The sequence below is a fragment of the Salinisphaera sp. G21_0 genome, assembly GCF_017744115.1.
Taxonomy (GTDB): domain Bacteria; phylum Pseudomonadota; class Gammaproteobacteria; order Pseudomonadales; family Endozoicomonadaceae; genus Endozoicomonas.
Genome location: NZ_JAGHQW010000011.1, coordinates 1 through 115343, shown reverse-complemented (window position 1 = coordinate 115343; position 115343 = coordinate 1). Strand labels below are relative to the sequence as shown.

Below are 115343 nucleotides of genomic sequence, written 5' to 3'. Positions count from 1 at the left end.
ATTAATATCGTGCTGAACAATCATTTCGCCCTTCGGATTATGGACTCTGGCACCATTGCTGGTGATCAGATACATATCCACGCCAAGCTGTGATCTTATTCTTTCAACATCCTGAAAGTGGCGGCCAGTAGCAAAAATAAATTTGATACCTTTCTCACTCAGGTGCCGAATCACGTCACGGGTTCTGGGAGAAAGTTCATGCTGTTTGGTGAGCAGAGTTCCATCAAGATCGGATACAACCACTGGATACATATAAATACCTCTATGCAAATCCTATTGCAGATTTTACAAAACAGAGGAAGAGTATCCTGAGGAAGCAGGCAGTCCCTTCCCTTAAAAAAATACCTGCTAACGTAAGGCCTGGTGGAAAATCGTTCAATCCGTAGTTTTCTCAATCAGGTAAACGCCAGCTCCCCATCCTGCACCGCCACCTTAATGGTATCACCTGGTTTATATCGACCCGATAGAATAGCTTCAGCCAGCGGGTTTTCTATACTCCGTTGAATAGCCCGCTTTAACGGCCGTGCACCATAAACCGGGTCAAAACCAACTTCTGCCAGCTGATCCATTGCCTCATCAGAAAGCACCAGCCGGAGATTATTGTCCGCCAGCCTGCGATCCAGGTTAGCCAACTGTATGCTGGCGATGGATTTGATCTGGCTGGCACCCAACGGATGGAATACCACTACCTCATCAATCCGGTTAACAAACTCTGGCCGGAAATGCGTCCCTACCACTTCAATCAGGGTACTCTTCAGCTGTTCAAAATCGGTTTCACCGGTCTCTTTGTTCTGGAATGTCTGAATAAGGTCAGACCCCAGGTTTGATGTCATGACAATAACGGTATTTTTAAAGTCTACCGTTCTCCCCTGACCATCGGTCAGGCGACCATCTTCCAATACCTGCAGAAGAATATTAAAAACATCCGGATGCGCCTTCTCAACTTCATCCATCAACACCAGAGAATACGGCTTACGACGTACGGCTTCGGTCAGATAACCACCTTCCTCATAACCTACATACCCCGGAGGCGCACCTAACAGGCGGGAAACCGAGTGTTTCTCCATAAACTCTGACATGTCGATACGGACGATGGCATCTTCCGTATCAAACAGAAATTCAGCCAGCGCCTTACACAGCTCAGTCTTACCAACACCGGTTGGGCCAAGGAACATAAAGGAGCCGTTAGGGCGGTTGGGATCCGCTAACCCGGCCCGGGAGCGCCGTACCGCATTAGAAACCGCAACCACTGCCTCATCCTGGCCAACCACCCGTTTATGGAGCGCATCCTCCATACGCAGCAACTTCTCTTTCTCTCCCTCCAGCATCTTGGCAACCGGAATGCCTGTCCATTTGGACACCACTTCGGCAATCTCTTCTTCCGTTACCCGGTTTCTCAGCAGCTGATGTTCGCCGGTTTCCAGGGCATCCGCCTGAGCCAGCTGTTTATCCAGTTCCGGCAGGGTGCCATACTGAATTTCAGACATTTTGGTTAAATCCCCTGCCCGTCTGGCGGCTTCCAGCTCAATCAACAGTTTTTCTTTTGCTTCACGCAGCTTCTGCCCACCCTGCAACTGGGCTTTTTCTGCTTTCCAGACATCTTCCAGGTCGGAATATTCGCGCTCCAGTTCACCAACCTGCTCATTCAGCCTGGCCAGACGCTCCCTGGACGCTTCATCATCTTCTTTTTTCAGGGCTTCCTGTTCTATTTTGAGTTGAATCAGACGACGTTCCAGTCGATCCATGGCTTCCGGCTTAGAGTCCATTTCCATCCGAATACGGCTGGCGGACTCATCAATCAGATCAATCGCCTTATCCGGCAGTTGTCGATCAGTAATATAACGCTGGGACAGTTTGACCGCGGCAATAATGGCCGGATCAGTGATATCAACCCCGTGATGCGCCTCATAGCGTTCCTTCAGGCCACGGAGAATGGCAATGGCATCCTCTTCCGTGGGTTCATCCACCAGCACCTTCTGGAAACGCCTTTCAAGGGCTGCGTCTTTCTCAATATATTGTCTGTACTCATCGAGGGTCGTGGCACCGACACAATGCAACTCGCCCCTGGCCAGTGCAGGTTTCAGCATGTTCCCGGCGTCCATGGCACCATCCGCTTTACCGGCACCCACCATGGTATGTATTTCATCAATAAACAGGATGATCTGTCCTTCCTGTTTGGCCAGGTCATTCAGCACCGACTTCAGCCGTTCTTCAAACTCACCCCGGAACTTGGCACCAGCGATCAATGCACCCATATCCAGCGATAGCAGTCTTTTCCCTTTCAAACCTTCAGGCACTTCACCATTGACGATACGCTGGGCCAGACCTTCAACAATGGCGGTTTTACCGACGCCCGGCTCACCAATAATCACCGGATTGTTTTTGGTTCTTCGTTGCAGAACCTGGATCGTCCGCCGGATTTCATCATCCCGGCCAATGACCGGGTCCAGCTTACCCTCTTCTGCGCGTTCGGTCAGATCAATGGTGTATTTGCTCAGGGAGTTTCGGGAATCTTCCGCATTCGGGTCGTCAATCGACGCACCGCCGCGAATATTTTTAATGGCGTTTTCCAGCGCTTTCTGGCTGACTCCCTGGCTGCTCAGTAATTTTCCCAGCGGACCACTGTCTTCCATCATGACCAGCAGCACGGCTTCACTGGAAATAAACTGATCGCTGGCCTGTTGTGCTTTTTTGTCCGCAAGGTTCAACATTCGATAGAGAGCCTGGGACATCTGAATATCACCGGTCGGCGATGACACCCTGGCCAGCTGTTCCAGCATGCCGGTCAGCTCACCACGAAGGGTGTTCACATCAAAGCCGACCTGCATCAGCAGAGGCTTGACCGAACCTCCCTTCTGGTCGATAAGCGCAAGCAAAAGGTGGACGGGCTCAATCTGACTGTTATCTTTGCCGATGGCCAGAGACTGTGCATCAGACAGAGCTGACTGGAGCTTGCTGGTCAGCCGATCCATTCTCATAATGACCTTCTCCTACTCATGATCTCACTTCCGGTTTTTACTTCTAAATAGCCAGAAACAGACGATTTCATATGGTTAGGTATCTATATAGTGCTGGTGTGTGGCATTTCAAGGATGAACAGTAAATCGTAACTGCGAAAACGTCTTTTTATTGCATCAACAGGAACCAATCCCCCCTATTGCCAGTCTGCTTTTTTTGAGTCCGCCATTATGAGGATAAACTGAATGAACTGTTTAGCTGGAATCAGCCGGTTCAATTTCACCCGGCAAAACTCTCAAAATGTTTCGACACCGACAGATGCCTACCAAAAAAAACCGCCAAACACCATTAACCAGTTTAAACACGGACAAATAGCAACAATAAGTTCACCAACCCGGCATTTACAAAATTTCGATAGTCTGGCCGGAAACTTCGTAAGACAAACATCCACAGCGCAAGTAACCTCAGAAAGCCAATGGATCGAGCTGGCTGTGCGCAAAGTAGAACCAGCACAGGTACCCCGTATGAGTACTTTCCAACCGGTATCTGAGCCAGCAGATAACTGTTACCCGGAAGAGAACCGTTGTCTGATCAAACCTGACACCGATAAACAACAGGCATCAAAACCCCATGACCACCATTGGACTGCTAAATGCACCTATACCAAAACACTCCCCCCCATTCCTGAATGAATCTTCCCCCTCCCCGAAACAGAAGCAGGAAGCATTCAGGCGGGAAGGCCCAAAGCTCCGGGGAGGTCTGTATCAGGCTAGAGATGGCACTCTCCAGATCAGGGAGGCCATCCTTCCCGACCCTTTTCCATCGCGACGGTAAGAATAGAAAAGATCAGACTGGTCATAACTACAGAACTCACCACCGTACACCCGGTTAATGCCGAGCCTGTTCAGCCGCCTGCGCGCCAGCAAATAAAGATCGGCAAACCAGCGATCACCACGGCCGGGAATAAAGGCTTCAGAGCAGCCAGCATCTTCCGCCAGGAACTGCTCTCTGACTTCCGGCCCAACCTCAAAATTATGCTGACCGATGGCAGGTCCCAGCCAGGCCATAACGGTTTCCGGAGCCACTCCCATGGAATGAACCGTCGCTTCAAGAACCCCGGCCACTAACCCTTTCCAGCCAGCATGAGCTGCCGCGACCACCGTTCCTTCCAGGTTACAGAACAGAACCGGTAAACAGTCTGCCGTTAACACAGCACAGACTGCTCCCGGCTGGCGGGAAACCGAAGCGTCTGCTTCCGTTTCCTGTTGATCAGCATTGGCATCGGCAACTGCAACACCATGTACCTGTGTTAACCACAGCGGGGCTGTTGTCAGACCAAGATCCCGCTCAAGTAGCTGCCGGTTTGCCCGAACCGTGTCCTGGTCATCACCGGAGTAGAGCCCGAGGTTGAAGCTGGAAAAACCAGCGTCACTCAGCCCACCCTTTCGGGTAGTCACTAACGCTTTAACACCCTCCGGAGCAGGCCAGTCGGCCCACAGGAAACGCTCACTGCTCACTCACATTCTCCTCTGTATCAATCTGAGAGCGGCTCACTGGCAGCCAGGCTGTCCAATAACATCTGGAAATCAGCGGTCAGCGGCACCTCCCATTCCATATACTCTCCGGTGGCCGGATGTATCAGGCCAAGCTGACGGGCATGAAGGGCCTGTCGCCTGAATGCTCTCAGAACGGCTTCCAACGCAGCCGGACATGACCTGGGCAACTTAAGCCCCCCACCGTAAAGGTCATCACCCACCAGGGGGAAGTGCTGGTGACTCATATGCACACGGATCTGATGAGTTCTGCCCGTTTGCAGGTTAAGTCGGATATGGGTGTGCGCTTTATAACGTTTCACTACCCGGTAATGGGTAACAGACGGTTTGCCACCCCGCACAACGGCCATCTTCAAGCGGTTTTTCGGGTGTCGGCCGATCGGCGCATCAACCACACCCCCTCCCGTCATTACCCCGCGCACAACCGCCTCATATTCACGATGAACCGTACGATCCTGCAGCTGCGCAACAAGGTCGGTGTGCGCTGCCAGGGAACGGGCAACCACCATCAGGCCGGTGGTGTCCTTATCCAGCCGGTGCACAATGCCAGCCCGGGGCAACGCTGCATTATCCGGATAGTGATACAACAGGGCATTGAGCAACGTCCCGGTATAGTTTCCCGCAGCGGGATGCACCACCAGACCTGCTGGCTTATTGATCACAATGATATGGTTATCCTGATAAACAACGTCCAACGGGATATTTTCCGCCGCCCATTGCCCTTCAGGCTGAACCTCAACGGACAGAGATAACTGTTCCCCGCCATAGAGCTTCTCTTTTGGTTTTCGGGCATCGCCATCCACCATCAGAAAGCCCTCACGAATCCACTCCTGAAGCCGGGCCCTGGAAAACTCCGGAAAACAGGCCGCCGCTATCTGATCAAATCGACGACCACCCTGATCATCAGGCACCGTGACACTCTCTTTGATGCTCTCTTTGATAAGATGTTTAATAACTTCGCCCATTCAGCAACACTCAGTTCATAAATCTACTTTCAGTACCGACAACTCAAACCGCACATGGCTATAACTGGAACGCCGTAAAATCTTGTCTTTTCGTTTTCCGGCAGACTATGTTTAAATGCAGGTTTAGTAAGTCTATTTATCGGTGTGAAGAGTTTATCACAAGAAGACTCTGAAGCCTGAGTGGTTGTCGAAAGCAACAGAAAATGATGTGTAAAGAGCACGGGATAAGTACGGAAACCAATCAACACCATGACCATCTTGACTGCAAAATTTCCCCGGGTACTGCCCCCGTTTGTCACCAGATCCATTTTGATGGTGTTTGCCGCTATCCTTCTGGCGGGCTGTGCATCCACCGAAAATAAAGAGCAACTTCCGGAAGCCCTGTCTGAGCCCGAGCTTTACCAACTGTCCAGCAAGGCGCTTGAGGATGGTCGCTATTCCGAAGCCATTAAATCTCTGAGAACCCTGGAGTCCCGCTATCCTTTTGGTGCATTTGCCGAACAGGCACAACTGGATATCATTTACGCCTATTTCAAAAATGCCGAGCCGGAAGCCTCCAGGGCTGCCGCTGACCGCTTTATCCGCCTGCACCCGCAACACCCGGATGCAGACTATGCCTATTACATCAAAGGGCTGGCGTCTAACACTGCATCCATGGGCCTGCTGGAGCGATACCTGCCAATGGATCTGACTCGCCGCGACCCTGGCCAGGCCCGGGTATCTTTTAACGAGTTTTCTGAATTGCTGAGCCGTTACCCCGAGAGTAAATACGTGCCGGATGCCCGCCAGCGCATGGTTGCCCTCCGTAACCGGCTGGCCGAGTATGAAATTCATGCCGCTAACTATTATCTGAAACGTAAGGCCTATGTCGCTGCGGTCAACCGTGGGCGCTATGTTGTTGAAAATATGCAACAGACACCCGCCGTTCCCGAAGCCCTGGCCATTATGGTCGAAGGCTATCAACATCTGGAACTGCCAGAACCCGCCGGTGAGGCCCTGGAGGTGTTGAGGTTGAACTACCCGAACCACCCGGCACTGGACAAGAATGGCAATTTTGTAGGTTACAAGGTGTTTGAAGATGTGGATCCATCCATCTGGAGCACGCTGACCTTCGGCTTGATTGGCAGCTCCAAACCCAAAATTCAGGACGCACCTCCACCACAGCCACCTGTGGTGAATTGAGGTGATAAGTAGCTGGCCATATGGAATCGAATATTTCTGGCTACTTATACCTTTTCCAAGTCTATCTGGCTAGCATCATGACCAAAACCGTTAAATGCCCACAGTGCGGAAAAGCCGTGAAGTGGGTTCCCGATAGCAAGTTCCGTCCCTTTTGCTCAGAACGCTGTAAGCTGATTGACTTTGGTGCCTGGGCAAAAGAAGAACATACCATTCCGGGTGATCCGGCCTTTGATGACCTTATGTCCCAAGAGCTTGATGACATACCCACCCGACATTAAGCAACTATGTTCAGGGGCTGTTGACGCTCAAGACGACATGAAAGCCAATCAAAAAAAACCGGGGATACCCCCGGTTTATGGCACTACTTTTCAAGCCTTGCTGCCACGGGCAAACGATGGCTTGAGATCAGGTGAGTCCCGAAGATTTATTCCACTTCTTCACCATTAGTATTAGTCTTCACAGATTCCGAACCTTGCTTATCATCTGAAACCTCTGCTTCAGTTTGTTTTACAGGGCCATTGTAATCCACCGAAGAAAAGAAACTCTCAGGAGATTGTCCTGGATGATAAGACGGCGGCACGAAACAATCAAACAACAATTCCCCATCATTATCATCAAAAAAGCTGTTAAATTCTTCAGACTTCAGATCTTCAAAGACCCTTCTAAGACCTATTCCTAAATCCTTCCTTTCAGCATCAAATTGTTCAAGGCGTTCCAACAAAATGTTCAACTGACTTAAATTGAGACTAACAACTCTCTTAACAGCCCCTGGCACTTGAACTGAAAGCTTAAAGATTGGTTCCTTACCATCCTCGTTCTTTTCAAGCTTTACAGTTTTATTTATATAATTCAAATCTTCTCTACGTACCAAATTTTCATTAGGCTCCAAATCTTCCAAGTCTATCTTAACACTGAAACCTTCAAAAAGCTTATTCAGAAATTTCTCTTGCCAGGTTTTTTCCTGTTCCTTTAACATCCTTTCTGCCATAAAACGGGTTGCTTCATCTTCCTTTTTCAACTCTTCTGTCAAAGAATCGTTTGCTTCCTGTGCCTTTTTCAACTCTTCTGTCAAAGAAAGGGTTGCTTCCTGTTCCTTTTTCAACTCTTCTTTCACATTAAAAGAGTTTGTTGATGCGGTGAAAGCTGCTGTAAAATTATCAACTGCGATTTTCTTGAAAGTTTCAGCTTTATTCTTATGATGAATAGCAACAGCCTTGAAGTTTTCCACATCCACATTCAGTGCTGCAAGTCTCTTTTCCTGAGCGTCCAATTTATCTGCCTGCCGTTTTAATTCCATGCCCTTGGCTTTAAGTTCCTCAAGTTCCTCATGCTGCTTGCGGATACAACGAACTTTGGATTTGCGCTCTGTAAGGAATTTATTCTGTGCGTTCTCCAAGAGCTTTTTCTTTTCTTCTTCAGCATTACGAAGCAGAGCATCAGCTTGACTTTCAGCACGAATATTAAGGTCCTCATTTTCAAGCTTTGCTTGCTTGGCATCCGCTTCTGCAGCAGAAACTCTCTTAAGCAGTGCTTCTTTATCCGTTTTCAGGGCTTCTTTTTCCGCTTTCAGGGCTTCTTTTTCCGCTTTCAGGGCTGCAAATTCCTCCATGGTCGGAATTTTCTTTTCAACTGCCTGTGTGGTTTCAACACGCCTGTCAGAAAGGTCTTTACCTCTAATACCGTGGATGGCATCACCAACCAGGGAAGGCAAGATTCCAAAAGGCACAAAGACTGCTGCAACTGCACGTCCAAGCCATTTACCGAATGTGCTTCCTTCGTCAAATTTTCTGGAAACACTATCGGCAACTTTGTGGCACCATCTCACAATGGTCCAATCTCTTTTGTGGGGTTCCACAACGATTACTTGAGGTGCAGGTGCACCGATTGAACTAGGCATAATAACTTCCTCTATTGGTTGTTTGTGATTTTTTAAGTGATACTGGTGTTTTAGAGAGGAAAATTATGAGTTGGTTCAATAGTCAATTATACTTTTTAGGAATTAAATAACTTCTATTTATTTAAAAATAATAATTAAAGCGAAACTGGCCAATAATTGATAGACCCTATAGCTCTGAGCAGGCGTTCCGAAGCCAGAGAAAATCAGTCCCGGAAAGCCTGAATGGCAGCAATTCCCCTGGCACCCAGCTGCCGGGCAAGCTCCGTATCTTCTGGATTCATCCCCCCAAGCCAGAACACAGGTACTTTTGCCATGCCAGTCAGCATCTTAGCCCGCTCCAACCCCAGAGGGCTGGCCTCAGGATGGGAAGTGGTTGCCTTGACCGGTGACAGGGTAATAAAGTCCACCGCCATTGCCTCGGCCGCTTTGATCTGCGCCTTATCGTGACATGAGGCGGCCAAAAGCTGGCCGCTATGGCGCTTTTCAGGTTTAAACGGCAAACCCAGCTGACGGGAGGTCAAATGCAGCCCATGGCACCATGACTCTGACAAAAGGGAGAAATCCCCTTTGATGATCAGCGTCCCACCAGCGGCCTGAACGAAACTCGACAGTTCCCGTGCCAGCCGCAGATAGTCACCCCCCTCAAGCCAATTAGCCCGAAATTGAATCAGTTGAATACCGTTATCCAGCGCTGCCAAAACGCTGTTGAAGAGCGCTTCTTTTTCCGCAAAATGCCCGGTAATCATATAAAGGTCGGGGAGTTGCAGCGCCCGGAGAATCACCTTATTGGCTTCAGGAAACTCATAGTCATTAAGACAATCCTTCTCAACCCACTGAATCAACTGACCCTCATTGCCTTTCGGCTCACCCTGAATACCACTGACCACCCAGGTATCCAGCAATACGGACTTATCAGGGTAGTCATGGCGAATTTTGATTAATGGTGAAAAAGTGGCAACGCCAATATCCAGCTCTTCACGAAGTTCGCGGCTCAGGGCGACCCTGATATCTTCCCCGGGCTCCACTTTACCGCCGGGAAACTCCCATAAACCGCCCATGTGTTTATCTTCAGGACGTTTGGCCAGCAAAACCCGGCCATCGTCCCCAAGAATCACAGCAACTGCCACATGAAGCACGTTTCTATTGTCAACCTTGCTTTTTTCGACCATAGCTTTTTCGTTAGTCGCTTTTTCGTTACCAGCTTGTCAATAATTATTGAGGCAATGGGTTCAGGTGCGATACTCGGCGTTGATCTTTACATACTCATGGGATAAATCGCTCGTCCAGATCTCTTCGGTGCAATGGCCTGCGCCCAGGGAAATCCTGATCAGGATGTCCTCCTGATCCATCACTTTCTGGCCGGCTTCTTCGGTATAACCCTCTGCGGGCTGGCCACAGTCAACAATGGCAGTATCCCCCAGCCAGATGGATACACGATCAATCTCAAGCTTCGGAATATCGGCCCGGCCAACCGCTGCCAGAATTCGCCCCCAGTTTGGGTCACTGGCAAACAGGGCCGTTTTAACCAGTGGTGAATGGGCGACGGTATAAGCCACTTCCAGGGCGTCCTGATGGGAGGCCGCCTCTGCCACTTTTACGGTGACAAATTTGGTGGCTCCCTCGCCATCCCTGACAATCGCCTGGGCAAGCTCAACAGCCACCTCTCGAAGGCTCGCCGCTAACTTTTCGGCCAACCCGGAATCCCGGGAAGTGATTGCATCATTACCAGCCGCCCCTGTGGCAACCACCATAAAGCTGTCATTGGTCGATGTATCACCATCAATGGTGATCCGGTTAAAGGATTGGTTGGTAATGTCCAGCAGCAGGTTTTGCAGAAACGTTTGTTCAACCGCCGCATCCGTTGCGATATAAGCCAGCATGGTGCCCATATTGGGCTTGATCATTCCGGCACCCTTACTGATTCCGGAGACCGTATAGGTGGTTCCCTCATGCTGAAATTGACGGCTGCTGCCTTTAGGTCGCGTATCGGTGGTCATGATGCCTTCCGCTGCATGCAACCAGTTATCTTCTTGCAAATCAGACAGCGCCGCTGGTAGCGCTGCACAGAGCGTATTGACCGGAAGCTGCTCACCAATCACGCCGGTTGAAAACGGCAGGACCTGACACTCATTAACGCCGGACAACGTCGCCAGCTCGGATGACGTCTGCCTGGCTGCTGCCATTCCCTGCTCACCGGTGCCTGCATTGGCATTGCCGGTGTTAATCAGAAAGTAACGGGGATCATCGGTTAAGCGCTCCCGGCTTAAATGAACCGGGGCCGCACAGAAGCGGTTAAGGGTAAAAACCCCGGCCACTGAGCTGCCCTTATCCCAGTTCATAACCACAAGATCCCGGCGGCCGGGTTTTCTGATACCCGCCATAGCCGTTCCCAGGCGAAAGCCCCTGACCGGTTTCACTGCTGCCCATTCCCCAGAACCCGTTGCCATGATTGACTCCATTGGTGATATCGTTGCTTATTCTTGACTGATTTTGTTGTTACGCCTTGAGCAGATGCTGATGCACAAACAAAAACGGGTCAGCCTGTTAAGGCTGACCCGCAGTTTAAGTTACCTGCCCTGATCAGGCAATTTTACCGTGGCACTGTTTGAACTTCTTACCGGAACCACATGGACACGGATCGTTCCGCCCCACTTTACGCCCTTCCCGGACAAATGGCTGGTGCGCTTCCTCTTCGGGTGCTTCGGTTGCTTCTGCTTCTACACCCTGGGCCCTGGCATGCTCAAACTGCATTCTCCGGGCCATTTCCTCACGACGCTGACGTTCCATCTCAGCGGTTCGATCATCTTCCTGCACCTGCACATGGGAGATAATACGAATTGTGTCGTACTTGATATCCTCAAGCATCTGCTGGAATAACTCAAACGCCTCACGCTTGTATTCCTGCTTGGGGTTCTTCTGGGCATAACCACGGAGATGAATACCCTGTCTCAGGTGGTCCATGGTGGCCAGATGCTCTTTCCACTTGTCATCCAGAATCCGCAGCAGAATATGCTTTTCAAAGTTGCGCAGAACTTCAGCACCGGCCAATTCTTCCTTCTTGCGGTAGGAATCGATTACCCCCTGGAGAATACGCTCGCGAAGCGCCTCTTCATCCAGACGATCATCTTCATCCAGCCACTGCTGAACCGGCATACGCTCATTGAGCTCGCTGGCCAGCTTTTCTTCCAGTCCTTTCACATCCCACTGCTCTTCCAGGCTCTGGGGTGGAATGTGCTGACTGATCAGGCCACTGACCACGTCTTCACGGAGTGCTTCAATACTGGAAGAAACATCCTCTGCACTGAGCAGTTCATCCCGTTGATGATAAATGACCTTACGCTGGTCATTGGCAACATCATCATATTCCAGCAGCTGCTTACGAATATCAAAGTTGCGACCTTCCACTTTACGCTGGGCTTTTTCGATGGCATTGGTCACCATGCGGTGTTCAATGGCTTCACCTTTTTCCATGCCCAGGGCTTTCATAAAGTTCTTGACCCGCTCAGAAGCGAAAATCCGCATCAGGCTGTCTTCCAGAGACAGATAAAAACGGGAGGAACCCGGGTCGCCCTGACGACCGGAACGACCTCTTAACTGGTTATCAATACGTCGTGACTCGTGACGCTCGGTACCGATAATATGCAGACCACCGGCTTCAAGCACCGCCATGTGGCGTTTCTGCCAATCCGCTTTAATCTGATCAATTTGCTCCTGGGCCGGGTTATCCAGCTCGGCAACTTCTGACTTCCAGTTACCGCCCAGCATGATATCGGTACCACGACCCGCCATATTGGTGGCAATGGTGACCGCACCGGGTCGACCAGCCTGGGCAATGATATCCGCCTCTTTCTCATGGAATTTGGCATTCAGTACCTGGTGAGCAATACCGGCTTTATCAAGGGCTTTGGACAGATGTTCAGAAGAGTCGATAGACGCCGTACCCACCAGAACCGGACGCTCGGCTTTCACCGTTTCCTTGATATCTTCAATAATGGCGTCGTATTTTTCCGCGATCGTCAGATAGACGAGATCATTGCCATCCTGACGAACCATCTCCTTGTGGGTAGGAATAACAATGACGTCCAGGCCATAAATCTGACGGAACTCGAACGCTTCGGTATCGGCAGTACCGGTCATGCCGGACAGCTTGTCATAATTCCGGAAATAATTCTGGAACGTTGTGGAAGCCAGAGTCTGGCTCTCCGCCTGAATACGCAGCCCCTCTTTCGCTTCAATCGCCTGATGGAGACCTTCCGAGAGACGACGGCCCGGCATGGTACGACCGGTATGCTCATCCACCAGCAGAACTTCATTATTCTGAACAATATATTCCACATTGCGGTTAAACAGCACATGAGCCTTCAGGGCTGAGTTCGCATGGTGCAGCAGGTTCAGGTTGTTGGAGGCGTAAAGGCTTTCCCCTTCCGGCAACAAACCTTCCTGTTGCAACAACTCTTCAATAAACTGATGGCCCAGTTCATTCAACTCAACCTGGCGGGTCTTCTCATCTACTGAGTAATGACCGGTAAGTTCAACGGTATTGGGATCCTGATCTTCAGGAATGGGCTCCTGTCTTTGCAGCCTGGGAACCAGCTGATTCATCTTTTTATAAAGTTCAGAGGAGTCTTCAGCCGGACCGGAAATGATCAGCGGTGTTCTGGCCTCATCAATCAGAATCGAGTCAACCTCATCGACAATAGAAAAGAAGAGATCACGCTGGAAGCGATCTTCCTTCCGGAAGGCCATGTTGTCACGAAGGTAGTCAAAACCAAACTCGTTGTTGGTTCCGTAAGTGATATCCGCCTGGTACGCCTGACGCTTCTCTTCCGGATCCTGCTGCGGAACAACAATGCCCACGCTCATCCCCAGAAACTCATAGAGCGGGCGCATCCAGTTCGCATCACGACGGGCCAGGTAATCATTTACGGTAACCACATGAACGCCCTGACCGGGAATCGCATTCAAATAAGCAGGCAGGGTGGCCACCAGTGTCTTACCTTCACCGGTGCGCATCTCGGCAATGCGCCCTTCATGGAGGGTCATGCCACCAATAAGCTGGACATCAAAATGACGCATGCCCATCACCCGCTTGCCCGACTCACGAACCACCGCAAACGCCTCAGGCAAAAGGTCGTCAAGGGTTTCGCCTTTGTTGAAGCGCTCGCGAAACTCTCCGGTTTTAGCCTTCAGCTCATCGTCGCTCAAAGCCGCCAGGCTTTCTTCCAGGGCATTGATTGATTTGACAATCTTGCCCATCCGTTTCAGCTGGCGGTCATTCCGGCTACCAATAACTTTCTTAATTAACGAAGCAAACATAAGTTGTTAACAGTCTCACACTCTGTTTCCGGAGCTGTCCTCCTACCAACAAATCCGGGCCGGAGCAGACAAGCGCACAATAGTCCAACATTCTATGACAATCACGGCAAAGTCTCACCTATATTAGCTGTATTTCTGTGCTGTCAATTAAGCTGAGTCGGTAAAAAATATTCAATGCTTTCAGGCTGGTTTAGATTTTTGCACTGGTATTGAACTGACGGCATACTGGTGTGCCTGAAAATCTGACCAACCCTTTGGCAACAGAGTTCAGAAAAATATCAATCAGGGTGGCGAAAGACAGCAAGAGACATACCCTTATGATTTACAATTCAATTTTAGAAACAATCGGCCAGACTCCCATCGTTAAAATCAATCGCCTGGCACCGGCACACGTCAACTTCTACGTGAAGGCCGAGTACTTTAACCCTATGGCTTCCGTCAAAGACCGATTGGCATTTGCCATCATCAACGACGCCCGGCAAAAAGGTGAACTTGAAGAAGGTCAAACCGTCGTTGAAGCGACCTCCGGTAATACAGGTATCGCCATGGCCATGGTGTGTGCGGCATTGAACCATCCTTTTGTGGCGGTTATGACCGAAACATTCTCTGTTGAGCGACGCAAAATCATGCGTGCCCTGGGTGCCAAAGTTGTACTGACGCCTGCTGCCGAGCGTGGTACCGGCATGGTGCGGGTTGCCAAAGAGTTGTCCGAGAAAAACGGCTGGTTCCTGGCTCGACAGTTTGAAAACGAAGCCAATCCTGAATATCACCGGAACACTACCGCCCCTGAGATTTTGCAGGATTTTGCCGGCAAGCGGCTGGATTATTTTGTCAGTGGTTACGGCACTGGCGGTACCATCACCGGTGTCGGTGAAGTACTTAAGGCTGCCCGTCCAAACATCAAAATCATCTGCACCGAACCTGCCGGTGCGGCATTGCTCAGTGGCAAAGAATGGGCACCGCACAAGATTCAGGGTTGGACGCCGGATTTTATCGCCTCGGTCCTTAACCGTGAAGTCATTGATGAAGTATTGCCGGTTGATGATGTGGTTGCCCGTGATACCGCGCTTGAACTGGCCCGCAAAGAAGGCATCTTCTGTGGCATCTCTGCCGGTGCAACGGTTGCGACTGCACTTGAAGTGGCTGAAACTGCTCCTGAAGGCTCTACCATTCTGGCCATGTTGCCGGATACCGGCGAACGTTACATGTCTACTTTCCTGTTTGATGATATAGCCGAAGGCTCAGACGACGAAGTACTGGAAACCTTAAAGTAATACTGTCTTGAGTTATTCGATACAGCTCCTCGAAGACGGCTCCAGACTGTTTACAAGTACGAAGCCGTTCACCCTTGCCAATGGCCGGGTATTGGAACACTGGCAGTTGTGTTACGAAACTTTCGGCCATTTGAATAAGCAAAGGGATAATGTTGTTCTGATTCATCATGCCTTGAGTGTCGGACCCCATGTAGCTGCCACTGAAGCCAATCCGAAAAAGGGTTGGTGGCAGGCAATGGTGGGACCGGGCAAAGCGGTTGATACCGACAGGTATCATGTTATTTGCATCAACAATTTGGGCAGTTGTTTTGGTTCAACCAGTCCGGTGACCATTAACAAGGTGACCGGTAAGCCCTGGGCAGGGGAATTTCCGGAGGTGGTGATAGAAGACATGGTGCACAGTCAGAAGTTATTGCTTGACCACCTCGGCATTGAGAGTCTGTATGCCATGATCGGTAACTCAATGGGCGCTATGGTTTCACTGACTTGGGCAATTGCTTATCCCGATTCAGTGCAAAGGGTGCTGTTGACCAGTTCGTCCTATAAGGCATATCCGGCCAATATTGCTAACCGTCGTATCCAGCAGGAATCGATTCGGCTGGATCCTGCTTTTAAAGATGGTAATTATGAACCGGATGCCCTGCTGAACGGATTTCGATTGGCACGAAAGCTTGGGCTTTATACTTATCGTAACGCCGCCGAATGGAACCGACGCTTCAATAGTTTCAACAACATCGGTATGCGTGATGAAGAAATCAACAGTTATATGGACTATAACGCCGATCTGTTTTGCCGCAGCTTTGATGCCAATTGCTATTTGGTGCTAACCGCCGCAATGGACCGATATGATGTGACGCAGCCATACGAATCGCTCGCAGCCACTTTCGGCAGAATTACCGCTAAAACCACAGTGATTTCGGTAGAGAGTGATATTCTGTTCACTCCGCAACAACAGCAAGAGCTGTACCAGGGTCTGCTGAAGGGACGGGTGGACTGTTACTATATCAACCACCCCTCCCAATATGGCCATGATGCCTTCCTGGTAGAAACCGAAGCCTTCGATCACTACCTACGAGTATTTCTCGACTGAAAAAACCCGCCCTGAGGAAGAAAAAATCAGCCTTAAATCCTACTTACTTGCTCTGTAGATATATCTCGAAGGGTCCTGAGGCTTACCATTTTTCAAAACCTCAAAGTGAACATGTGGTCCGGTTGACCGCCCGGAACTGCCCATTTTGGCAATGGCCTGCCCTCTGGTGACAATATCACCGACCTTGACCAGATTTTCTTCATTGTGGGCATAACGTGTCAGATAACCATTGCCATGATTGACCTCCACCAGAAGCCCAAAGCCTGAGCGGTTGCCTGACCAGACAACAACACCTGCCGCCACTGAAATAATATCTGAGCCGCGCTTACCGGCAAAATCCACCCCCTTATGCCAGGCACCCTTACCAGTAAACGGGTCTGTACGGCGACCATAACGGGAAGAGAGCCAGCCTTTTCTGACGGGCAAACCCGCCAGAAATGCATCGTCGTGAAGGGTTCTGTTGGAAATAAGGTTATCCAGAAGGTCCAGCTGTTCTTCACGGTTATCGATCTGATCCGCCAATTGATCAATAGCCTCAATCAGACTCACCTTGCTGTAGGCTGCTTCCGCTTCAGCAAACTCCTGAGGGCCACCCAGTGCAGGCGCTTCACCGAAGTCAAACTCACCATCATCCAGCTTTGCCTTGCTGGTAAGGCGTTCGCCAAGGGCATCAAGTCGGGTCATACGCCCTTGAAGTTCAGACAGCCTGAGCATCAGGGCATCCAGCTGGTTTTGTGCCTGCTGACGAACCAGACCAAGATCCTGTTGCTGTGTATCCAGAACCTGTTTCCAGTTTTTTACGCCTTCACTGGTTAACATGTGCTCCTGGTTATTAGTCAACCAGGCATACATTGCGCCACCACCAACGGCCATGGAGAGCAAAAAAGCACAGCAAAACAGAACCCCTACCCGTTTTCCACTTCCGGAATAAGTTCGGGTTCGAGAATGATCCTGGTTAACAACAATAATTTTCATCAGCAGCCCTTAATGCCAAACCCGCAGCATATCTCCACTATTGTATTTCAGGAGCATGCAAAATACAGAACCAGAGGACGGATTTCCTCACTTCTACAGTTACGCTCGTCTACATCCCACCCTGCCTTAAAGAGCCACCTGATACTGATGTTATCGTTGTAAAACGGTATTTTTTAATGCGATCAACGACAGTTCAAGATCAAAAAAACAGTACTATTGAATAACATGCACTTATCAGAAACCAGTTTGGGATAAAGACTTTTTACTGACAGCCTCCTAAAAAAAAGGCCACTATCATTGTGGCCTGATTCAAGACTAAAATTTTCCAGCCTCGCAAAAAAACACGTAACAGATCAGCATTAACTCAAGAAGCACTCATCAAGCCGTTACAGCGACGGGCTTCTGATAGGAGATCGGAGAAACCTCAGCCTCTTCAAAAGTCACTATCTCCCATAATTTCTCATTGGCAAGCAACGTTCTAACCAGTTTATTGTTAAGTTCATGGCCAGATTTATAACCAATAAACTGACCGATCAAACTATGCCCCAGCAAATAAAGGTCGCCGATCGCGTCCAGCATCTTATGTTTGACAAACTCATCGTGATAACGGAGGCCATCTTCATTGAGAATTCGGTACTCATCGACAACAACCACATTATCCACGCTGCCGCCAAGGGCCAGATTCTGGGAACGCAGGTACTCGACATCACGCATAAAACCGAAAGTACGGGCCCTGCTGACTTCCTTCACAAAAGAGGTACTGGAGAAGTCAATCGACGCTGTCTGAGAGCGGCTTTTGAAAACAGGATGATCAAAGTCAATGGTGAAACTTACTTTGAAACCGTCGTATGGTTTGAACGTTGCCGTTTTATCCCCATCCGTCACCATCACATCTTCTTTGATGCGAATGAACTTCTTGGGCGCATTCTGCTCCTGGATACCTGCGGACTGGAGCAGGAAAACGAATGGACCAGCGCTGCCGTCCATAATGGGAACTTCGTGGGCACTGACCTCAACGTAGGCGTTATCAATACCCAGCCCGGCCAGAGCGGAGAGAAGGTGTTCAACAGTGTCAATTCGGGTGCCGTCTTTATGCAAAGACGTGCACAGTGTCGTCTGCCCGACATTCAGGGCATGTGCCGGAATTTCAACGACCGGGTCAAGGTCTGTACGACAGAAAATGATGCCGGTATCTACGGGAGCAGGCTTAAGAGTAAGGTAAACCTTTTCACCGGAGTGAAGGCCCACGCCCGTAGCACGAATAATATTTTTCAGTGTACGCTGTCTGATCATGATAACGCTGTTCCGCGACCTGTAAGGTCCCTGTTATTTGGATGCAACGTCACATTGTAACAAAAGTAACAATTGAGACAAGTTCGCATTTATACGCCCTGATTAATCCGCCTGACGCCTTAGAAATGCCGGTATATCGAGGTAATCGACACTATCTCCGGTAGCCACCGCTGCCCGTTTACCTTCTTCCCGCGGACCCACTTCCTCTTCCTCCTTCTTTTTGTCACGCAACAGAGGAGAAATGTCCAGCCTGCCATAGTCAGGTGTGCCGTCTTTGTTTTTTGGCGGTGCTTTTTCAACCACCTTCAACTGTTCCCTGGCAACGCCGCCAGCACCAATACCGGTTGCCACAACAGTCACCCGCAGCTCGTCCGCCAACTCCGAGTCAATAACAGTACCGATAACGACGGTTGCATCGTTAGACGCAAACTGACTTACAACATCGCCTACCTGGTTGTACTCACCAACGGTAAAATCAAGGCCGGCAGTGATGTTAACCAGAACACCTTTGGCTCCCTGCAGATCCACATCTTCCAGCAGCGGACTGCGGATGGCTTTCTCGGCGGCTTCTGCTGCACGGCCGCTACCCGTGGCAACTCCGGTACCCATCATCGCCATACCCATTTCTGACATCACTGTGCGAACATCGGCAAAGTCAACGTTGATGAGACCATCACGGGTAATCAGTTCAGAAATACCCTGCACCGCACCCAGCAGAACATCATTGGCAGCACCAAAGGCATTGAGCAGACTGACATCACTGCCAAGCACTGGTAATAACTTTTCATTGGGAATGGTAATCAGCGAGTCCACATGCTCCTGAAGCTCTTTAAGACCTTCTTCGGCAACCGCCATTCTGCGCTTGCCTTCAAAACCGAATGGCTTCGTGACCACGGCGACGGTCAGTGCGCCAAGCTCCCGGGCTATCTCGGCAACCACCGGAGCTGCGCCGGTCCCTGTACCACCGCCCATACCAGCGGCAATAAAGACCATATCCGCACCTTTGAGGAGCTCGGCGATACGCTCCCTGTCTTCCATCGCCGCCTCGCGACCAACATTCGGGTTCGCGCCTGCACCAAGCCCTCGCGTGATCGAGGCACCCAGCTGCAGGTGAGTATGGGCCTGCAAATGCTGCTTTTTCAGCGCCTGGGCGTCGGTGTTTGCACAGACAAACTCAACACCTTCGAGCTGACTCTTCAGCATGTGGCAGACTGCATTACCACCACCACCACCGACACCGATAACTTTTATGACCGCTTCCTGCGGTACGTTATCCACCAATTCAAACATGGTCATCTCCTTTTTATCACCCTTAATCTAACAAATACTTACCAATACCGTTACTGAAAATCTGCGCGGCCACACACTTAAAAGTTCTGAAACCAGCGCTTCATCTTGTCCATCAGCCCAGCATCCTGAGGTTTGCTGGCGATCGACTTTTTCAAACCGTCTTTCTGCATTTTCTGGCCATAGTGCAACAGCCCGACACCCGTTGAATAAATGGGATTACTGACCACGTCACTCAGCCCTTTCACTAACTGCGGTACACCCAGCCTGACCGGCATGTGGAAAATCTCTTCTGCCAGCTCAATAGCTCCTTCAATCTTGGAAGTACCACCGGTCAGAACGATGCCTGCGGGGATCAGGTCTTCGAAACCACTGCGCCTGATCTCTGCATTAATTAACGTAAACAGCTCGTCATAACGAGGTTCTACCACCTCTGCCAGTGCCTGCCGTGAAAGTTCCCTGGAGGGTCGCTCACCGACACTGGGAACTTTAATGGTTTCATCGGCTCCGGCCAGCTGGGCCAGGGCACAGGCATATTTAATCTTTATGTCTTCGGCATTTTGCGTAGGCGTTCGCAAGGCCATGGCAATGTCATTGGTCACCTGATCACCGGCAATGGGAATCACTGCCGTATGCCGAATGGCACCGTCAGTAAAGATGGCGATATCTGTCGTGCCACCGCCGATATCCACCATACAGACGCCCAGCTCTTTCTCATCTTCTGAAAGCACCGAATAACTTGAAGCCAGCTGCTCAAGAATAATATCGTCCACTTCCAGACCACAGCGACGAATGCAGTTCTCAATATTCTGGGCCGCATTAACAGCGCAGGTCACCAGATGAACCTTGGCTTCCAGCCGGACACCGGACATCCCATGAGGCTCCTTGATCCCCTCCTGGTTATCAATGGCATACTCCTGTGGAAGAATATGCAGAATCCGCTGATCCGCCGGAATTGCCACCGCCTGGGCGGCATCAATCACCCGGTCAATATCGGCACCATTCACTTCACGCTCACGTATCGCAACGATACCGTGGGAGTTAAGACTCTTGATGTGATTGCCGGCAATACCGGCATAGACCGAGTGTATCTGACATCCGGCCATTAGCTCAGCTTCTTCAACGGCTCTCTTAATGGCATGGACCGTAGAGTCAATATTAACCACAACGCCACGCTTAAGCCCGCGGGAAATATGCGAGCCGATGCCGATGACTTCAATGTCACCCTCAGCGTTGAGCTCTCCGACAATAGCCACGACTTTCGAGGTGCCTATATCCAACCCAACGATCAATCTTCCATTATCTGCCGCTGTCATGGCATCAATCTTCCCAAACTTCTCTAACGATCATAAATCTGAGCCTGGCTGACTTATTTTGACCCCGTTTTCACCAGCGTCTCACTCCAGGCAACCGAAGCACCGTTCAAATATCGCAAATCTACCCGCTTTACCTGATCCCAGCGAGGCTCCAGCCTGGCATGATAAAGCCGGACAAAACGCTGCAGTCTTTCCATCCTTCGGTCACGACCAATATTGACCTCAACATGTCCTATGGTAAATCGCCATGATCCACTATTGCTACGCTTCAGCATGGTCAGCCTGAGCCCCATAGGCCTGAGCAACTGGCTGATGGCCAGATATTGCTGCATCACCTCAACCGCCATCTCTTCCGGGCCACCCAGAACCGGCATGGCGGAAAAACCGGCAATATCCTCTGGTGCAAACACCTCACCTTCATTGCTGATCAGGGCGCTGCTGCCCCATCTCGCCACGGGCTGCTGTTCGGTCAGGCTCACCTGGACACTGTCAGGCCACTGTCGTCGAACCGAGGCAGTCTTAACCCAGGGCATTGCCATCAGAACCTGCTGCATCTCCCGCAAATCCAGGGCAAAAAAACGGTCCTGTAAATGAGGCTGCAAAACACCCTCTACCTGCTCCCTGGATAAATACTCAAAGCCTGCATGAACTTCCACCCGTGCTATCGGCTGATTCAACCAATTCACCAACCATGGCATTGAGCCCAGCAAACCTGCCAACAGAACAAGAGACACCAGAACCTGAAGCACTCTTTTCCACGGCAGTGTTTTTTTCCCTCTGCCACCACCCTGTTGACTGTCCCTTCGGGATGCACCCCGTACTTCCCCGGACCAACCGGCTGAAACAGACAAACCTGCTCGATCAGACATCCGCTGTTTTCAATATTTCAATCACCAGTTCATCGAAAGATAACCCGGCATCCGCTGCAGCCATAGGTAGCAGACTATGATCTGTCATCCCCGGAATAGTATTGACCTCAAGCAACCAGAATCGACCCTGCTGATCCTGCATAAAGTCAACACGCCCCCAGCCTGAACACCCAAGGGTTTCAAATGCCGTCAGGGCAACCGCCTGCAGTTCCTGCTCCTTAATGGAAGTCAGGCCACAGGGAATGGAGTAGCGGGTATTATCCGACAGATACTTGGCCTGGTAATCATAAAACTCACCCTCTGCCTCAATCCTGATAACAGGCAGTGGCTGACCATTAAGAATACCCACCGTGAACTCAGGCCCATCGATAAACGACTCCACCAGAACAGCACCCTTGTGCTCCGCTGCGCGCTCGCAGGCAGCCTCAAGGTCTTCCCGTCGATCAACCCGTGCCACACCAACACTGGAGCCCTCCATGCTTGGTTTGACAAAGGCGGGCAACAGCGACTCGGCATGGCCAAGATTGTCAACTCCCATGACCAGGGCAAATTCCGGTGTTGGCAGCCCAATGGATTGCCAGAGCAGCTTGCAGCGGTATTTATCCATCGCCAGGGCCGATGCCATGACACCACTGCCGGGATAGGGAATACCCATGGTTTCCAGCAACCCCTGTATCGTTCCATCTTCTCCCCCACCGCCATGCAAGGCAATAAAGGCATAATCAGGCGCATATTGCTGAAGCTGCTCAACAACATTCTCACAGGTATCAATCAGTTGGCATGTCACACCCTGTCGATGCAACGCGGCATAAATACGCTCACCACTGGTCAGGCTCACTTCCCTTTCTGCGGAGTTTCCACCGAAAAGTACAGCAACCTTGCCAAAAGCTTTTGGATCGAAGTGATCACAACTCCGGTCGTACTTCATGCACTGTTTTCCTTTACTATTCAATTCGTAGCTTTACTGTTCTGTCTTCGGCAGAGCCAACTCAGCACTAGCCAGCCTGAGAGCCAGCGCGCCAATATCCCCGGCTCCCTGAGCCAACAGCAAGTCACCATCCTGAAGCACATCCGCCAATACTGACTCAACTTCTTCAGGACGGGCAATAAATATCGGATCAACCAGTCCACGCTGGCGAATACTCCGGCATAGTGAGCGACTGTCCGCCCCTGCAATCGGTTCTTCTCCGGCAGGGTACACTTCCATTAACAGAAGAACATCAACCCTGGACAGCACATCGACAAAATCTTCATACAGATCACGGGTACGAGAGAAGCGATGAGGCTGGTAAATCATCACCAGCCGTTTGTCATCCCAGCCATCACGAACCGCTTTAATGGTCGCATCCACTTCCGTCGGGTGGTGGCCATAATCATCCACCAGCATCACGTCGCCAACCCGGGTAGTAAACTCTCCCAGCACCTGGAAACGTCGACCAACACCATCAAAACGACTCAGCCCTTCAGCAATCACCTGATCCGGAATGCCTTCATCAGCCGCCGTGGCAAACGCGGCCAGAGCATTCAACACGTTATGGCGTCCGGGAATACCCAGTTCAATGGTCACAGGGGCTTCTTCGGCATCACTGCGACGAACAAGGTCAAACGAGGTTCTCATGCCCTGCTGACGAACATTCACTGCCCGGAAATCCGCGTCTTCACTGAAACCATAGGTAATCACCTGTCGTTTGATTTCCGGCAACAGTTCCCGAACAACCGGACAGTCGATACAGACAATCGCCACACCGTAAAAAGGCAGATTGTGCAAGAATTCAATAAATGCCTTTTTCAACTTGCCAAAGTCACCGTCGTAGGTAGACATATGGTCAGCATCAATATTGGTGATAATGGACACCATCGGCTGCAAATGCAGAAAAGAGGCATCAGACTCATCCGCCTCGGCCACCAGGTAACGGCTGCCACCCAGTTTTGCATTGGTACCGGCCGAGTTGAGCCTGCCCCCAATCACAAAAGTCGGGTCCATGCCACTGAACCCGAGGACCGAAGCCAGCAGACTGGTGGTGGTGGTCTTGCCATGGGTACCCGCCACCGCAATGCCGTGGCGATAACGCATTAATTCCGCCAGCATCTGAGCCCGGGGAACAATGGGCAGCCGACGCCTTTCCCCCTCAACCACTTCCGGATTATCTCCGGCAACCGCGGTTGAGGTGACAATAACATCTGCGTTGATCACATTTTCGGCACGGTGGCCAATAAACACCTCAATCCCGAGCCCTTCAAGGCGCTCAGTCACTGATGATGCGCGAATATCCGAGCCAGAGATTTCATACCCCTGATTCAGCAGGACCTCGGCAATGCCACACATGCCGGAACCACCAATACCGACAAAATGGATTTTGCGGATACGCCTCATCTCTGGCACCGCCACAACGGGAATCCGACTCGTTACATTAGGCATAAGAGACCTCCTTACCAGCCGCTTCAAGGCAGAGCCTGACCACGACATCAGTTGCCTGTGGCAAACTGGCCGTTCTTGCTGATGAGGCCATTCGTTCAAGCTGTTCAGGATTATCTGCCAGCTTCAAAATCATGTTTGTCAAACCGTCCACATCCAAATCTTTTTGCTGAACCATCAGGGCTGCACCTCTATCGACCAGGTAACGCCCATTCACTGTTTGATGATCGTCCACCGCAAACGGGAAAGGTACCAGAATTCCGGGTTTTCCTGCCGCTGCCAGTTCTGCGATGGTTAATGCGCCGGAGCGGCAGATGACCAGATCCGCCCACTCATAAGCCTGAGCCATATCATCAATAAACGGCTCTACCCGACCGGAAACGCCGAGCTGCTGATAATCTGCAAGGCACTGCTCAAAGGTTCCCTTACCGGTCTGGTGCCAGACTTCAATCTGAGCACCACAGTTTTGTAAAACCCGGGGAATCAACTGGTTGATTGCCAGGGCTCCGCGGCTTCCCCCCACTACCAGCAGCCTTAAGGGAGTGCGTGGTATATGGGAAGGAACGGCGACAATCTCCGGACGCACCGGATTCCCGGTCAGCATGACTTTCCGGGCAATGCGTGAAGAGAGCCCCGCAAAGGTTCCCGGAAACGCTTCAAGCACCCGGGTAGCAATCCTGGCCAGCAGTTTATTGGTCAGGCCTGCCACGGCATTTTGCTCATGAACCACCAGGGGAATTCCCAACAACCGCGCCGCCACACCACCCGGCCCTGTGACATACCCCCCCATACCAACAACACAAACCGGTCGGTGTTCTCTCAGAACCCGAACGGCTTTAAATAACGAAACAGCCAGACGCCAGGGGGCTTTCAACAGAAAACTCAACCCTTTTCCCCGCAGGCCGGTGACCGGAATAAAGCTGATATCAATGCCATGCCCGGGCACAAGCTCAGCTTCCATACTTCCGGGAGTGCCCAGCCAATGCACCCGGCACCCCTGCTTAATGAGCTCCCCGGCTGTAGCAAGCCCCGGGAAAATATGTCCTCCGGTACCCCCTGCCATAATAATTACTTTGGGTGCATCCGGAGGCGTTTGAGAAACTGCCTGCTCAGCCATTTGTATTACCTCCAGCGGCTTCACTCGTCTTTCGCTCTTGAGACTTGCGCCCCGCAACCGGCTTAACCTCTGTGGCTTTAGTCAGACGACGTTCAAAATCAATGCGTAACAAAATACCAAATGCCAGACAGTTGACAATTAAACTGCTGCCTCCATAGCTGATCATGGGTAAGGCCAGCCCTTTAGTGGGCAGCAGTCCGGTATTCACAGAAATGTTAATCAATGCCTGACAGGCAAAAAGCAGGGCAATACCATAAGCGACAAAGCCATGGAATAACATTCCCCTGGCTTCCGCTCTTGAGCCTAGCTGCAGTGACCGCCAGGCAACAAACAGAAACAGCCCAAGCAGCAGCAACGAACCAATCAGGCCAAACTCTTCTGCCAGGACGGCAAAGACAAAATCCGTGTGCGCCTCCGGCAGGTAAAACAGCTTCTGGATGCTATTGCCCAGCCCTTCACCCAGCCAGGCTCCCCGACCAAACGCGATCAGAGCCTGGGTTAACTGATAGCCACTGCCAAAAGCATGGGCCCATGGGTCCATGTAAGATGTGATACGAGCCATACGATAAGGCTCCATCCAGATCATCAGGACAATCAGGATAATCACGCCGGCAATCATGACCAGAAACTGGTGGAAACGTGCGCCCGCCATAAAGATCATCCCCATCACCGCCACGGTCAGCACCACCAGCGCACCAAGATCCGGCTCCGCAAGCAGCAGCAAAGCCAATCCTGACAGCACCAGCATGGGTTTGATAAAGCCACTCCAGCGAGTACGCACTTCATCAAGATGTCTCACCAGGTAGCCTGCCAGATAAATCACCACACACAGCTTGGCGACCTCTGAGGCTTGCAGGTTAAAGAAGCCAAGGGGAATCCAGCGGACACTGCCATTAATTTCCCGGCCCACAATCAGAACCAACACCAGCAGGAAGAAGGCAACCAGCAAGCCGACCCAGCTCATCTGCTGAATCCGGCTGACAGGCACAAGCATCATAATGCCCATGGCAAACAGCCCCGCCACCATAAACAGCAACTGCTTAAAGACAACTCTCAGTGGATCACCAAAGGTGGCACTGGAAACATCCATAGAGGCTGACCCCACCATCACCAGGCCAATGGCCAGCAGGGCAAGCACAGACCCAAGCAGGACCATGTCAACATTCGTGGACATTGCATCCTGCTCTATGGACTCTTTCTCAGTGAGAAAGCTGTGTCGAACCCGTTTCAGCATAAAATCAAACCATTGACCAGCTCTGCAAATCGATCACCCCGATGCTCAAAACTGTTGAACATATCAAAACTGGCGCATGCCGGTGCCAACAGCACCGCATCACCTGGTTCAGCCAACTCCGCAGCAAGACTGACGGCATCATCCAGACTGGCAGCCTTGTGAATCTCTGCACTTCCCTTCACGGCCTGCTCAATGGCAGGCCCATCACGTCCAATCAATATCAGATGACTGACATAACGCCCAACTGCTGGCTGCAAATCAGAGAAATCCGCACCTTTACCATCACCACCGGCAATCAGAATAATCTTGCCTGCAAGCCCTTCACCCAAGCCTTCGATGGCCGCAACGGAGGCTCCGACATTGGTGGCTTTGGAGTCGTTAAACCAGGCAACGCCACCCTGCTCACCCAACCATTGGCAACGGTGCTTCAACCCGGGAAAGGCCATCAGCGCTTCAAACATGGCATTGGCATCAAGACCTATCGCCTCTCCCAGGGCCAAAGCAGCAAGGGCATTCAAATAATTGTGACGGCCTTTGAGTTTCATCTGCCGGGTATTGATCTGCTTTTCCAGCCCCTTGCTCAGCCAGATGCCGTCATCGTCAGCAAGAAGCCCCATCTGGCCAAGATCCGGAGACCCACTGGTAAAGGTCACAGCTCCCGCAGTCACTGGAAGCAATGGGGAAGTAAGAGGATCATCCCGGTTAAATACGGCGGTTCCGCACCCTTTGTAAATACGCTGCTTGGCCTGGTGGTACTCAATCAGCGTCGGGTAACGATCCATATGGTCCGGGCTGATGTTCAGAACCGTCGCCGCCGTTGCACGGAGACTATGGGTGGTTTCCAGCTGGAAACTGGAAAGCTCCAGAATGTAAACATCAATACTGTCATCATCCAGCAAATCAAGTACTGGAGTTCCGATATTACCCCCTACGCCGGGCTTAAGCCCTGAATAGCTGACCATTTCACCAACCAGCGTGGTCACTGTGCTTTTACCATTGGAGCCGGTAATGGCGACGAGCGGCTTCTTTTTTGTTGAGAAAGCCGAGTCAGCATTGACTGCTCGACAAAACAGCTCAATATCACCAATAGCAATAGCGCCATTGTCCATCGCCCTGGCAATGGCCGGTTCCGACAGAGCGATACCCGGACTAACCACCAACTCATCGGCAGTCATTAACCATTGCTCATTGAAACCACCGGTATGCAAAGGTACATCAGGAAATAGCTGACGGCACTGCGCTTCACCCGGTGGCGTTTCCCGGGTATCAATAATTTTGAACGGCAAACCCTGGCGATAAAGATAACGGGCACAGGACAACCCGGTCTTACCAAGACCGATAATCACACGATTACAGCTCGAGCCAATCAGCCCTGATGGCTCGTTATCTGCTGACTCCTGAGCAGCTGTTTTCTTAACAAGAGTGCTTCTTGTCACAATCCCGTTACCTTTAAAACCCGTTATCGAATTTTCAACGATGCCAGTCCAATCAGAACCAGCACAATGGTAATAATCCAAAAGCGCACGATGACCCGGGGTTCAGGCCACCCTTTCAACTCAAAGTGGTGATGCAGCGGTGCCATGCGAAATATACGACGACCGGTTAACTTGTAGGAGCCCACCTGCAAAATGACTGAGACCGTTTCCATAACAAAAACACCGCCCATAATAATCAGCACGATTTCCTGGCGAACGATAACAGCAACAACCCCGAGGGCAGCACCCAGCGCAAGAGCACCCACATCGCCCATAAAGACCTGGGCCGGGTAGGTGTTAAACCAGAGAAAACCAAGGCCTGCCCCGGCGATGGCAGCACAAAATACCATCAGCTCTCCGGCTCCAGGCACCGCAGGAATCAGCAGGTACTGGGCAAAAGTTGCATGTCCACTCAGATAGGCAAAAACTGCCAGGGCTGAAGCCACCATCACTGTGGGCAAAATAGCCAGACCATCCAGGCCATCCGTCAGGTTAACGGCATTACTGGAACCGACAATGGTCAGGTAGGCCAGCACCACAAAAAATGGCCCCAGCTGCAACGTGACATTTTTGAAAAAGGGAATAATCAGGGTTGTTTCTGTCGCGGATGGCGCAGTAAAAAACAGGAAAAAAGCCGCGCCAAGGCCAGCAACCGATTGCCAGAACATTTTCCAGCGAGCCGGCAGACCACGGGAGTTCTTTTCAACCACTTTGCGGTAATCATCCACCCAGCCAACCGCACCGAAAATACCGGTAACGAGCAGCACAACCCAGACGTAGCGGTTACTCAGATCGGCCCATAGCAAGGTGCTGATGGCAATACAGATAAGAATCAGGGCACCACCCATGGTCGGGGTGCCAGCCTTGCTTAAATGGCTTTGCGGACCATCATCACGGACAGCCTGGCCAATCTGGTAAAAACTCAGCTTGCGAATAAAGTGAGGCCCAAGCCATAAGCTCATGGCCAGAGCCGTGAGGACCCCGAGAATACCCCGCAACGTGAGGTACTTGAACACCAGAAATCCATGGTAATACTGGGCTAAATAATCTGCCAGCCAGACCAGCATCAGGCATCTCCCTTGTAATCAGACCCAATCAGAGCCTGGATAATGTCCAACATCTTCATCCCTTTTGATCCTTTCACCATGACAGCCATACTGTCGCTGTTAGTAATGCTCTGAAGCTGTGCTTTCAGAAAGGCAATCAACTCGCTTTTATCATCGAAGTGCTGTCCGCTGCCAAAGGCTTCACTGGCCAGGCGTGCAGAAGGCCCGAAACTCAAAAACTGCTGGATACCCAATTCTTGCGCATAGCGGCCGATGTCCCGATGGCGTTCATCGGATATCTCACCCAGGTCCAGCATGTCACCCAGAACCATAATGGTCCTGCCTCCACAGTCCGCCAGTTGCTCCAGTGCCGCCAGCGTCGCTTTCGGGTTGGCATTGTAAGTTTCATCAATCAGGACCGCACCGGACGAGTGTACAAAGCGTTGTCCACGCCGCTGATAAGGTCGGGCATTTTCCAGCCCACGGGCAATAATGTCCAGCGACAAGCCACAGGCCAGTGCAACCGCCGCCGCACAACAGGCATTCGTCACCTGGTAGCGACCCCAGAATGAAAGCTGCAGCGATTGTTGCTCTGACTGCTGCCCATGTCTGCGAATATGTAACGTGAATCGGGTGCCTTCCTGATTGGGCGTGATATCACTGGCAAAGCAGTTCGCCTCAGAACTCTGGGCACTGAAACTGATAATGTGTCGACCGGACTTTTGCAGAACCCGTTCACACCACTGACCGTAGAACCGGTCATCCATATTCAGAACTGCTGTACCATCGTCTGGCAGAGCATCCAGAATAAAACCTTTTTCCCAGGCAACCCCTTCAACACTCTTCAAATCCGCCAGATGGGTTTCAGCGGCATTGACGATCACGGATACGTCGGGGCTACCCATATTGGCAATGTATTCAATTTCTCCGGGAGCACTGGTACCCATCTCAACCACGGCAAACTGATGGGATCCGTTGATTCTTAACAACGTTAAGGGTGTGCCCAACGCATTATTGAGGTTGCCCTGCGTTGCCAGTGTAGGGCCAGCTTCCGAGAAAATGGCCAGCAACATCTCTTTGACCGATGTTTTTCCGCAGGAACCGGTAACACCGACCAGACACCCGGCAAAGTGATTGCGATTGGCAGCCCCCAACAGCCCAAGTGCCTGTTCGGAATTTGCTACCACAATCTGCGGCAGAGCGGCACCCGTGACATAGTGTTCTGTCAGGGCAGCAACAGCACCTGCCGCCTGCGCCTGGCCCAGGTAATCGTGGCCATCGAATCGGGGACCTTTAATGGCAATAAAAAGATCACCCGGCTGCAATGTTCGGGTATCAATACTGACACCGGTGACTGACAGCTCACCATTTGGCAGATCATGCAACTGACCGTTAACAATCTCGGCAACCTCGGAAAGGGGCAACGCTTCAATCATGCCTGCACGCCCTCTTGAACATTTTGCGACCGAACGCCTGTGCATTGCGATTGCAATACCAGCTGCACCTGCTCTGCATCATCGAAGTGATGTCGAACACCATCAATTTCCTGATAATTTTCATGCCCCTTGCCCGCGATGACGATAATGTCACCGGCACTGGCGGAAGCAATTGTGGAACGGATGGCTTCAGAGCGATCCGCAATCACTTGAATACGCCGACGGTCATTCTCTGTAATACCGTCCAGCGCATCAGCAATGATCTGGAGGGGATCTTCAGTTCTGGGATTATCACTGGTCAGCACTGCCTTATCCGCACCGTTCAAAGCGGCGAACGTCATCAAAGGCCGTTTACCTCTGTCCCGGTCACCACCACACCCATATATACAGACAATATTCCCGGCGTCTTGTTCGCAATCTTTTGCGGAAAGCATCATTCTCTCTATTTGCGCACGGTGCTCACGCAATGAAGAAAGCACACTGTCAATGGCATCCGGCGTATGGGCATAATCAACCAGCACCAGCGGCTGACCGTCGCCGCCAAACCGCTGCATCCTGCCGGGAGGGGCAGAAATCGCCGGAATGGCCGCCAGAAGGCGATCAAGTGCATATCCCTGAACACCCAACGCAGCAATAACCGCCAACAGATTTTCCAGGTTAAAACGCCCCAGCAATGAAGTAGCCAGTGTACCCACACCCCAGGGCGTATGAAGGGTTGCCCTGAAACCTTGTGGTAACGTCTCAATGTTACTGAGATACACATCTGCCGAAGCATCTTCCAGGGACCAGGTGGTGATATTGGCATTCTGTGGGCAGGAGGAAAGCATCAGCGGTGAAAACTCATCGTCCTTGCCAATAACCGCATACCGGTAGGTACACTCGGAAAACAGCCGGGCCTTGGCCACTGCGTAGCTTTCCAGGGAACCGTGATAATCCAGATGATCACGACTGATATGGGTAAACAGCGCCACCTCAAAAGAGACACCGGACACCCGCCCCTGGTCAAGCCCGTGGGATGACACTTCCATGGCCAGCGCCTCTACGCCATCCGATACCAGTTGCCCCAGGTACTGCTGCAGAGAAATCACATCACTGGTGGTATTTAAGGAAGCCTCCATCTGCCCCGGCATCCCGCGCCCCACTGTGCCCATCAATGCACAGGGCTTGCCCAGCTGCCCGAGGATTTCAGAGATAAACCAGCAACAGGAGGTTTTGCCATTGGTGCCGGTAACACCAATAATGTTCAGTTGTTCAGAAGGTTGCCGATAAAAACGATCAGCCAGAGATCCCACCTTGCCTCTGAGGCCCGGAACAAAAAAAACGGACTCATTACCTGCCGCTGCAGACAGATCAAACCCTTCACTATCATCCACCAGCACCGCTGCGGCACCTTTTTTCAGGGCATCGGCTATGTAGTTGCGGCCATCGGACTGAATACCGGGAATCGCAATAAACAACTCACCCCCGGTAATCTTGCGACTATCGAGGGTCATATGATTCAGCTTCTTGTCTACCGCTACCACCGGTAGCTGCAGTTCGGCAAGCACGCCATTAAGAGTATTCTCTTGCTCAGCTGTCATTGCTTTTCGCTTTAACCTTCTTCCAATGGTGTAGAAATTTGCTCATCCCGATCATGGGGATTAAATACCATACGCCGATCTGCCCCCGGATTACCTAACTCACCGGGCTCAACCCCCAGCATTCGCAGCGCCCCGGCTGCCACCCTGGAGAATACCGGCGCGGCGATCAGGCCACCGTAATAGTTCTTGCCAGAGGGGTCATCAATAATGACCACCATGGCAAACCGTGGATTATCAATAGGTGCCAAACCGGCAAACATACCTATGTAGCGATCCTTGATATAACCGTTTGGCCCCACCTTTCTGGCCGTTCCGGTTTTCCCGCCAACCTCAAAGGCATCGATCATCGCCCGGCCACCGGTTCCGCCATGGACCACCTCACGAAGCATTTTTCTCAAATCATCAGCAATCTGCTGATCCATTACCCGAACTCCATCGGGCACCACATCTCTCTTGATCAGGGAGACCGGGCGCATTATTCCACCAGAGCCAAGTACGGTATAGGCCTGAGCCAGTTGCAACGGTGTCACCGTCAAACCGTAGCCAAAGGATAAGGTGGCAATCTCAATATCACTCCAGCGATCCCGATAGGGCAAATAGCCCGGATTTTCACCGGGAAAACCGGTTCCGGTGCTTTGACCAAGGCCCACCCTCTGGAGCAAATCCAGCACCTTGTCCGGGCCAATGGCCAGTGCCATTTTTGAAACCCCGACATTACTGGACTGTCTCAGCACAGTGGTCACATCAATAGCACCGTAATTCCGGTGATCCTTTACCTGATCCCTGCCAAGTCGCAGGTAACCGGGTGCGGTATTAATCACTGAGTCTTTGTGAAACTGACCAGACTCCAGGGCAGCCGCTACCGCAAAAGGTTTCATTGTGGAACCCGGCTCGACCATATCGGTCACCACCCGGTTGCGCATCTTATGGGCCTGCATATCTGCCCGGTTATTCGGGTTGTAGGCAGGCTGGTTAACCATTGCCAGCACTTCCCCGGTCTTGACATCCAGCATAATCAAAGAACCGGCCTTGGCCTTGTGCTGCTCAACCGCCTTTTTCAACTCACGGTAGGCCATATACTGAAGCCTCAGATCAATACTGAGCATCAGTTCCTTGCCGGGGCTGGCACTTTTCATCAGCTCAGCCTGTCGGGCAAGCTGACCTTTACGGTCTTTCAGCACCCTTCGCTGACCAGGCTCGCCGGACAGCCAATCATTGTAGGCTAACTCCAGGCCTTCCTGACCAGACTCATCGATATTGGTAAAACCCACCAGATGGGCGGTCACCTCGGCAGCAGGATAGTAGCGCCGGTGCTCATTGATCGCCCGGACACCCGGCACTCTCAATGCCATGACCTTTGCCCCCTGCTCCGGAGTCAGCTGCCGTTTGAGGTAGATAAAATCCCTGGTTTTGGCCGCTTGTACGCGATCCGACAACCACTTATGGGAAACTCCCAACGCCTTTGCCAGCACCTGCCAGCGGTCACTGGCCTGATACAGCACTTCAGGGTCAGCCCAGATCGTTACAACCGGCGTGCTGACCGCCAGAGGGTCGCCATTGCGGTCAAAAATTACGCCCCTGTGCGCAGCCACTGACTCATAGCGAACAGAACGTTTATCACCTTCATTTTGCAGAAAGTGTCGATCCAGCAATTGCAAATCGACAATCCGGTAACCAATAGCCAGCCCTGCCAACAGCAGGACGGACTGCAGCATTTTCAGTCGCCACTTCCGGGTCAGGCCATTCACCACACGGCCAATCCAGATAGACCCCTTGCCAGCTTTGCTCTGGGCAGCTGACCGGTTTCGCTGTGATACTTTCTGTCCCTGAGTTCGCCCCTGAATCATGGCAGAACCATCTCTATCTGGCTGGTCTTTGGCACATCCATGCCCAGTTTCTCCCTGGCAACCTGTTCAATTTTTCCCGGTGATGTCAGTGTGCTGTGTTCCAGCAACAACTTACCCCACTCAACCTGTGCGCTGTTCCGGTTCTCCAGCTCCTGCTGAATCCGGTTATTCAGAAGACGGTTCTCGTAGGAAACATACCCCACAGACAATCCCGACAATATCACCAGTAACAACAGCAAAAGGGCAGCACCATAAGAGCGAATAAGATGCATACACACCAGAAGACCACTATCCATCAGGCCCATCATCAAACCAGCTTTTCTGCCACACGCATAACCGCACTTCGTGCCCTGGGGTTTTCCTGCACTTCCTGCCTGGAAGGTTTGATCGCCTTGCCCAGACTTTTCATCCGTCGATTCAACTGATCTTCTGTTACCGGCAGCCAGCTTGGCAGCTCATCCCCCTTTTGATGCTTGCGGATAAACCGTTTTACAATTCTGTCTTCCAATGAGTGAAAGCTGATAACCACCAGTCGGCCACCGGGCTTCAATTTTTCCAGGGCCCGATCCAGGCAAAGCACCAGATCCTCAAGCTCCCGGTTGATATGGATTCTGATGGCCTGAAACGCACGGGTCGCCGGGTGCTTACCCTTCTCCCTGGTGGGGCAGGCCGCAGCAATAATATCGGCAAGCCGCCGGGTGGTCAGAATCGGTTCAATATCCCTTTCCCTGACAATGGCTCTGGCCATCCTCCGGGAAAAGCGGTCTTCGCCATACTCCCAGATTACCCGGCTGATCTCCTGCTCCTCCGCCCGTGCCAGCCAGCCAGCGGCAGTCTCGCCATCCTGGTGATTCATCCGCATATCCAGAGGCCCCTCTTGCATAAAACTGAAACCTCTTTCCGGATCATCCAGCTGGGGTGAAGAAACCCCAAGATCCAGCAAAATCCCATCCACTAACTGATCACTGTGCACGGAGTCCACATCGGTAAAAGAACCATGATGAATTGCAAAGCGTGGGTCATCGCTGGCCAGCTGGACACCGGTGGCAATGGCCAATGGATCTTTATCAATACCCACCAGCCGTCCCTGCTCTGTCAGGGCGTTCAAAATCAAACGACTGTGGCCGCCTCTGCCAAAAGTGCCGTCGACATAGACTCCGGAAGGATCAGTCAGCAACGCATCGACAGCCTCATTCAGCAGCACTGTTTTATGTACATGGTTAGCCACCTCATTTCCGGGCATTACCATTTTATGGCCACCTTTATCACCACCTGCCTGACCACCAACACGATTTAACGATTTCATACACTTTTCACAAAGCTTTCTTAACTCAAAAACAGCAAAAAAATGATTTACAAAGAGAGCGACTGCAATTCCATCGGAATCTCTTCTGATTCACTGGCTTCTTTCAGATATTGGTCGCGGCGCTCATTCCAGCAACGTTCATCCCAAAGCTCGAATTTCTTGCCCTGACCCAGCAAAATACTGTGCTTTTCAAGACCTGCGTAGTCACGCAACAGTGGAGGGATAAGAATACGCCCATTGCCGTCCAGCTCTACATCGGTGGCGTGACCAATCAAGAGCCTCTGAATCCGGCGGGTCATTGAATGAAAACTGGGAAGCGCTTCAATTTTCTGCTGAATAAGCTCCCACTCATCCAATGGATAAATCAGCAAGCAAGGTTCGTCGGTGTCAATCGTTGCCACCAGAGCACCACCGCAGCGATCCCGCAACACCTGCCGATATCGGGCTGGTATGGCAAGACGCCCTTTGGCATCCAGATTAATGGCATTCACACCGCGAAACACATTACCTTCTCCCTGGTCCCCGAACCCCTGAAAACCTTAAAGCAATCATCACTTATAAAAAGCACTAATGAGAGCCAACTCCATTCGGCCACCCAATTCGCCCCACAATAATCCACTTTACACCACTAAAGCACACTATAGGAATCTGAAAAACCCACGTCAAGCAGGGGTTCTACCTCTTCCCCGTCATTATTGGACAACCCAATAAAAGAACAGTTTGAAAAATGAATAGCGAAAGCCTTTAAACAAAGGGCAAAACAGAATCTATGAAGGAATTAAAGAACTATGGTTCTATTTTTTTAAAGACAGCAACATCGGGCGCAAAACACTTTTATTGCGATAAAGACTTTCGATTTAAAGACAGTGAGACAAAGACAGAAACACGTCCCGTGGCAACAGACACCCTGACAACCACAAAAACGATCAGGAAAAGCAAACTTGAAGCGGAAAAAAGAGTCGCGAGCCAGCCTGTAAGCCGGGTTCTGTCCAGCCTGCCAAAGCAGGCCTGGGCAGTCATTCATCTGGGATGTCTGTCACCAGACACCTCAAGCAACCTACCCGAATCCAGTGCGGGTCACACCTATAGGATTCCTATTTGGTCTTGCTCCAGGCGGGGTTTACCGTGCCATGGACTGTTACCAGCCATGCGGTGCGCTCTTACCGCACCCTTTCACCCTTACCGGCCAATTTCTTTTCAACAAACATTGAAAAGAGCACTGGCTTAGGCGGTCTACTCTCTGCTGCACTTTCCGTAGGCTTTCGCCCCCCAGGCATTACCTGGCGCCCTACCCTCTGGAGCCCGGACTTTCCTCCCTTCACTCTGATCAAACAACCAGAATAAACAGCGACTGCCCGGCCAGCTCGCGGCGGAGAATATTACTTGTGAAATCTGCAATAATCAACAGTAACAACAAATCACTCGGTTCCGGGATTGGCAAAAACTGTTATTCATATCTCCAATTGCAGCAAAAACCCACTTATGATTTGTCCCGGAATACCGTCATCATTTTACTTGGCCTGGTAAAAAGCCGCTGCCCACAAAAGCACATTTCGGGTAGCGGGCGGCGGGAAGCGGGAAGCGGGAAGCGGGAAGCGGGAAGCGTCTATTGCAGGACAACTCCCGTGATCAGCAACTACTCCCCCTTCTTCATGTCCAACCCCAATTCATAGAGGTCTTTCTTTCTCAACCCGGTCAGATCAGCGACCACGGCAGCCGCTTTTTTTATGGGTAAATCCAGTAACAGACGTTGCAGCATTTTTGCAATGTCCGGGCTGATTTCAGAATCTTCTTCCTCCTTAAAGCCCTCGATCAGCACCACAAACTCGCCACGCTGCTGATTGGCATCGGATTGCAAAACGGCCTGAATCTCAGACACCGTCCCGGTCAACACGGTTTCAAAGGTTTTCGTGATTTCCCGGGCAAGAGCTATGTACCGGTCACCACCCAGCACCATTTCCAGATCTTCCAGAAGTTCCATAATACGGTGTGGCGACTCATAAACCCCCCAGGTACTGGAAAAAGCCGCCAACGATTCTATTCGCTTGCGACGCCCCGCCCCTTTCGCGGGCAGAAAACCTTCAAAATAAAAACGGTCCGTGGGCAAACCACTGACTGACAGCGCGGCGATAAATGCACAGGCCCCGGGTATGGGAACCACCCGAAATCCCGCCTCTCTCACCGACCGGACCAGATAAAAGCCAGGATCAGAAATTAACGGCGTACCGGCATCACTGATCAGGGCAATGGTTTCCCCCGCCTGCATACGTCGCACAATCATTCCGGCCTGATGTCGTTCATTGTGGTCATGACAGGGAATCAGCGGAGTATCAATACCAAAGTGATTCATCAAACGCTTACTGTGCCGGGTATCCTCTGCGGCAATAACGTCAACCTGACGAAGCACCTCTATGGCCCTGGGCGTCATATCACCCAGATTACCCATTGGTGTAGAGACTATATAAAGAAGCGAGTCAGACATGACAATAAAGAACCGATATGAATTTTCAGGCAGTAGCTTACCATTTTGATCACGACACATCCGAAAAAAATCCAGACAGAATCAGAACTCTGATTACCATTCAGGCAGAAGACTTTAGCCCCGGCAAGGAACATGAACACCTGCAAGGGAATAAGTCACCAGAAGCCATTGTGAACGCACGAACCCAGGTTAGTGTACGGAACTTTTTTTTAATCAATAGGTCAATTTATGGTGAATGCTTTTTTCCTGCAATTACTGAGATGAGCTATGATCCGGGATATTTCTACTTCCACCTGTTTTAACACTGATGCTCCACCCACTTATCAGGAAGCAATCGATGACAGTCTTTATTCAATTGAACAGCTGGCAAAAAAATTTATTCTCAACGCCGAAGCAATCCGTAAATCCAAACGAGGGGACATTAGGCAATGCCAAAAATCACTGTTTGCCAGAATGGTCAAGCAATTAAATGAGCGCATCCCCAGACCTTTCATACTCCCGACTGAACTGAGCGTACTAACCAACCCAAAGGATTTTAGCCATTGCGATTGGAAAGAGTGGCAAGACAACGTCGACCAGAAGGTTTTTGATCAGGGATATGATGCCATCGAAGAAATAGGAGACAAGATCGGATCGGAGGACACAGCAAAACTTCTGTTTGAATTTTTACCATCATTGGACCCGGAGTATTATGACTTTTATTCTGTCACTTCTATTTTGGATAAAAAGAGGCCTTTTCAGCAGGTGGCCGGGCTAATGCGAGGCCGATGTATACCCGCAAAAGACTTTATTATGAAAGCTATCTCAATGGGACTGGTGGAAGAAGAACTTGTTAACAAGATATACGCTTGGGGTTTTAAGGATCAAGCCAGTTCAGTAAATGATGAAACACCGAATAACCAGCTGCCGGATTACAATACTTCATGCAACCAACCTGAGGTTGCCTCAGCCTGCGATCTGGCTGGAGAATTCATAACAACAGCTATTACCAGCGGGAGAGATACTGATGCCGGTAAAACTGAGCTAATGCATCAGTTTACTTCCTATCTAAATGAAACTCACAGATGTAATATCCGTGTCATAGGTGTTAATCCAGGGCAGTTCGGTAAGAATCCGACCCAAGTGATTAAGTCAGATTGGTCAAACTGGCAAAAGGCCGTTTATCAAGAAGTCGAAAAAAACAAAACCTGGATACCACGAAACGAAAAAACCATTGACAAGGTTGAAAATATATTATTAAAAAGCAACCTTGACTTTGACATCCTGTACACTGTTTTTCAGTCAAATCCTGATATTCTTGATTTGAACTTCAAACCTGAGAAAAATGTACGCTACAGTGAAGATTTACTTAAGTCATCGTTCATGTTTTGTGGAGGCGCTTGTCAACCAGTAACTAAAATCATCACTGGTTTGATTGAGTCAGGCTGTTTAACCAAAAAAACCATTAATAAGATTTATTCACTGGGTATCAAATCTTAAAAATACAGGTTACCAAGGCTGAACAAGATCGGCACTTCAGTTTAATTAAAAAACTGCTGACGTGTATCACCGACTCTGATTTGCCCAAGATCGCTGAACAGCCTTGCTTTACTATACGACAGGAAATATTCCGCCTCTGGATTTTATCCTCTCAATGATTGCAGCCTTGGCTGGAGTTGGAAACTTTGATACCCGGGTTGTTTGTTCGCTTTTCTGAGTTGCTTGTGAGGCAGTGAATATTGGGGCTTTCACTTCTACGCGGGTAGTCATTTGGAGGGCTGCCTGTGCGGCAGTGAACAATCAAGACTACATCGCAGGCGTCAAAATAGATTTCTAAGCTGCCTGTGCGGCAGTGAACCTACCAAGGGTCAAGGTGACGCCAGCGCTGAATTTCTAAGCTGCCTGTGCGGCAGTGAACTGGTCCACGGCATGGCCAGAAACCGGTTAACATTTCTAAGCTGCCTGTGCGGCAGTGAACTGATCTTAATTATACCGGCGAGTACGACGATGTTTCTAAGCTGCCTGTGCGGCAGTGAACTCTGGCATTTGAAACAGTTCTTTTACAGCTATTTTCTAAGCTGCCTGTGCGGCAGTGAACCCCATAGCATCAGACAAGGGGCGCAAATACTTTTTCTAAGCTGCCTGTGCGGCAGTGAACTATCGGCCCTGCGGTAATTTAGGGTATGGAAATTTCTAAGCTGCCTGTGCGGCAGTGAACGGTCAGGTGGACGCTGTTCGTGATGCCGAGCTTTTCTAAGCTGCCTGTGCGGCAGTGAACCCAGCCCTATAGGCAGATAGAGTAACACCAAATTTCTAAGCTGCCTGTGCGGCAGTGAACAGCGGGTTTTGCTGGCCATGTCCTTTCTCTGTTTTCTAAGCTGCCTGTGCGGCAGTGAACGCGAACAGGAAGACCTTGAAGACTACCTGCACTTTCTAAGCTGCCTGTGCGGCAGTGAACGGACTACTGGTACCCGGGCATCACCGCCGACTTTTCTAAGCTGCCTGTGCGGCAGTGAACTTTGATACACCAGGCAAGGTGCAGCCGGTACTTTTCTAAGCTGCCTGTGCGGCAGTGAACTGAGAGACAAACGGATATACGACGCATTCAAATTTCTAAGCTGCCTGTGCGGCAGTGAACGCTGCTATCCGCCAGGCCTTGAGCCTGAAAGATTTCTAAGCTGCCTGTGCGGCAGTGAACCTGGCATTGGCTGCCTGCTCAATTCGCTGCATTTTCTAAGCTGCCTGTGCGGCAGTGAACGTCCCGAACCAGTATCCTCTCCCCTCCGTGTATTTCTAAGCTGCCTGTGCGGCAGTGAACTTGTCCGGCACCGCTGGCGGCGGATTGGTGGCTTTCTAAGCTGCCTGTGCGGCAGTGAACCACCAGACTCAAAGCAGGCATAAAAAAATCATTTTCTAAGCTGCCTGTGCGGCAGTGAACAAAGCGATACGAAAAGCGAACCAAGCAGAGCATTTCTAAGCTGCCTGTGCGGCAGTGAACGTTTTCTTGAAGCATTTTGTGGAACTCCGAAATTTCTAAGCTGCCTGTGCGGCAGTGAACATTTCCAGAGGATAAAGAGGAATTTGAAAAATTTTCTAAGCTGCCTGTGCGGCAGTGAACACCAGCAGTACATTCAAACGGTTTGTTTCCAATTTCTAAGCTGCCTGTGCGGCAGTGAACTTCAGCTCTCGCATATCCATCAGATCGGGCAATTTCTAAGCTGCCTGTGCGGCAGTGAACTAGGTGGTGAAGTATCGGAAATTCCTGTTAATTTTCTAAGCTGCCTGTGCGGCAGTGAACCAAGGCTTCTTTGTTGGTGTCTGCCAGGCTGTTTTCTAAGCTGCCTGTGCGGCAGTGAACGATGACTATGCCCTGTCCTTGCGGGCCTTGCTTTTCTAAGCTGCCTGTGCGGCAGTGAACGGGTCTGGAAACTACTGTGTTTAAACCACTCATTTCTAAGCTGCCTGTGCGGCAGTGAACTGAATCAGATCAGCAATAACCTGCTTCTTGCATTTCTAAGCTGCCTGTGCGGCAGTGAACTTAGGCTTTTGTCTGGCAGGCACGTCCCTAAATTTCTAAGCTGCCTGTGCGGCAGTGAACTCCGGCATAGTGCGCCAGTTCATCCGCCGTCATTTCTAAGCTGCCTGTGCGGCAGTGAACATCCAGCCTTCCTTTTTGGCCTTCTTGCGAATTTTCTAAGCTGCCTGTGCGGCAGTGAACAGCGTTTTGTAAAGAATCGCTAGGGGTTGTTATTTCTAAGCTGCCTGTGCGGCAGTGAACTTTTCTTCTGATGCTGGTTCATGTATCTGATATTTCTAAGCTGCCTGTGCGGCAGTGAACGCTGACTCGTATAGATGAGCAGAGAAACGAATTTTCTAAGCTGCCTGTGCGGCAGTGAACTAATTCACTGGCTGATTACCTGTGTACCACTTTTTCTAAGCTGCCTGTGCGGCAGTGAACTACCCGCGTCGGTTTGAGTTGTTATTGTTGGGTTTCTAAGCTGCCTGTGCGGCAGTGAACGAACTCTAAAAATTATCTCTATGTGGGGTGTATTTCTAAGCTGCCTGTGCGGCAGTGAACCGTTGGAAGCTGTTGTTATATGCGAGCAGCAATTTCTAAGCTGCCTGTGCGGCAGTGAACAGTAATAGTTGCGCCAGACGTGCTTCGCCAGATTTCTAAGCTGCCTGTGCGGCAGTGAACAGGAGACCATGCCGGGATTCATACGGAAAACCTTTCTAAGCTGCCTGTGCGGCAGTGAACATTGATACCCAGATACTGGCGCAATACCTGACTTTCTAAGCTGCCTGTGCGGCAGTGAACTTATTCGTTGCCTTGCCTGCTTGCTTACACACTTTCTAAGCTGCCTGTGCGGCAGTGAACAAAGGGTGGGATAAGGAACGGCTGACCCCGAATTTCTAAGCTGCCTGTGCGGCAGTGAACTACAAGGGTTGGGATCTGGAACATATCAAACATTTCTAAGCTGCCTGTGCGGCAGTGAACGAAAACGTGATATGCTTTGTCAGTTTCACTGGTTTCTAAGCTGCCTGTGCGGCAGTGAACCCCAACTCCTTGCGGTAGGTTTCCTCCAGCATTTTCTAAGCTGCCTGTGCGGCAGTGAACGGGATGCCTCTCTCACTGCCTGTATGCTTTCTTTTCTAAGCTGCCTGTGCGGCAGTGAACATCACCAAAAATCTTAGCTTGTTTTGAGTTCATTTCTAAGCTGCCTGTGCGGCAGTGAACTTTACATCTGTATGGGACACCGCTTGCACCTTTTTCTAAGCTGCCTGTGCGGCAGTGAACGACTGCATGGGGTTTCGGTGTCGTCATTAACTTTTCTAAGCTGCCTGTGCGGCAGTGAACACCTTCGGGTTTGGTCGTCTCCATAATCTTTATTTCTAAGCTGCCTGTGCGGCAGTGAACGAATCATTCCTTCCATGAATGAAAGCATTGAATTTCTAAGCTGCCTGTGCGGCAGTGAACTTCTTCTTCAATTACAACGATCTGCCGGAAGCTTTCTAAGCTGCCTGTGCGGCAGTGAACTTTAGCGAGTTCCGCTTTTTCTTCCAGTGACATTTCTAAGCTGCCTGTGCGGCAGTGAACTTACGAAGCGGGGATGCGTAGCCCAAACGGAATTTCTAAGCTGCCTGTGCGGCAGTGAACGACCACTACGAATTAAGAGAGGTCGCATAAGCTTTCTAAGCTGCCTGTGCGGCAGTGAACAAGCTGTTGTTATGCGCCGAGTGGCACGAAATATTTCTAAGCTGCCTGTGCGGCAGTGAACGTTTGAGCAACTGGACCAGCAAACCAGAATCATTTCTAAGCTGCCTGTGCGGCAGTGAACCCAGCCTATCGTCAAGCCTGTAAGAAGCTGCGTTTCTAAGCTGCCTGTGCGGCAGTGAACCCGAAAGCAGTCAAGCTGGTTGTCCGTAAGCATTTCTAAGCTGCCTGTGCGGCAGTGAACCAGAGTTCTGAGTATAACCTCCCCCGTATTTAAAGGGATAGAACTCTAAAAAGGCTTTTTGACCCAAAAAATAACACCATCTGTAACCACTTGATTTATAAGCTCCATTTTTTTGCCCCAGAAAAAGGGTGAAATATAGAACTCAGATCAATTGAATCAATATTCACTCACCGGCACAATGCACTAAGGTTCACCCTGCCAGCTGGGCAGCATAAATTGCAAAACAAGGCAGATAAGTTGATCAAAATACAAGCAGCGTTTCCCTCTATCTCTGCTACCCATAAGCATCTGACGCGTAGAATGAACGATAGAGTTCAGCACAGGAGTATCTCACAATGGAAGTGCTGACTGATCTCAAGGCGATTCTGCATTCCAAAAGGGCCAATATCTATTACCTGGAAAAGTGCCGGATCATGCAGAAGGATGGTCGGGTGCTCTATCTCACCGAAGCCAAAAATAATAACCAGTATTGGAATATCCCCATTGCCAATACCACCTGCCTGCTATTGGGAAACGGAACCTCCATCACCCAGGCGGCTGTTCGTATGCTGGCTTCCGCTGGTGTGTTAATTGGCTTTTGCGGTGGCGGCGGCACTCCCTTACTTATGGCAAATGAAGTGGAATGGTTATCGCCGCAAAGTGAATATCGCCCCACGGAATACATGCAAGGCTGGATGCAGTTCTGGTTTGATGACCAGAAACGATTGCAGGCAGCCAAACAATTGCAGCTCGCCAGAATTCAGTTTATGAAAACCATCTGGAGCAAAGACCGGGACCTTAAGAGTGAAGGCTTTCTCATTGATATCATAATGCCTGAGCTTGAGAGTACTGAAAGCACAATCAACAAGGTAGGTAAAGTCAATGATTTGCTACAGGCAGAGGCCCGGCTGACCAAGACGTTGTATAAGTTTGCAGCACGGCAAACCGGTTATGGCTCATTTACCCGTGAACGCAGCGCAGAAGATCAGGCCAACAGCTTTTTGAATCATGGTAATTATCTGGCTTACGGACTGGCAGCAACCACGCTTTGGGCATTAGGTATCCCTCACGGCTTTGCAGTCATGCACGGCAAAACCCGGCGGGGAGCCCTGGTATTTGATGTAGCTGATCTCATCAAGGATACGCTGGTTCTTCCATGGTCGTTTATATGTGCGAAGGAAGGTGCCACAGAGCAAGAGTTCCGGCAACAGTGTTTGCAGGCTTTTACGGATCATAAGGCTCTGGATGTTATGTTTGACCAGGTAAAAGCAATCGCCTTGAAATCTGACTGGGAGTAATCAGCCATGATGGTCACCTTTATCTCCCAGTGCGAAAAAAATGCCCTGAAAAAAACACGACGGGTTCTGGATGCTTTTGCGGATCGAATTGGTGACAACACCTGGCAAACCATTATTACTCAGGATGGATTAAACGCCGTTAAAAAACTGCTGAGAAAAACAGCGACCAAAAGCACAGCAGTCAGCTGTCACTGGCTTCGGTCACGGTCGCGCAGTGAGCTGGTTTGGGTGGTGGGCAAACGCAATGCCTTTAGTAACAAAGGCCTGGTGCCAGTCAATCAAACCCGGCGAACTCTGATTGGCACAGAGTGGGAAAACAGCTGGGCTATGGCAACCTCTATACAGATTGTTGCCGTACTCGCTGCACTCCTGCATGACCTGGGTAAAGCAACGGTTGGATTCCAGCGAAAACTTAAAGAATCCGGGAATCAACAATCGGACCCTTACCGTCACGAGTGGCTATCCCTGCGCCTTTTTGAAGCACTGATTTCTGGCTGCTCGACGGATAAGGAGTGGCTGGCAAGGTTATGCAACCTTCCCGTCTATTTCAAACAGCACCCCAATTGGGTTGACTCCCTTTACAACGACTATGCACACAAGAATAGATCCAAAGGTATTGCCCATCTTCCCCCATTGGCACAACTGGTTGCCTGGTTGACGGTTACCCACCACCGACTCCCTTGTGATGACAGGCATAATTTCAGAGAAAGGGAGAAACTGCGCCATCAATCCAAATTTTTGGGACTGGATATTGCTCGCTTCTACAAACGACTGTCTGCTTATAACTACTGGGTTTTCTCGGAAAAAGCGCAAAATGAACGCAATGACGTGGGCGATTTTTGGCGCTTTTCCGCTCAGGCCACAGACAGCCTGGTGTGGCAGAAAACCGTGAAGCGCTGGGCAACTAAAGCATTAAACCATCCTCCGCTCTTGAACTTACCGGAAACAAATAATCCACTGTTGATGCATTTGGCGCGTTTATGTCTTATGGTGGGTGACCATAACTACTCCAGCCTGCCTGCGGATGACCAACGCCGCGTCACCGGCGACCAAAGCCTTACAACGTCACTGATCGCTAATACTGATCGCCAGTCAAAACAACCAAAACAAGCGTTGGATGAACACTTGCTGGGGGTTGCCCGGTTTACGGGTGATTTTGCGCGATTACTACCACGGTTTGCCCACGAACTGCCGTACCTCGAAGATATCAGCCCATTTTCCAAACGTACTTCAACGCCAAGGTTTCAGTGGCAAAACCAAAGTTGGAACCTGGTGAAAAAGCATCAGAAAGAGGCTCGTCAGCAAGGCTTCTTTGGTGTGAACCTGGCCAGCACTGGCTGTGGTAAAACCTTGGGCAATGCACGGATTATGGCCGCACTCGCTGATCCCGAGCGGGGCCCCCGCTTTACCATTGCCCTGGGCTTGCGGGTATTGACCCTTCAGACAGGGATAGCTCTGCGGGAAAGACTAAACCTGGATGATACCGAACTGGCTATCCTGGTTGGTGGTGCAGCACAACGCACTTTGTTTGATTTACAGCAGCAGGCGGCAGAGGAGAGTTCAGAGGATAACGGCAGTGAATCAGCCAGCGATCTGATTATCGATAAACTCGACTACGAAAACTGTGTACTGGATAAATCAACCCTGGGAACCATTATTCAAGACCCAAAAGCCAGCGACCTGCTCTATGCACCGGTGGTTTCCTGCACTGTTGACCACATTATCAGCGCCACAGAAACGCTGCGCGGTGGACGACATATTGTGCCAATCCTCCGCCTGCTGACCAGCGATCTTATTCTTGATGAGCCGGATGACTTTGATCAAAATGACCTGCCTGCCCTGAGTCGTCTGGTGCATATGGCAGGTATGATGGGGAGTAATGTCCTGCTCTCTTCGGCAACCCTGACACCCGATCTGGTTCAAGGGCTCTATGTAGCCTACCAGAAAGGTCGCCAGCTATGGCAGCTCAACCAGAATGGGAAAAGCACAGGGGTCTACTGTGCATGGTTTGATGAATTCCACCAGCATATTGAGCCATGCAGTAACGAACAAACCTTTGCCGAACGCCATACACAATTCACTCGCAAGCGTATTAAAGCGTTGAACGCGCTGCCACCGAAACGTGTGGGAGAGATTCTGCCCACAGCACTTCCCCGGGCAACTGAGGAGGAAAAAATTCACAACCGCACTCTGGCCCAAATTATTACCGATGCCTGTACGCGCCTGCACAATAACTACCATGAAACCTGCCCTGCAAGTGACAGAACCGCCAGTGTTGGACTGATACGGATGGCCAATATTGATCCGATGGTTGATCTGGCCAGGGCACTGTACCAGTCACCGTTGCCAAAGAATATCCAACTACACATCTGCTGTTATCACGCCCGTCAATTGCTCTTTTTACGCAGTCGGCTGGAACATAAGCTGGATCGCATTCTTAACCGGAATAATGGTAAGAATCTGTTTGACCATCCGGAAATTACCAACGCCGTTCACAGTGGTGATAAAAAACATCATATTTTTATCGTTCTCGCCACAGCCGTTGCTGAAGTGGGTCGGGATCACGATTACGACTGGGCCATTATTGAGCCATCATCCATGCGCTCAATCATTCAGCTGGTTGGGCGAGTCTGGCGACACCGGCCAGACAAGGTAGTGACCGAAGCCAATGTGCTGATTCTTGATAGCAATATCAAAGCCCTGCAGGCCGGGAGTACTTTGGGGGTCGGCGTCCCCGTCTTCCTGCGGCCCGGATTTGAGAGCAACAACCATCTTCTCAATAGTCATCGCTGCTCCGATGACCTGATTACTGATCAGCAGCTGGCCAATATCAATTCGATCCCCCGAATAGCCAGGCCCGCTCATCTCCAGCCAACCCAACGGCTAGCCGACCTTGAACACGCGGTTATGGCTGATCTGCTCAACGCAACGGGTACCAACGTTGTCAATGCCTTCTGGCAGAACAACAGTGCAGCACAGGCCAACACCCATATGCAGCGGGCGACGCCATTTCGATACGATCCGATACCGCAAGTTGATGTTGTTGCGGTGCCTGACGAGGACTCCTGTTCAGGTATTCGATTCCGTTACGCAGAAAAAGCCTGGGAGAATCCCTTAGGGCAGGACAGTATAAACAGCAAGTTTGCTTATCAAGAGTTTGTACCGGAAAGTACCACAAGCCAGCCATGGCTAGTCAGTGATTACCACACGGCACTGGATGATCTCTGTGCACAACTGGGTAACGAATCATCACTAAAGACGGCTATCCGCTTTGCTTCTATACGATTGGCTAAAGAGAGGAGCTGGTGCTTCCATCCATGGTTTGGATTCTGGCCAAGCTAAGCCTGCCATACAAAAAAGAGCTTCCAACAGAAAGCCCTTCAGGAGTCTGCCTGTTCGGCAGTAATTTGTGCGTAAAGAACCGCACTTGCATTTTATAAGCTGCCTGCTCGGCAGAGGGTGAAAGTCTAACACAGCCATAAAAATTTGTAGGTCTTTATAAAATCTTTAGAAACGCACATGCATGGCAAAAATAATTTGCTATACTGTCATTCCTTTTGAGCAAGTAGAGGTGAAGATAAGCCATGGAGTCAATCACACGTGATGACGTCATCCAGGCTATTGATCAGTATCTTAGCGAGCAGCTCCAGAGCAAGCTGGAGCCAGAACAGAAGAAACTGGACAAGGCAGAGCCTGGCAGCGATTCAGAAGCAAATATTCTCAAATCTATAGAGAATACAAAGCATAAATATTCCAAGCCCATGCGAATGGAAGTATTCGCAACGAAGCTAGCTAAACAGCTAACATTTGGATCTCATTTTTCAAAGGGTATCCACCCAGACTCAAAAGGGGATAACATTAACTTCCGCCCCCAAAACAACCTTCCCAATGGAATTGTCGGCTCACAACAAGCTTTGGGGAATGAGTTGGATGCCAGTGGAAACTCTGCGGCCTTGCCATTAGCTGATTTTTTTGACATCCAAATTCAGGGAAATAAGCTCCGGGACCTGCTAATCGGAAAACATCCATCTTTGGAAGGAGTTTTTTCTGATGACATAGCGGCTTCAAAAAAATATCAAGAGAGTTTTTATAACTCTCTGACTAGCACACAGGAATCGCCAAAAGCATCAGGAGTTAACAAACAACTACTTTGGCCTATGCAAAATGCGATAAAAGAAGATAGTTACCATAACCTTCTACCTCTTCATCCAACCATTTTAATTTACAAAGCATTTACTAAAATTGAAAATGCACGCAACAGTGAAGACAATAAAAAAAATAAAACTAATAGATATAAGAAAAGTAGCGAATCAGCCCCCTATGTCACCACTTCGTCAATTGCAAAATGTATCCTGGGTGGAGGAGGCTTTTTAAAATCGAGAAATGTGAGCGCAATAACTGGTCTGCAGGGTGGTGTTAACCTGCTGCTTGAATCCCTGCCACCCACCTATTCCCGACAGCAAGATTTTTCTCTAAGCAAACGACAAGAAAGCTTCTTTAGCAGGAGTATGGCTTATCACTGTTATGAAGCTTTGCAGATGCTGTATGCAGTCATCGAGGCTGCCAACAGCAACAAGGATATCCGCGATCAGCGCAAGGAGGCTCTCGACCTTATTCTTGGCCAGATTCTTCAAATGGCAGCCTATGTACAACAAAGTTTTCCTGCAGGATGGAGTGAAAACTACCAGCTAAAAATGGCACACAAACTCTGGCTTGATCCTCTGCGGGCAAACCAGGAGGGTCAAACCGCCTTCAAACAACAGAGGGAAAGAGGTGAATGGGTCCAGACCGTTATGCAGGATTTCGCACTCTGGTTGAATAACCTGCTACAAACCAGATTCAAAAAACAGGCCACAGCCTTTGACGATATGGAATTCATAGAATGGCGACGGGAAATAGAAGCAACCATTAAAGCCAGCCAGCGAAATAATGCGGGAATATTTTCATGAATGATGTGGATTTCTACCTGCATATTTCCCAGATCAAGGTACAAGGTGCCAACGCGATCTCCGGCCCCCTCAGTTATGGTTTTCCTGCCCTGACTGGTTTTTTAGGTGCTGTTCACGCTCTTGAACGTAAAATCCGGTTTCCTGCAAGCCTGACGTTTGACGGCGTATTGATAGCCAGTCATGAGTGCCGGGTAAGGCGTTATCGTCCCCATGCGTTCAGCGATTACACATTAAATCAAAGCCGCAACCCAATCAGGAAAAACGGAGAGACAGCAGCAATAGTCGAAGAAGGCAAGGTTGATATGACCATCAGCCTGGTTCTCCCCATACGCTGTGCAGACTACGATGACGAAGACTGGCTTAATGACAATGAGCAAGCGTTTTGTCACTGGGTCAGCCAAACCCTGCAGCAACAGAGAATGGCCAGTGGCAGTGTGTTTGGTATCAAATCGGTTGAGCTGGTACCGGCAGAAAATCTGGATCAACTAAAAGCCCGCCTGGCACCGGCCTTTATTCTTGTGGAGGCCCGTCAGGAACTGATAGAGATTACCAGGCAGCTACAACAGCAATCACCCGATGCAACCGCTCTGGATGCACTTCTCGAAACGGCGATATTGCATCATATTCCCGAGCAGCGGCCCACCAGGGGTGAAGACAAAGAACCAACCGTGCACTGGAAGACGACCAGTGTCAAACATGGTCGTGGCTGGCTGGTGCCGATATCGGTCGGCTATCAGTCAATCTCACCGCTTTTTGAACCGGAAGCTATGCAACATAGCCGGGCTCCCTACTACCCAAGCCAGTATGTCGAGACACTCTACAGCCTTGGCCGCTGGGTTTTCCCTTATAGCCTCAACTCACTGGATAATGCCTTCTGGCGGATGAACAGCGGTGAAAACGGCTTGTACTTGATTGAGCAAAATGGCAACTGATATCAAAGGAGTTATGCAATGACTAAATTAACAACAGCCTCAGTTCTCGCCTTCGAACGTAATCTGGATATCTCCGATGGGGTATTCAGTCAGTTCAACAGTGAACTGGAGCACCCTCAGGAGTCTGTGATTGCCATTCGCACCAAATCCATTCGGGGCACTATCTCTAATCGTCTGAAAAACAAGGATGCCAGCGACCCGGCAAAGCTGGACGCAAAAATTCAGGTACCTAACCTGCAAACCGTCGATGTAGCCATGTTGAATAATGACAATGACACTCTCAAGGTCAATTTCACCTGCAAGGTTATACCTTTTGATGGCACCCCCAGTGTCTGTAATAACCAACCCTATCAGGCCAAGGTGAAAGAAATTGTTGCTCAATATATTCAGGAGCATGGTGTAGAAGAACTGGCAAGGCGTTACGCAGCCAATATTCTTAACGCCCGCTGGCTGTGGCGTAACCGCATCGGCAGTGAGTCGGTTTCAGTCATTGTGCGCTGTAAAATAGATGGCGCAGAGAAGAGTGTTGCCATCGATAATGCCCGCCAACTGAGCCTGCAGAATTTTGATCACCGGTCCGAAGAAATCACCACTGTCGCTCAATGGATAGCTTCTGGTCTGCGTGGTGAGCATTTTATTCTTCTCAATATTGAAGCTCATGCCCGCCTCGGCTTTGGTCAGGAAGTTTACCCTTCTCAGGAGCTGGTACTGGATACAGGAAAAACCAAGAGCAAAGAGCTCTACGTTGTCAATGAATCCAATCGTCAAGCAGGCATGCACTCGCAAAAAGTCGGTAATGCTATTCGTACCATTGATACCTGGTACAGTGATGATGCAATGATGCCCATCGCCATTGAGCCCTATGGATCTGTAACCACCCTTGGCATGGCCTTCCGGCAGCCAAAGGCAAAGATGGATTTCTACAGCCTGTTTGATAATTGGGTACTCAAGGATAAAGAACCTTCTGTAGAGCAACAGCATTATGTAATGGCTATCCTGATCCGTGGTGGCGTCTTTGGCGAATCCGGCAAGGAGTAATTATGGACAGCTACTGTGAGCTAAAAGCACTGCCCAACCCAGAGATTATCCAGTCTGCTGTGGTGTCGGCACTTATGCAGGCACTGCACTCGTTGCTGCCGACCTATGGGGGGCGAATCGGTCTTGCTTTCCCAGCCTACGGACAACAGCACACACTGGGTGGCATAATACGTATCCTTGGTAAAAAGGTGGATATTGATGCTTTCCATTCGGTGCTGGCTAATCATTCCGTTATCCGGGATTACGCTCTGCTGACACCAGTCAGAGGGATACCTGAAGGGATCTCTAAACACAGCTGCTACTCCCGGAAGCAACCTAAGGGCAACAGCCGTTACCAGAGGCAAAAAAAGCGCCACCTTGAGCGGGGAACCTGGTCAGAGGCATTGGAGCAGGCTATCCATGCACAAATCTCGAAACCACTTCACCTTCCTCATGTTGGCCTGAAGAGCAGCAGCAACGGGCAAAGTTTTCTGTTGTTTATAGAGCGCCATAACAAAGCCAAGGCTGTAGATGGTCAATTTAACAGCTACGGCCTGGCTTTGGATAAAGCCACTGTTCCTGAGTTCTAGTGCAGAAAAGCGCTAATACCCATACGTACTCCCATGCTTGCGTGGGAGTGAATACCGAAACCTTCTGAATGTGGAACAATCTGTTTCTACCCGGAATAATGGAAGTTAAACGGAGGTTTTAATTTGTACAATGGTTTGGTATGCATTCTCACGGGAGTCCGTGGGAACATGTTCGTAGGACTTGAACAGCCTTGAGACCTTGGGAATGAGGGTTTGTGTGCATAACAAAGCCAGGCCACATTAGTGCCCATAGGAAGCCGCTGTCGCCAGCGGCACTCAAAGACCCTTTTTTTTCGCTTTTTAAAAATATATTTAGAATCAATAAATTAAATTAACTCCAAAAAAATAGGGTGACACTCCCTTTTTTCGATGAACCCCTTGCAACAACTACTCTTTGCTCATATTGTCCTTGTTCACTGCCGCACAGGCAGCTTAGAAAATTCTTGAATGGCTTTCTTGGCTTCCCACTCCGTTCACTGCCGCACAGGCAGCTTAGAAATGTCTCTTTCGCCCATGGCGACCGATCCACCAGTTCACTGCCGCACAGGCAGCTTAGAAACGTCAGTGCAGTCTTTATAAGGGCATTTCAGCGTTCACTGCCGCACAGGCAGCTTAGAAAGCTATCACGACGCCAGTAAACGCTATGACGTAGTTCACTGCCGCACAGGCAGCTTAGAAAACTATCCGTCCATGGCCGTTGATGTGGTGCCTGTTCACTGCCGCACAGGCAGCTTAGAAACGCAACCAGCAATGTTTTTAGTCAGGTATTTAAGTTCACTGCCGCACAGGCAGCTTAGAAAATTACAGCGGAGAATAATTTCGGGGTAATTTCGTTCACTGCCGCACAGGCAGCTTAGAAAATTTTTTATGAATGTCACTTTTATCCTGCCCCGTTCACTGCCGCACAGGCAGCTTAGAAAATGTTGAAGGCTCTTTTAATCGTTCCCACATCGTTCACTGCCGCACAGGCAGCTTAGAAATTGAGTTAGTGCAATCTTCCGATCAGGCACAGGTTCACTGCCGCACAGGCAGCTTAGAAAGTCGGATGGATAGAGGCGCAGCCATGGATATTGTTCACTGCCGCACAGGCAGCTTAGAAATTTGGTGGTTTGATTTCCCCGGGGAAGGTAATGTTCACTGCCGCACAGGCAGCTTAGAAATGATAGATTTGATGCCAGCCAAGTACTCGACCTGTTCACTGCCGCACAGGCAGCTTAGAAAAGTGTCGGTGTGTTCAAACTCAATTCACTGATGTTCACTGCCGCACAGGCAGCTTAGAAAGCCAAGAATATTCTCTCGCTCGGGCATGCCCGGTTCACTGCCGCACAGGCAGCTTAGAAATTTTAGCACTAACTCAAAACGTCGAGGCTCATGTTCACTGCCGCACAGGCAGCTTAGAAATAAAGGCGAACGGATCAAGAACGCATTGAGAGGTTCACTGCCGCACAGGCAGCTTAGAAAAGCGTCCAAGCTCACGCAATTCTTTAGGGGTCGTTCACTGCCGCACAGGCAGCTTAGAAATTACGGGAGTAAACCCCCTGAGTACCAGTACCGTTCACTGCCGCACAGGCAGCTTAGAAATTTGGGGGTTTTGATCTGACGAAGAGAAAAAAGTTCACTGCCGCACAGGCAGCTTAGAAAGTCATCCAAAGAGTTTAAAAGCCTGGTGCCACGTTCACTGCCGCACAGGCAGCTTAGAAAATCCTTGGCCATGCCAAACAAACCGCCTCGCTCGTTCACTGCCGCACAGGCAGCTTAGAAAGTGAAGTTTCTGGCCACGGATTTTGATGACCAGTTCACTGCCGCACAGGCAGCTTAGAAAGTGAATGGATAGGCGTGTTTTGGTGTTGGTAGGTTCACTGCCGCACAGGCAGCTTAGAAATGGCGCGGCGGGTCGCTTCACGGGTTGCTCCGGTTCACTGCCGCACAGGCAGCTTAGAAAGATATAACCGCCGGCGGCAAAGATTTCTTTGGGTTCACTGCCGCACAGGCAGCTTAGAAACTGTATTCTCCGGTGAGGTTCCTGGATTCGGAGTTCACTGCCGCACAGGCAGCTTAGAAAAACCAGACGAGTTATATTGTGTTGGAGAAACAGTTCACTGCCGCACAGGCAGCTTAGAAAGAATATTGCTGATCATCAAACAATCCTTTGGCGTTCACTGCCGCACAGGCAGCTTAGAAATAAATTAGCTTTAACGGCTATTAAGGCGGGTGGTTCACTGCCGCACAGGCAGCTTAGAAACTAGCCAATGCCCTAAGCCATGCCTGCCTTTCGTTCACTGCCGCACAGGCAGCTTAGAAACTTTTTTAAAAAGTTGCGCCCCTCGCAACTATGTTCACTGCCGCACAGGCAGCTTAGAAAAACAGCAAATGGGAGGGGGCAACCCCTAGAGAGTTCACTGCCGCACAGGCAGCTTAGAAAAGTTCAAGGCCCCAGTCCTGAACGGCGTACTCGTTCACTGCCGCACAGGCAGCTTAGAAAAAGTTTAAAAATGTCTGGCGATTAGAAAATGTGTTCACTGCCGCACAGGCAGCTTAGAAAGATCAGTTCCAGGTACGCATCGTCGGTGGTGTGTTCACTGCCGCACAGGCAGCTTAGAAAAGATTTAAGAAGCGAAGAGTTAGAAAGGTTGCGTTCACTGCCGCACAGGCAGCTTAGAAAATCATTGAGCCGGAAGATTTAAAGGGCTTTAGGTTCACTGCCGCACAGGCAGCTTAGAAATTGCCATCAAGATAAACAACCAAAACCGCTTTGTTCACTGCCGCACAGGCAGCTTAGAAATTGCCATCAAGATAAACAACCAAAACCGCTTTGTTCACTGCCGCACAGGCAGCTTAGAAATTCGTTCGCCATGGAGATCCACAGTGCCCGCAGTTCACTGCCGCACAGGCAGCTTAGAAATCTTAAAAGAAGTGCTCAAGCTGAACGGCCTGGTTCACTGCCGTACAGGCAGCTTAGAAATCAAACCGTTTTTTATCTTCCGGTAACAGATCGTTCACTGCCGCACAGGCAGCTTAGAAAAAGAGAATTGAACATCTTTCATATTGTAATAAGTTCACTGCCGCACAGGCAGCTTAGAAACAATGAATCCAGCATCTTACCTACCTCCTGACGTTCACTGCCGCACAGGCAGCTTAGAAACGTTGGTGCGGCATTGGTGCGAATCATTATGGAGTTCACTGCCGCACAGGCAGCTTAGAAATTTGCCAGAAGTACCAAAAGAATTGGGCAACTGTTCACTGCCGCACAGGCAGCTTAGAAAGATCCCGCGCCCGCCACGGATTCACCCACTCAGTTCACTGCCGCACAGGCAGCTTAGAAACACCAGTTCATCCCGCGCCTTGTCGATAGGCTTGTTCACTGCCGCACAGGCAGCTTAGAAAACACAGCAGGAGGTGTAATGCCCTCCGTTTTCTGTTCACTGCCGCACAGGCAGCTTAGAAATCAACCCCATACTCTTTTTTGAGTCTTAACAGTTCACTGCCGCACAGGCAGCTTAGAAAAATTTCCCGCAGTCTTTTCCATATCTCGTATCGTTCACTGCCGTACAGCCACCCTGAATACAAGACAAACGCCCCACCACTATCAACAACTTTTGGGATATAGAGGGATGTTTACCCCTCTCCCCACAACACCATAAATGGAACCAAATAATCATATTGAGGTCGAAAGGCGGTGTTTATAGTCCAAGTGTGCAGGGTTTATCTTGAAAGCAACAGCATCAACCTACTCTCACCCGAAGCCTGTTTTACGGGTCGGTCGACAAACCGGTTCCAGCGGGATTCCTGCCCCCTCCGGCAGCACATTCATCGGTAAAAGAATATCAAATCTTCAGTCTCACAGAGGGAGATCCACTGCCCCGGATGAAGGCAAATGGATTGAGGATGCCTTTTGGAAAAGAAAATCATTAAACGGGCGTCAAGTCACCTCGGCTGTAGTGCTTCAAGCTTATTATAAATATGACAAGAGCTCTCTAAGGTCTGGCCTCTTCCTGCAAAAACTTTGCTTACAGAATATTCAATATGGCAATAAAAAGATTACCACAGATCAGGTCATGCAAGAATTCAACCGGGAACCAAGTCGAAACGATAAGCAGCAATTAGCGATAGCACGCTTCAAAGCAGAATGTTGCCTGAGGGGTCTGTTGTTGAATAGTCAGGAGGTCACACCGGAAGCAGTGGTTGAAGGTTATCAGGCAGCCAAAGCCACACTGGAGCTCGCCCGTTTCAAGCAAGAATGTTGCCTGAAGCAGCTGCCGTTAAATGGCAGGGAAGTCACCCTGGATGAGGTGATTAAGAGTTTCCCGGTTAGTCCGGAAGGCAGACTGGGGATAGCACGCTTCATCGAGAAATATTACCTGAGTGGGCTGGCGTTGGATGGCCAGCAAGTCACGTCGGATACCGTGGCCAAGGGTTATCTGACAATCAATGCAACACTGGAGCTGACGCGCTTCAAAGAGATATGTTACCTGAAAGGCCTGCCGTTGAATGGCCAGCAGGTCACACCGGACGAGGTGATTAAGGATTATGAGACAGCCGGGGCAGTACTGGAGCTGGCACGTTTCAAAGCGGAATGTTACCTGAAGGGCTTGTCTTTAAATGGCCAGGAGGTCGCTCCGGGGGCAATAGCCGGGGATTTTCAGGCAGCCAATACAACACTGGACCTGGCACGCTTCAAAGAGGATTGTTGTTTCAGGGGCCTGACGTTGAATGGCCAGCAGGTCACACCGGATGCGGTGGTTAAGGATTTTCAGGCAGCCAGGGCAACTCTGGAGCTGGTGCGCTTCAAAGCAGAATGTTGTCTGAAAGGTCTGCCGTTGCATGGCCATCATGTCACACCGGATGAGGTGGACAAGGAGTTCCCGGACAGCCCGGCAGGCAAACTGGGCAAAGCACGCTTCAAAGAGGCATGTTGCCTGAGGGGCCTGCTTTTGCATGGCCAGCAGGTCACACCGGATGAGGTGGTCAGGGACTTTCAGGAAATCAGGGCAACAGTGGAATTAGTGCGCTTCAAAGCCGAATGCTGCCTGAAAAGCCTGTCATTGAATGGCCAGCCAGTCACACCGGATGCGGTGGTTAAGGATTTTCAGGCCGACAAATTAATACTGGAACTGGCCAGCTTTAAGGAACAATGTTGCCTTTTGGGCCTGGCGCTGAATGGTCAGCAGGTCAAACCGGATTCAGTGGTTAAGGATTATCAGGCCGCCAGGGCCACACTGGAACTGGCACGCTTCAAAGCAGAGTGTTGCCTGAGGGGCCAGCTGTTGAATGGCCAAAAGGTTGCACCGGATGAGGTGATGAAGGATTTCCCGGATTGTCCGGAAGGCAGACTTGAGGCAATGCTCTTTAAAGAACAATGTTGCCTGAATGGCCTGGCGTTGAATGGCCAGCAGGTCATGCCGGATGCGGTGGTTAAGGACTTTCAGACAGCCAGGTCGACACTGGAGCTGGCACGTTTCAAAGCGGAATGTTGCCTGAGGGGCCTGTTGTTGAATGGCCAGCAGGTCACACCGGATGAGGTGGTCAAGGGTTTCCCGGTTAGTCCGGAAGGCAAACTGAGAATGGCGTATTTCAAAGCAGAATGCTGCCTGAGGGGCTTACCGTTGGGTGGCCAGCAGGTCTCACCGGATACAGTGATTAAACACTATCAGGCACTTCAGGCCAAACTGGAGTTATCGTACTTCAGAGCGGCATGTTACCTGAAAGGCCTGCCGTTGAGTGGCCAGCAGTTCACACCGGATGAGCTGGACAAGCACTTCCCGAATAGTCTGGAAGGTAAACTGGGGATAGCGCGCTTCAAAACAGCATGTTTCCTGAGGCACCTCCCGTTGAATGGCCAGCTGGTGACACCGGATGAGGTGGTTAAGGGTTACCGTGCCGTCAGGGCAACCCGGGAGCTGGCACACTTCAAAGCGGAATTTTGTCTGAGGGGCCTGCCGTTGAATGGCCAGCTGGTCACACCGGATGAGGTGGTTAAGGAATATGAACGGGGAGGCTGGTTACATGATCGAGATTTTTTTTATTCTCATCTGCCATTGCCTGCAAAATCTGAGTTAACTTTAAGTATTTCATGATTTCTTGAAAGTAACGCCAGTTATCGATAATGAGACTTACTAGAAGTAGACTGCCGCTCATTAACTACGTTTTGTTGCAGCAAAGAGTGGTATATTTGATGCCCTCTCCCAACATAAACGGAACCTGATAGTTATATTGAGGTCAAATGTCGTTATTTGTAGTCAGGGGGTTATTTTGCAAGCAACAGCCTCAGCTTACTATCACCCGGGGCCTGCCAGCCGGGTTGATCAACAAGCCGGTTCAAGCCGGTTTCCTGACCTCTTCGAAAGTACCTTTAACGGTAAAAGAGTCACCAGCCATCAGTATTATGGAGGTACCGCCGTTCCCCTGGATGGCAAGGATGTTGAGGATGCCTTTTGGGAAAAAAAACCATTACAAAAACGTAAAGTAACCCCGGCTGATGTGCTTACCGTTTACGGAATGGACAGCAGTTCTCTTAGAAGCGGCTTCTTCCTGCAAAAGCTCTGCTTACGGCACGTGCGATGTAACAGAAGAAAGATTACTCCGGATCAGGTCATTCAGGAATTCACCCGGATGCCAGACCGAAATCATAAGTACAAATTAGCGATAGCGCGCTTTCTGGATCAATGTTGCCTCAGAAGACTGCCGTTGCATGGTCAACAGGTCACACCGGATGCGGTGGTTAAGGGTTATCAGGCAACCGGGGCAGCACTGCCGCTGGCGCGCTTCATAGCGGAATGTTGCCTGCGGAGGCGGCCACTGAATGGCCAGCCGGTCACTCCGGATATGGTGGTTAAGTGTTTTCAGGCCGCCTGGGCACCTCTGGGGGTAGCGCGCTTCAAAGCAGAATGTTGCCTGAGGAGGCTGCCGCTGAATGGTCGGCCGGTCACTCCGGATGCGGTGGTTAAGGATTTCCGGGCCGTCGGGGCCACATTGGAGGAGGCACGCTTCAAGGCAGAATGTTGCCTGAGACATCTGCCCTTGAATCGCCAGACGATCACTCCGGATGAAGTGGTTAAGAATTATCAGTCAGTCGGGGCAACATTGGAAGTGGCACGCTTCAAAGAGGCATGTTGCCTGAGAAATCTGCCATTGAATGGCCAGCCGGTCACTCCGGATGCGGTGGTCAGGGAATATGAACGGGGTGGCTGGTGGCGCGAAAGAAATATTTTTTGTTCCCAGCTGGAATTGAGTACAAGAGAATCGAAAATTCCTGCCCGGATAACAAGGAGGTAACCAGAAGCGTTTAGTTTTAACCACCAGCAAAAACACTCCTGCCTGTTCCAACACTACCGGCCCTGCTTTTAAGGGAAGGCAGTGTTGCATAGGAATCTTTATCGCTGACCAGCATATAAGCACCACTGGGCCTTATTCCCGTTCGCCTGGCGTAGGCTTTCACGGAAGGGTAGTTGATTCCTGTGTCCGGATTATAACAACTGCCATCTGGCCGCTGCATAATATAGTGATCCCGCCGGACTTTGAGACCATGATCATCCAGGCCGAGCATGGAGTAATTGCAAACATGTACCAGCAGCCGCTCATTCTGGCACAACCTCGGCGGTGAAGTGCGATGCACCGGACAATATTGTTTAATTTCTCTCCAGTTGACAGGATCTCTCTGCCCAAAATACCACTCGGTAAGCCATGATGAGCAATAGAAGCGACTATCAAGCCCAAGCAGTCTGGCAGCATTCCTGATACCCACCGGACCGGAAGCAGGGCCGTTATTCAGGTCTCCCAGAAGATCAGGCTGCAACTCCCCATTACCGCTGACCAGCCTGCCGCTAATTGCATAAATTGCCGCCTCAGCACTTCTGTCGAGAATGGACTGGCCATTAAATTGATAGAGTCTGTTGTTGGGTATTTGATTTATACCAAGCTCATAAGCTGCTTGCTGCAGGCACCTTGCCGCACAGCTATTGTGATACTGTTGCTTTGGCAAGGTATCGAAGTGGTTTGCACCAACCAATGTTACGCGCCTGCTGCCCAGGTAAGACTTGATAAATCTGGCATCACGCAAATCCCAGATTTGCCTGACCACATTGGATTCCGGCACCGTCACTTTCCAGCGAAACAGCCAATAGGCAAACCCTTTAAGCCTGCCCAATCCCTTGCCGGTATTGTAGATACAGGATGCAGCATCACGACCGGAAAACTGCACATAACCTTCACTGATAGCAACACCCATATTTTCTTCCCTGAATAGCTGTCACAACCCAACAGTGGTTGGGCATTTGGAGTATCTTACTTCGTCATCACCAAAACTTGAGTGACGAAGCAGCAAGCAAACCTGACAATTACTTAACCACCGGCCCCGCTCCACCCGGGTATGCACTGCGATCACAGATTAATAAAGCTACGCCTGTGTATGAGTAACCACTGGACTGACTGTACTGTTCAAGACTTTTATAGAGAGCGGCATCCTTGGGGTCATAACAGCTGCCATCGGGCCTCTCCATAAGCCAATGAAGTGCTGTTGTATCTTCGCGTCTTACCGCATGAATGCATCGCTCATTCAGGCTTAATTTTGGTGGCGAACTGTTTTTTACAGGGCAAAGCGCTGAAGCCCTGCCCCATTCTTTGGGGTAACAAAGCTTCAGATAGTACTTCAAAAGTAGTGAAGAGCAATAAAACCGGCCATCAAGCCCCAACTCCCTGGCAGCAGCCAGCATTCCATCAGGTAAGCTATAACCGCCATACTTTGGAGACGTTAACTGCCGCTTCATGGTGTCATCAAGCAACCGGCCTGAAATACCATAAATCGCTTCTTCAGCACTGTCGTCTGCAATACTTTGCCCCTGAAATTTATATATCTCCTTGTCAGGAAGATGGCTGACACCAAGGTCGAATGCAGCCTGTCTTAAAGCCTGGGCACCACAGCTATTACTATATTGTGATTTTGGCAGTTGCGTTACCATTTCAGGAACCTTTGTCACAACCCGGGATTGCAAAAACGAATGGATAAAATAAGATTCTCTGTATGCCCAAATCATATTGTGCAGCTCCTCGGCCGGACGCATCACCTTCCAGCGAAACAGCCAGTAGACCGCCCCGAGCAAACAGGACAACCCTGATTTTGTATGGTAAAAATATGACGCAACATCCCTGCCGGAGATCTCCACGCTGGTATCGCCAACTACGCTCATTGCTTCTCCAAACGCTTATGTGAAACAGCACGTAATAATCGATTCACAACGATTCTAATAGTTTTGATGGATAGAAAGCATAACAGGAAGGCAAGAATGGCTAACACTCATTCACTGAACGTAAGTATCACTGTGCCTCCGGCAAAAGGGGAAACGGTATAAATTCGAACCAACAATAGCCATAACCTATAGTGTCGATTCCATGGCCTGTGTACAATCGAAGCTATTAACAAAGCCCCCTCTGGCCCACGACTGCAAATGATGACTTATACAACCGCTCTGAGTAACAGCCTGCCCCGAAAGCTGGCAGCCATTGCTATCGCTGCGCTTATTCCTGCACTGATGACTGCCTGCTCATCACAGCCTAAAAGTCCACTTGTGCCAATCGCAAAATCGATCAAAAGCATCGACCAGCAGTTGGCCGAGGCAGCGCGGCTCAGTTACCCGGAGCGGGCCACCCGGACGCTTGCCATCACCAGAGAGCTGATGAGTAAAGAACCAACCCGCACACAGCAGATTCTGGATCAAATGCCGTACCAGCAACTGCCAAAGCCAATCCAGGCGGAACTGGCGGTTCAGCAGGCTCAGATTGCCCAGATCAACAGTCAGGACTGGGCGGTGTTTGAGTGGCTTGATCGCGAGGCCGTTATTGTCAGTAACAGCACCTCCATTAATGCCCGGGCGCATACTCTGAAAGCACTTGCCTATGCCAGATTTGGTGAATATCAGGCTTCCCTGGATGAGTGGCTGCTGGCTGGCCCCTACCTGACCGAAGCAGAACGTGAACCACATTACGACAGCTTCTGGCAGACACTCCTGCATGTCCCGGCGGAGCAGCTCGACAGCCTGTATCAACAGGAAAAGTCACAAAAACTGAAAGGCTGGCTGGCCCTGGCCTTAATCTATCAAACCGGTCGCAGCCTGGATCAGCAACTGGCCGGACTTGAACAGTGGAAGCGGGACTGGTCATCCCATCCGGCGCACAAGTATCTGCCCGGGGACTTTGAAACCCTGAAGAGCAGCTCAACCAGGCGTCCTGACAAAATCGCTCTGCTACTGCCGCTGTCCGGAAGGCTGAGCAAGGTCGGTGAAGCCCTTAGAGACGGCCTGCTGGCCTCTCACTATGAAGCCATGGGGTCAGGAGAACCTCTCCCGGAACTTCAGTTTTATAATACCCAGGACACCGATATCAACGATCTGGCCACCCGGGCCATTGAGGAGGGAGCACAGCTGATTATTGGCCCTCTGAGTAAAAGCCGGGTAAAAGCGATAAACAGTGATATTACCAACCGCATCCCGGTTCTGGCGTTGAACTATATTGAGGACGCAGCCGACCCGCTGTCCGTTGATGGAGTACCGGCAACACCGGCCGGGTATCGTGCGGGTCTCTACCAATTCGGGCTCTCGGCAGAAGATGAAGCCATTATGGCCGCTGAACGAGGCAAACTGGATGGACACAGGACGGCCATTATCATTACACCCAACACCGAGTGGGGAAAGAAAATCAACGCCACTTTTGCAGCCCGATGGGAAGAACTCGGCGGTGAAGTTGTCGGCTCCGGTGAATTTGACCCGCAAACCCAGTTCAGCGCCCTGGCTGGCAGGCTGTTGCACACCGATCAAAGCGAAGCGAGAGCCAGACAGCTGAAACGTGTTCTGGGCGAAAACCTGGGATTCCAGGCTCGTCGGCGCCAGGACGTGGACATGGTCTTTATTGGTGCCAGCCCTCAGGAAGGAAGACAGATCAAGCCTGCCCTGGCCTATCAATACGCACGCAATGTTCCGGTCTATGCAACATCCAGCGCATTTTCAGGCATCACCAATACCAGTCAGGATCAGGATATGGACGGTATTCGGGTTCCTGTTATGCCGTGGTTAATTCCCGGAACACCGGATCCGCTGGAACAGCAGATCAATACCCTGTGGCAACAATCCAAAGGCCAACTGGGCACACTTTACGCGCTGGGTGCCGATGCCTACAAGCTCTACCCAAGACTCCAGCAACTGGTAAACCTGCAAGGCAGCCAACTGCAGGGAATGACCGGATCATTAAGTATTGCTCCGAGCGGAAAAGTCCGTCGTGAACTCTCGTGGCAAATATTCAGGAATGGCCGACTCACGCCACTCCCTATCGTGAAGCCCAAAACCCCGGAACGTGTCACCTCTGTGAAAAACAGAGCGACAAAACCAGTAACCACCACTACTTCCGTCCTCTATGCCCTGGAAGCTCAACCTTAGTAGCAGAAAGGGTGCCGAGGCAGAAAAAAGCGCCCTGTTGTTTTTGCAGCAGCAGGGACTGACGCTTTTGCATAGAAACTTTGCCTGCAAAGCCGGTGAAGTGGATTTGATTATGCTGGACCACGCCACCCTGGTTTTTGTCGAAGTTCGCTCACGAAGCCATGTCCAATTCGGTAATGCCGCCAGCTCAATTGACCGAACCAAGCAACAGAAAATTCGCAAGACCGCCGCCGTTTATTTGCAAAAATACCGCCAGCACAGCCACAGGATCTGTCGATTTGATGCAATATCCATTGACAATCATGACGGCACAGGGCAAAACAGCTTAAAATGGATTAAAAGTGCTTTTTAAGAAGTTATCTTAGAAGCAGAGAAATCTTCTGATCGCTGTTCAGAAGAGCGACTTCAGAAGAAAGAAAACCGGATGGTTTTCATTTCAAGGTTTCAGGCATGCATGAACGTATAACGCAACACTTTTCCGACAGCATCGACGCCAAAATCCGCTCGGCCGATACTCTCCCTCCGCTCATTGCCGATGCAGCAGAGATGATGGTTCAATCTCTGCTGAACGAGGGAAAAATCATGGCCTGTGGCAATGGCGGCGCGGCTGGCGATGCCCAACACTTTGTTTCTGAGCTGCTTAACCGGTTTGATCGTGAACGCCCTGCCCTGCCAGCCCTGTCACTTTGCGCAGACAGCCTGACCATGAGTTCCATCGCTAACGATTCAAGTTACAACGAAGTGTTCTCTAAACAGATACGGGCACTGGGCCATGAAGGTGACATACTGCTGGCTATCTCAGCCCACGGCAACTGCCCCAACATGGTTCAGGCCATACAGGCCGCCCATGACAGGAACATTCAGGTGATTGCCCTGACCGGCAAAGACGGCGGTGACATGGCGCGCCTGCTCCACCCGGAAGAGGTGGAAATCAGGGTGCCTGACATCAGCCCACAGCGCATACAGGAAGTGCATACCCTGATTATTCATTGCCTGTGCGATCTGATTGATGAGTTTCTGTTTTCCGCTGAATAACCTGGCATCATCTCCAGAAAACCTTAATTTTTCACTCTGCATGAGGGTAATCATGAAACCTATCGGCATTGCGCTCTCCACCTGCCTGCTCACCGGATTACTGACCTTATTAAGTGGTTGCGCCGCGCTGGTTGACTCCGTTAACGAAGAGCCTGTCAACATTGATAACAGCAAACGGACCTGGGGGTCCTGGATAGATGACCAGACCATTGAAACCGTCACCGCCGTGAACATTAACAAGGCAGATCCAGCCCTGAGAGAGTCAAGAGTCAAGGTGATCAGCTTTAATGGTACTGTCTTGCTTATTGGCCAGGTTCCCAACGCAAACCTGAAAAAGCTGGCTGGCCAGACGGCACAAAGGGTGGAAAAGGTTCGCCAGGTCTACAATGAGCTGGAAATTGGCCCAAACGCCGATATCCTGGTGCAAAGTAACGACAGCTGGTTAACCACCAAAATCAAAACCTCAATGGTGACCAATGAAGCCGTTATCGCTGACCGAATCAAAATCAATACGGAACAGGGAACGGTTTATCTGATGGGACTCATTACGCCCAAAATGGCACAGGAGGCCGTATCGATTGCCGCCAATACCTACGGCGTTTCTCGCGTTGTCAAGGTGTTTGAGTACGTTCGATAATCAACAAACAGAAATACCAATCGAACTTTCGATTGGTATGTTTTTTTGATGAGCTGGAAGCCGGTCAACACCACTGATGCCAGCTTATCGAATGCACCGTAAGAAGCATTCTGACCAGCAAGCAGCGATGGGCATTCACTGTGATGAGTGGACTTTTCTTTCTTTTATGGCGGTTTTTATCATTTTCACAGTTTCTTCGTCTCCGCTGTACTTTATGGCAGCGCCAAGAGGAGACCTGGCTGAAGAAAAAAGGCCCAAGCTCAGGGTTTTCATTTTTTTCTTTGGGTCTGCTCCACCAGCTAATAAGAGTCTAACAATCTCATTGTTACCATCCTGAGCGGCAAAAAAGAGTGGCGTGGCCCCGTCTTTAGTAGCCAGGTTAACTTTAGCCCCGTTGTCGATCAGCAGCCGGGTTAGCTCAACATTCCCATGGTCCGCTGCACAAGCGAGCGGTGTGGATCCGTCTTTAGCAGCCAGATCAACATCAGCGCCCCTGCTGATCAGCAACCGGGCCACCTCATTATTAGCCTCCTGAACTGCCATATAGAGCGCCGTAACCCCCTTTTTATTAGCCAGGTTAACTTTTGCCCCTTCGTCGATCAGCAGCCGGACCAGCTCAACATAACCTTCAAACGCAGCATTCATGAGCGGCGTGAACCCTTTTTCATCAGCCTGATCAACATGAGCCCCTTTACCGATCAGCAGCTGGGCCAGCTCAACATGATCTTTTTTCACAGCACACATGAGCGGCGTGAACCCATTTTTAGTGACATAGTCAACATAAGCTCCTTGATCGATCAGCAGTCGAGCCAGCTCAACATGCCTGTGAGCAACTGCAATAACCAGCAAGGAAACGATATCCCCGGATTTTACGGACCGGTAATCCTTATTAACAATAAGCCTGTCATGTTGCAGCTCCCTATTCAGACGCCCGAGATTGCCGACCCTGCAAGCCACCAGTGCTTCGGGCTCATTGTAGGGATTGGCACAGCTTGCTTCAGAATTGGCAGAACCGGGTTCATCAAATCGCTGATAGGAGGACAATCCAAAAAACCTGCTAATTGACTTCATAGATCCCCGCATTGATCCCCACATTGTCTGGTCTGGGAGGCTGTCGGAAAACAGCCTCCCGGCTATCATCACAGCTACATGCCATTGCGGAACGTTTTGTGATCAACGACCCCACTCTCTCTGACGTGCTGTAACCCTGTTGAATAAGCCTTCAGCAGTTTAAGGCAGTAGTCCACCCGGTCCTGCAGATGCTTGTCCCCTTCAGGATCCTCGCCAGTGAACACCTGCCCGACATGACGGACAATCAGATGATCAGGCAGATAACAGATACGGCAATTCTTGTAACTACTGGTACGAAGTTCCACCACAGGATAGGCCCCACCCTGCCCGGCAGAAACCGCCGTAATCAATGCGGGTTTATGGCCCAGCTCAGCGGTACCAAACAGAAGAAAGAAGTTCTTCAACCCCGCCGGTACCATGCCGCTCCACTCCGGTGCCACGACAATCAGCGCATCCGCTTCTTTCAATTTTTGTTTCCAGGGTGCCAGTCTGGCCTGCCACTGCTCATCACCACGCCAGATGGACTCATCCCAATGGGGAAGCGGATTACCCGCCAGCGATAGAATTTCAACCGAGTCAAATAGGGAAAGCTCAAGCACACGGTTCGCCAAAAACTGACTGATCCGCTCACTCTGGGATTCCAATCGATGACTGCCACTGATAATTGCAAGCTTCATTTTTCTTCCTGTTCTGCTCTGGACAATTGCACTGAGAACTTTAACAGAGAGTTTCAACATCCGGGTTTATTTTTTACCAATCTTGCCAGGTCGTCACTACCGCTTCCTGCAATGCTATGATTAGACCTTCAGGTATTTTAAATAAGTAAAGTTGGCAAGGTCTCACAATGCAGGTATCAAATGGGTCAAATAATGCAGCGTCATCAGCAACGTTATTAACCGGGGTCAACACCAGCGGCACTGCTCGCACCGATACTTTTGACACACAATTAAATCGTCAGACTCCGCCATCAAATACTTCGCTGGAAAAACCGCTAACCGGCTATAAAATCGAAGAAATAAACCCTGCATCAGCAGTTAAAGCAACTTCTGAGCATGGCGCAGCATCGAGCCCTCCCCCGGAAATCGCGCAAAAAGACCTGCCGTTAGCCAGTGCGGCAAAAATTACACAACCCTCTCTGGCAACAGCCAAGCGGGCTATCTTCCATGAAGTGCTGACGGAAATCATGCACTTTCACAATGATCATCCGGGGCAAATGGTTATTTTTGGTTCCTGTGGTATTGACCTGCTACACACTCGTATCAATGAAAATGTGAATGATATTGATATACTGTTGAATGATGAAAAAACCACCAACAATCTGCTTATTCAACTCAATCGAAAACTGCAAAAGATTGTTTTTAGCAAAGATTTTCCCTGGAAAGACTGTAGCCCGAACCTCCGTCTTGTGGGTAACCAACCGTATAATGCTGAGCTATCACCTTTATCAGGACAATTAACCCTGTTTCATACCGGAAAACCCTGGATCAAAATTGAATGCTCGGTTAAAACCACATGGATGAAAGAACTGGACCTCATCCGGGATGATTATGTCATCAGAATCCCCACCCATATAAGTACACAGTACGAAGGTACTATTCCTGTTTTGTCGACCATGGGTTATCTGGCTCTCGACCTTCTTTCGTTGAAAAAACTTCATGACAACTTAATCACAACGACAGAAGACAATCAAAAACTGAGAGTCATACTCAATAGCGCAATAACTCTTTCAAAAATAGAGAAGCACGTTTTCACCCTTTACTATCACCCAAAAAATCCGGATTTACATAAGTCAGAACCCTTTAAGGCACTGAATAGTGGGTTTGTTGAAGCAATTACTTTAATCAGGAACATCTACTCTGCTGATCAGCTATATCACAGCTTTTTTGATTCACCCTATCAGCTAAAACATTCCAGATCCCAGGAAAAAAGGGCGTTGATCAATATTCTTTCGTCCGATAAATGCAGGCATGAAACGGCCTACTCATTCAATGAACTGATGATTTTACTGAGAAATGATTTTGATCTGGAAAATACGGCAAAAGATGGCAATTGTTTTTACGCGTCCCTCGCCAGTGGACTGAATAAAAACAGAGCAGCAGCAACCAACTTCCTGAAAACCTATAATGTTCTGCTGGGCACCTCGCTCCACGATACTGCACATGAGCAGGTTGTTATCCGTCCTGACATGGTAAGGCATATAATCCACTGCTGGATAGCCTCTGCACTTAACGCCGGATTGAGCGCCTCTGAGTACGAGGAACTGAATACTCTGATCCTTCCGGAGCCGGGCAAATCCATCCATGACCTGCTGAAGAGCCGACTCATTGCCGATCCGGCAGGTAATCCCAATGATACCGCCCACTACGGATGGAGTTCTCTATTGCACATAATGGCTATTGTCACCGGGACAACCATTATCTTGCTGAAAGTCAATCCCAAAAAACAAAATATTGAGAAACATAAGCACAGCATTCATGAAGCCAATCAATTAACGCCAAATCTGATTAAAACACTAAGGGCTAAACAGCCAGCACTGTTTAATAGCGACGCGAATGATGCACGATTAACCAGTTTATTATTTATTGCTCACTCCGGAGGAGACCATTATTATTCAGCCTCACCATCGCCAGGGCTGATTAACGTTTTCAGACCCTATATGCTGGCTGAACATTATCTTATTACGCCTTTCCGGGTTAAAGAAACTGAGTGTAAACAGCCACCACATCACGCCAGTCAACCACCAGCTCATCAGCTGGCTATCACTGAAGATACATTGGGCCTCATACACCCAAGCCTAGAGGTTGTCGAACAGAAAACCGGAAGCCTACCCCCGGAAAGACCAGTAAGCAGTGTTGCAGAAATAGAAACGCCATCAAAAGAAGCAACAGCCGGACCAGCGAATCCGGCAGAGACCACAGAGTCAGACCGAGAGGAACGCATCAAGAAAAAAATTCAGATCGTGTTAACCATAATATCCAACCCGAAAACCAGTAATAGCCTGAGTAAGAAAAAACTGGACAACCTGGGCGACAGTTTATTTGATGAGGTGTTAAAGGTTATTCAGGAACCCGACCAGACGAATCCGATAACGGTTGACATGAGAGCCTTTTCGGATACGACACTGTTAGCACTGGAAACAGGAAAGCGGTTAAATCACATAGAATCCATACTGTTTCTGGCACTGCATAAGATCATTCACCACTGTGACGCGAACAACCCGATATTCATGACTGAAATACTCAGGGACCTGCATACCGTCAACCGTGCAGGGTACATAAAAGCCTCCGTTGTACTGGCGATTCTGGCGGCCCGGACCGGATCTCCTGAAGCATTCAATCTTGCCATGCAGCCATTCAACCCGACATACAACACACAGACATATCATGATCTGCGCTTCACTCTTCCTGTCGAGTTCGACGAGATCTACCCTGATTACCAGACCATTATTCCCCAACAGATTTACAATGCCGTGCACTTTATAGTAAAAAAGAATCTTTCTGCCGCTGACTGGCAAGCGATTGATCTGAATTTCCCGGTAAATGAAGAGATCAACAGCTTATTAACCCCGACACTGTTAATCAGTGATTCCCCTGAATCAGCTAAAACCGACATCACCACAATACGCTCGGCACTGCTGAACTGCGCATACAAGGGCAATATATTCCTGCACCGAGGTGACATTCCACGCTCCCTGACGTTCTTTTTAAAATCAGCCATTGCCTACATAATGGCCACTGATAACGGGGCTGATATCAGTCATTATGAAGAGGCGGCGGGCCTATCGGCTATTTATATGACCATTCGCCTGATTTCCCGTATTGATCCGCAGTGCAACCTGCAGACAGAAGCGCCTTTTCTCCATAGCTGGATGCCTCATTTTGATCTTATCCGATACCGCCTTGAGACTGCCAGCCTGAAAACATTGCTCTATGCCATCAAGGCTCAACGAGCTACCGAAACACTATGGACTCACAGCTGGTTTACCTACGCCTACAGCAAAACAGCCACACTGCTGGGGCAGACACTGCCTGAGTCTTTTGAGACGTTTAAGTCGTTAATGGATCACCAGACAAAGTTCCTGTTTGATCATGGCAGCCCCATTCAGGAACTCCCGACCCACAATGCCAGGCAAAAACCCGATAAGACAGACACAACCTCTCTCGTCGCCAGAAACAGTAAGGAATACAGACCGGCCAGCTCTGCCAGTGGCAATAAAACCCAGTGTGCAGACCCGGTATTGCAGGCAAAGTACAAAATCAGCGAGAAACTGGAAGCAAAAAAACAAACCAGAAAAGCGGTAGAGATTGTTCGAACCCTGAAACAACGTGTTGACCTTTTGTCAGCTGACTTTATTCAGTTATATCAGGATGCCAATCCCAAAAAAGCAAGAAACGCTGCCAATATTTATGTCCGGGCCATTCTGTTACTTGACCAGAGCATTGAACTGGCCACCCGGGATATCCCCATCATTACCCAGGAACTCGAAAAAGCCTCCAAAGACAGGGCAAAAAACAATTTTCTGGAAAAAACCAAAATGCAAGAAGCCATGTTAACCTACAACACGCTGTACGGTTTTGCTGCACTGGCTCATATTAAAGAAGAGCTACTGTTTGAACAGGAGGTGACGCAGAAATTAGTAGAATTTCACAATACTCTGCTTACCAAAGAGTCAACAGAATACATTACCGTCAAAGAACATCATAAGTTGGAAAAACTGGTAGCCAACTTCATCGAATTGCTGAACCCGTTACAGTACGCCGATATATCTGAACAATTCTTAAAAAACATGGTATTGATATTGGTTTCCTGTAAGCGCCTTGTTGCAAGCTGTATAAGCGATAGAAATGTCACCCCCATACAAGCTCTGATCAAACAGTGGATAGCCTATTGCCACGATGAAAGTAATCTGCTGGAAACATTGGAGCTGATCATTACACTGGACTTGAGTGACCTTGAATTCATCACACAGTTTAACCCTCTTATTGATACAATATTGCTGAAAATTCAGTACTTAACTGCAAAGCAAGACGATAGTTATGATCAAGAAGACCAACTGATTCTCTACCAGAATGTTGAAAAAATATTGGAAAAATTTAATTCACCCGAGCAGATCAATTTTTACCAGTCCATCTGGTCACCCCAATTAGAAAGACTCAAAAAAATGACCAGTCAGGAGCTGGAGATTAAAAATGCCAAAGCAGAAAAGTATTGGAATATTTTAATCAGGGAAGAGCAGGAAAATAATGCCAGGGAACAGAAAAAATTAGAATCCATTATCAATCGCAAACTGTCAACAATAGCCTCAGAACAAAAGATCCAAAACACTGTGGAACCCGATGAATCTGACAGCGAAGAATCCACCTCAGGGGAAAATCATCAACTACCCTGCAGTGCCAGTAGTGATCACGTTGATGACCATACAGACATCGCTTCTTTGGGCCTCAAAATTGGCTCACTGGATTCACTGAAAATGGCATGGCAACATTTTGGGAGTGGCCAGCTATCACAGGCCAATACCCTTGTATTGGAGATGCTGCATGACCCGCCGGACGACTCACTGTTCATTGTTCAGATAAAGTCGTTACGATCCGAGATACTGATTAAACAATTTTTTGATGTCGTACTTCAGGGTATGCAGAGAAGCCGGGGTATTTTAGTGTGCTCCACTGACTATCTGAAAAAAATGGAAACCGATCTGGCCAGACAAAAAGAGCTGTCAAAAATCGATAAAAATACAAAAATTACTGTACAAAAACAGCCGATACGGAATCTTAGTGATAAAGTCTTTGAACTGGCAACCTTATTCTCAACACATCAACAAATACTGCAAGATGCGTTTACGCTGCAAAAAGAGATCATCAATGTACTGCAACTATTCACCTTAGACAGTGATCAGGAAACACAGGATTTATCACTGATCAAATTTGACCTTGAACTGATTATCGAAGCACAGGATCGTATTACCCGCTTTGTATCCAATATAAAAACAGCCAGTGAAAATCTGATAGAGCTCCTTAACTGCCGAAGGAAACTGCTGGCGCTGATAAAGGAAGTAATGGCCAGGAAATCAATTTCAGGCCAGCCCGGTTTACCAGCCACCGGCTATGACGCCTCGAAACACAGGCCATCTGGTGCGAAAAGCAATCTTAATGCAGCCCCGCTTAAAGCAGCCCCGGAAGAAACCCTGTCCGAAAATTCCATCACTGAAATCCGCAACAAAATGGAAACGCTTGCCCAGGCAATGGAAAATTTCAAAGGTCGCCTGCTTAGGCCGCAACAGAGAAATTTTGTACAGAGGCTAATCGGAGCATCATGACAAAGAGCCGCATAGCGACTCTTTGGATCAGAAACGGGCTACTTAACCACTTTTAAGTGAGGACGCCCCGGCTTTTTCGGTGGTTGAGGAGGCTCATCATCCGGCACTTCTGCCTGAATCTCTTCCGCCTCTTCCTGCTCATCAAGGGGTTCCGCCTCAAAGACCATTCCCTGACCATTCTCCTGGGCATAAATAGCCATCAATGCCGGAACAGGTACGGTAATCGTCAGGGCGCGACCACCGAAACGGCCGTCAAACATGATGTAATCATTACCAATATTCAGAGCCCGTACCGCGGTTGGCGAGATGTTCAGAACGATCTGGCCATCCTTGACGAACTCCTGGGGAACCTCAACGCCACGGCGATAGGCGTCCACCAGAATATAGGGTGTGCAATCATTATCAAGAATCCATTCATACAATGCTCTGGCAATATACGAACGGCTACTGGTCATTGTCATAACAGCCTCCGGACAAACACTTCACGCCGCCAGCCAGGTTACTCACGCATTTCCTTTTCGATTTCAGAAAGGCTTTCCTGGAACGACTCACGCTCAAATAAACGCTCAGCATAGTCCAGAATAGACTTACCCTGTTTCGGCAGCTCAACACCCAGCAATGGCAGACGCCAGAGAATCGGTGCTACACAGCAATCCACCAGCGTAAACTCTTCGCTCATGAAGAACGGCATTTCAGCAAACACAGGCTCAACCGCCAACAGACTCTCCCGCAACTCCTTACGAGCACGGGCCGCTGGTGTCTCCTTGGTTTTGGGATCCAGAATAGTATCCACCAGGGCACACCAGTCTTTCTGAATGCGGTGCATGATCAGTCGGCTCTGGGCGCGGCTGACTGGATAAACCGGCAGCAGCGGTGGATGTGGGAAACGTTCGTCCAGATATTCCATCATGACGTTGGGTTCATAAAGAACCAGTTCCCGGTCAACCAGCGTAGGAACGTTGTTGTAGGGGTTCAGATCGGAAAGCTCCCGAGGAAGGTTTTCCGGATTTACATTCTGAACGTCAACCGCAACGCCCTTTTCTGCCAGTACAATACGAACCCGGTGACAGTAATGGTCAGCTGGATCCGAGAAAAAAATCATGGATGACTTTTTGGCAACTACAGCCATGAAGTACCCCCGCCTTCATGCAAAGGATGAGAGAGTTCGGCAACAATCCCGGCCATGACAATAGCCGGAGGATGACCACAGGCTACCGCACAACGGGTAAAACAGCCGCCCGCGAAATAACGCACTATCATAGCAAACTTTGTACCTGCCATAATAGTCCCAGCAACGCAAATACTTACTACAACAATAACCTGCCGACAGAGTGCATGAGACTGAACACAGTGGCAGTAGCTGTCAGACCGGGTTATCAGAAATCCCATGGCATTGGCAAACATAGTGCCGCCCATGGTAAAAACGCTGAAATCCAGCATAATGCCGGGTGCCAGCTCAGAACCGGAATTATCCTGTTTCGGAATATCGATTAGCTCATCCACGAACCGGCCCCCTCTGCAGTTAGGCAGCAACATAAACAGGAGCCACTATCGGCTGAACCTCCGCCTTACCCGGGAACTGGTTGCGACCCTACAGCGTCTGTTCGGTTCCTGTCAGAACCACCTCCGCCTTACTCGGAAACTGGTTCCATCCGCACAGCACCAGTTCAGTCCCAGCCAGGACCGTATTCTTCTTCTCCATTTCCAAGCATCGGCAATTTTAGCTCCATTCCCCCTACTACTCATGCTATCTCCAAATCGTCAGTGGTAGATCAACCTCGGAAGTAGCGTCCGGTGCCTATAGGCTGACTTCTGGCGGCTCAACCTCTCTGGATTTACCGGGCTTCGGCTTTTGGTAATTAATAATGGGGGGGGCGCAGGTTGGCTGATGAAAAGTGAGGGGTTGCAACAGAAATAGGCTCTATGATTACTTCTGCCATATGAAGGTTAATATCAATACAAGACGTAATTGATGTTTTGTAATCAAACATCTCTTTACTGAGTGATTAGTTAATAACAAAAATAAATATTAAAACGGCTTTAGCACTCGAATAACTGAAATTGTTGACCCGACGATTAAGTCAGGTCACAGCCATTTAAAACAAGCTTCGTGAATGATAAGAAGGATAAAAGCGGCCAATTACGATAGGTCGACACCAAGAGCTGCTTTGAATAAGGCTTCTATTTTCGCTTTAGCCTGATCATCCCCGCAACGAAAAGAAGGAATATCTAAACCCTCCATTAATAGTTTTTTTGCATTCTTTGGGTTATCCGCTGCTCGATAATCATCAACATTCAGACATGCGTTAGAAGCGTACGGATCAAGATCCTTAAAACGGTCACATTTGTTGTTTACGTTAATTAACTCCTGCTGAACATATGTTTCAACAAGATTCTGCAAAAAGATCAAGTTTCTTCGTGTAACCTCTTTCAACACCTCCTTGCCATGGGATATACAACTTGAAATTTCAGCAATTTTGCTGTCCATATCTGGATATTTCTGTTGTATTTTCTGTCGCGTCTTCTCTGCAACTGATACACCGCCGGAAGAAGTCTCTTGAGTCACTGATCCGCGAGATAAGCAGTAGTTTTGACTGTGCCGGGCATTATGTGCCTTGATCAAATAATCGAGCAAATTTTTGCTCTGTAATTCCGTGGCATATCCACCTTTTGATTCAATAAATCGGGCAACCTCTGGACCTAATGTCTCTGCCATAACAGCTTCATAGGCAGGCGGTAAGCTTGAAGCGCTACCTGAATTGGATACATTCATAATTTACCGCTTTAAATTAAATATGTGATTTCTCGGACAAGGTATGCAAGGAATAGTTCCTCATCAAAAGCTGCTCACATCAAAAGCTGGGGGCACGTCTTTCATTATGTATAACAATTGTCGTTTATAGAGATAAGAAGAGGCGTTTGCATAATGGAAGACCTGACACCAGCTTTCCTGATTTGATGAGCCTGCCAATTGAGTACATGAATAAGGAAATTCCAGCAAGTGGCTTCCGATATTCGCCACAGGAAATTATCTTTTATTGTGGTAATTCATAAGGAACTTTTTGAAAATAATTAAGTCATAATTATGTCTGTCCGCTGCCAAAATTATTGCTAATAAGAATTATGGATCGGAAGTAACAAATAATCTGAGGATAATAAGGTATATGAATCTCTCTATGAATCTCTCAAATGCCAGGTCTTTAACGGTGACAACACAATCAGAGGCTCACCGGTTATGTGACTACACCCTTAATTGTGAGCGAATTAAACAAGATCGCCTTGCGTGTGGCATAATGACACCGATGACTGCCGCTGGAGGTGCTGCTATTGGTGGTGTTGTAGCCTATAATACTGCAGGCACAGTTGGCGAAACTGTCGTTGGTGCCTTCGGCGGCATGTCTGTTGGCATTTGCTTTTCTTTCGTCATGTGTCTTTGTGTAAATGCCTGCGCAGATAACTGCGATTACATTACGCTTCGTAATCGAGAGATCGCTACCTCCACCGAACTGGGCCCCCTTGCAGTTAGGCAGCAACATAAACAGGAGCCACTAACGGCTGAACCTCCGCCTTACCCGGGAGCTGGTTCCATCCGCACAGCACCAGTTCAGTCCCAGCCAGGACTGTACTCTTCTTCTCTATTGCCAAGCATCGGCAATGTTTGCTCCCTTCACCCTACTACTTATGCTATCTCTGAAATCGTTAGTGGTAGATCAACCTCGGAAGTAGCGTCCGGTGCCTACAAGCTGACTTCTGGCGGCTCAACCTCTCTGGGTTTACCGGGCTTCGGCTTTTGGTAATTAATAATGGGGGCTTTCGCTGGTTGGCTGATGAAAAGTGAAAAAAACAACCTGCTGTCTGGTTTACTCCTGATTTGTTAATCTTGCCCATGAATGGTTCGCTCCGTTTCTTATTCTGAATGATGTTCCGCAAAACTCATTCTATCCTGGCTCATTTGAAGCCGTTTTAGGAGCGGGGCGGACCATTCCATTAGGTCTTGAATCTTGAATTCCCACCTGACATCAACCCCATCAACCACCCAAAAAACGAAGCATTCCTTACTGTCTCCACCGCCTCATCCGCAGGCGGTTCCTTCATCATCTCCACCAGTTTCTGCCGAAAGGTAGCCACATCATCGGTTTCCTCCAGATAGTTCAGCAGCTGCTCCATCCGCTTGCCATACATGGCCTGGTACTTAGTGCCTAAATACTCGGCAGCATCCACCAGTGAGCGTTGGAAAAATTTCCGGGCACGTTGTTACGCAGCCTCGGAAAGTTGTTATGCATGAATATAGAGCACCTTTTCTGACTGGGTTAGCTGCTGCGAGAGTGGTCAAAAAATAGTCGATATCAGTAAAGCTGTCTGACCTAATGCTCTCCCTGATCACCTAACGGCTTATCCACAACATTGTCCACATAAAATCTGGATGATTGCTGTTTGATCACCTATTGCATTTGCTCCGTACACTATCGTTTAACAGCAATAAGTCATGGATATGCTGTTTCTCTATAATGAAACACATCATACTGTTTAGTGCTGGTTCTGCTGACGGCTAACTGATTGCTCAACGCCCCACACATCAACATTCAGGAGAGGAAACGTGGCTGAGAATACTGCGAGTCAAATAGACCACAGTGTCACCCCGGACGATCATCCCCAAAAAATAACACGAACTATAGTTCTAAATGACGGCAGCCCTGAGAACAAACGACAGGAGTTATTAAATTATTTCCACCAGACGTTTGATCAATATGAGCTGCTGTTTGAAACCCTGGCCTGCCAGAAAGCCTGGTACGAAAAGGCAATCCCCCTCCGTCACCCGTTGATTTTTTATTACGGGCACACTGCCGCTTTTTTTGTGAACAAACTGATCACCGCAAAACTGATCTCGGAACGAGTTGACCCTTATATTGAGTCCACCGTTGCCATTGGTGTGGATGAAATGTCCTGGGATGATCTGGACGAAAACAACTACCAATGGCCCACCGTGCAACAGGTTCGTGACTACCGCAGTAAAGTCAGGGCACTGGTTTCCGGTTTCATCCGGAACATGCCACTGGAGATACCCATCAACTGGGAGAGTCAGGCCTGGATCATTCTGATGGGCATTGAACATGAACGCATTCACCTTGAAACCTCATCGGTACTGATTCGCCAGCTACCAATCTCCTACGTCAGGCCGCACAGTTATTGGCAACACTGCACAGACACAGGGTCAGCACCGGAAAACCGCCTGATTGAAATGCCCGGAGGATCACTTCGCCTGGGCAAAGATTACGATAATTTACTCTACGGCTGGGACAATGAATATGGATGCTGCGAGGTTGATGTGGCACCCTTCCAAGCCAGCGAATACCTGGTGAGCAATCAGGAGTTTAAAGCCTTTATCGATGCCGGTGGTTATGACAATGAACGCTGGTGGACGGATGAAGGCTGGGCCTGGAACACGTTCAGCAACACGGATGGTAAAGCGCGCCACCCCGAATTCTGGATCCCCGAAGGGGACAGTTATCGCTACCGCACCATGCTGGCAGAGATCGATATGCCCTGGAACTGGCCGGTAGACGTCAACTGTCATGAAGCCCAGGCCTTTTGTCGCTGGAAGTCAGAAGTGACCGGCAAACAGATTCAGCTGCCCAGTGAAGCCGAATGGTATCACCTGAGGGAGGCCATCAGTACTGACCAGCCCTGGTGGGACAAAGCCCCCGGAAATATCAATCTCGAATACTGGTCTTCATCCTGCCCGGTTGACCAATTCAGAACCGGAGAGCTATATGACATTATCGGGAATGTCTGGCAATGGACCACCACCCCCATTGACGGTTATGAAGGATTCCGTGTTCACCCCTGCTACGATGATTTCTCAACCCCGACCTTTGATGGACGACACAACCTGATTAAAGGGGGTTGCTGGATATCAACCGGCAACTACGCTATTAAAGAATCCCGCTACGCCTTTCGCCGCCACTTTTTCCAGCATGCCGGTTTCCGTTACGTAGAGTCCAGTGCCATGACCAATACCTCCAGCAACCCTTATGAAAGTGATGCCCTGGTTGCCCAATATCTGGCGTTCCATTTTGGGGAGTCTTACTTTGATGTACCCAACTACCCTGAAGCCTGTGCCCGTCTCTGTTATGAAGTCAGTGGCGATACACCCCGAACACGGGCACTGGACCTGGGCTGTTCAGTAGGGCGCACCAGCTTTGAACTGGCCCGCTGGTTTCAACATGTGGACGGCATCGACTTCTCTGCCCGATTCATTTCTGCGGCGGCCGAGTTGCAGGAGCGGGGAAAAATACGCTACCACCTGACCACAGAAGGCGAACTGGGTGATTACTTCATTGCCGATACCACGGAGATGGGTCTGGATGATGTCGATACCAGCCGTATCCGCTTTACCCAGGGGGATGCCTGCAACCTGAAACCCATGTTTAACGACTATGATCTTGTTTTTGCCGGTAACCTGATTGATCGCCTGAATAACCCTGCGCAATTTCTGGACATGATTCATGAGCGCATACGCCCCGGCGGCATCCTCGTGATCACTTCGCCCTATACCTGGCTGGAAGAGTATACACCCCGCCAGAACTGGCTCGGTGGCATCCGTGAAAATGGTGAAGCCCTGGACACCTATACCGGACTGCAAAGAGCGTTGAGCAAACATTTTGAGGAGGTACGCCCCCCCGTCGATCTCCCGTTTGTGATCAGGGAAACAGCCCGGAAATATCAACATACGGTTGCCCAGTGCACAGTGTGGCGGCATAAAACACTGTAATCCGGCCCCGTGTTTGAAGGCCGGTTATAAGTAGTTGGCCAAATGGAATCGTATATTTCTGGCTACGCGGGCAGTTACTATGTGTCAGAAAATATGATTTCATTGGGCTAACTACTTACCCCTTTGGAGCAACCTGCCACCACATCTAATGAGACCGCCTTAAAATTCAACGTCAGGCCATGCAGGTAACATTTCTCTTTGAAGCGTGCTGCCATCATCTTGCCGTCCGGACAATCCGGGAAAGCCTCAATCACCGCATCCGGTGTGACCGGCTTGCCATACAACGGCAGGTTCCTCAGGCAACACCGCTCTATGAAGCTCGCTCTACTCATCATGCCTTTCAGATTATTCGGAAAAGCCTCAACCACTGCTTCCGGGGTGACTGGCTGGCCATTCAACGGCATTCCTCCCAGGCAACAGTTTACTTTGAAGCGCACCAGCTCCAGTTGGCCTTCCGGAGTATCCGGAAAAGCCTCAACCACCGCTTCCGGGGTGACCGGCTGGTCATACAGCGACCGTTCCATCTTCCAACATTCCACTTTGAACAGTGCGATCTCCAGTTGGCCTTCCGGAGTGTCCGGGAAAGCCTCAACCACTACTTCCGGGGTGACCGGCTGGCCATTCAACGGCATTCCTCCCAGGCAACATTTTGCCTTGAAATGCGCTATTCCCATCTTGCTTTGTGGACAATCCGGGAAAGCCTCAATCACTGCATCCGGTGTGAGCCGCTGGTCATTCCACTGCTGGCAGCCCAGGTAACATTTAGCTTTGTTGTTCGCCCTTTCCAGGAGCAGCAATGTCATGGATGTATCGCGGTCAAAAATTTCTTTAATCAGGAAATCTGACCGGAGGCACGACACATGGCGTGTATGGGTCGCACTGAAATTGACGAAATCAGAAAAACTCAACTGACGGGCAATGAGTTGCAGTTCAATGTCAGGAAGTGCTGCCAAATGACAGGTATCCGGTTGGTTACGTACTTCCTGTACATGCACCTTCCTGAAACCGAAAAAAGCAAATGGAATATCTGAATCCTGTATTTGAGGATTAAGAATGAATGATTCTAACTGGAGTGAAACATCAGCGGCTTGATGCATAAGTCAACCTTCGTCTTTTATTCCGGGTTGTTTTGAGCCCGGGCCCAGAAAAAAGTTCCATTGTGGCTTCTTCCTGCAACAACTTTGCCGGAACTAATTAATGCCTGACTGGTCATAACTGCAGCATTGTTCTGCAAGCAATTAGTCAAAACGACATTCTTGCAACAATTAATGAATGCCATAAATTCAAGAGGTATCATCGATGATTTCATCCTCCACTCAACTCTCTCCATTAACAGGGGCAACATCACCTGTCAGCACCACAGAAAATACCCAGACTGAGAAAGCCGCCGTAAACCCGGAACTTCAAACACTTCAGGATGTTTTTTCAGACCGATTAAAAAAGGCAGAGAGCCTGTTAAGTGATGACCTTTACGTGAGAGATGCTATCTTTGATCTTTTTAGACCTTTTGCCCCTTCTCATAATGCTAACGACAGTGACCGCTGCATAGAGCGGGATAATGACAATTTCGCGGCTCTTGCTCTGGCCCAGTGTAATCTTGCCAGTATTCAGGGCATTTTAATACTTCAGCAAGTTAGTGACATTCAAAATGATATTATAAAAAAAATCATTTCGCTTGAGGATCCATCAGTTGCAACAAGTGAAGAGCCCACACTGGAAAGGGATCTGGGAGCCATTTCAAGGGAAGAGCACACACTGGAAGCACTGGAAAGAGATCTGGGAGCCATTTCAAGGGCCGATAATCAGATCAAGTCCGAGCCAGGTTCTTATTGCATGGGCATTGAACGGCAGGGCTTTGCAGAAAAGCAAATCGAAGCGTGGTTTCAGGAAGATAAGCAGCAACGCGTTAAAGATGCACTGATACTGTTAAAGAACCAGATAACATCAGGTGGCGATATAGGCCGTATCGAGGCACAAATTATGAAACTGAAGCTTGAAACAGCTGGAGACCTGGCCACTTTTTCTGCTAATTTCAAATACCCTAATCCTGAGATTTTCATCCAGGCAAAAAACGAACTTCTGAATAAATCCAGTGATTTGGAACAGCATTTTACCAATAAAGAAAACCTGACCCTTGCTTTACAAGGCAACGTTCCAGAAGACCAAATGGAACAATTAATTCAGGCGTTATCCCACCCTGTATCTGAGATGAGCACAAAAGCAATGGTGCTGGCTTCAATCATCACGCACCACTCGGAGAAACACCTGAAGTCTTACTTGAAAGCTGCCCAGGTTTTGTCTCTGAAAACACAGGCGCAGGCAGACAATCCAGCACTCTCGGATAGAACTGCCCTTGCAATGGGTCTGGAACGCAGTGATGCAATGGTGAGAGAGCATTATCAAGGCAGCGAAAAATGGGCCGCCAGAAGTGCTGCTGACGCGCTGATAAATAGTCTGACGCCAATGCCTGAAGATCTGACGACAACGGCTTAAGCCTATCCGATCCCATGCCGCCCTTTGATATTTTCAAGGGGCAATTAAACCAGTTCCACCTTTTTCTTTCTGATCCAGTAAGAAAAAACAGCATCTGTCTCTTGATGCTGAAGAAGCTGGTGCTCCAGAAAATTACAGAACTTGGGGATATCACGTTTAGTGGATGGGTCAGTCGCCAATACCCGAACCACCTCACCGGACGCCATATCCCTGATTTTATTATGCAACAGCATCACCGGCTCCGGACAGAACAGGCCACAGGTATCCAGCTCATGCTGCACTTCAATAGTGCCAGCGTTCTCTTCAAGCAACATTTCTGACATCAAACGTTAAACCAGTCTTTCAAACCAGCTCCTCATAAAAGGTCATGTCGGGCTGCAAACCAGACATCGTGGTTACTAAAATGGCGATACACCCAGATCAGTCCCAGGCCCCGGGCGGCCATAAAAACCGTGTAAGCAAGCCACAAGCCCTGATTTCCCATATCACGAAACAGGAACCAGACCGGGAGAAAAACCAGAACCGTGGCGATCAGCATTGTGTTCTGCATCATATCGGTTCTGACCGCGCCAATAAAGACGCCATCCAACCAGAAACACCAAACAGCAATCAGCGGCATGGCGACCAGCCAGGGCAGGTAAACAGACGCTTGTTCTGCAACCTCCGGGATATTGGTCAACCAACCCAGCAAAGCCTTACCACCAAGGCCAAGAGACAGACAGAACAACCCGCCACAGATCAGGGAACACCAGCCGGTTACCCGGACTATCTGATGAAACTGTCGGCGATCACCTTTGCCAATGGACTCACCGGTCAGGGCTTCTGCTGCGTGTGCGAAACCATCCAGGCCATTGGAAATCAGCACCATCAGATTCATCAGCAGCGCATTGGCAGCGAGCACTTCATCCCCCAGGCGAGCGCCCCGGGCGGTAAAAAATGCCTGTACTGATAACAGACACAATGTACGGACAAACAGGTGGCGATTCAGCATGATCAGCCGACGAAACGCAGCCATATCAAACACCATGTCAGCACTGAACTGGCCATCATCACCGGCCAGAACCCGCCTCACCAGCAACAACCCAAGAGACAGCGCCAGATAGTCAGCAATCACCGTTGCCATCGCGGCACCCTGAGTTGCCCAGCCCAGACCGAGGACCAGTAACAGGTCCAGTACAATATTGACGGCATTACCCAAAACCAGGATAAACAACGGCCCCTTCGGCATTTGCATTCCTATCAGCCAACCAATCAACGCATAGTTAACCAATACGGCTGGTGCCGACAATATCCGGATCTGAAAGTAGATTTCCGCCTGCCTCGCCACCACATCACTGGCGGCAAATAAAGGCAACGCCAACTGTAAAATCAACGGGGAGCAAAGAATCAGCAACAAGCCTGTGAGAGCCGCAAAAACCACGGACTGTAACAGCCACTTTCTCAGGGCATAACGGTCATTCCGGCCCTTTGCCTGGGCAACCAGCCCGGTGGTCCCCATTCTCAGAAAACCAAAAGCCCAGAAAATCATGCTGAACAGGGTTGCCGCAACGGCAACACCACCCAGATATTCCGGTGCAGAGAGATGACCAAGGACAGCGGCATCTACCAGCCCCAGCAGCGGTACCGAAATATTGGAAATAATGGCAGGCCAGGCAAAATGCCACACCCGCCGGTAAGTTGCCGAAGCCGATAGCAAGGGGTCAACTCCTTCTGCGCCTTAATCACAAGGGAGTATTTTATAGAGCGTCTTTAAGAACAGAAATAAGTAATCATTCACGTTCACCACTTACACCATTTTCTCCTATGCAAAAAGCCATAGCAGTCAGAATAAGAACTTTTTCATTAATAAAATCATATTTTTTGACTAGCCAGAAATATACGATTCCATTTGGCCAACTACTTACAACATTGACCCCTGACAGTAACAAATGCTCCGTGGTGGTAATATAATGATCAGTCCACCACAACCAGACACCGACTTTATTCGATATATTGCCTGACGCAGCGCAAGGAGGGTTTACAACAGCTGTCATACACTGGAAACCGGCTTAACCAAAAGCCAGCCATCACCGCTCACGAATGCGACAGGCAATTCAATTCATAGACTTTCAAGGTTTAAGACCATGCCAACGCCTCAATCCGGCATCACTCCGGATGCCAATACCAACGCTCAATTTCTGATACTGACGATCAAAGACAGCAACAGCGACAGTCTATCGCAAATCCGCCAGACGCTCTCCGGCATTCCAGAGCTTACTGAAACTCTGGCGAGGCAATACCCCGATGCCAGGCTCAGCTCAACCATCAGTATTGGCAGTGATGCCTGGGACCGGCTTTATTCCGGCAGCAAACCCGGGGCTCTGCGCCCTTTTATGGCCATCAAAGACGCTGATCGTGAAGCGCCTGCAACTCCCGGCGACTTGCTGCTGCACATTCGCTCAGACCGAAAGGACATCAATTTTCTGCTGATGAATCAGGTGCTTCGCCTGCTGGGCAATAACGTGCAGGTTCAGGAAGACATCAGCGGTTTCCGGTATCTGGACAGCCGTGACCTGACCGGATTTGTCGATGGCACTGAAAACCCAGAAGGTGAGCACCGTGCCGATGTCGCGCTTGTGGGGGAAGAGGATAACCCGTTTGCAGGGGGCAGCTATATCCACACCCAGCGCTATATTCACCATTTAAAAGAGTGGGAACAGTGTCCACTGAAAGATCAGGAAACCATTATGGGGCGCACCAAGGAGGACAATATTGAGTTCAGTGCTGAACAGAAGGCACCCATAGCCCATATCAAACGGGTCAATCTGAAAGACGAACACGGCAACAGTATGGAGATTCTCCGCCATAGTATGCCTTATGGTGACGCCAGGGAGTCAGGCCTGTTCTTTATTGCCTATGGCAAGACACCAAAACATTTTAATCTGATGCTGAAAGCGATGATTAAAGCCGATGCCCATGGTCACTATGATCATTTGATGAATTTTTCAACGCCAGTCACCGGCTGTGCCTTCTTTGCGCCCTCTCGTGAATTTTTGGCACTGAATATTTGAGCGACAATCAGTAACCACTGTCAGCACCTCTTCTGAGGTGCTTTGTTAATGCTGGTACTCATCTGAGCAAATCGCACAGCTTATGAAACTAATTCGGTAGGTCAATGGTCTACGATAGTGTCCGGATTGCTGCAACGCAGGCAGATGGACACAAAGACCAACCGGTTTATGCCCAAGACATTGCCAGTTTTGACAATAAGCCATAACAACAAAACTCCTACGAAACAGGTGGTTACATGCACATTGAATCTGCAAAAGTTCCGTTATCCTTATCAACTCAGCCATCAACCGAACAACCGGCCTTAGCAGCACAATCAGTTACTCAGTTCACGGCTGAAAGCTTCGACAATCTGCCAGGAGCCAATGAACTGGCAACCCGATTGAACACTATCAACAAGAATATGCTGGACAGCCTTAACGCTGAAGAGATTGGACAAATGTGCCACAACTTCACCAGTGCTTTTAACCTGGATAATGTCCTGGTTGAAGAGGCCAGCCAGCTCAAGGCCATTAAAATCCTCCTGACCCTCACCAACTGCTATGACAATAATTCCATCAAGGCGTTTGCTAACAGCAAACTGCAGGAGACTCCTGACAATCATGACGCCTGCCAGGATTTAAAGGATAAAGCCAACAAAGACAACACTCAGGAAAATAAGATTGTCCTGCCTCCGGAGTATCAGGGAAAGTCTGACAAATTCAGCTTCTGGCGGGATAAGTTATTGAATAGTTTTATTGACTCCCAATTCTCGGAAGCAAACTTTACCCAGATAGAAAAGCAGCAAGTTCACGATGCACTAAGGATGGCCAAAATGCAGGTCGCTGGCAATACCGGAATCGGTAACTTCGAAGCGCCAATACCTTATGAAAAATTCGACCGGGAAAAAGTCAGCCAGCTAACTGGCCACCTGATCTACCCACGGCAGGAGCTGTGTGCAGATAAACTGGCAAAAGAGATTATGGCGTTACAAGAACAGCTGTTCGACAGCGACTCAGGGCTGATCAACATGCTGGGTAATAATGAAGACATCACTAAATTGCTGCAGGGCAATCAACAGCATCACCTGAAACAATTACTGGCCAGACAGGGTGCAGACAACCGCTCTACCCTGACCAATGAGGTAGCCTTGCTGGTTTCATTTGTCGCAAGAAATCCGAAATTGGCGGGCGAATTTGCTGAACTTGGTATCAATCCCGGGAATCTTACGCATTTAGCCAAAGCACACAGCATACTGAACCATGCCCGGGCTACCGAGAACAAACAACCCAGCAACGAGACCGCCGAGAACAACCAACTCAGCAACAAGACTGTCGCTAAGGGTCTGAAACAAAGTGATGAATTCACCAGAAAGTTCTTCGATAGTGAGACTGCCAATAATCCAGATTACGAGGCTGTACCAGTGTTTGCCAAAATTGCCTTGTGGGTGGCGAGTTCCAATCAATCCGGTTGAAGCAGGCGTTTACGGGTCAGCCAGGCAAACTGACGCTCAGGTTAATCTGATCCAGTAGCCAGGAGGCTGCCCGGGAAATTGCAGAACCCGGGGATATCTTGCAGGGTGAATGGTTTCGTTGCCAGCACCCTGCTTCCCCGGGACATATCCCGGACTGGCTGTGCATCAGCATCACCGATTACGGTCAATCCAGGTTTCAGGTACCCAGCTCATACAAAAGCTGACAGACCCCATCAGCTAAGACCGAAAAAGCATTAGCAGACACTCTTATATTTCTGTATGATTGCCGCGGGATCGACGGAGTATTGAGTATATGCTCCCGATAACCAGATGAGGACATAAGAAAGTCAGAACTGTCGGTACAGCAAAGCCTGGTTAGAAGGTTGGCAAGGGGAAAGCAGGGGTGCTTTTGATTTTCCAATGGAGTTGTGCACTCAAGTTCTCTGGCAACGGGGTCAGGGTCGTTAACTAAACAAGCACTATCATAAGGAAAAAACGCTAAAAAACAGCACAAATATTCCACTTTTTCAAACTGTTTACCAGGAAAAAGTCTGCAGCTCCCGGGGCGTAACCCCCTACCTCTGAACAGAAGCAACTGGCTCATTTTTTGATCGGATATTGATCCGTATCAATACAATCCCATTTCGGTTTACCCACAATAACCATCAAATCTTATAAGCATAACCCGAAGGTAACATGGAGCATGAGCACTGCAACGTTACAGCCGACCTATAACTACAAAGTAGTTCGGCAGTTTGCCATCATGGCCGTGGTCTGGGGAGTTGTTGGTATGGCGGTAGGCCTGCTGATTGCCTCTCAGATGGTCTTTCCCGAACTCAACCTGGGCTTACCCTGGACCAGCTTTGGACGCTTGCGGCCACTGCATACCAATGCGGTGATTTTTGCGTTTGGCGGCTGTGTCCTGTTTGCAACGTCCTATTACATCGTCCAGCGAACCTGTCAGGCGACACTGGCCATGCCGCGGCTGGCCGCTTTCACCTTTTGGGGATGGCAACTGGTGATTGTTGCAGCGGCAATTACTCTGCCCCTGGGCATTACCTCTTCCAAAGAGTACGCCGAACTGGAATGGCCCATTGATATTCTGATCGCCGTTGTCTGGGTCAGTTACGCGCTGGTCTTCTTTGGCACCATCATGAAGCGCAAGAGTAAGCATATCTATGTGGCTAACTGGTTCTTTGGTGCCTTCATTATTACGGTTGCCGTGCTCCATATCGTTAACAGCGCTTCTTTACCGGTTAGCCTGACCAAGTCCTACTCAGCTTATGCTGGTGCCATGGATGCCATGATCCAGTGGTGGTATGGCCACAATGCGGTAGGCTTTTTCCTCACCGCTGGTTTCCTCGGCATGATGTATTACTTCGTGCCAAAACAGGCGGAGCGTCCGGTTTACTCTTATCGTCTGTCCATCGTGCATTTCTGGGCGCTGGTTGCCATCTACATCTGGGCCGGCCCGCACCATCTGCACTACACCGCACTGCCGGACTGGGCCCAGAGCCTGGGCATGGTTATGTCACTGGTGCTGCTGGCACCGTCCTGGGGTGGCATGATCAATGGGGTCATGACCCTCTCCGGTGCCTGGCATAAGCTGCGGACCGATCCGATCCTGCGTTTTCTGGTGGTTTCCCTTTCCTTCTACGGCATGTCCACCTTTGAAGGCCCGATGATGGCCATCAAGACCGTTAACGCCCTGTCCCACTACACCGACTGGACCATTGGTCATGTGCATTCAGGTGCCCTGGGCTGGGTAGCCATGGTGTCATTCGGTTCGCTCTATCACCTGATTCCAAGGCTGTACGGCAAGGAACAGATGTACAGCGTTGGCCTGATCAATATGCACTTCTGGCTGGCCACCATCGGCACCGTTCTTTACATCGTTGCCATGTGGGTAAACGGTATCACCCAGGGCCTGATGTGGCGTGCAGTGAACGAAGACGGCACGTTAACCTACAGCTTTATTGAGTCCGTAGAAGCCAGCGGCGTCGGCTACATTGTCCGTGCTATTGGTGGTGCCTTCTTTGTTCTTGGCATGCTGACAATGGCTTATAACGTATACCGCACTGCCAGTGAGTCGGAGGAGCCGTCTTCCGATAAAGAATCCCTCGAACTCAACCCCACCACTGCGCCGGTTGAAGGGAGATAATAATAATGGCGAGCAAACACGATATTGTTGAAAAGAATCTGGGCCTGATGGTGATACTGGTGGTCGTTGCCATCAGTTTTGGCTCCCTGGTGGAGATCGTCCCGCTGTTTTTCCAGAAAGAGACCACTCAGCCCGTGGAGGGCCTGAAGCCTTACACCGCCATGCAGCTTGAAGGCCGTGATATTTACATCCGTGAGGGCTGCGCAGGCTGCCACTCCCAGATGATTCGTCCGCTGCGTGCCGAGGTGGAGCGTTATGGCCACTACTCAGTGGCCGGCGAGTCCGTTTATGACTACCCATTCCTCTGGGGCTCCAAACGTACCGGACCAGACCTGGCCCGGGTCGGCGGCCGTTATTCCGACGACTGGCACCGTGCCCATCTGATTAACCCACGTGACCTGGTGCCTCAGTCCATTATGCCCGCCTACCCATTCCTGGCAGAGAACACGCTGGATGGCAAGCTGACCGCAAGAAAGATGGAAACCCTGCGCACACTGGGTGTTCCCTACACCGATGAAGATATTGCCGGTGCCCGGGATGCCGTCAAAGGGCAAACCGAGCTGGACGCCCTGGTGGCTTATCTCCAGGGACTGGGCACTGTTATTTCGGGTAAGCGCTGATGGATATCAATACGATTCGAGGACTGGCGACACTGGTCGCCCTGGTCGCATTTCTATCGGTGGTCTTCTGGGCCTACAGCAGCCGACGTAAAGGCGACTTTGATGAAGCCGCCGCTCTGCCATTTGCTGATGACCAGCAAGAGGCTGCTGCGAATACCGATGCCCCGGGCAGCCACCGGGAAACCCATAAGAACTCCCAGAAAAGAGGAGCAGTATAACGATGAGTAATTTCTGGCACTGGTGGATCGTTCTGCTGACCACCGCCTGCCTGGTACTGGTCACCTGGGTTCTGTTTTCAACTCGTAAGGGCCAGCGCAGGGATATGACCGATGAGACCACCGGTCACGCTTATGATGGCATTGAGGAGTATGATAACCCGCTGCCGCAGTGGTGGTTTATCATGTTCATCGCCACCCTGGTATTCACTGTGGGCTATCTGATTCTCTACCCGGGTATGGGTAAGTGGGCAGGGGTCCTTGGCTGGACTCAGGTGAATGAGCTGGAACAGGATCAACTCAGGCATGACCGCAAATATGCCCCTGAGTTTGCCCGTTACGCCGCCACTCCGGTTGAACAGCTGATTAACAACCCAAGGGCTCTGAAAATGGGTGAGCGGGTCTATATCAACAACTGTGCCCTCTGCCACGGTATGGATGCCGGTGGTAACTTCGGTTTCCCGAATCTCACTGACAACGACTGGCTCTACGGTGGCACTCCGGACGCCATCAAGGCCACCATTGCCCACGGTCGCCAGGGGCAAATGCCCGCCTGGGGTGCTGTGATCGGTGATACCGGTGTGAAGCAGGTTGCCAGCTATACCCGTGAACTGTCTGGTATTGATAGTGGTGCCAGCGAAGCGGACCTGGCCGCTGGCGAAAAGATCTTCAGTACGACGTGTGCCGTTTGTCATAACGCCGATGGTACCGGTAACCATGCCCTGGGCGCTCCGAACCTGACCAACAATATCTGGTTGTACGGATCAAGTCAGGCGCAAGTGGAATACACCATCCGCAAGGGACGAAACGGCGTTATGCCACCCTGGAACGATATTCTTGGTGAAGAGAAGGTTCATCTGGTGACGGCTTACGTTTACAGCCTGACCCACAAGGCTGAATGATCAGCCCAGGCGCAGGGGCAAAAAGCTATGAACCACAAAGGCACAAAGACACAAAGGAAGCTTTTTTTGCTAAGCCTAGCTCAGGCAAGCCTAGAAAAACTTTGTGCCTTTGTGACTTTGTGGTTCCAATAAAACCTTAACGGTATATTTGGGCTCTATGAACACAGACAATGCCAACCAGGAACCGGAACTGATCGACCTGTATCAGAAGCCTGAAAAGATTTACACCAGAAGCTTTTCGGGCCACTTCCGCACGCTTCGTCTGGCTGGTGGTACATTTCTCTTCCTGCTTTTTTTTGGCACCTGCTGGATCAACCTGAATGGCCGTCAGGCTGTGCTCTTTGACCTGCCCGCCCGGCAGTTTCATATCTTTGGCACCACCTACTGGCCCCAGGATTTTATCCTGCTGTCCTGGCTACTGATTATCTGCGCCTTTGGCCTGTTTGCACTGACGGTGTTTGCCGGACGAATCTGGTGCGGCTACACCTGCCCCCAGAGCGTCTTCACCTGGGTATTTATGTGGGCAGAACGCATCACGGAAGGTGAACGCAACCGCAGGATGAAGATGGACAAAGAACCCATGTCCCTCGGGAAATTTCTGCGCAAAAGTGCCAAACACACGCTCTGGCTGAGTATCGCTTTTGCTACGGCGCTCACCTTTGTCGGCTACTTTATTCCCATCCGGCAACTGGTGCTGGACCTGGCCACCTTCGATGTTTCCCCCTGGGGTATTTTCTGGCTCGGCTTCTTCACCCTGGCAACCTATGGCAATGCGGGTTACCTGCGGGAGCAGGTTTGTATTTACATGTGCCCCTACGCCCGTTTTCAGAGCGTTATGTTCGATAACGACACCTTGGTGGTTGCTTACGACAAACATCGCGGTGAACAACGTGGCCCGCGCAAGAAAAGCGCTGATCACAAAACCATGGGGCTGGGGGACTGTGTGGACTGCAGTGTCTGCGTGCAGGTCTGCCCTACCGGTATCGATATCCGTGATGGTCTGCAATATCAGTGCATCGGCTGTGCCGCCTGTATCGATGCCTGCGACACCATTATGGACAAAATGGGCTACGACAAAGGCCTGATCCGCTACACCACCGACAACGAACTTGCCGGCCAGAAGACCCATTGGCTTCGTCCCCGACTGATCGGGTATAGTTCAGCGCTGTTTATCATGATCTGCCTGTTTATCTTCAGCGTTGGCCATCGAGTTCCGCTGGAGCTGGAAGTACTCAGGGATAGAAATGTCCTTTTCCGGGTCATCAATGATGACCAGGTAGAAAATATCTACACACTGAAAGTCGCTAACAAAGACCAGCAACCCCATCACATCAAAATACGGGTGGCTGGTATCGAGAATCTGAAAATAGCGGGCAGAACCGCCATTGTGGTAGAGCCGGGCAGTGTGCAGCAGGAAATCATCAGGGTTATCGCGCCATTGATTGATGGGGCCCCCAGCACACGGCCGGTTCGCTTCAGCATCAGTTCCAGCCAGCCCGGGCTGGAAGCCATTTCCGCTGAAAGCCGATTTATGGTGCCCGGACCAGAGAGGAAACCCTGAACCATGACACAGTCTACAACCAGCAGAGATAACCCGACAGGAGGCCAGCCTGCCACCAACAGGGAACCTTTTACCCCCTGGTACCGGGAACCCTGGGCCTGGTACATCGTGGGTATTTTGCTGGTCACCTTTGCCTGGGGCGGCTTTCAGGTCTACACCGCCTTTACCCACCAGGACAGCGTGGTGATTGATGACTATTACAAAAACGGCAAAACCATCAACCAGGACATGACCCGGATTGAAAATGCCCGAAGCCTGGCCGTTGCCGGTACACTGACCATTGATGAACTGATCGGCGAAGTCCGGGTGACGATGCAGGGGAATCCGGAGATGTGGCCCGGGCAGCTTAAACTCAGCTTTCTTTCTCCGGTGTTTAAAGACAAAGACAGAACCATTGTGCTGACCCGCTCCTTTGGCATCAGCGCAAAATCAGCTGCTAACGCAGGGGCTGCACAGCCCGGGCAAAACCCAATTTATGTCGGCCAGCTGGACGCCCTGGTTGCCGGTCGTTACTACCTGCAACTGGAAACTCTGGATGAGCTGATTCCGGAAGTAGGCTATGAGACTGGCTGGAAGATCACCCTGGAGGCCGTGGTCTCACCGGGAACCCCAATTACCCTGAAAAACCCGGATGCCTGATGACCGAGACCCGTTGCTTTCATTGCACTCTGCCGGTCAGCGAGCCGGTGGTATTTTTTGCAGACGTTGAAGGAGCACCGCAGCCCATGTGCTGCCCGGGCTGCAAGGCAGTGACCGAGGCCATTGTGGCCGGCGGTCTGGAGAATTATTACCGGCACCGGACCGAAAGCGCCAACCAGGTCACTGACCTGAATCAGCGATTGCAGGAAGAGCTGCTGATCTATGACCGTGCAGAGGTGCAAAAGGATTTTGTCAGACCAGCAGGGTCTGATTCCCAAAGCCAGGAACCCCCCCTCACTGCCAGTCTGCTGATAGACGGCATCACCTGTGCCGCCTGTATCTGGCTATTGGAAAACCATCTGGAAGCACTGGCGGGTGTTGACCGGGTCAGTGTTAACCTCAGCACCCATGAGGCACAGATCACCTGGCATAACAGCGAGATCCTCTTAAGTACCATTCTGCTGGAAATTCACAAAATCGGTTACAAGGCGTTTCCCTGGCGTGCTGACCAGCAGGAAGCCCTGCTGAAAAACGAAAACCGGACTTTTATACGACGGCTTGCCGTTGCCGGTATTGGTGCCATGCAGGTGATGATGTATGCCATCGCCCTCTATTCCGGTGCCATCAGTGATGATATGCCGGACATTTACCGGGACCTGATCCGGATCTTCAGCGCCTTGATTGCCACGCCTGTGGTGTTGTACTCGGCAGCGCCCTTCTTCAAGGCGGCCTGGCGGGACATCAAAATACGGCATCTCGGCATGGATGTCCCGGTATCCATTGCCATAGGTGGTGCCTATCTGGCCAGCCTGTGGGCAACCTTCTCAGTTTACTTTCTCTCGAACGGCTCCGGCGGCGAAGTCTACTACGACTCCGTTTCCATGTTTACCTTCTTCCTGCTGACCGGCCGCTACCTTGAGCTTCGTGCCCGCCATGCAACCGCCAGGGCTGCACGGGCGCTGACCAATTTACTGCCGCCCAGCTGCCTGAAAGAAGTCAATGGTCACTATCAGCGCGTCCCGGTGGCCGATCTGCAACCAGACGACAAAGTTAGAATTCTTCCCGGTGATGCCATTCCCGCAGATGGTATTCTGATCAGTGGCTCCACCAGCGTTAATGAAGCCATGCTGACCGGAGAGTACCTGCCGATCGAAAAGCAGCCCGGTGACACACTGCTGTGCAGCAGTATCAATGTGGACCATCCCATTGAGCTTAAGGTGAGCAAAGTGGGCGAAGAGACCCGGGTAGCCGGCATTATCCAACTGCTGCAACGGGCACAGCAGGATAAGCCCGCCATCGCGAAAATTGCCGATAAGGTGGCCGGCTGGTTTGTTGCCTGTGTTTTGCTGGTCGCCATTTGTGTGTACTGGGGTTGGTCCGGCATTGCTCCGCAAGACGCGTTCTGGATTACCCTGTCGGTTCTGGTGGTGACTTGCCCCTGCGCCCTGTCCCTGGCCACACCCGCTGCCCTGACTGCGGCTACCGGCTATCTGCACCGCCTTGGTCTGCTGGTGACCCGTGGTCATGTTCTGGAAGGCCTGAAAACCATCGACCATGTGATCTTTGATAAAACCGGCACCTTAACCAAAGGGGAACTGTCGTTAAGCCAGGTGGTTCCGGTTCCTCTAGATAACGGCAACAGTTCAAAAGAAGCGTTGCTTCAGCGGGCAGCAGCCCTGGAAGCACACTCTGAACACCCTATCGCCAGAGCCTTTTTCTACACCGTTGAGTCACTGCATGAGCAGGCTCACGAGGTGAAAAACCATCTTGGCCAGGGGATAGAAGGCACCATTGGTAACCGCCTTTATCGTATCGGGCGGCCTGACTTTGCCTGCCCATCCGGCAATGTAGCAACGCCAGAACAGGATGGGCAATGGTTGCTGATGTCAGGAAGTACTGACCAGGAACTCTGGCAACCGCTCTGCTGGTTCAGGATTACCGACAGCCTGCGCCCTGAGGCCGCCCACACAATCCAACGGCTGCACCGGATGGGCAAAACCGTAACCTTGCTCAGTGGTGATGCCGGGCCGGTGGTGGCGGCAACTGCTGAATCCCTGGGTATACGGCAATGGAAGTCTGAAAGCAGTCCGGATGACAAGTTGCACTATATCCAGACGCTGCAGAGTCAGGGGCACAAAGTCTTGATGGTCGGTGATGGCATCAATGATGTTCCTGTTTTAGCGGGGGCGGATATCTCCATGGCCATGGGTAATGCCTCAGACCTGGCCCGCACCAGTGCAGATGCCGTATTGATTTCCGGCAACCTTGAGCGACTGGCCGATGCCTTTAACCTGACCGTAAGAACCCGAAAAATTATCCGGCAAAACCTGGCATGGTCCCTTGGCTACAACCTTGCCGCCCTGCCCCTGGCCGCAGCAGGCATGATTGCCCCATGGATGGCCGCTACCGGCATGGCGCTCAGCTCACTGATCGTGGTGGCCAATGCCCTGCGACTGAACCGCCCGGGAAAACTGACCAAAGCACCGACCGAGTCAGAAGAAGTCTACGCCCACCTTGAACCCAGAGGAGCTGCCTGACCATGGAAAGCCTGATTATTCTGATCCCTCTGGCCCTGATCCTGATCGCTGTAGCGATCAAACTCTTCTTCTGGGCAGTAGACGACGGTCAGTTTGACGACCTTGAAGGGCCAGCTCACAGCATTCTTTTTGATGAGCCTCAACAGATACCGAAAGCTAATTCACATGACCATGAATGAAGTTCCCACGTTACTTTCCGCATTAACCCTGGGCATACTGGGCAGTGCCCACTGTATCGGCATGTGTGGCGGCATTACTTCCGCCCTTAGCCTCTCTCTGGCAGGCAAGTCCCGTGCACAGATCTTCTGGCTGATGCTGACCTATCATCTCGGACGGATTACCAGCTACGCCATCGCTGGTCTCCTTCTGGCCAGCATTGGCTGGTACCTGGGCGGTATCAGCCCGGAAGTCAAGGTGGGACTGCGCTATTTAGCGGCCATTATGCTGATCGCCATGGGGCTTTATCTGACCGGTTGGTGGCGTGGTCTGACACATCTGGAAAAGATCGGAGATAAACTCTGGCAACATATCCAGCCCAGGGCCAAAGCACTGCTGCCCATCAAAAATTTTCCCAATGCCCTCGCTATTGGCATGCTCTGGGGGTGGTTACCCTGTGGCCTGGTTTATAGCACCCTGGCCTGGAGCGCCAGCCAGGGACATCCGGTACAGGGTGCGCTGTTAATGGCTTCATTTGGTATCGGTACCATACCCTCAGTGTTCCTGCTTGGTGCGTTCTCAAGACAGCTCAGCAGCATTATCCAAGCCAGTATCACCCGCAACCTGGCGGGGTTGCTGATTATCCTTTTTGGCTTGTGGTCTATGCCTGGCGCGCACCAGAGGTGGTTGATGTCCGTGCTGCACCATCACCATATGTGATAAAAGGAAAAAAAAGTTCTGCCCCCTAGTACATGGTTTCAATGAGTTTGACGTGTACGATCTCCGTTCACCCTGAGCGGAGTCGAAGGGTGCTTGGCACGATCTATCAGAGTCCGGAGTTTCCGCCCTTCGACAAGCTCAGGACGAACGGAGTGCGGAGGCACGACAACCCGTCAAACTCATTGAAACCATGTACTAGGAGGCTCTTTATGAATCAGAAATCAAACCAAAAGACGAGGCGCTCCGCTTTTTGCTTCTGCAACTCAGCCAACTCCAAAAAATACTTTTCCCCCAACGATTTCCTGATCGTAAGCTTGACAAACTCTTCGGGAACATCAACACCCCTTTCTCTTAAAGGCTTGTTATAGTCGTAAGAAACCAATTCATCAACAGACAGCCAGGAGTGACCAGATCCACCCGTTCCCCATTCATCAGACTTGGCCTTGATGGAAAGACTGACATCTCCGGGCAGCCCGCGAGCCTCGTCAATAATGGGATACGGAGTAACATGCCAGAAGCCCCAGTCATAATCGCTTCTGACAAAACCCTCGGAAAAAAATGAAAAGACATGTCTATTGCGATCTGCAAAAGGTTCGTAACCCGGGATTTCTTCCCATTGCCCGGCGCTATTTCTAAATTCAGCATACATATGTATGTCCGCACCCATAATGACTCCTCCTGTCTGATCAGTGACCAGGACACATTTGCGAATTTTTATGATTTAGCTGAAAAAATAGCACATTCAATGAACCCACCAATCACTATCAATCAGACCCTTTTCAGCATAACCCTTCAAGCCAGGGCATTATTTGCTCGATTAATAACCAGATGGCAGATACAATAGGCAACCTCAACAACTTCACGCCACGTTGGACACAATCCTCATCACAGGCCCCAAAGACGAACCACAAAGACACATCGGTTCGGTTCATACCTATTGACACCGATCAAAGAACAACCTTGAAAATCTCTCTAAACTAGCCAAAAACATCATGACGTAATACAGACTGTTTTTGCCTTACCCTTTCCGGCACCAAAAGACCGACCAGAAGGCGAACACACTGACTAATAAGACATGAAGATTACCGAGAGCAATAATGAATACTGCACCAGTTTGGGATAAAGACCTGATTCACCGATACAACCACTCAGGCCCGCGTTATACCTCCTATCCCACTGCGGTGCAGTTTGATGGCAGCTTTGATATTGAGAAATATCATCACAATGCCCAGTCCAGTGCCAGGGCCATCAAGCCCCTGTCACTCTACTTTCATATCCCGTTCTGCTCCCATGTCTGTTATTACTGCGCCTGCAATAAAATTGTGACCAAACACCGTGGGCGCGCCAATAGTTATCTGGAATACCTGTTTCGTGAAATAGAGATGCAGGCAGCACTCTACAGTCAGGAACAGCGGGTTGAACAACTCCACTTTGGCGGTGGCACACCGACCTTTCTGAGCAGAGATCAGATGACGGATCTGATGGGCCATATCCGCCAGCACTTCCAACTAACCCAAAGCGATACCGCAGACTACTCCATTGAACTGGATCCCAGGGAAGTAGACTGGCCCATGATGGGCACCCTGAGGGACCTCGGCTTCAACCGGATCAGCATGGGCGTTCAGGACCTGAACCCCAAAGTGCAGCAAGCCGTTAACCGGGTACAACCTGAAAGCATGATTCAATCCATTCTTGATGCTTCCAGGGTCATGGCATTCCGCTCGGTACATATGGACCTGATATACGGCCTGCCTTTCCAGACCACCAACAGTTTTATGGAAACCATTGATCGAGTGGTTGATATGGCTCCGGACAGGCTATCCCTGTTTAACTACGCCCACCTGCCCCACCGCTTCAAGCCACAGCGCCGAATCAATGAGCAGGATCTGCCTGCGCCGGAAATGAAGCTGGACATTCTCCATCAGGCCACGGAAAAGCTGCTGGATCAGGGCTACATCTACATCGGTATGGATCACTTTGCCCTGCCAGACGATGAACTGGCCATTGCCCGGGAAGAAGGCACGCTGCACCGGAATTTCCAGGGTTATACCACCCATGGCCACTGCGACCTGATCGGCATGGGTGTGTCTGCCATCAGCCAGGTAGGCGACACTTATGTTCAGAACAGCACCGATGAAGCCCGGTATTACTCAATGATCAATGAACAGCAGTTGCCAATGGTACGCGGCCTGAAGATGACGGATGATGACAAAGTCCGCCAGGCAGTGATTACCCGGCTGATCTGCCACTTCAAATTGAACTTCAGCGATATTGAAGCGCAGTTTGGTATTCAATTCAGAGACTACTTCCGGGATGAGCTGGCAAGGCTGGAGCCGATGAGGGCAGACGGCCTGGTCAGTCTCAATAGCGATGGCTTGCTGGAAGTACTGCCGAAGGGAACGCTGCTGATCCGTAACATCTGTATGCAGTTCGACCACTACCTCAATCAACCTGAGATGAAAGAAAAGCCTCTCTACTCAAAGGTTATCTGAATAGCTGTACACTCCGGAACGATAACAAAGCTCTGGAGCTCTCTCCTGCCACCACCGAAACTGCCTGATCATCACGCACAGTGCTGAAAACTCTCTGCCAGGAGGCTGCCTACCAGAAAAAAACTGAAACTGACTACTATTTGTCATCACTCTCACATTGATTTACTTAAAGCATAAGTGCAAAATCTGCCAGGTCAGTCAAATACCACGAAAGAAAATTTAATCCTGTGACATAAGACAATGTCAGATTGATTTTCCTGGGATAAAGACACACAACCACCAGGAGCCATGACCATACCATGATCAGGGTCAGCCCTGAGCTGGATAGACGACACGGCAGATGAAAGCCCACCGGAACAACCGCAGTTTATGACGCATTGCTGAAGCAGCACCAAACCCCTACTTTAGGTCTGCCCGGTTGCGTACATACCTGATTTACACTCCGGTAGTACTTTCCATACACTTGGTTTTCCGTAAACCTGGTTTCCATAAACAGTGTCGAATTTCGCCAATACGACTTTGAGGCCTCTCAATGACGTCAAAGCCCAACGTCCGACAGCCGAGCCATGTGGCCTGCAGAGACTGCAGCCTCAGCTCACTGTGCCTGCCACTGGCACTGAGCATTAAGGATATCGATCAGCTGGATCACATTATCAAGCGTGGGCGTCCTTTGAAAAAAGGCGAACACCTGTTTCTTGAGGGTGACCCCTTTACCAGTGTCTTTGCTGTTCGCTCAGGGGCTCTCAAAACCTACACAGCGACCAATGAAGGTGAGGAACAAATCACCGGATTTTACCTGCCCAGCGAAATTCTTGGCCTGAGCGGTATGGATACGGACACCTATCCGGTGTCGGCCCAGGCGATGGAAACCACCATGATCTGTGAGATTCCTTTTGAGCAACTGGAAACCCTTTCCGATCAATTCCCGGAACTTCGCCGACATCTGATGCGCCTGATGAGCAAACGTATCCGTGAAGACCAGCAAATGATGATGCTGCTGTCCAAGAAAAACGCCGATGAACGCATTGCCACATTCCTGATTAACCTGGCCAGCCGTTTTCGTCGCCGGGGCTTTTCTTCCCAGTCGTTCCGACTGTCCATGTCGAGAAATGAGATGGGGAACTACCTGGGCCTGGCGGTAGAAACGGTTAGTCGTGTATTTACCCGATTCCAGAAAAACGGCCTGATCTCCGCCGTGGGCAAGGAAATCGAAATTCGAAATTCGGTTGAACTCTGTGCCCTGGCCGGGGGAAAAACCCTGGAACCCAACCCGATTGCTACCGATCCCTGACTTTATCCTCTAAAGAAGCTACCCTATGAGGGGGCTTCTTCCTTTTTATCCATTGACTGATAGCGGCATGCACTCTCCCATGCATACAAACGAATGTTCATCCGTTCAGGAATATCTGCGAACACAAATCAGAACCATCGCGGACTGGCCCCATGAAGGCATCCTGTTTCGGGATATCACCACACTGTTTGAAAACCCGGAAGCCTGGCGTAAGGCCGTGGATGTCATGGTTCAGCGTTATGAGAACCAGACTTTTGATCGCATTGGCGCTCTTGATGCCCGCGGTTTCCTGCTTGGCTCGACACTGTCCTATATCATGAACAAGCCGCTGGTACTGTTTCGCAAGAAAGGCAAACTGCCCGGCAAAACCCTCAATGTCGAGTATGACCTTGAATATGGCAAGGCCGTACTGGAAATGCATGAAGACACAATTAAGGCCGGTGAAAAAATTCTGCTGATGGATGACCTTATCGCCACCGGAGGCACACTGCTGGCTGCCGATCAGCTGATCCGACAAGCAGGTGCCAACACACTGGAAGCTGCAGCTATCATCAATCTGCCAGACCTCAAGGGTGCTGACAGACTCAATGCGGCGGGCATTCCAACCTATGCCCTGTGCAATTTTGCCGGTGAGTAAAACCACCCTCAGTTCAGAATTTCAGGGATGATACGATATGTCTCTTAGATCCAAAGTTAATGTCTGGATCTGAGAGCCCCGCCCGCAGTTACAGGACGCACGAACCGGGTCCTACCCGGAAAAAGGACTTTGCAAATGGGAATATGCGCCAAGGAACTAAGGCACTATGTTGTTCGCCCCGCACTCAAGCATCTGGGCATGTGGAGCCCAACTGCTGAGAACCTGCTGCTTGGTACCGCAGCCAGAGAATCCGGGCTTGGTTTTCATCTGAAACAGGCCAATCACCAGGCGCTCGGTATTTATCAGATTTCTCCTCGCATGCACCGCAATATCTGGGACCTGTTCCTGGCCCCAGACGCTGACTTATCCAGCAAAGTTCGGGGACTGGCCAGCCAGCGGGAGTTTCTTTCCCACCCCCATCATGAACTGGCGACCAACCTGGTTTACGCCACCGCCATTGCCTGGCTTATCTATCACCGCTGCGGTATTCAGATCGAAGATATTGATAAAGAAGACATCACCGCCATGGCCAGGTTATGGCAAAAGCACTTCCACAGCAGAAACCCCGGAACAATCCAGAGCTTCTGCGAAAGCTATCAAAAGATGATTATTGAATCAGGCTGCTCCACAGAGGAGTCAACGTACTTTAACCAGGCTGCTGCCAAACCGGCATGACAGGATTCAGTCTGGCTGCTCCCTTAACGGCTTGATGATGCTCCCCTATAACCCCTTAGCCTCAGCACATTGAACACAAAGGTCAGCATAAGGCATGACCTCAAGGCGCTGAACCGGAATTTCCTTACCGCAGGACAGGCAGAAACCGTAATCGCCCTCATTTATACGATCAAGGGCGCGGTTAATTTTACCCAGTTCAATCACCGCCTCGTTACCCAGTGCATCAATAACCTCATCATTCTCCCGTTCCTGCGCCTGCTCAGACCAGTCTGCACTGTTTTTTCGGGAAGCATCCTTTTTAATTTTACCCAGACGCGTATTCAGCTCATCCCTGCGAGCCATCAACCATTTCTGCCACTTATCATGATCTGTCATTTTGCTACCCCTGCACACAAATACTGTAGAATCCTGCTGTTTATTCTATAAAGAATGGTTGTATCAAAAGGTCACTCTTTACCATAAAACAACGCCGACGAACCTTATCCCTACTCACAAAAACGGATAAGGTATTAATTAAAAACCTGCGGCGTACTGATTCTTTCCAAAATCATGAATTCAAATAGTAGATCATTGATACCGTAAACGTAATATTCAGTTTCAATCCGGAAAAACATTTTCCCACCTGGCACATCAATTCAATGAGTTTGATGTGAACAGGCTGAGTGGTCGATAACCAGGCATTACAACACATAAGGCAGTCGTTTCAGCCATGCTATGCAGGATGTGTGATTGAGCTGTCTGGCAAGTACCAGGGGAGTCCTGCCACGTGCGTTTCTCACCCGATGATCTGCCCCGGCATTCAACAGCATCCTGACAACTTTCAGGTTGCCATTGAATGCCGCCATATGCAGAACGGTATTGCCGTTGTGGTCGGGAATATTCAGGGCCGCGTTCGCCCGGATCAGCAGATTGAGGGAAGCATCAAAGGAGAAATGAATAAAGGACATATCAACGGCATAGTGCATGGCCGTGCAACCGGAATTGTCTTTAATATCAAGCTGAGCACCCGCCTGGATCAGGGCTTTCAGGCTATTGCAACGGTGTTTAAGCACAGCCAGATGCAGTGCGGTCTTACCCTCAGCGTTGGTCATGTCAGGATCGGCACCGGAGCGAATAAACAGACGCAGGCACACATACCTGCCGTTGATGACGGCGTCGTGTAACACCGTGTTGCCAGCCGAGTCCCTTGCCGAAAAATCCACGTTAGCCTCAACGATGGCCCTGACGCACTCAAGATGGTTGCGTCTGGTGGCTATGTGCAGCGCTGTCACAACGCTATCGCCGTTGGTAAAGGCCTGGATATTGGCACCCCTGCGGATCAGGGTTTGCACGCTTTCAAGGTGCCCATGATAAGCAGCAAGGTGCAGGGCATTCCAGCCACAATTGACAAACGCCTCAGCACTGGCTCTGTTATCAATCAGGATTTCCAGACACTCGCTGTGGTTTCGCAGGGCCGCGTAATGTATCGCCGTTCTGCCAACGGGGGTCACTGCGTCAAGGTCCGCACCTTTATCGGCCAGTAATTGCAGGCATTGGCCATGACCACCGGTGGCTGCATGGTGAACTGCCACCCGGCCATGACGGCTGGCTATGGTCATGTTACACCCATTGCTGATGAGAATATCCATAACCGCCCTGTGGCCGGCCTTGGTCGCCAGAATCAGAGGGGTTCTGCCACGGCTGTCCACGGTATCTATAATGCCCGGGTTCCGGGCCAGTATCCTGACACACTCACAACGACCTTCCAGGGCAGCAATATGCAGTGGCGTTCGGTCATCGCTGTCCCTGATGGCAGGGTTTGCCCCTCCCAGAACCAATGCTTCGGCAAACTTACCGTCTTCCAGCCTGGCGGCCAGGTGAAGGGCTGCATTACCATCCCGGTTAGCCATGTTGAGACCCGCACCGGACTGAATCAGAAAATTAACCACATCAAGGTGGCCATTGACCAGGGCAATGTGCAGTGCGGTCATGCCGTCATGGATGGCCACGACATCCAGCGCCGCCCCCGCTGCCACCAAAGCCCTGACGCAACCAATTTGCCCACTGCTGGCGGCCATATACAGCAGACGGACATGATGGCCTGTGTCACCGGTACGAAACAGGGCAAAGACAACACTCGGGTCCAGGCTCAGCAACTGCTGAAGCTGTGCCAGGTTTCCGGAGCGACAGCAACTCAGGGGCATTGACTCGCTGTACGCTGAGCGCTCATAGAGCTTCGCTCCACCCTCTCGCATCAGTGGCACTGCACAATCAAGACAGACCGGGCAAGTTCGTCTGGACAACTGTCTGCTGTCAAGCCAGGGGGTCACACATTGCTCGTGATAGCGATGGCGGCAAGGGGTAATCATTACCCTGTTGTGTCCAAACAATCCAACCAGACAAATCGGACAGACATCGTTTAATGGTTGCCTTGTCGGGTTGGAAACTGGAGAAATTGAATTTTCCATCAGTATTCAGGCCACCGTGTACCCGGTTGATTTCATGAACAACCGGTGATTTCATGAACAAACACTATTGACAGAAAAATTGTGGACTGGTTCCTGAACGGCAGCGGAGAAGCTGTCTTGCCTGCCATTGGCGCACCTTCGCAATCTGATCTGAATTGAACGCTCGCATAGTCAGGCTGCACAGCCTCCCGGACAATGGCTGACGGGGGATTAAATACTAATAATTTTTACCATGTCATTATCGGTATCCATTGGATCAGGAATATTCCCTGAAAAGATCGTTTGATTGTCCTCATGCTCATAGGACTTGCGCTCGCCAGAACGATCCATTTTAAGATCCTTAAAATTGAACAGCTCAGTATCAGCCATCTGGGATGGCGCTATATTCTGCATAGCCGTAAAAATTGACTCGATCCTGCTCGGGTTCTTTTTTTCCCACTCAGCCAGCATGGCTTTGATATTCTGACGCTGCAGGTTCTTTTGTGAGCCACACAGGTTGCATGGAATAATCGGGAACGCCATTTGTTCAGCGAACCGTTTGATATCCTTCTCGCGGCAATAAGCCAAAGGGCGAATCACCACGTTCCGCCCATCGTCTGATAGTAACTTGGGTGGCATGGCGGCCATCCGGGAGCCATAAAACATATTAAGAAACATGGTCTCTACAATGTCATCCTTATGGTGGCCAAGGGCAATTTTGGTTGCTCCGATATCTTCGGCAAAGGCGTACAAAGTGCCACGGCGCAAGCGCGAGCATAAACCACAGGTTGTTTTACCCTCCGGTATCTTCGACTTAACCACCGAATAGGTGTCCCTGTTGATAATATGATAAGGAACATTCAGGCCATCAAGGTATTCCGGCAGAATATGCTCAGGAAAGCCCGGTTGTTTCTGATCCAGATTCACCGCCACTAAATCAAAGGTTATCGGTGCACTTTTCTGGAGACTCTGCAAAATATGAAGCATCGTGTAGCTATCAGCGCCACCGGATAAACAGACCATCACTTTGTCGCCATCCTCGATCATATTGAACTCTTCAATAGCCTGACCTGCGTGGCGGCGCAACCTTTTTTGCAGCTTGTTAAATTCTGTCTTTGCAGTTCCGGAAAGAGAAGTCGTCATATTATCCTGAGGGAGTCTAAAGAAAAATTTGATTATAACTATATGTCAATCTTTCACCAATCAGACCGATTGCTATCCCGTTACGGACTTTCACTACAGGGGATTCTGAAACAAGCTCAAATGGCATAAGTTATGGGATATCCCCACCCTGGAAAGGTATCCACCGAGCAATTCAAGACCCACAACTTAAAACGGCTCAACGTCAGCAGTCACTGAAAATTGATAAAACCCGGTATTGATTAACAAAATCAAAATCAATATATTTAAAATCAAATTCCGCATAGCAGAACAATAAGAAGGAAATGATAACATGTCCGATGCCTATATCTACGACGGTGGTCGTAGTCCTTTCGGCCGACACGGCGGGGCGCTCTCCTCTATCCGTCCGGATGACCTGTTGGGTGACATTATCAAGGCTCTCATTCAGCGCAATGCTTTCGACCTGAATCAATACGAAGACGTTATCGCAGGCAGCACCAACCAGGCCGGTGAAGACAGCCGGAATGTTGCCCGCTTTGCCGGTTTGCTGGCTGGCCTTCCCATGGCAACCGGTGGCATTACGGTTAACCGATTGTGTGGTTCAAGCCTGGCCTCAACACTGGATGCCGCCAGGGCTGTTCGCTGCAATGAGGGTGAGTTATTCATTGCCTGCGGCGTTGAATCCATGAGCCGGGCCCCGATGGTGCTCTCCAAGGCAGCATCAGCGTTTGACCGTGGTCAGGTATTGGCTGATACCACCATGGGAGCCCGATTCACCAATCCGAAAATTGTCGATCAGTTTGGCGGCCACAGCATGCCGGAAACCGCTGACAACATTGCATCCGACCTTGGCATCAGCCGTGAAGAGAGTGATATTTTTGCAGCTGCGTCACAGGCTAAATATGAAGCCGCCCGCTCAGCCGGTTATTTTGTCGATGAAATTATTCCGGTAGAAGCACCACAAGGACGCAAGAAACCGCCAGTTGTCGTTAGTCTTGATGAACATCCACGCCCTGGTACAGAGATACAGGCACTGCAAAATTTGCGTCCTCTGTTTCAAGGCGGTGTGGTTAGTGCAGGTAACGCTTCCGGTATAAACGACGGTGCATCAGCACTGATCATTGGCAGTCAACAGGCCGGGGAGAAGGCCGGCATCAGGCCCCGCGCACGGATTCTTGCCGGTGCGATTGCCGGTGTTGAGCCACGGGTCATGGGGCTTGGCCCGGTGCCAGCGTCACGCAAAGCCCTGGCAAGAGCAGGTCTGACCATGGCCGATATGGATGTGCTGGAATTTAACGAAGCCTTCGCAACCCAGGCACTGGGCTGCCTGAAGCTTCTGGAGATTGACTTCAACGATTCCCGTGTCAACCCCAATGGTGGTGCCATCGCCATTGGCCACCCGCTGGGTGCCAGTGGCGCAAGAATCGTGCTCAGTGCGCTGCGTCAATTGGAACGCACGGGCGGACGGTACGCTTTGGCGACCATGTGTATCGGTATCGGCCAGGGCATTGCGGTAGTCATCGAGAGAGTTTGATGCACTTACGTTTTTTATCACAATAAGAATGAAATTATGACTGTCACCTATGATTTGCAGAACAAAATTGGTGTTATCACCATCAATAACCCACCGGTCAACGCCCTTTCCCAGCCTGTACGTGAAGGCCTGAAAGGCACCATTGAGAAGGCTCAGCACGATGACTCAGAACTGTTAATTATCATCTGCACAGGGCGCACCTTTATGGCCGGTGCCGATATTTCCGAGTTTGGCAAAATGCCCATGGAGCCATCGCTGCCGGATGTGGTCAATTTGATTGAGGCATCGGCCAAACCGGTGATTGCCGCCATCCATGGCACAGCGCTTGGTGGCGGATTTGAAGTCGCCCTGGCCTGTCATTACCGCATTGCAGTTCCTTCTGCCAAAGTAGGTCTACCGGAAGTCAAACTGGGTTTGCTGCCTGGCGCAGGGGGCACACAGCGGGCTCCCCGTCTGGCCGGGGTAAAAAACGCACTGGATCTGATAACGTCAGGTCAGCCCATGAAAGCGGCCAGGGCGCAAAGTATCGGGCTGCTCGATGCATTGGTTGAGGGCGACCTGCTGACCGGTGCCATCGAGTTTGCCAACACCCTGCTGGCTGACAAACCGGAAGTCCGGCGGGTGGGCGAAATAACCATTGCCCCTGCCCAAATAGAGCCGGGCCTATTTGATGCCTACCGGGCCAGGCTGGCCAAACGTGCCCGGGGGCAGATTGCGCCACAAAAAATCGTCGCCTGTGTTGAAGCTGCCGTTAACCAGCCCATCAACAAGGGGCTGGAGCTTGAACGGAAACTGTTCGTTGAGTGTCTTCTGTCGCCGGAGTCACAGGGATTACGACACCTGTTTTTTGCCGAGCGCAAAGCTGCAAAAATTAATGGCCTGTCGAAAGAAACCCGGGCTAAAGCGATTCAATCGGTGGGCATTATCGGTGGTGGCACCATGGGTGGCGGGATCGCCATGAACTTTGCCAATGCGGGTATTCCCGTCACTCTTCTGGAGATTGATGAACAAGCCCTGCAACGTGGTAAGGATATTATTGCCAACAACTACGGTGTCACCGTTAATAAAGGCAAGCTCTCCGGGGCCGAAGCAGAAAAACGGCTCGGGATGATCCGTGGCACAACCTCTTATGACGACCTGGCGGAAGTGGACCTGGTTATCGAAGCGGTATTTGAAGATCTTGCCATCAAACAAACCGTTTTCAAACAGCTTGATGCCGTGTGCAAGCCCGGCGCTATTCTTGCCTCCAACACCTCCTATCAGGATATCGATGCCATAGCCGCCGTTACCCGTCGTCCACAAGACGTGATTGGACTGCACTTCTTCAGCCCGGCAAATGTAATGAAATTGCTGGAGGTGGTGCGGGGCGACAAGACCTCGGACGAGGTGCTGGCAACCGCCATGGACATTGCCAAACAGATTAACAAAGTGCCGGTACTTTCCCGTGTCTGTTACGGCTTTATTGGCAACCGGATGCTGCGCCCCTATGCCAGAGAAGCGCAATTATGCCTGATCGAAGGGGCAACCCCGGAACAGATCGACCGGGTCATGGAGAACTGGGGCATGGCCATGGGGCCACTGGCTGTTGGTGATCTGGCCGGTATCGACATCGGCTATAAGGCCCGCCAGGGATTGTCCGACGAGGAAAAAGGCGATCCCAAATCCTACTGCATTGCTGACCGACTGGTGGCAATGGGCAGGCTGGGGCAAAAAACCGGGGCCGGTTACTACCAGTATGATCCCGCTTCACGGGCCCGGAGTTCTGATGAAACCATCATTCGGGTAATAGAAGAAGAAGCCACAAAACAGGGTGTCGTTCGAAGAGAGATCAGCGACGACGAAATTCTTGACCGACTGACCCTGGCGCTGATCAATGAAGGCTTTAACATTCTGGAAGAAGGTATTGCCCAGCGCTCCAGCGATATCGACGTGGTTTATATCTTTGGCTACGGCTTTCCAGCCTATCGCGGCGGCCCGATGGCGTTTGCCGAGAACCGGGGCCTGAAAAAAGTCTACGCCAGAATTTGCCAGTTTGGCGAACAGTTCGGCCAGCAGAACTGGACACCATCTACACTGCTGAAAGAATTGGCAACGGACAATAAAAGCCTGGCTCAATGGGAAAAAGAGCAGGCCTGACTTTGCAGTTATAATCTTCATAGATGCCTGGGTTATTCCCAGGCTGTTATGGTATTTTCAGAAAAACTCAATATTATACGACATAAATTGTTTGTTTTAAGACAAACATTTTATGTCGTGTAAAAACGACCAGCCAAAAGATTACCAGTCAACCCATGGAAAAATTGGCAGGCACAAGGCAGTTAACCATCCAATATGAATGACCAATATGCCACTCTGAAAGGGATAATCTTTGCCCTGCTCTCAGCACTGGCATCCACTACCGCAGGTGTTGCCACCAAGGTGGTAGCCGATGCAGTTCCCATCTCTATAGTTGTTTTGTTTCAGTACGGCATCTGCCTGCTTATTCTTATCCCTTTGCTGTTGAAACACCCTCTTCGCAACTGGTATACAAAACACCCGGTTATCCATGCTGTCCGGGGAATTTCCGGCTGGCTGTGTTTTTTTACCTACTACCTGGCGATTCAACATATCCCCCTGGTGGACGCCTCTCTGCTGCGTAACACGGCACCGTTATTTGTGCCATTATTTGTCTGGGCGTGGATAAAAATAACCATTCCAAGGGGGCAGTGGCTGCCTATTATTGTTGGCTTCCTGGGTATTCTGCTGATCTTGCGACCGGACGCAGAAGGCATTGAATACTGGCATATCGTCGGGTTGCTGTCTGGCGTGTTTCTGGCGCTTTCCATGGTGAGCACCCGGGTCCTTTCAGGCACTGAATCGACCCATGTGATTTTGTCTTACTATTTTTTGATATCGTTTCTCTGCAGCATCCCGTTAGCCGTCCTTGACTGGCAGCCCATCCCTTATTGGACGCTGCCCTATTTACTCTATATTGGTGGTTCTATCTCGTTGACCATGTGGTGTTATACCCGGGCGTTGACGCTTGCCAGTGCCGTAATCGTGGCTCCAATAAACTACTCCGGAGTTGTATTTTCAGGAATTATGGGCTGGCTGATCTGGAGCCATATTCCAGACGGGTTTGCACTGACAGGAATTCTGTTAGTCATCGCCGCCGGGTTGATAACCGCGTTCTGGAACAGCAGGAGTGCGAAGCAACAATAGATGGGTTAACCGGCAACCCCCGGAGATTTACCCGATACTTCTGATTTACCTATGTTATAAATAGTTAATCCTTTAACCAGTATTGATAATGGCCTTTAATCTGCAGGGAATGGTATTGCCCCTTGTAGAGCGTACATAATAGAAGACACACCGCATATGAATGAAATTATTGACCTGCCAAGAGAGAAAGGGGTCGAGAAAGACAGGAAATTCGTTGAAGCGCTGGCACGTGGCCTGGATTTGCTGCGGGCTTTCAGTCAACAGGGCGGCGTTCTCGGCAATCAGGACCTTGCCAGAATTACCGGGCTTCCCAAACCAACCATCTCCCGTTTGACTTACACACTGACTCAGCTGGGCTATCTCACCTACTCGAAGCACCTGGAAAAATATCAACTGGACGTCGGTGTGCTGGCACTGGGTTACGCCTACACCTCCAATCTCAACGTGCGTAAAATTGCCAAGCCTTATATGGAAAAAATGGCCACTCAAGCCAATGTCTCTGTAGGGCTGACCATCCGCGAGCGTCTGTCGATGATTTACGTTGAAAATTGTCGCAACGAAAAAACTCAGGCTCTGCGTATGGATGTTGGCTCAAGATTGCCACTGGCGACATCATCCTCCGGACGCGCCTTTCTGGCTGGTCTGTCAGACGACGAAAGACATCAGATTCTGTCACTGATGGAGCAGCACTCAGGTGATCACTGGCCAGCCTGGCAAGAAAGCATCAGCAAGGCTATTGATGAGTATCAGGAAAAAGGCTTCTGTACATCCCTTGGCGACTGGAGCAAAGATGTTAATGCCGTTGCCGTCCCTCTCAAACTTCTGGACGGCCGGGTTATGGCAATCAACTGCGGTGGCCCGAAATACCTTATCTCCGATGAGATGATCATGCAGTCACTGGGGCCTCAGCTGGTTCATGTGGTGCGGGATATTGAAGCTACCGGTGTCTGAAACTCCCCCAGGCTATCAGGCTTGAGATAAAATAAAAATCGAACTCGCATTTCGCTATGCAGTACTGTATATTGATCACCACTATATCCTCAAGCCAAGATCAGCAAGTACTGAAATCTTCGATACAAGAATTCAATAATAAAAAAACGGTACCAATGATGACTCTTACTACTTCTCAATACTCTCTACGGATAGACGTCAACACTTTCTACAGGGAAGGAAACGACCGGTATAACCGGGCCCAAACACCCTGACAAGAACCCCTGAACCTTTAACTGAACTGATGCAGTCGTCTCCATGGAAGTGCATTTCAGCAGGTTAAGGGATCGCAAAAAAACCAAAACAACAAAAACCTGAAACCGACTACTGAGAGCTGTAGCGGCAAGAAGGGGCAGGAGACCTTAGCAGCATGCAAAAAAATCACCGTGCTTCCGGGCAGATGGAACGGCCTGTTGGACTGAAAAAATCAACTTATCTGCTCACACTGGCTATTCTGGGCACCGTGCCGGGCGTCAGTCAGGCCGTTAGCTGGACCACCGATAACGATGTCAATATCGCGCTGGATACCCAGTTGAAATACAGCACCATGTGGCGAGTAGAAGACAGGGATGATGACAACCTCAATATCAATACCAATGACGGTAATTATAATTTTGATACCGGGTTGGTTTCGAACATCCTCAGCATTACCTCAGACCTGGAAGTGAGCAAGGATGATTACGGTCTGTTTTTGCGGGCCAACGCCTGGTATGACAGCCAACTTAAAGATAAAGACCCGACCGGAGATGGCAATATTTATTCCAACTCCGGCAGCGAAACCAGGTTTTCTAAAGATCTTAAAGACTCAGCTTCAGGCGCAAGGCTTCTTGATGCCTACGCCTATTGGGATGGTTATGTTGCTGACCAGCCGCTGTCTTTCCGACTGGGCCGTCAGGTGATTAACTGGGGTGAAGCCCTGTTCTTTTCTGATGGTATCAACTCGGCCAACCCTTATGATATTGCCGGGTTAGCACTGCCCGGTGCAGAGCTGCGTAACCATACCTTGCCGGTGAATATGGCGTTTGTGCAGGCGGGAATTACCGACAATCTCAGCCTGGAAGCGTTCTATAAGTTTGAGTGGGAATCCCATGAGTTGATACCCAATGGGGCTTATATGAGTACGGAGGATCTGTTTGGTGATGGGTCTTTGGGGGTTATTTCAGATGTCAGGGATTTACTTCCGTCATCAGTACCGGTCTCTTTAATTCCGGGCCTAAATGGTACTAATGGTATTGTACCTATTGCACGTCAGGGCCAGAAAATCGATGCTTCAGATGACGGTCAGTTTGGTCTCGCGCTGCGTTATGAATTTTCTGAAGTCGAAGCTTCGTTGTTCTTTATGAACTATCACAGTCGTGCTCCTTATGCGGCTCTCGAAACAGGTGATCAGGACGTGTGCTCTATTGATAACAATATTTCAGGTCAATATGGCGCGTTGTGTCAGGCTAGTTCTGCTCCAGGGGCCGGGGCATTTGCAGTTCTTGCAGATGGGCTGTATTACCTTAACGATACCTATTATGACCTTGCATACCCTGAAGATATCCGTCTCTATGGTTTAAGCTTGTCAGGTAATATTGGCGAAACCAGTATTGGCATGGAAGTCACTTATCGCCCTAATATGCCGTTCTCTACCAATCGGGCAGAATTTGCAACCCTGGCAGCCAGTGCTCTTCAGGCAGGTGGAGGAAGTGCAGGAAATTCAACAGACCTAGGTGCCGTAGGAACTGCTGCCTCAGGTACAAAAACCAACCTTTACCGGCGTGACGAGCTATACACCTGGACGGTCAATGCCACCCACAATTTCGGGCCAAACCTTGGTGCCGGCGATGTCAACCTTATCTCAGAGGTTTCCGGTAAAATCATTCCCGGCAGCATTACCGATGTGTCCAACTTTTCCAATTTAAGCAAAAGCTCCTATGAGTACACTCTGGTCCTGAGCGGCTCATACGACAATGTGCTTCCGGGAGTGGACTTATCCCCGTCATTGACACTCAATGAAAATCTCCATGGGGATGACAAGGGGGCCATGAGCTACAGTGCCAAGGTTAGCGCAGATTATGGCAGCAATATTTCTGCCGAACTGGCATATAATGCCTGGAACAGCCAAAGCGCCCAGAGAGACCGGGACAACGTCGCCTTTAATGTGGCGTACTCCTTTTAATCACCGGAAAAAATAAAGGGCTTCGTTATGGTAATCCTGACGAAGCCATTTTAAAAAATAACAAAAATAATGAGGTGAACGAATGAAAACAAGAACCTTATTTTCAGCGGTAGCAACCGCAGTCGGCCTGGCGCTATCCAGCTCATCGCTGGCGGCGGTCAGTGCTGAGGAAGCCAAGCGGCTCAAAAATGAACTCACACCCTTTGGTGCCGAAAGGGCGGGCAATAAAGAGGGCACCATTCCAGCCTGGACCGGTGATCTGGTGGCCGTTGACGGCGGTTACGACCCGAAAAGAGTGACACGGGCCGACCCATTCGCCAATGAAAAACCACTGTTCGAAATTACCGCGAAAAACTATAAGGAATATCAGGACAAGCTCAGCAATGGTGTTATTGCCCTGTTTGAAGCCTATCCGGATACTTTCCGTATTCCGGTGTATAAAACCCACCGAACGTTTACGGCACCGGAACGGATCATCAACAATACGCTGAAAAACGCCACCAGTGCCGAGCTGGCCAACAGTGGCAATGGTTTTACCGGCGCGGTTGCCGGAACACCTTTCCCTATCCCGCAAAATGCCAATGAAATCATCTGGAATCATATTACCCGGTGGCAGGGCATTAGCGCAGAGGGCGTCAATGAGGCAGTCATGGTCCAGCCCTCCGGACAACGCAAGCGTGAGGTGTCAAATTATGACGTCTACTTCAAGTATTACGATCCGAACGTAACCGCAGAGGAGTTGGACAACACCCTTTATTTCTACCTGAGGGAACAGATAACACCTGTCCGTGATGCCGGTGAGCTGACCCTGGTTAAAGAGACCGTTGATCAGGTGGCAGAACCCAGGAAAGCCTGGATTTATCTGCCAGGACAGCGCCGGGTCAAGAAAGCGCCCACCACCGCTTATGATACGCCTTCCGGTTTTATACTCACGGATGAAATCGATCTTTATAATGGCTCTCCCGACCGTTTTGACTGGCAGATCGTTGGCAAGCAGGAAATGTATATTCCCTACAACAACTATGCCCTTGCCAGTAAAGACCTTCCGGATGATGTGTTGCTGACGCCTAATCACCTGAATCCTGACTATACCCGTTGGGAGCTGCATCGTGTCTGGGTTATTGAAGGCAACCTGAAAGAAGGCACCCGGCATTTATACAGCAAGCGCCGTATGTATATTGACGAAGACAGTTGGGCGGGTGCCATTATGGAAGCCTATGATAGCCGCGGGGAGTTATGGAGAGTGAGTACCGCTCACCTGAAAATGGCCTATGAATTACCCGCCATGATGTCACAGCCTACGGTCTATCACGATCTTGCCAGTACCGCCTACTCCGTATCCAATCTGGAAAATGGCAAAACCGGTATGCGCAATATACTGGCAGAGCAAAAGCCACTGTCCTTCTGGCGATCAGCCAATCTGCGTCGACTCGGGAAACGGTAAACTCACCAGCCTGATGCGGGAACCAATGGCAGGATACCATTGGTTCCACAAAAAATGATGGTGAAAAAGCGGCAATAAGACGTTTTCTGACGCAGACAAAACACGACCATCCACGCTTGAAACTGGTGCAGCTAAGCGTTGATACCCATACCGTTCGTGCTGAGTTTGTTGAAAATCATGTTGGACAGGAAACATAGAGCCTCAGGATGAACGGGGTGTACGGTTATTAACGCTTTTCTGCACTAGTTATTCTGCTAGATGGCCTATATGCGGACAACCCTGCCATTTCTCTGATCAGAGAATATGGCTGGCACTTTATCATCGTGGCCAGGGTTGGTAACCATGAGTCGCTTATTGAGGCTATGAATGCCCTTTATGACGAAGGCCTTGTTCATCATCACAAAATCGTTGATGAGGAACACGACTCATAAATTCCGCTACGCCAATAACGTTCCCCTCAATCTTCAGGATGAAACAGAGCGGGTTAATGTTCTGGATTACATTGAAATCGACAAAAAAGGGAATCAGCATTTCTGGTGCTGGGTAACCGATGATACCGTTGAATCCATGATGCGAGGAGGATGTTGTAGATGGCGCATTGAAAATGAAACGTTTAACGCCCTGAAAAATCAAGGCTATCAACTTGAACACAATTACGGTCATGGCGAAAAACATCTGGCTACGAATTTTACCTACCTTACTTTTCTGGCATTCCTGGTTGATCTGATCCAGGAACTGTCTTGTCCAAAATTCCAACAGGCTTTAAATAAGCCAGGGAAGCCTACACGAAAGCGATTATGAAGGAAAATCATCGGCTTCTTTCCCACGTTAGTGATTGATAGCTGGGACAGTTTGTTTAAAGCCATTGCCCATGGTGCTAAAGCAGAGAAGATAGCTTTTGACACATCATGATTTGGCAAGATAGTCAGAACTTTCAGGGTGGTGATAGTGATTTTTCTTAGCAGTGAAAGTTGCTGCTGGCTCTCTTATGTTTTCAGAAATTATGAATACGTCAGTTTTCAGGTTGTGGCAGTTGACGTGTATTCATCTGGAGTAGCTGCAGCGGTGCGCTATCCAGTAACACATCCCACAGCCAGACTGCCTGACAAAACAGGTAAGGCTTCTCTGATAACGGTTGCCTGGAACTTTACCGGGCTGACAAGGTCGTACTCTATTGTTGTCATCCCCAAACGATTCTCCAATTGGAAACAGGGAGGACCTCCAAACAAACCATGCAGTCACCTTCCCCCTCAGCAACCGCAGATACTGTATCCCGGTTAACATCCACTGAAGCTGGAAGAGATGAGCCGTCAACCAGCCGCAAACGCAAAAGAAAGCGGAGCATGGCAGGTCGCCAGATTGAACAGACCACAACGGGCACTGGAGCGTTTCCACCGCATCAACAGCAACCTGAATCCGGGACCATTCCCCCCATAAAGCTCAGGCGTGTTACTGGCAATAACTCGTGTATTGAGCGCTCTTCTTCGACTTCGGTTC

Annotated in this window: 89 protein-coding genes, 1 other RNA gene and 2 CRISPR repeat arrays (1 of these 92 running past the window's edge); of the genes, 45 read left to right on the top strand and 45 right to left on the bottom strand. The window is 50.2% G+C overall.

All coding sequences use genetic code 11. From position 1 onward, the window contains the following. Positions 1-252 carry the 5' end (the start) of a Cof-type HAD-IIB family hydrolase gene (locus tag J7439_RS07505; RefSeq protein ID WP_209201206.1) on the bottom strand. 552 nt of this gene lie to the left of the window's left edge, so the window shows 252 of its 804 coding nt (coding positions 1-252); the start codon lies at positions 250-252; its stop codon lies beyond the left edge, outside the window. Between the two features lie 143 nt (positions 253-395). Beyond that, on the bottom strand, positions 396-2978 hold the full coding sequence (clpB, locus tag J7439_RS07500) for an ATP-dependent chaperone ClpB (protein WP_209201205.1): 2583 nt from the start codon (positions 2976-2978) through the stop codon (positions 396-398). 225 nt (positions 2979-3203) lie between these two features. Between clpB and J7439_RS07495 the strand changes: the two genes are divergently transcribed. Further along, positions 3204-3650: a hypothetical protein gene (locus J7439_RS07495; RefSeq protein ID WP_209201204.1), complete on the top strand. Its 447-nt coding sequence runs from the start codon at positions 3204-3206 to the stop codon at positions 3648-3650. A gap of 72 nt (positions 3651-3722) precedes the next feature. On the opposite strand, the gene pgeF is transcribed toward J7439_RS07495, so the two are convergent. Both pgeF and rluD read right to left on the bottom strand, forming a co-directional pair. Further along, the gene (gene pgeF, locus J7439_RS07490) at positions 3723-4475 is read right to left on the bottom strand and encodes a peptidoglycan editing factor PgeF (RefSeq protein ID WP_353623015.1); all 753 of its coding nucleotides are present in this window, start codon (positions 4473-4475) and stop codon (positions 3723-3725) included. A 17-nt stretch (positions 4476-4492) separates the two neighbouring features. Next, positions 4493-5452, bottom strand: coding sequence for a 23S rRNA pseudouridine(1911/1915/1917) synthase RluD (gene rluD, locus J7439_RS07485; RefSeq protein WP_209201213.1), 960 nt, complete (start codon positions 5450-5452; stop codon positions 4493-4495). Positions 5453-5788: 336 nt separating this feature from the next. On the opposite strand from rluD, the gene J7439_RS07480 reads away from it, so the two are divergent. Both J7439_RS07480 and yacG read left to right on the top strand, forming a co-directional pair. Further along, positions 5789-6658: an outer membrane protein assembly factor BamD gene (locus tag J7439_RS07480; protein ID WP_209276773.1), complete on the top strand. Its 870-nt coding sequence runs from the start codon at positions 5789-5791 to the stop codon at positions 6656-6658. Positions 6659-6735: 77 nt separating this feature from the next. Next, a complete protein-coding gene (gene yacG, locus J7439_RS07475; protein WP_209201202.1) occupies positions 6736-6936 on the top strand; it encodes a DNA gyrase inhibitor YacG in 201 nt (66 codons plus the stop codon). Positions 6937-7082: 146 nt separating this feature from the next. Here the strand turns inward: yacG and J7439_RS07470 are convergent, their stop codons facing one another. The 4 genes from J7439_RS07470 to secA all read right to left on the bottom strand — a co-directional run bounded on the left by J7439_RS07470 (position 7083) and on the right by secA (position 13871). Then, positions 7083-8555, bottom strand: a complete 1473-nt coding sequence (locus J7439_RS07470) for a hypothetical protein (protein WP_209201201.1) — start codon at positions 8553-8555, stop codon at positions 7083-7085. A 203-nt stretch (positions 8556-8758) separates the two neighbouring features. Next, on the bottom strand, positions 8759-9724 hold the full coding sequence (locus J7439_RS07465; RefSeq protein WP_209201200.1) for a Nudix family hydrolase: 966 nt from the start codon (positions 9722-9724) through the stop codon (positions 8759-8761). Positions 9725-9784: 60 nt separating this feature from the next. Further along, on the bottom strand, positions 9785-11002 hold the full coding sequence (gene argJ, locus J7439_RS07460; protein ID WP_209201199.1) for a bifunctional glutamate N-acetyltransferase/amino-acid acetyltransferase ArgJ: 1218 nt from the start codon (positions 11000-11002) through the stop codon (positions 9785-9787). A gap of 133 nt (positions 11003-11135) precedes the next feature. Then, positions 11136-13871, bottom strand: coding sequence for a preprotein translocase subunit SecA (secA, locus tag J7439_RS07455; protein WP_209201198.1), 2736 nt, complete (start codon positions 13869-13871; stop codon positions 11136-11138). Positions 13872-14188: 317 nt separating this feature from the next. On the opposite strand from secA, the gene cysK reads away from it, so the two are divergent. Next, positions 14189-15145 (top strand): cysteine synthase A, encoded by a 957-nt coding sequence (gene cysK, locus J7439_RS07450; RefSeq protein ID WP_209201212.1) that lies wholly within the window; start codon positions 14189-14191, stop codon positions 15143-15145. A gap of 7 nt (positions 15146-15152) precedes the next feature. Further along, complete coding sequence (gene metX, locus J7439_RS07445; protein WP_209201197.1) at positions 15153-16235, top strand: homoserine O-acetyltransferase MetX; 1083 nt, start codon at positions 15153-15155, stop codon at positions 16233-16235. Between the two features lie 39 nt (positions 16236-16274). Here the strand turns inward: metX and J7439_RS07440 are convergent, their stop codons facing one another. From J7439_RS07440 to rsmI, 19 genes are all read right to left on the bottom strand, one after another. Further along, positions 16275-17210: a M23 family metallopeptidase gene (locus J7439_RS07440; protein WP_209201196.1), complete on the bottom strand. Its 936-nt coding sequence runs from the start codon at positions 17208-17210 to the stop codon at positions 16275-16277. Positions 17211-17588: 378 nt separating this feature from the next. Beyond that, positions 17589-18503 (bottom strand): UDP-3-O-acyl-N-acetylglucosamine deacetylase, encoded by a 915-nt coding sequence (gene lpxC, locus J7439_RS07435; RefSeq protein ID WP_209201195.1) that lies wholly within the window; start codon positions 18501-18503, stop codon positions 17589-17591. A gap of 102 nt (positions 18504-18605) precedes the next feature. Beyond that, complete coding sequence (gene ftsZ / locus J7439_RS07430; RefSeq protein ID WP_209201194.1) at positions 18606-19793, bottom strand: cell division protein FtsZ; 1188 nt, start codon at positions 19791-19793, stop codon at positions 18606-18608. A gap of 77 nt (positions 19794-19870) precedes the next feature. Further along, positions 19871-21106 carry a cell division protein FtsA gene (gene ftsA, locus J7439_RS07425; protein ID WP_101746660.1) on the bottom strand — a complete coding sequence of 412 codons (1236 nt, stop codon included), beginning with the start codon at positions 21104-21106 and terminating at the stop codon, positions 19871-19873. 53 nt (positions 21107-21159) lie between these two features. After that, positions 21160-21975 (bottom strand): cell division protein FtsQ/DivIB, encoded by an 816-nt coding sequence (locus J7439_RS07420; protein ID WP_209201193.1) that lies wholly within the window; start codon positions 21973-21975, stop codon positions 21160-21162. Next, entirely contained in the window at positions 21968-22903 is a 936-nt protein-coding gene (locus J7439_RS07415; RefSeq protein WP_209201192.1) for a D-alanine--D-alanine ligase, read from the bottom strand. The genes J7439_RS07420 and J7439_RS07415 overlap by 8 nt, the downstream gene beginning before the upstream one ends. A gap of 33 nt (positions 22904-22936) precedes the next feature. After that, positions 22937-24394: a UDP-N-acetylmuramate--L-alanine ligase gene (gene murC / locus J7439_RS07410; RefSeq protein WP_286198247.1), complete on the bottom strand. Its 1458-nt coding sequence runs from the start codon at positions 24392-24394 to the stop codon at positions 22937-22939. Beyond that, a complete protein-coding gene (murG, locus tag J7439_RS07405) occupies positions 24387-25508 on the bottom strand; it encodes an undecaprenyldiphospho-muramoylpentapeptide beta-N-acetylglucosaminyltransferase (protein WP_209201191.1) in 1122 nt (373 codons plus the stop codon). The genes murC and murG overlap by 8 nt, the downstream gene beginning before the upstream one ends. Continuing rightward, positions 25501-26682, bottom strand: a complete 1182-nt coding sequence (ftsW, locus tag J7439_RS07400) for a putative lipid II flippase FtsW (RefSeq protein ID WP_209276775.1) — start codon at positions 26680-26682, stop codon at positions 25501-25503. Before ftsW ends, murG begins: the two co-directional genes overlap by 8 nt. Positions 26683-26735: 53 nt before the next feature. Beyond that, the gene (gene murD / locus J7439_RS07395; protein ID WP_353623018.1) at positions 26736-28112 is read right to left on the bottom strand and encodes a UDP-N-acetylmuramoyl-L-alanine--D-glutamate ligase; all 1377 of its coding nucleotides are present in this window, start codon (positions 28110-28112) and stop codon (positions 26736-26738) included. Positions 28113-28201: 89 nt separating this feature from the next. Then, positions 28202-29284, bottom strand: a complete 1083-nt coding sequence (gene mraY / locus J7439_RS07390; protein WP_209201188.1) for a phospho-N-acetylmuramoyl-pentapeptide-transferase — start codon at positions 29282-29284, stop codon at positions 28202-28204. Next, positions 29284-30744, bottom strand: a complete 1461-nt coding sequence (locus J7439_RS07385; RefSeq protein ID WP_209201187.1) for a UDP-N-acetylmuramoyl-tripeptide--D-alanyl-D-alanine ligase — start codon at positions 30742-30744, stop codon at positions 29284-29286. Before J7439_RS07385 ends, mraY begins: the two co-directional genes overlap by 1 nt. After that, positions 30696-32279 (bottom strand): UDP-N-acetylmuramoyl-L-alanyl-D-glutamate--2,6-diaminopimelate ligase, encoded by a 1584-nt coding sequence (locus J7439_RS07380; RefSeq protein WP_209201186.1) that lies wholly within the window; start codon positions 32277-32279, stop codon positions 30696-30698. Before J7439_RS07380 ends, J7439_RS07385 begins: the two co-directional genes overlap by 49 nt. Positions 32280-32290: 11 nt before the next feature. Continuing rightward, on the bottom strand, positions 32291-33994 hold the full coding sequence (locus tag J7439_RS07375) for a peptidoglycan D,D-transpeptidase FtsI family protein (protein ID WP_502950411.1): 1704 nt from the start codon (positions 33992-33994) through the stop codon (positions 32291-32293). A gap of 128 nt (positions 33995-34122) precedes the next feature. Beyond that, positions 34123-34422: a cell division protein FtsL gene (gene ftsL / locus J7439_RS07370; RefSeq protein ID WP_209201184.1), complete on the bottom strand. Its 300-nt coding sequence runs from the start codon at positions 34420-34422 to the stop codon at positions 34123-34125. A gap of 11 nt (positions 34423-34433) precedes the next feature. Continuing rightward, positions 34434-35369: a 16S rRNA (cytosine(1402)-N(4))-methyltransferase RsmH gene (gene rsmH / locus J7439_RS07365; RefSeq protein ID WP_209201210.1), complete on the bottom strand. Its 936-nt coding sequence runs from the start codon at positions 35367-35369 to the stop codon at positions 34434-34436. 110 nt (positions 35370-35479) lie between these two features. Beyond that, complete coding sequence (gene mraZ, locus J7439_RS07360; protein WP_209201183.1) at positions 35480-35935, bottom strand: division/cell wall cluster transcriptional repressor MraZ; 456 nt, start codon at positions 35933-35935, stop codon at positions 35480-35482. A gap of 455 nt (positions 35936-36390) precedes the next feature. Further along, positions 36391-36799, bottom strand: an RNA gene (rnpB, locus tag J7439_RS07355) — RNase P RNA component class A. Positions 36800-37068: 269 nt separating this feature from the next. Continuing rightward, entirely contained in the window at positions 37069-37914 is an 846-nt protein-coding gene (rsmI, locus tag J7439_RS07350) for a 16S rRNA (cytidine(1402)-2'-O)-methyltransferase (RefSeq protein WP_209201209.1), read from the bottom strand. Positions 37915-38181: 267 nt separating this feature from the next. Between rsmI and J7439_RS07345 the strand changes: the two genes are divergently transcribed. The 9 genes from J7439_RS07345 (at position 38182) to J7439_RS07305 (ending at position 59389) form a co-directional block, all read left to right on the top strand. Next, positions 38182-39393: a hypothetical protein gene (locus tag J7439_RS07345; RefSeq protein ID WP_209201182.1), complete on the top strand. Its 1212-nt coding sequence runs from the start codon at positions 38182-38184 to the stop codon at positions 39391-39393. A gap of 210 nt (positions 39394-39603) precedes the next feature. Next, positions 39604-43352: a CRISPR direct-repeat array (repeat unit 28 nt; unit sequence TTTCTAAGCTGCCTGTGCGGCAGTGAAC). Positions 43353-43687: 335 nt separating this feature from the next. Further along, the gene (cas1f, locus tag J7439_RS07340) at positions 43688-44629 is read left to right on the top strand and encodes a type I-F CRISPR-associated endonuclease Cas1f (protein ID WP_209201181.1); all 942 of its coding nucleotides are present in this window, start codon (positions 43688-43690) and stop codon (positions 44627-44629) included. 6 nt (positions 44630-44635) lie between these two features. Next, positions 44636-47971 carry a type I-F CRISPR-associated helicase Cas3f gene (gene cas3f / locus J7439_RS07335; protein ID WP_209201180.1) on the top strand — a complete coding sequence of 1112 codons (3336 nt, stop codon included), beginning with the start codon at positions 44636-44638 and terminating at the stop codon, positions 47969-47971. A 242-nt stretch (positions 47972-48213) separates the two neighbouring features. Then, positions 48214-49578, top strand: coding sequence for a type I-F CRISPR-associated protein Csy1 (gene csy1, locus J7439_RS07330; protein ID WP_209201179.1), 1365 nt, complete (start codon positions 48214-48216; stop codon positions 49576-49578). Next, on the top strand, positions 49575-50510 hold the full coding sequence (gene csy2 / locus J7439_RS07325; protein WP_209201178.1) for a type I-F CRISPR-associated protein Csy2: 936 nt from the start codon (positions 49575-49577) through the stop codon (positions 50508-50510). The genes csy1 and csy2 overlap by 4 nt, the downstream gene beginning before the upstream one ends. An 18-nt stretch (positions 50511-50528) precedes the next feature. Further along, positions 50529-51548, top strand: a complete 1020-nt coding sequence (gene csy3 / locus J7439_RS07320) for a type I-F CRISPR-associated protein Csy3 (protein ID WP_209201177.1) — start codon at positions 50529-50531, stop codon at positions 51546-51548. A gap of 2 nt (positions 51549-51550) precedes the next feature. Continuing rightward, on the top strand, positions 51551-52117 hold the full coding sequence (cas6f, locus tag J7439_RS07315) for a type I-F CRISPR-associated endoribonuclease Cas6/Csy4 (RefSeq protein ID WP_209201176.1): 567 nt from the start codon (positions 51551-51553) through the stop codon (positions 52115-52117). A gap of 411 nt (positions 52118-52528) precedes the next feature. Continuing rightward, positions 52529-55621: a CRISPR direct-repeat array (repeat unit 28 nt; unit sequence GTTCACTGCCGCACAGGCAGCTTAGAAA). Positions 55622-56172: 551 nt separating this feature from the next. Next, positions 56173-58191: a hypothetical protein gene (locus J7439_RS07310; RefSeq protein ID WP_209201175.1), complete on the top strand. Its 2019-nt coding sequence runs from the start codon at positions 56173-56175 to the stop codon at positions 58189-58191. Positions 58192-58366: 175 nt separating this feature from the next. Next, positions 58367-59389, top strand: coding sequence for a hypothetical protein (locus tag J7439_RS07305; protein WP_209201174.1), 1023 nt, complete (start codon positions 58367-58369; stop codon positions 59387-59389). 16 nt (positions 59390-59405) lie between these two features. Here the strand turns inward: J7439_RS07305 and J7439_RS07300 are convergent, their stop codons facing one another. Further along, the gene (locus J7439_RS07300) at positions 59406-60341 is read right to left on the bottom strand and encodes a T3SS effector IpaJ family cysteine protease (RefSeq protein ID WP_209201173.1); all 936 of its coding nucleotides are present in this window, start codon (positions 60339-60341) and stop codon (positions 59406-59408) included. A gap of 109 nt (positions 60342-60450) precedes the next feature. Further along, a complete protein-coding gene (locus J7439_RS07295; RefSeq protein ID WP_209201172.1) occupies positions 60451-61071 on the bottom strand; it encodes a T3SS effector IpaJ family cysteine protease in 621 nt (206 codons plus the stop codon). 486 nt (positions 61072-61557) lie between these two features. Between J7439_RS07295 and J7439_RS07290 the strand changes: the two genes are divergently transcribed. From J7439_RS07290 to J7439_RS07275, 4 genes are all read left to right on the top strand, one after another. Next, complete coding sequence (locus J7439_RS07290; RefSeq protein ID WP_209201171.1) at positions 61558-63537, top strand: penicillin-binding protein activator; 1980 nt, start codon at positions 61558-61560, stop codon at positions 63535-63537. Next, positions 63515-63889 carry a YraN family protein gene (locus J7439_RS07285; RefSeq protein ID WP_209201170.1) on the top strand — a complete coding sequence of 125 codons (375 nt, stop codon included), beginning with the start codon at positions 63515-63517 and terminating at the stop codon, positions 63887-63889. Before J7439_RS07290 ends, J7439_RS07285 begins: the two co-directional genes overlap by 23 nt. Before the next feature lie 98 nt (positions 63890-63987). Beyond that, positions 63988-64572 (top strand): phosphoheptose isomerase, encoded by a 585-nt coding sequence (locus J7439_RS07280; protein WP_209201169.1) that lies wholly within the window; start codon positions 63988-63990, stop codon positions 64570-64572. Positions 64573-64624: 52 nt separating this feature from the next. Continuing rightward, the gene (locus J7439_RS07275) at positions 64625-65209 is read left to right on the top strand and encodes a BON domain-containing protein (protein ID WP_209201168.1); all 585 of its coding nucleotides are present in this window, start codon (positions 64625-64627) and stop codon (positions 65207-65209) included. Between the two features lie 135 nt (positions 65210-65344). Here J7439_RS07275 and J7439_RS07270 read toward each other — a convergent pair whose 3' ends face one another. Next, positions 65345-66253, bottom strand: a complete 909-nt coding sequence (locus J7439_RS07270) for an ankyrin repeat domain-containing protein (RefSeq protein WP_209201167.1) — start codon at positions 66251-66253, stop codon at positions 65345-65347. Positions 66254-66354: 101 nt separating this feature from the next. Next, positions 66355-66957: an NADPH-dependent FMN reductase gene (locus J7439_RS07265; RefSeq protein ID WP_209201166.1), complete on the bottom strand. Its 603-nt coding sequence runs from the start codon at positions 66955-66957 to the stop codon at positions 66355-66357. A gap of 167 nt (positions 66958-67124) precedes the next feature. On the opposite strand from J7439_RS07265, the gene J7439_RS07260 reads away from it, so the two are divergent. Continuing rightward, on the top strand, positions 67125-72596 hold the full coding sequence (locus tag J7439_RS07260; protein WP_209201165.1) for a hypothetical protein: 5472 nt from the start codon (positions 67125-67127) through the stop codon (positions 72594-72596). Between the two features lie 38 nt (positions 72597-72634). On the opposite strand, the gene J7439_RS07255 is transcribed toward J7439_RS07260, so the two are convergent. From J7439_RS07255 to J7439_RS07240, 4 genes are all read right to left on the bottom strand, one after another. Next, entirely contained in the window at positions 72635-73051 is a 417-nt protein-coding gene (locus tag J7439_RS07255) for a ClpXP protease specificity-enhancing factor (protein WP_353623016.1), read from the bottom strand. Between the two features lie 44 nt (positions 73052-73095). Then, positions 73096-73725 (bottom strand): glutathione S-transferase N-terminal domain-containing protein, encoded by a 630-nt coding sequence (locus J7439_RS07250; protein WP_101746485.1) that lies wholly within the window; start codon positions 73723-73725, stop codon positions 73096-73098. Beyond that, on the bottom strand, positions 73716-74099 hold the full coding sequence (locus J7439_RS07245; RefSeq protein WP_209201163.1) for a hypothetical protein: 384 nt from the start codon (positions 74097-74099) through the stop codon (positions 73716-73718). Before J7439_RS07245 ends, J7439_RS07250 begins: the two co-directional genes overlap by 10 nt. A gap of 637 nt (positions 74100-74736) precedes the next feature. Further along, positions 74737-75369, bottom strand: a complete 633-nt coding sequence (locus J7439_RS07240; protein ID WP_209201162.1) for a hypothetical protein — start codon at positions 75367-75369, stop codon at positions 74737-74739. A gap of 403 nt (positions 75370-75772) precedes the next feature. Between J7439_RS07240 and J7439_RS07235 the strand changes: the two genes are divergently transcribed. After that, a complete protein-coding gene (locus J7439_RS07235; protein ID WP_209201161.1) occupies positions 75773-76393 on the top strand; it encodes a hypothetical protein in 621 nt (206 codons plus the stop codon). Between the two features lie 190 nt (positions 76394-76583). Here the strand turns inward: J7439_RS07235 and J7439_RS07230 are convergent, their stop codons facing one another. Beyond that, positions 76584-76817 carry a hypothetical protein gene (locus J7439_RS07230; protein WP_209201160.1) on the bottom strand — a complete coding sequence of 78 codons (234 nt, stop codon included), beginning with the start codon at positions 76815-76817 and terminating at the stop codon, positions 76584-76586. Between the two features lie 400 nt (positions 76818-77217). Here J7439_RS07230 and ovoA point away from each other — a divergent pair, with 400 nt between their 5' ends. Next, entirely contained in the window at positions 77218-79368 is a 2151-nt protein-coding gene (gene ovoA, locus J7439_RS26975) for a 5-histidylcysteine sulfoxide synthase (protein WP_502950410.1), read from the top strand. A 107-nt stretch (positions 79369-79475) separates the two neighbouring features. On the opposite strand, the gene J7439_RS07220 is transcribed toward ovoA, so the two are convergent. Next, positions 79476-80465 (bottom strand): hypothetical protein, encoded by a 990-nt coding sequence (locus J7439_RS07220; protein WP_209201158.1) that lies wholly within the window; start codon positions 80463-80465, stop codon positions 79476-79478. Between the two features lie 202 nt (positions 80466-80667). On the opposite strand from J7439_RS07220, the gene J7439_RS07215 reads away from it, so the two are divergent. Beyond that, complete coding sequence (locus J7439_RS07215) at positions 80668-81861, top strand: hypothetical protein (protein WP_209201157.1); 1194 nt, start codon at positions 80668-80670, stop codon at positions 81859-81861. A 44-nt stretch (positions 81862-81905) separates the two neighbouring features. Here the strand turns inward: J7439_RS07215 and tusA are convergent, their stop codons facing one another. The 3 genes from tusA to J7439_RS07200 form a co-directional block, all read right to left on the bottom strand. Then, positions 81906-82184, bottom strand: coding sequence for a sulfurtransferase TusA (gene tusA / locus J7439_RS07210; protein WP_286196800.1), 279 nt, complete (start codon positions 82182-82184; stop codon positions 81906-81908). A gap of 32 nt (positions 82185-82216) precedes the next feature. Then, positions 82217-83557, bottom strand: coding sequence for an MATE family efflux transporter (locus tag J7439_RS07205; protein WP_209201156.1), 1341 nt, complete (start codon positions 83555-83557; stop codon positions 82217-82219). 73 nt (positions 83558-83630) lie between these two features. Then, a complete protein-coding gene (locus J7439_RS07200; protein ID WP_209201155.1) occupies positions 83631-83894 on the bottom strand; it encodes a hypothetical protein in 264 nt (87 codons plus the stop codon). A 90-nt stretch (positions 83895-83984) separates the two neighbouring features. Between J7439_RS07200 and J7439_RS07195 the strand changes: the two genes are divergently transcribed. Together J7439_RS07195 and J7439_RS07190 are read left to right on the top strand one after the other, a co-directional pair. Continuing rightward, a complete protein-coding gene (locus J7439_RS07195; protein ID WP_209201154.1) occupies positions 83985-84911 on the top strand; it encodes a Dyp-type peroxidase in 927 nt (308 codons plus the stop codon). A 236-nt stretch (positions 84912-85147) separates the two neighbouring features. Beyond that, on the top strand, positions 85148-86362 hold the full coding sequence (locus J7439_RS07190) for a hypothetical protein (protein ID WP_209201153.1): 1215 nt from the start codon (positions 85148-85150) through the stop codon (positions 86360-86362). Between the two features lie 41 nt (positions 86363-86403). On the opposite strand, the gene J7439_RS07185 is transcribed toward J7439_RS07190, so the two are convergent. Continuing rightward, on the bottom strand, positions 86404-86550 hold the full coding sequence (locus J7439_RS07185; protein WP_209201152.1) for a sulfurtransferase TusA family protein: 147 nt from the start codon (positions 86548-86550) through the stop codon (positions 86404-86406). A 515-nt stretch (positions 86551-87065) separates the two neighbouring features. Between J7439_RS07185 and ccoN the strand changes: the two genes are divergently transcribed. The 9 genes from ccoN (at position 87066) to J7439_RS07140 (ending at position 95873) form a co-directional block, all read left to right on the top strand. Further along, a complete protein-coding gene (gene ccoN, locus J7439_RS07180; protein WP_209201151.1) occupies positions 87066-88523 on the top strand; it encodes a cytochrome-c oxidase, cbb3-type subunit I in 1458 nt (485 codons plus the stop codon). Between the two features lie 5 nt (positions 88524-88528). Continuing rightward, positions 88529-89143 (top strand): cytochrome-c oxidase, cbb3-type subunit II, encoded by a 615-nt coding sequence (gene ccoO / locus J7439_RS07175; protein ID WP_101748846.1) that lies wholly within the window; start codon positions 88529-88531, stop codon positions 89141-89143. Continuing rightward, positions 89143-89361: a cbb3-type cytochrome oxidase subunit 3 gene (locus J7439_RS07170; RefSeq protein WP_209201150.1), complete on the top strand. Its 219-nt coding sequence runs from the start codon at positions 89143-89145 to the stop codon at positions 89359-89361. Before ccoO ends, J7439_RS07170 begins: the two co-directional genes overlap by 1 nt. A 2-nt stretch (positions 89362-89363) precedes the next feature. Continuing rightward, complete coding sequence (gene ccoP, locus J7439_RS07165) at positions 89364-90260, top strand: cytochrome-c oxidase, cbb3-type subunit III (RefSeq protein ID WP_209201149.1); 897 nt, start codon at positions 89364-89366, stop codon at positions 90258-90260. 157 nt (positions 90261-90417) lie between these two features. Beyond that, entirely contained in the window at positions 90418-91821 is a 1404-nt protein-coding gene (ccoG, locus tag J7439_RS07160; RefSeq protein ID WP_209201148.1) for a cytochrome c oxidase accessory protein CcoG, read from the top strand. A 3-nt stretch (positions 91822-91824) separates the two neighbouring features. Beyond that, positions 91825-92460, top strand: a complete 636-nt coding sequence (locus J7439_RS07155; RefSeq protein WP_209201147.1) for a FixH family protein — start codon at positions 91825-91827, stop codon at positions 92458-92460. Next, positions 92460-94997, top strand: coding sequence for a heavy metal translocating P-type ATPase (locus J7439_RS07150; protein WP_209201146.1), 2538 nt, complete (start codon positions 92460-92462; stop codon positions 94995-94997). The genes J7439_RS07155 and J7439_RS07150 overlap by 1 nt, the downstream gene beginning before the upstream one ends. Positions 94998-94999: 2 nt before the next feature. Continuing rightward, a complete protein-coding gene (gene ccoS / locus J7439_RS07145) occupies positions 95000-95176 on the top strand; it encodes a cbb3-type cytochrome oxidase assembly protein CcoS (RefSeq protein ID WP_209201145.1) in 177 nt (58 codons plus the stop codon). Beyond that, entirely contained in the window at positions 95163-95873 is a 711-nt protein-coding gene (locus J7439_RS07140; RefSeq protein WP_502950408.1) for a sulfite exporter TauE/SafE family protein, read from the top strand. Before ccoS ends, J7439_RS07140 begins: the two co-directional genes overlap by 14 nt. Positions 95874-96087: 214 nt before the next feature. Here J7439_RS07140 and J7439_RS07135 read toward each other — a convergent pair whose 3' ends face one another. Continuing rightward, positions 96088-96540 (bottom strand): hypothetical protein, encoded by a 453-nt coding sequence (locus J7439_RS07135; RefSeq protein WP_209201143.1) that lies wholly within the window; start codon positions 96538-96540, stop codon positions 96088-96090. A gap of 430 nt (positions 96541-96970) precedes the next feature. Between J7439_RS07135 and hemN the strand changes: the two genes are divergently transcribed. The 4 genes from hemN to J7439_RS07115 all read left to right on the top strand — a co-directional run bounded on the left by hemN (position 96971) and on the right by J7439_RS07115 (position 100968). Continuing rightward, entirely contained in the window at positions 96971-98365 is a 1395-nt protein-coding gene (gene hemN / locus J7439_RS07130; protein ID WP_209201142.1) for an oxygen-independent coproporphyrinogen III oxidase, read from the top strand. Positions 98366-98897: 532 nt separating this feature from the next. Beyond that, complete coding sequence (gene fnr / locus J7439_RS07125; protein ID WP_209201141.1) at positions 98898-99656, top strand: fumarate/nitrate reduction transcriptional regulator Fnr; 759 nt, start codon at positions 98898-98900, stop codon at positions 99654-99656. Positions 99657-99735: 79 nt separating this feature from the next. After that, a complete protein-coding gene (locus J7439_RS07120) occupies positions 99736-100293 on the top strand; it encodes an adenine phosphoribosyltransferase (RefSeq protein WP_209201140.1) in 558 nt (185 codons plus the stop codon). A gap of 135 nt (positions 100294-100428) precedes the next feature. Next, on the top strand, positions 100429-100968 hold the full coding sequence (locus J7439_RS07115; protein ID WP_209201139.1) for a hypothetical protein: 540 nt from the start codon (positions 100429-100431) through the stop codon (positions 100966-100968). Positions 100969-101013: 45 nt separating this feature from the next. Here J7439_RS07115 and J7439_RS07110 read toward each other — a convergent pair whose 3' ends face one another. The 3 genes from J7439_RS07110 to ttcA all read right to left on the bottom strand — a co-directional run bounded on the left by J7439_RS07110 (position 101014) and on the right by ttcA (position 104537). Further along, complete coding sequence (locus tag J7439_RS07110) at positions 101014-101343, bottom strand: TraR/DksA family transcriptional regulator (protein ID WP_101748834.1); 330 nt, start codon at positions 101341-101343, stop codon at positions 101014-101016. Between the two features lie 305 nt (positions 101344-101648). Continuing rightward, positions 101649-103415: an ankyrin repeat domain-containing protein gene (locus tag J7439_RS07105; RefSeq protein WP_209201138.1), complete on the bottom strand. Its 1767-nt coding sequence runs from the start codon at positions 103413-103415 to the stop codon at positions 101649-101651. A gap of 210 nt (positions 103416-103625) precedes the next feature. Then, on the bottom strand, positions 103626-104537 hold the full coding sequence (gene ttcA, locus J7439_RS07100; protein WP_209201137.1) for a tRNA 2-thiocytidine(32) synthetase TtcA: 912 nt from the start codon (positions 104535-104537) through the stop codon (positions 103626-103628). A 310-nt stretch (positions 104538-104847) separates the two neighbouring features. Here ttcA and J7439_RS07095 point away from each other — a divergent pair, with 310 nt between their 5' ends. The 8 genes from J7439_RS07095 to J7439_RS07060 form a co-directional block, all read left to right on the top strand. Further along, positions 104848-106050 (top strand): 3-oxoadipyl-CoA thiolase, encoded by a 1203-nt coding sequence (locus J7439_RS07095; protein WP_209201136.1) that lies wholly within the window; start codon positions 104848-104850, stop codon positions 106048-106050. Between the two features lie 36 nt (positions 106051-106086). Further along, positions 106087-108186, top strand: a complete 2100-nt coding sequence (locus J7439_RS07090; RefSeq protein WP_209201135.1) for a 3-hydroxyacyl-CoA dehydrogenase NAD-binding domain-containing protein — start codon at positions 106087-106089, stop codon at positions 108184-108186. Between the two features lie 195 nt (positions 108187-108381). After that, a complete protein-coding gene (locus J7439_RS07085; protein WP_209201134.1) occupies positions 108382-109251 on the top strand; it encodes a DMT family transporter in 870 nt (289 codons plus the stop codon). Positions 109252-109416: 165 nt separating this feature from the next. Next, positions 109417-110202: an IclR family transcriptional regulator gene (locus J7439_RS07080; protein WP_502950409.1), complete on the top strand. Its 786-nt coding sequence runs from the start codon at positions 109417-109419 to the stop codon at positions 110200-110202. Positions 110203-110611: 409 nt separating this feature from the next. Beyond that, a complete protein-coding gene (locus J7439_RS07075; RefSeq protein WP_209201132.1) occupies positions 110612-112402 on the top strand; it encodes a DUF1302 domain-containing protein in 1791 nt (596 codons plus the stop codon). An 82-nt stretch (positions 112403-112484) separates the two neighbouring features. Beyond that, positions 112485-113846 (top strand): DUF1329 domain-containing protein, encoded by a 1362-nt coding sequence (locus J7439_RS07070; protein ID WP_209201131.1) that lies wholly within the window; start codon positions 112485-112487, stop codon positions 113844-113846. Positions 113847-114221: 375 nt separating this feature from the next. Beyond that, positions 114222-114647, top strand: a complete 426-nt coding sequence (locus J7439_RS07065) for a hypothetical protein (RefSeq protein ID WP_209201130.1) — start codon at positions 114222-114224, stop codon at positions 114645-114647. A gap of 431 nt (positions 114648-115078) precedes the next feature. Beyond that, a partial coding sequence (locus tag J7439_RS07060; RefSeq protein WP_209201129.1) for a hypothetical protein occupies positions 115079-115343 on the top strand: 265 nt, incomplete at its 3' end.

Excerpts from the sequence above, each read along its gene's own strand:
- J7439_RS07470 (WP_209201201.1), bottom strand. The coding sequence starts at position 8,555 with ATGCCTAGTTCAATCGGTGCACCTGCACCTCAAGTAATCGTTGTGGAA.
- J7439_RS07150 (WP_209201146.1), top strand. The coding sequence starts at position 92,460 with ATGACCGAGACCCGTTGCTTTCATTGCACTCTGCCGGTCAGCGAGCCG.
- ccoG (WP_209201148.1), top strand. The coding sequence starts at position 90,418 with ATGAACACAGACAATGCCAACCAGGAACCGGAACTGATCGACCTGTAT.
- J7439_RS07240 (WP_209201162.1), bottom strand. The coding sequence starts at position 75,369 with ATGAATGTATCCAATTCAGGTAGCGCTTCAAGCTTACCGCCTGCCTAT.
- J7439_RS07235 (WP_209201161.1), top strand. The coding sequence starts at position 75,773 with ATGAATCTCTCAAATGCCAGGTCTTTAACGGTGACAACACAATCAGAG.
- csy3 (WP_209201177.1), top strand. The coding sequence starts at position 50,529 with ATGACTAAATTAACAACAGCCTCAGTTCTCGCCTTCGAACGTAATCTG.
- J7439_RS07070 (WP_209201131.1), top strand. The coding sequence starts at position 112,485 with ATGAAAACAAGAACCTTATTTTCAGCGGTAGCAACCGCAGTCGGCCTG.
- J7439_RS07200 (WP_209201155.1), bottom strand. The coding sequence starts at position 83,894 with ATGACAGCTGTTGTAAACCCTCCTTGCGCTGCGTCAGGCAATATATCG.
- secA (WP_209201198.1), bottom strand. The coding sequence starts at position 13,871 with ATGTTTGCTTCGTTAATTAAGAAAGTTATTGGTAGCCGGAATGACCGC.
- J7439_RS07265 (WP_209201166.1), bottom strand. The coding sequence starts at position 66,957 with ATGAAGCTTGCAATTATCAGTGGCAGTCATCGATTGGAATCCCAGAGT.
- hemN (WP_209201142.1), top strand. The coding sequence starts at position 96,971 with ATGAATACTGCACCAGTTTGGGATAAAGACCTGATTCACCGATACAAC.
- J7439_RS07085 (WP_209201134.1), top strand. The coding sequence starts at position 108,382 with ATGAATGACCAATATGCCACTCTGAAAGGGATAATCTTTGCCCTGCTC.
- J7439_RS07250 (WP_101746485.1), bottom strand. The coding sequence starts at position 73,725 with ATGGCTGTAGTTGCCAAAAAGTCATCCATGATTTTTTTCTCGGATCCA.
- J7439_RS07155 (WP_209201147.1), top strand. The coding sequence starts at position 91,825 with ATGACACAGTCTACAACCAGCAGAGATAACCCGACAGGAGGCCAGCCT.
- J7439_RS07495 (WP_209201204.1), top strand. The coding sequence starts at position 3,204 with ATGAACTGTTTAGCTGGAATCAGCCGGTTCAATTTCACCCGGCAAAAC.
- J7439_RS07295 (WP_209201172.1), bottom strand. The coding sequence starts at position 61,071 with ATGGTAACGCAACTGCCAAAATCACAATATAGTAATAGCTGTGGTGCC.
- J7439_RS07090 (WP_209201135.1), top strand. The coding sequence starts at position 106,087 with ATGACTGTCACCTATGATTTGCAGAACAAAATTGGTGTTATCACCATC.
- murG (WP_209201191.1), bottom strand. The coding sequence starts at position 25,508 with ATGGCTGAGCAGGCAGTTTCTCAAACGCCTCCGGATGCACCCAAAGTA.
- cas3f (WP_209201180.1), top strand. The coding sequence starts at position 44,636 with ATGATGGTCACCTTTATCTCCCAGTGCGAAAAAAATGCCCTGAAAAAA.
- J7439_RS07105 (WP_209201138.1), bottom strand. The coding sequence starts at position 103,415 with ATGGAAAATTCAATTTCTCCAGTTTCCAACCCGACAAGGCAACCATTA.
- argJ (WP_209201199.1), bottom strand. The coding sequence starts at position 11,002 with ATGGCAACGGGTTCTGGGGAATGGGCAGCAGTGAAACCGGTCAGGGGC.
- J7439_RS07170 (WP_209201150.1), top strand. The coding sequence starts at position 89,143 with ATGGATATCAATACGATTCGAGGACTGGCGACACTGGTCGCCCTGGTC.
- J7439_RS07280 (WP_209201169.1), top strand. The coding sequence starts at position 63,988 with ATGCATGAACGTATAACGCAACACTTTTCCGACAGCATCGACGCCAAA.
- ccoS (WP_209201145.1), top strand. The coding sequence starts at position 95,000 with ATGGAAAGCCTGATTATTCTGATCCCTCTGGCCCTGATCCTGATCGCT.
- J7439_RS07140 (WP_502950408.1), top strand. The coding sequence starts at position 95,163 with ATGACCATGAATGAAGTTCCCACGTTACTTTCCGCATTAACCCTGGGC.
- ftsL (WP_209201184.1), bottom strand. The coding sequence starts at position 34,422 with ATGGATAGTGGTCTTCTGGTGTGTATGCATCTTATTCGCTCTTATGGT.
- J7439_RS07195 (WP_209201154.1), top strand. The coding sequence starts at position 83,985 with ATGCCAACGCCTCAATCCGGCATCACTCCGGATGCCAATACCAACGCT.
- csy1 (WP_209201179.1), top strand. The coding sequence starts at position 48,214 with ATGGAGTCAATCACACGTGATGACGTCATCCAGGCTATTGATCAGTAT.
- ftsW (WP_209276775.1), bottom strand. The coding sequence starts at position 26,682 with ATGTCCACGAATGTTGACATGGTCCTGCTTGGGTCTGTGCTTGCCCTG.
- cas6f (WP_209201176.1), top strand. The coding sequence starts at position 51,551 with ATGGACAGCTACTGTGAGCTAAAAGCACTGCCCAACCCAGAGATTATC.
- cysK (WP_209201212.1), top strand. The coding sequence starts at position 14,189 with ATGATTTACAATTCAATTTTAGAAACAATCGGCCAGACTCCCATCGTT.
- ccoN (WP_209201151.1), top strand. The coding sequence starts at position 87,066 with ATGAGCACTGCAACGTTACAGCCGACCTATAACTACAAAGTAGTTCGG.
- ttcA (WP_209201137.1), bottom strand. The coding sequence starts at position 104,537 with ATGACGACTTCTCTTTCCGGAACTGCAAAGACAGAATTTAACAAGCTG.
- J7439_RS07215 (WP_209201157.1), top strand. The coding sequence starts at position 80,668 with ATGATTTCATCCTCCACTCAACTCTCTCCATTAACAGGGGCAACATCA.
- clpB (WP_209201205.1), bottom strand. The coding sequence starts at position 2,978 with ATGAGAATGGATCGGCTGACCAGCAAGCTCCAGTCAGCTCTGTCTGAT.
- tusA (WP_286196800.1), bottom strand. The coding sequence starts at position 82,184 with ATGTCAGAAATGTTGCTTGAAGAGAACGCTGGCACTATTGAAGTGCAG.
- J7439_RS07465 (WP_209201200.1), bottom strand. The coding sequence starts at position 9,724 with ATGGTCGAAAAAAGCAAGGTTGACAATAGAAACGTGCTTCATGTGGCA.
- murC (WP_286198247.1), bottom strand. The coding sequence starts at position 24,394 with ATGCCTAATGTAACGAGTCGGATTCCCGTTGTGGCGGTGCCAGAGATG.
- J7439_RS07255 (WP_353623016.1), bottom strand. The coding sequence starts at position 73,051 with ATGACCAGTAGCCGTTCGTATATTGCCAGAGCATTGTATGAATGGATT.
- ccoO (WP_101748846.1), top strand. The coding sequence starts at position 88,529 with ATGGCGAGCAAACACGATATTGTTGAAAAGAATCTGGGCCTGATGGTG.
- fnr (WP_209201141.1), top strand. The coding sequence starts at position 98,898 with ATGACGTCAAAGCCCAACGTCCGACAGCCGAGCCATGTGGCCTGCAGA.
- J7439_RS07385 (WP_209201187.1), bottom strand. The coding sequence starts at position 30,744 with ATGCACAGGCGTTCGGTCGCAAAATGTTCAAGAGGGCGTGCAGGCATG.
- J7439_RS07480 (WP_209276773.1), top strand. The coding sequence starts at position 5,789 with ATGGTGTTTGCCGCTATCCTTCTGGCGGGCTGTGCATCCACCGAAAAT.
- J7439_RS07275 (WP_209201168.1), top strand. The coding sequence starts at position 64,625 with ATGAAACCTATCGGCATTGCGCTCTCCACCTGCCTGCTCACCGGATTA.
- J7439_RS07300 (WP_209201173.1), bottom strand. The coding sequence starts at position 60,341 with ATGGGTGTTGCTATCAGTGAAGGTTATGTGCAGTTTTCCGGTCGTGAT.
- J7439_RS07440 (WP_209201196.1), bottom strand. The coding sequence starts at position 17,210 with ATGAAAATTATTGTTGTTAACCAGGATCATTCTCGAACCCGAACTTAT.
- yacG (WP_209201202.1), top strand. The coding sequence starts at position 6,736 with ATGACCAAAACCGTTAAATGCCCACAGTGCGGAAAAGCCGTGAAGTGG.
- J7439_RS07285 (WP_209201170.1), top strand. The coding sequence starts at position 63,515 with ATGCCCTGGAAGCTCAACCTTAGTAGCAGAAAGGGTGCCGAGGCAGAA.
- J7439_RS07115 (WP_209201139.1), top strand. The coding sequence starts at position 100,429 with ATGGGAATATGCGCCAAGGAACTAAGGCACTATGTTGTTCGCCCCGCA.
- J7439_RS07415 (WP_209201192.1), bottom strand. The coding sequence starts at position 22,903 with ATGAAGTACGACCGGAGTTGTGATCACTTCGATCCAAAAGCTTTTGGC.
- J7439_RS07190 (WP_209201153.1), top strand. The coding sequence starts at position 85,148 with ATGCACATTGAATCTGCAAAAGTTCCGTTATCCTTATCAACTCAGCCA.
- J7439_RS07380 (WP_209201186.1), bottom strand. The coding sequence starts at position 32,279 with ATGACAGCTGAGCAAGAGAATACTCTTAATGGCGTGCTTGCCGAACTG.
- ftsZ (WP_209201194.1), bottom strand. The coding sequence starts at position 19,793 with ATGTTTGAATTGGTGGATAACGTACCGCAGGAAGCGGTCATAAAAGTT.
- rsmI (WP_209201209.1), bottom strand. The coding sequence starts at position 37,914 with ATGTCTGACTCGCTTCTTTATATAGTCTCTACACCAATGGGTAATCTG.
- rsmH (WP_209201210.1), bottom strand. The coding sequence starts at position 35,369 with ATGCCCGGAAATGAGGTGGCTAACCATGTACATAAAACAGTGCTGCTG.
- J7439_RS07110 (WP_101748834.1), bottom strand. The coding sequence starts at position 101,343 with ATGACAGATCATGATAAGTGGCAGAAATGGTTGATGGCTCGCAGGGAT.
- csy2 (WP_209201178.1), top strand. The coding sequence starts at position 49,575 with ATGAATGATGTGGATTTCTACCTGCATATTTCCCAGATCAAGGTACAA.
- J7439_RS07120 (WP_209201140.1), top strand. The coding sequence starts at position 99,736 with ATGCATACAAACGAATGTTCATCCGTTCAGGAATATCTGCGAACACAA.
- J7439_RS07420 (WP_209201193.1), bottom strand. The coding sequence starts at position 21,975 with ATGTCTGATCGAGCAGGTTTGTCTGTTTCAGCCGGTTGGTCCGGGGAA.
- ccoP (WP_209201149.1), top strand. The coding sequence starts at position 89,364 with ATGAGTAATTTCTGGCACTGGTGGATCGTTCTGCTGACCACCGCCTGC.
- J7439_RS07260 (WP_209201165.1), top strand. The coding sequence starts at position 67,125 with ATGCAGGTATCAAATGGGTCAAATAATGCAGCGTCATCAGCAACGTTA.
- cas1f (WP_209201181.1), top strand. The coding sequence starts at position 43,688 with ATGGAAGTGCTGACTGATCTCAAGGCGATTCTGCATTCCAAAAGGGCC.
- J7439_RS07220 (WP_209201158.1), bottom strand. The coding sequence starts at position 80,465 with ATGCATCAAGCCGCTGATGTTTCACTCCAGTTAGAATCATTCATTCTT.
- ftsA (WP_101746660.1), bottom strand. The coding sequence starts at position 21,106 with ATGACAGCGGCAGATAATGGAAGATTGATCGTTGGGTTGGATATAGGC.
- J7439_RS07290 (WP_209201171.1), top strand. The coding sequence starts at position 61,558 with ATGATGACTTATACAACCGCTCTGAGTAACAGCCTGCCCCGAAAGCTG.
- mraY (WP_209201188.1), bottom strand. The coding sequence starts at position 29,284 with ATGCTGGTCTGGCTGGCAGATTATTTAGCCCAGTATTACCATGGATTT.
- J7439_RS07345 (WP_209201182.1), top strand. The coding sequence starts at position 38,182 with ATGATCCGGGATATTTCTACTTCCACCTGTTTTAACACTGATGCTCCA.
- J7439_RS07065 (WP_209201130.1), top strand. The coding sequence starts at position 114,222 with ATGACGAAGGCCTTGTTCATCATCACAAAATCGTTGATGAGGAACACG.
- J7439_RS07375 (WP_502950411.1), bottom strand. The coding sequence starts at position 33,994 with ATGCTGCAGTCCGTCCTGCTGTTGGCAGGGCTGGCTATTGGTTACCGG.
- J7439_RS07135 (WP_209201143.1), bottom strand. The coding sequence starts at position 96,540 with ATGGGTGCGGACATACATATGTATGCTGAATTTAGAAATAGCGCCGGG.
- lpxC (WP_209201195.1), bottom strand. The coding sequence starts at position 18,503 with ATGATCAGACAGCGTACACTGAAAAATATTATTCGTGCTACGGGCGTG.
- J7439_RS07310 (WP_209201175.1), top strand. The coding sequence starts at position 56,173 with ATGCAAGAATTCAACCGGGAACCAAGTCGAAACGATAAGCAGCAATTA.
- J7439_RS07075 (WP_209201132.1), top strand. The coding sequence starts at position 110,612 with ATGCAAAAAAATCACCGTGCTTCCGGGCAGATGGAACGGCCTGTTGGA.
- J7439_RS07095 (WP_209201136.1), top strand. The coding sequence starts at position 104,848 with ATGTCCGATGCCTATATCTACGACGGTGGTCGTAGTCCTTTCGGCCGA.